Origin of the sequence: Halobacteriovorax sp. CON-3 (assembly GCF_043196995.1) — a bacterium.
Taxonomy (GTDB): Bacteria; Bdellovibrionota; Bacteriovoracia; order Bacteriovoracales; family Bacteriovoracaceae; genus Halobacteriovorax_A.
This window is the reverse complement of sequence record NZ_JBEBNA010000002.1, coordinates 346,451-461,793: the sequence shown is the minus strand read 5'-3', so window position 1 is coordinate 461,793 and position 115,343 is coordinate 346,451. Positions and strand designations below refer to the sequence as shown.

General features: G+C 37.4%; 116 protein-coding genes and 1 tRNA gene (1 of these 117 cut by a window edge). 45 read left to right on the top strand and 72 right to left on the bottom strand.

The window, feature by feature from the left end:
• Nucleotides 1-52: 52 nt before the first annotated feature.
• The 5 genes from ABMA72_RS12905 to ABMA72_RS12885 are packed head-to-tail and all read right to left on the bottom strand — an operon-like array spanning nt 53 to nt 5,189.
• Entirely contained in the window at nt 53-1,516 is a 1,464-nt protein-coding gene (locus ABMA72_RS12905; protein WP_393057405.1) for a hypothetical protein, read from the bottom strand.
• A gap of 5 nt (nt 1,517-1,521) precedes the next feature.
• The gene (locus tag ABMA72_RS12900; RefSeq protein WP_392858895.1) at nt 1,522-2,787 is read right to left on the bottom strand and encodes a TRAP transporter large permease; all 1,266 of its coding nucleotides are present in this window, start codon (nt 2,785-2,787) and stop codon (nt 1,522-1,524) included.
• Entirely contained in the window at nt 2,768-3,262 is a 495-nt protein-coding gene (locus ABMA72_RS12895) for a TRAP transporter small permease (RefSeq protein WP_393057403.1), read from the bottom strand. Before ABMA72_RS12895 ends, ABMA72_RS12900 begins: the two co-directional genes overlap by 20 nt.
• A 2-nt stretch (nt 3,263-3,264) precedes the next feature.
• Nucleotides 3,265-4,242, bottom strand: coding sequence for a TRAP transporter substrate-binding protein DctP (dctP, locus tag ABMA72_RS12890; RefSeq protein WP_392858892.1), 978 nt, complete (start codon nt 4,240-4,242; stop codon nt 3,265-3,267).
• An 11-nt stretch (nt 4,243-4,253) separates the two neighbouring features.
• Nucleotides 4,254-5,189, bottom strand: coding sequence for a TRAP transporter TatT component family protein (locus ABMA72_RS12885; RefSeq protein WP_392858890.1), 936 nt, complete (start codon nt 5,187-5,189; stop codon nt 4,254-4,256).
• 383 nt (nt 5,190-5,572) lie between these two features.
• Here ABMA72_RS12885 and ABMA72_RS12880 point away from each other — a divergent pair, with 383 nt between their 5' ends.
• Nucleotides 5,573-5,764, top strand: a complete 192-nt coding sequence (locus ABMA72_RS12880; RefSeq protein WP_021268392.1) for a hypothetical protein — start codon at nt 5,573-5,575, stop codon at nt 5,762-5,764.
• Between the two features lie 27 nt (nt 5,765-5,791).
• Here ABMA72_RS12880 and ABMA72_RS12875 read toward each other — a convergent pair whose 3' ends face one another.
• Genes ABMA72_RS12875 through ABMA72_RS12860 form a run of 4 tightly spaced genes read right to left on the bottom strand, consistent with a single transcriptional unit; the run spans nt 5,792 to nt 8,598 of the window.
• Nucleotides 5,792-6,286: a hypothetical protein gene (locus tag ABMA72_RS12875; protein WP_392858887.1), complete on the bottom strand. Its 495-nt coding sequence runs from the start codon at nt 6,284-6,286 to the stop codon at nt 5,792-5,794.
• Nucleotides 6,283-6,651 (bottom strand): DUF167 domain-containing protein, encoded by a 369-nt coding sequence (locus ABMA72_RS12870; RefSeq protein ID WP_393057401.1) that lies wholly within the window; start codon nt 6,649-6,651, stop codon nt 6,283-6,285. Before ABMA72_RS12870 ends, ABMA72_RS12875 begins: the two co-directional genes overlap by 4 nt.
• A complete protein-coding gene (locus ABMA72_RS12865; protein ID WP_393057399.1) occupies nt 6,630-7,184 on the bottom strand; it encodes a Maf family protein in 555 nt (184 codons plus the stop codon). Before ABMA72_RS12865 ends, ABMA72_RS12870 begins: the two co-directional genes overlap by 22 nt.
• Nucleotides 7,162-8,598, bottom strand: coding sequence for a hypothetical protein (locus ABMA72_RS12860; protein WP_393057397.1), 1,437 nt, complete (start codon nt 8,596-8,598; stop codon nt 7,162-7,164). Before ABMA72_RS12860 ends, ABMA72_RS12865 begins: the two co-directional genes overlap by 23 nt.
• Nucleotides 8,599-8,762: 164 nt before the next feature.
• On the opposite strand from ABMA72_RS12860, the gene ileS reads away from it, so the two are divergent.
• A complete protein-coding gene (gene ileS, locus ABMA72_RS12855) occupies nt 8,763-11,894 on the top strand; it encodes an isoleucine--tRNA ligase (RefSeq protein WP_393057395.1) in 3,132 nt (1,043 codons plus the stop codon).
• Between the two features lie 39 nt (nt 11,895-11,933).
• On the opposite strand, the gene ABMA72_RS12850 is transcribed toward ileS, so the two are convergent.
• The 6 genes from ABMA72_RS12850 to rho all read right to left on the bottom strand — a co-directional run bounded on the left by ABMA72_RS12850 (nt 11,934) and on the right by rho (nt 17,829).
• A complete protein-coding gene (locus ABMA72_RS12850) occupies nt 11,934-12,905 on the bottom strand; it encodes a hypothetical protein (RefSeq protein ID WP_393057393.1) in 972 nt (323 codons plus the stop codon).
• Between the two features lie 100 nt (nt 12,906-13,005).
• Nucleotides 13,006-13,341: an HIT domain-containing protein gene (locus ABMA72_RS12845; protein WP_392858872.1), complete on the bottom strand. Its 336-nt coding sequence runs from the start codon at nt 13,339-13,341 to the stop codon at nt 13,006-13,008.
• A gap of 11 nt (nt 13,342-13,352) precedes the next feature.
• Entirely contained in the window at nt 13,353-14,603 is a 1,251-nt protein-coding gene (gene murA / locus ABMA72_RS12840) for a UDP-N-acetylglucosamine 1-carboxyvinyltransferase (protein ID WP_392858870.1), read from the bottom strand.
• Nucleotides 14,596-15,480, bottom strand: a complete 885-nt coding sequence (locus ABMA72_RS12835) for a N5-glutamine methyltransferase family protein (RefSeq protein WP_392858868.1) — start codon at nt 15,478-15,480, stop codon at nt 14,596-14,598. Before ABMA72_RS12835 ends, murA begins: the two co-directional genes overlap by 8 nt.
• Nucleotides 15,481-15,488: 8 nt before the next feature.
• Nucleotides 15,489-16,553, bottom strand: a complete 1,065-nt coding sequence (gene prfA, locus ABMA72_RS12830; RefSeq protein ID WP_392860228.1) for a peptide chain release factor 1 — start codon at nt 16,551-16,553, stop codon at nt 15,489-15,491.
• A 28-nt stretch (nt 16,554-16,581) separates the two neighbouring features.
• The gene (gene rho / locus ABMA72_RS12825; RefSeq protein WP_392858865.1) at nt 16,582-17,829 is read right to left on the bottom strand and encodes a transcription termination factor Rho; all 1,248 of its coding nucleotides are present in this window, start codon (nt 17,827-17,829) and stop codon (nt 16,582-16,584) included.
• 212 nt (nt 17,830-18,041) lie between these two features.
• Between rho and ruvX the strand changes: the two genes are divergently transcribed.
• The 7 genes from ruvX (at nt 18,042) to ABMA72_RS12790 (ending at nt 27,566) form a co-directional block, all read left to right on the top strand.
• Nucleotides 18,042-18,500, top strand: a complete 459-nt coding sequence (ruvX, locus tag ABMA72_RS12820; protein WP_393057391.1) for a Holliday junction resolvase RuvX — start codon at nt 18,042-18,044, stop codon at nt 18,498-18,500.
• Nucleotides 18,501-18,538: 38 nt separating this feature from the next.
• On the top strand, nt 18,539-19,576 hold the full coding sequence (gene mltG, locus ABMA72_RS12815; RefSeq protein ID WP_392858859.1) for an endolytic transglycosylase MltG: 1,038 nt from the start codon (nt 18,539-18,541) through the stop codon (nt 19,574-19,576).
• Nucleotides 19,577-19,597: 21 nt separating this feature from the next.
• On the top strand, nt 19,598-20,695 hold the full coding sequence (locus ABMA72_RS12810; RefSeq protein ID WP_392858857.1) for a FliG C-terminal domain-containing protein: 1,098 nt from the start codon (nt 19,598-19,600) through the stop codon (nt 20,693-20,695).
• The gene (locus ABMA72_RS12805; RefSeq protein ID WP_393057389.1) at nt 20,688-21,497 is read left to right on the top strand and encodes a DUF808 family protein; all 810 of its coding nucleotides are present in this window, start codon (nt 20,688-20,690) and stop codon (nt 21,495-21,497) included. Before ABMA72_RS12810 ends, ABMA72_RS12805 begins: the two co-directional genes overlap by 8 nt.
• Nucleotides 21,498-21,624: 127 nt before the next feature.
• Entirely contained in the window at nt 21,625-23,142 is a 1,518-nt protein-coding gene (locus tag ABMA72_RS12800; RefSeq protein ID WP_393057387.1) for a hypothetical protein, read from the top strand.
• Between the two features lie 142 nt (nt 23,143-23,284).
• The gene (locus tag ABMA72_RS12795; RefSeq protein WP_393057385.1) at nt 23,285-26,854 is read left to right on the top strand and encodes a hypothetical protein; all 3,570 of its coding nucleotides are present in this window, start codon (nt 23,285-23,287) and stop codon (nt 26,852-26,854) included.
• Between the two features lie 340 nt (nt 26,855-27,194).
• Nucleotides 27,195-27,566 carry a TraR/DksA family transcriptional regulator gene (locus ABMA72_RS12790; RefSeq protein WP_392858849.1) on the top strand — a complete coding sequence of 124 codons (372 nt, stop codon included), beginning with the start codon at nt 27,195-27,197 and terminating at the stop codon, nt 27,564-27,566.
• A gap of 55 nt (nt 27,567-27,621) precedes the next feature.
• Here ABMA72_RS12790 and ABMA72_RS12785 read toward each other — a convergent pair whose 3' ends face one another.
• Nucleotides 27,622-27,840 carry a hypothetical protein gene (locus tag ABMA72_RS12785; RefSeq protein WP_392858847.1) on the bottom strand — a complete coding sequence of 73 codons (219 nt, stop codon included), beginning with the start codon at nt 27,838-27,840 and terminating at the stop codon, nt 27,622-27,624.
• Between the two features lie 290 nt (nt 27,841-28,130).
• Here ABMA72_RS12785 and ABMA72_RS12780 point away from each other — a divergent pair, with 290 nt between their 5' ends.
• Nucleotides 28,131-29,270: a S8 family serine peptidase gene (locus ABMA72_RS12780; protein WP_392858845.1), complete on the top strand. Its 1,140-nt coding sequence runs from the start codon at nt 28,131-28,133 to the stop codon at nt 29,268-29,270.
• Between the two features lie 8 nt (nt 29,271-29,278).
• Here the strand turns inward: ABMA72_RS12780 and ABMA72_RS12775 are convergent, their stop codons facing one another.
• Nucleotides 29,279-29,938: a hypothetical protein gene (locus ABMA72_RS12775; RefSeq protein WP_392858843.1), complete on the bottom strand. Its 660-nt coding sequence runs from the start codon at nt 29,936-29,938 to the stop codon at nt 29,279-29,281.
• 63 nt (nt 29,939-30,001) lie between these two features.
• Between ABMA72_RS12775 and lnt the strand changes: the two genes are divergently transcribed.
• Nucleotides 30,002-31,453, top strand: a complete 1,452-nt coding sequence (gene lnt / locus ABMA72_RS12770; RefSeq protein WP_392858841.1) for an apolipoprotein N-acyltransferase — start codon at nt 30,002-30,004, stop codon at nt 31,451-31,453.
• Nucleotides 31,454-31,455: 2 nt separating this feature from the next.
• On the opposite strand, the gene ABMA72_RS12765 is transcribed toward lnt, so the two are convergent.
• Nucleotides 31,456-32,421: an SIS domain-containing protein gene (locus ABMA72_RS12765; protein ID WP_393057383.1), complete on the bottom strand. Its 966-nt coding sequence runs from the start codon at nt 32,419-32,421 to the stop codon at nt 31,456-31,458.
• 65 nt (nt 32,422-32,486) lie between these two features.
• On the opposite strand from ABMA72_RS12765, the gene ABMA72_RS12760 reads away from it, so the two are divergent.
• A complete protein-coding gene (locus ABMA72_RS12760) occupies nt 32,487-33,005 on the top strand; it encodes a hypothetical protein (protein ID WP_392912683.1) in 519 nt (172 codons plus the stop codon).
• Here ABMA72_RS12760 and ABMA72_RS12755 read toward each other — a convergent pair.
• The 5 genes from ABMA72_RS12755 to ABMA72_RS12735 all read right to left on the bottom strand — a co-directional run bounded on the left by ABMA72_RS12755 (nt 33,002) and on the right by ABMA72_RS12735 (nt 38,436).
• Nucleotides 33,002-36,184 carry an efflux RND transporter permease subunit gene (locus ABMA72_RS12755; protein ID WP_393057381.1) on the bottom strand — a complete coding sequence of 1,061 codons (3,183 nt, stop codon included), beginning with the start codon at nt 36,182-36,184 and terminating at the stop codon, nt 33,002-33,004. The two genes, ABMA72_RS12760 and ABMA72_RS12755, sit on opposite strands and share 4 nt — an antisense overlap.
• Nucleotides 36,185-36,301: 117 nt before the next feature.
• Nucleotides 36,302-37,093, bottom strand: coding sequence for a class I SAM-dependent methyltransferase (locus tag ABMA72_RS12750; RefSeq protein WP_393057380.1), 792 nt, complete (start codon nt 37,091-37,093; stop codon nt 36,302-36,304).
• An 18-nt stretch (nt 37,094-37,111) separates the two neighbouring features.
• Nucleotides 37,112-37,486, bottom strand: coding sequence for a DUF6165 family protein (locus tag ABMA72_RS12745; protein WP_392858834.1), 375 nt, complete (start codon nt 37,484-37,486; stop codon nt 37,112-37,114).
• Between the two features lies 1 nt (nt 37,487).
• Complete coding sequence (greB, locus tag ABMA72_RS12740; protein WP_392858832.1) at nt 37,488-37,979, bottom strand: transcription elongation factor GreB; 492 nt, start codon at nt 37,977-37,979, stop codon at nt 37,488-37,490.
• Nucleotides 37,960-38,436 (bottom strand): low molecular weight protein-tyrosine-phosphatase, encoded by a 477-nt coding sequence (locus ABMA72_RS12735; RefSeq protein WP_393057378.1) that lies wholly within the window; start codon nt 38,434-38,436, stop codon nt 37,960-37,962. Before ABMA72_RS12735 ends, greB begins: the two co-directional genes overlap by 20 nt.
• A 52-nt stretch (nt 38,437-38,488) precedes the next feature.
• On the opposite strand from ABMA72_RS12735, the gene def reads away from it, so the two are divergent.
• Nucleotides 38,489-39,001 (top strand): peptide deformylase, encoded by a 513-nt coding sequence (def, locus tag ABMA72_RS12730; protein ID WP_392858829.1) that lies wholly within the window; start codon nt 38,489-38,491, stop codon nt 38,999-39,001.
• Between the two features lie 55 nt (nt 39,002-39,056).
• Here the strand turns inward: def and ABMA72_RS12725 are convergent, their stop codons facing one another.
• Nucleotides 39,057-39,509, bottom strand: a complete 453-nt coding sequence (locus tag ABMA72_RS12725) for a hypothetical protein (RefSeq protein WP_392858827.1) — start codon at nt 39,507-39,509, stop codon at nt 39,057-39,059.
• 244 nt (nt 39,510-39,753) lie between these two features.
• Between ABMA72_RS12725 and ABMA72_RS12720 the strand changes: the two genes are divergently transcribed.
• Complete coding sequence (locus ABMA72_RS12720; RefSeq protein WP_392858825.1) at nt 39,754-41,034, top strand: hypothetical protein; 1,281 nt, start codon at nt 39,754-39,756, stop codon at nt 41,032-41,034.
• Nucleotides 41,035-41,045: 11 nt separating this feature from the next.
• Complete coding sequence (locus tag ABMA72_RS12715) at nt 41,046-43,187, top strand: phosphatidylserine/phosphatidylglycerophosphate/cardiolipin synthase family protein (RefSeq protein WP_393057376.1); 2,142 nt, start codon at nt 41,046-41,048, stop codon at nt 43,185-43,187.
• A gap of 27 nt (nt 43,188-43,214) precedes the next feature.
• Here the strand turns inward: ABMA72_RS12715 and ABMA72_RS12710 are convergent, their stop codons facing one another.
• On the bottom strand, nt 43,215-44,300 hold the full coding sequence (locus tag ABMA72_RS12710; RefSeq protein WP_392858821.1) for an SO_0444 family Cu/Zn efflux transporter: 1,086 nt from the start codon (nt 44,298-44,300) through the stop codon (nt 43,215-43,217).
• Between the two features lie 181 nt (nt 44,301-44,481).
• On the opposite strand from ABMA72_RS12710, the gene ABMA72_RS12705 reads away from it, so the two are divergent.
• Nucleotides 44,482-44,558 (top strand) — tRNA-Asp (locus ABMA72_RS12705).
• 267 nt (nt 44,559-44,825) lie between these two features.
• Here the strand turns inward: ABMA72_RS12705 and ABMA72_RS12700 are convergent.
• Nucleotides 44,826-45,989, bottom strand: a complete 1,164-nt coding sequence (locus tag ABMA72_RS12700; protein ID WP_393057374.1) for a S41 family peptidase — start codon at nt 45,987-45,989, stop codon at nt 44,826-44,828.
• 163 nt (nt 45,990-46,152) lie between these two features.
• Between ABMA72_RS12700 and ABMA72_RS12695 the strand changes: the two genes are divergently transcribed.
• Nucleotides 46,153-47,208, top strand: coding sequence for a M4 family metallopeptidase (locus ABMA72_RS12695; protein WP_393057372.1), 1,056 nt, complete (start codon nt 46,153-46,155; stop codon nt 47,206-47,208).
• Between the two features lie 29 nt (nt 47,209-47,237).
• Here ABMA72_RS12695 and ABMA72_RS12690 read toward each other — a convergent pair whose 3' ends face one another.
• Complete coding sequence (locus ABMA72_RS12690; RefSeq protein WP_393057370.1) at nt 47,238-48,542, bottom strand: DEAD/DEAH box helicase; 1,305 nt, start codon at nt 48,540-48,542, stop codon at nt 47,238-47,240.
• A gap of 148 nt (nt 48,543-48,690) precedes the next feature.
• Nucleotides 48,691-49,158 carry a YaiI/YqxD family protein gene (locus ABMA72_RS12685; RefSeq protein WP_393057369.1) on the bottom strand — a complete coding sequence of 156 codons (468 nt, stop codon included), beginning with the start codon at nt 49,156-49,158 and terminating at the stop codon, nt 48,691-48,693.
• An 85-nt stretch (nt 49,159-49,243) separates the two neighbouring features.
• Between ABMA72_RS12685 and ABMA72_RS12680 the strand changes: the two genes are divergently transcribed.
• Nucleotides 49,244-50,221: a 2-hydroxyacid dehydrogenase gene (locus tag ABMA72_RS12680; protein ID WP_393057367.1), complete on the top strand. Its 978-nt coding sequence runs from the start codon at nt 49,244-49,246 to the stop codon at nt 50,219-50,221.
• 2 nt (nt 50,222-50,223) lie between these two features.
• Here ABMA72_RS12680 and ABMA72_RS12675 read toward each other — a convergent pair whose 3' ends face one another.
• The 8 genes from ABMA72_RS12675 to ABMA72_RS12640 all read right to left on the bottom strand — a co-directional run bounded on the left by ABMA72_RS12675 (nt 50,224) and on the right by ABMA72_RS12640 (nt 56,469).
• Nucleotides 50,224-51,042 carry a C1 family peptidase gene (locus tag ABMA72_RS12675; RefSeq protein WP_393057365.1) on the bottom strand — a complete coding sequence of 273 codons (819 nt, stop codon included), beginning with the start codon at nt 51,040-51,042 and terminating at the stop codon, nt 50,224-50,226.
• 319 nt (nt 51,043-51,361) lie between these two features.
• Nucleotides 51,362-51,793 carry a thioredoxin family protein gene (locus ABMA72_RS12670; RefSeq protein ID WP_392858803.1) on the bottom strand — a complete coding sequence of 144 codons (432 nt, stop codon included), beginning with the start codon at nt 51,791-51,793 and terminating at the stop codon, nt 51,362-51,364.
• A gap of 59 nt (nt 51,794-51,852) precedes the next feature.
• The gene (locus ABMA72_RS12665) at nt 51,853-52,506 is read right to left on the bottom strand and encodes an NAD(P)-dependent oxidoreductase (protein ID WP_393057363.1); all 654 of its coding nucleotides are present in this window, start codon (nt 52,504-52,506) and stop codon (nt 51,853-51,855) included.
• 15 nt (nt 52,507-52,521) lie between these two features.
• Nucleotides 52,522-53,784, bottom strand: a complete 1,263-nt coding sequence (locus ABMA72_RS12660; protein WP_392858800.1) for an NCS2 family permease — start codon at nt 53,782-53,784, stop codon at nt 52,522-52,524.
• 37 nt (nt 53,785-53,821) lie between these two features.
• Nucleotides 53,822-54,289, bottom strand: a complete 468-nt coding sequence (locus tag ABMA72_RS12655) for a GNAT family N-acetyltransferase (protein WP_393057361.1) — start codon at nt 54,287-54,289, stop codon at nt 53,822-53,824.
• Nucleotides 54,279-55,121, bottom strand: a complete 843-nt coding sequence (locus ABMA72_RS12650; RefSeq protein ID WP_393057359.1) for an EamA family transporter — start codon at nt 55,119-55,121, stop codon at nt 54,279-54,281. The genes ABMA72_RS12655 and ABMA72_RS12650 overlap by 11 nt, the downstream gene beginning before the upstream one ends.
• 16 nt (nt 55,122-55,137) lie before the next feature.
• A complete protein-coding gene (locus ABMA72_RS12645) occupies nt 55,138-55,503 on the bottom strand; it encodes a MepB family protein (protein ID WP_393057358.1) in 366 nt (121 codons plus the stop codon).
• Between the two features lie 57 nt (nt 55,504-55,560).
• Nucleotides 55,561-56,469 carry a LysR family transcriptional regulator gene (locus tag ABMA72_RS12640; protein WP_393057356.1) on the bottom strand — a complete coding sequence of 303 codons (909 nt, stop codon included), beginning with the start codon at nt 56,467-56,469 and terminating at the stop codon, nt 55,561-55,563.
• Nucleotides 56,470-56,557: 88 nt separating this feature from the next.
• Between ABMA72_RS12640 and ABMA72_RS12635 the strand changes: the two genes are divergently transcribed.
• The gene (locus ABMA72_RS12635; RefSeq protein WP_393057354.1) at nt 56,558-57,778 is read left to right on the top strand and encodes an NAD(P)/FAD-dependent oxidoreductase; all 1,221 of its coding nucleotides are present in this window, start codon (nt 56,558-56,560) and stop codon (nt 57,776-57,778) included.
• Here the strand turns inward: ABMA72_RS12635 and ABMA72_RS12630 are convergent.
• Nucleotides 57,768-58,214, bottom strand: a complete 447-nt coding sequence (locus tag ABMA72_RS12630; RefSeq protein WP_392858785.1) for a YiiD C-terminal domain-containing protein — start codon at nt 58,212-58,214, stop codon at nt 57,768-57,770. The genes ABMA72_RS12635 and ABMA72_RS12630 overlap by 11 nt on opposite strands.
• Nucleotides 58,215-58,359: 145 nt before the next feature.
• Here ABMA72_RS12630 and ABMA72_RS12625 point away from each other — a divergent pair, with 145 nt between their 5' ends.
• Entirely contained in the window at nt 58,360-58,989 is a 630-nt protein-coding gene (locus ABMA72_RS12625) for a hypothetical protein (protein ID WP_392858783.1), read from the top strand.
• Between the two features lie 10 nt (nt 58,990-58,999).
• On the opposite strand, the gene dbpA is transcribed toward ABMA72_RS12625, so the two are convergent.
• The 4 genes from dbpA to ABMA72_RS12605 form a co-directional block, all read right to left on the bottom strand.
• Nucleotides 59,000-60,379 carry an ATP-dependent RNA helicase DbpA gene (dbpA, locus tag ABMA72_RS12620; protein WP_392858781.1) on the bottom strand — a complete coding sequence of 460 codons (1,380 nt, stop codon included), beginning with the start codon at nt 60,377-60,379 and terminating at the stop codon, nt 59,000-59,002.
• 69 nt (nt 60,380-60,448) lie between these two features.
• Complete coding sequence (locus tag ABMA72_RS12615) at nt 60,449-61,201, bottom strand: arylamine N-acetyltransferase (RefSeq protein ID WP_393057352.1); 753 nt, start codon at nt 61,199-61,201, stop codon at nt 60,449-60,451.
• Nucleotides 61,185-61,655, bottom strand: a complete 471-nt coding sequence (locus ABMA72_RS12610; RefSeq protein WP_392858777.1) for a DMT family transporter — start codon at nt 61,653-61,655, stop codon at nt 61,185-61,187. Before ABMA72_RS12610 ends, ABMA72_RS12615 begins: the two co-directional genes overlap by 17 nt.
• Nucleotides 61,656-61,709: 54 nt before the next feature.
• Nucleotides 61,710-62,297: a Crp/Fnr family transcriptional regulator gene (locus ABMA72_RS12605; protein WP_392858774.1), complete on the bottom strand. Its 588-nt coding sequence runs from the start codon at nt 62,295-62,297 to the stop codon at nt 61,710-61,712.
• A 257-nt stretch (nt 62,298-62,554) separates the two neighbouring features.
• Between ABMA72_RS12605 and ABMA72_RS12600 the strand changes: the two genes are divergently transcribed.
• On the top strand, nt 62,555-64,948 hold the full coding sequence (locus tag ABMA72_RS12600; RefSeq protein ID WP_393057350.1) for a methyl-accepting chemotaxis protein: 2,394 nt from the start codon (nt 62,555-62,557) through the stop codon (nt 64,946-64,948).
• A 44-nt stretch (nt 64,949-64,992) separates the two neighbouring features.
• Here the strand turns inward: ABMA72_RS12600 and ABMA72_RS12595 are convergent, their stop codons facing one another.
• The 3 genes from ABMA72_RS12595 to ABMA72_RS12585 all read right to left on the bottom strand — a co-directional run bounded on the left by ABMA72_RS12595 (nt 64,993) and on the right by ABMA72_RS12585 (nt 66,862).
• A complete protein-coding gene (locus tag ABMA72_RS12595) occupies nt 64,993-65,517 on the bottom strand; it encodes a hypothetical protein (protein ID WP_393057348.1) in 525 nt (174 codons plus the stop codon).
• 87 nt (nt 65,518-65,604) lie between these two features.
• Nucleotides 65,605-66,348, bottom strand: coding sequence for a helix-turn-helix domain-containing protein (locus tag ABMA72_RS12590; protein ID WP_393057346.1), 744 nt, complete (start codon nt 66,346-66,348; stop codon nt 65,605-65,607).
• A 133-nt stretch (nt 66,349-66,481) separates the two neighbouring features.
• A complete protein-coding gene (locus ABMA72_RS12585) occupies nt 66,482-66,862 on the bottom strand; it encodes a rhodanese-like domain-containing protein (RefSeq protein ID WP_393057344.1) in 381 nt (126 codons plus the stop codon).
• A gap of 109 nt (nt 66,863-66,971) precedes the next feature.
• On the opposite strand from ABMA72_RS12585, the gene ABMA72_RS12580 reads away from it, so the two are divergent.
• The 7 genes from ABMA72_RS12580 to fumC all read left to right on the top strand — a co-directional run bounded on the left by ABMA72_RS12580 (nt 66,972) and on the right by fumC (nt 73,774).
• Nucleotides 66,972-67,505 carry a hypothetical protein gene (locus ABMA72_RS12580; RefSeq protein ID WP_392858766.1) on the top strand — a complete coding sequence of 178 codons (534 nt, stop codon included), beginning with the start codon at nt 66,972-66,974 and terminating at the stop codon, nt 67,503-67,505.
• Nucleotides 67,506-67,574: 69 nt separating this feature from the next.
• Nucleotides 67,575-68,546 (top strand): cytochrome-c peroxidase, encoded by a 972-nt coding sequence (locus tag ABMA72_RS12575; RefSeq protein ID WP_392858764.1) that lies wholly within the window; start codon nt 67,575-67,577, stop codon nt 68,544-68,546.
• Between the two features lie 98 nt (nt 68,547-68,644).
• Nucleotides 68,645-69,733 carry a methyl-accepting chemotaxis protein gene (locus ABMA72_RS12570; protein ID WP_393057342.1) on the top strand — a complete coding sequence of 363 codons (1,089 nt, stop codon included), beginning with the start codon at nt 68,645-68,647 and terminating at the stop codon, nt 69,731-69,733.
• Nucleotides 69,734-69,951: 218 nt separating this feature from the next.
• Nucleotides 69,952-70,458, top strand: a complete 507-nt coding sequence (locus ABMA72_RS12565) for a hypothetical protein (RefSeq protein WP_392858761.1) — start codon at nt 69,952-69,954, stop codon at nt 70,456-70,458.
• Nucleotides 70,459-70,514: 56 nt separating this feature from the next.
• Entirely contained in the window at nt 70,515-71,378 is an 864-nt protein-coding gene (locus ABMA72_RS12560; RefSeq protein WP_392858759.1) for a DUF4423 domain-containing protein, read from the top strand.
• Nucleotides 71,379-71,386: 8 nt separating this feature from the next.
• Nucleotides 71,387-72,337: a hypothetical protein gene (locus ABMA72_RS12555; protein WP_393057340.1), complete on the top strand. Its 951-nt coding sequence runs from the start codon at nt 71,387-71,389 to the stop codon at nt 72,335-72,337.
• Between the two features lie 48 nt (nt 72,338-72,385).
• Nucleotides 72,386-73,774 carry a class II fumarate hydratase gene (fumC, locus tag ABMA72_RS12550; RefSeq protein WP_392858745.1) on the top strand — a complete coding sequence of 463 codons (1,389 nt, stop codon included), beginning with the start codon at nt 72,386-72,388 and terminating at the stop codon, nt 73,772-73,774.
• Between the two features lie 5 nt (nt 73,775-73,779).
• Here fumC and ABMA72_RS12545 read toward each other — a convergent pair whose 3' ends face one another.
• The 5 genes from ABMA72_RS12545 to acnA form a co-directional block, all read right to left on the bottom strand.
• Complete coding sequence (locus tag ABMA72_RS12545) at nt 73,780-74,262, bottom strand: hypothetical protein (protein ID WP_393057338.1); 483 nt, start codon at nt 74,260-74,262, stop codon at nt 73,780-73,782.
• A gap of 15 nt (nt 74,263-74,277) precedes the next feature.
• Entirely contained in the window at nt 74,278-76,299 is a 2,022-nt protein-coding gene (locus ABMA72_RS12540) for a TonB-dependent receptor domain-containing protein (RefSeq protein ID WP_393057336.1), read from the bottom strand.
• A 79-nt stretch (nt 76,300-76,378) separates the two neighbouring features.
• Complete coding sequence (locus ABMA72_RS12535) at nt 76,379-76,972, bottom strand: energy transducer TonB (RefSeq protein WP_393057334.1); 594 nt, start codon at nt 76,970-76,972, stop codon at nt 76,379-76,381.
• Between the two features lie 96 nt (nt 76,973-77,068).
• Entirely contained in the window at nt 77,069-77,887 is an 819-nt protein-coding gene (locus tag ABMA72_RS12530) for a methyltransferase family protein (protein ID WP_392858737.1), read from the bottom strand.
• Nucleotides 77,888-78,039: 152 nt separating this feature from the next.
• A complete protein-coding gene (gene acnA, locus ABMA72_RS12525) occupies nt 78,040-80,667 on the bottom strand; it encodes an aconitate hydratase AcnA (RefSeq protein WP_393057332.1) in 2,628 nt (875 codons plus the stop codon).
• A gap of 145 nt (nt 80,668-80,812) precedes the next feature.
• On the opposite strand from acnA, the gene ABMA72_RS12520 reads away from it, so the two are divergent.
• The 3 genes from ABMA72_RS12520 (at nt 80,813) to ABMA72_RS12510 (ending at nt 83,532) form a co-directional block, all read left to right on the top strand.
• The gene (locus ABMA72_RS12520) at nt 80,813-81,016 is read left to right on the top strand and encodes a hypothetical protein (RefSeq protein ID WP_392858733.1); all 204 of its coding nucleotides are present in this window, start codon (nt 80,813-80,815) and stop codon (nt 81,014-81,016) included.
• A 16-nt stretch (nt 81,017-81,032) separates the two neighbouring features.
• Nucleotides 81,033-81,404 carry a hypothetical protein gene (locus tag ABMA72_RS12515; RefSeq protein WP_393057330.1) on the top strand — a complete coding sequence of 124 codons (372 nt, stop codon included), beginning with the start codon at nt 81,033-81,035 and terminating at the stop codon, nt 81,402-81,404.
• Between the two features lie 184 nt (nt 81,405-81,588).
• Nucleotides 81,589-83,532 (top strand): hypothetical protein, encoded by a 1,944-nt coding sequence (locus ABMA72_RS12510; RefSeq protein ID WP_392858730.1) that lies wholly within the window; start codon nt 81,589-81,591, stop codon nt 83,530-83,532.
• Nucleotides 83,533-83,535: 3 nt separating this feature from the next.
• Here the strand turns inward: ABMA72_RS12510 and ABMA72_RS12505 are convergent, their stop codons facing one another.
• The 3 genes from ABMA72_RS12505 to ABMA72_RS12495 all read right to left on the bottom strand — a co-directional run bounded on the left by ABMA72_RS12505 (nt 83,536) and on the right by ABMA72_RS12495 (nt 86,919).
• Nucleotides 83,536-83,805 carry a cupin domain-containing protein gene (locus ABMA72_RS12505; protein ID WP_393057329.1) on the bottom strand — a complete coding sequence of 90 codons (270 nt, stop codon included), beginning with the start codon at nt 83,803-83,805 and terminating at the stop codon, nt 83,536-83,538.
• Between the two features lie 123 nt (nt 83,806-83,928).
• Nucleotides 83,929-86,127, bottom strand: coding sequence for a catalase/peroxidase HPI (gene katG, locus ABMA72_RS12500; RefSeq protein WP_392858726.1), 2,199 nt, complete (start codon nt 86,125-86,127; stop codon nt 83,929-83,931).
• A 270-nt stretch (nt 86,128-86,397) separates the two neighbouring features.
• Nucleotides 86,398-86,919 (bottom strand): peroxiredoxin, encoded by a 522-nt coding sequence (locus ABMA72_RS12495; protein ID WP_392858725.1) that lies wholly within the window; start codon nt 86,917-86,919, stop codon nt 86,398-86,400.
• Nucleotides 86,920-87,043: 124 nt separating this feature from the next.
• On the opposite strand from ABMA72_RS12495, the gene ABMA72_RS12490 reads away from it, so the two are divergent.
• Entirely contained in the window at nt 87,044-87,550 is a 507-nt protein-coding gene (locus ABMA72_RS12490) for a methylated-DNA--[protein]-cysteine S-methyltransferase (RefSeq protein WP_392858722.1), read from the top strand.
• Nucleotides 87,551-87,712: 162 nt separating this feature from the next.
• Nucleotides 87,713-89,653: a methionine--tRNA ligase gene (locus ABMA72_RS12485; RefSeq protein ID WP_393057327.1), complete on the top strand. Its 1,941-nt coding sequence runs from the start codon at nt 87,713-87,715 to the stop codon at nt 89,651-89,653.
• Nucleotides 89,654-89,690: 37 nt separating this feature from the next.
• On the opposite strand, the gene ABMA72_RS12480 is transcribed toward ABMA72_RS12485, so the two are convergent.
• The 7 genes from ABMA72_RS12480 to ABMA72_RS12450 form a co-directional block, all read right to left on the bottom strand.
• Entirely contained in the window at nt 89,691-90,344 is a 654-nt protein-coding gene (locus ABMA72_RS12480; protein WP_392858719.1) for a hypothetical protein, read from the bottom strand.
• A gap of 69 nt (nt 90,345-90,413) precedes the next feature.
• A complete protein-coding gene (locus tag ABMA72_RS12475; RefSeq protein ID WP_393057325.1) occupies nt 90,414-91,085 on the bottom strand; it encodes an ABC transporter ATP-binding protein in 672 nt (223 codons plus the stop codon).
• The gene (locus ABMA72_RS12470; protein ID WP_392858714.1) at nt 91,085-92,326 is read right to left on the bottom strand and encodes an ABC transporter permease; all 1,242 of its coding nucleotides are present in this window, start codon (nt 92,324-92,326) and stop codon (nt 91,085-91,087) included. Before ABMA72_RS12470 ends, ABMA72_RS12475 begins: the two co-directional genes overlap by 1 nt.
• Before the next feature lie 2 nt (nt 92,327-92,328).
• Nucleotides 92,329-93,096: an efflux RND transporter periplasmic adaptor subunit gene (locus ABMA72_RS12465; RefSeq protein WP_392858712.1), complete on the bottom strand. Its 768-nt coding sequence runs from the start codon at nt 93,094-93,096 to the stop codon at nt 92,329-92,331.
• 57 nt (nt 93,097-93,153) lie between these two features.
• Entirely contained in the window at nt 93,154-93,927 is a 774-nt protein-coding gene (locus ABMA72_RS12460) for a nitroreductase family protein (protein WP_393057323.1), read from the bottom strand.
• Nucleotides 93,920-94,294, bottom strand: a complete 375-nt coding sequence (locus ABMA72_RS12455) for a hypothetical protein (RefSeq protein ID WP_393057321.1) — start codon at nt 94,292-94,294, stop codon at nt 93,920-93,922. Before ABMA72_RS12455 ends, ABMA72_RS12460 begins: the two co-directional genes overlap by 8 nt.
• Nucleotides 94,295-94,481: 187 nt before the next feature.
• Entirely contained in the window at nt 94,482-95,087 is a 606-nt protein-coding gene (locus ABMA72_RS12450) for a phospholipid scramblase-related protein (RefSeq protein ID WP_393057319.1), read from the bottom strand.
• A 183-nt stretch (nt 95,088-95,270) separates the two neighbouring features.
• Here ABMA72_RS12450 and ABMA72_RS12445 point away from each other — a divergent pair, with 183 nt between their 5' ends.
• Nucleotides 95,271-96,581, top strand: coding sequence for a sensor histidine kinase (locus ABMA72_RS12445; RefSeq protein WP_392858703.1), 1,311 nt, complete (start codon nt 95,271-95,273; stop codon nt 96,579-96,581).
• Between the two features lie 12 nt (nt 96,582-96,593).
• Here ABMA72_RS12445 and ABMA72_RS12440 read toward each other — a convergent pair whose 3' ends face one another.
• Together ABMA72_RS12440 and ABMA72_RS12435 are read right to left on the bottom strand one after the other, a co-directional pair.
• Nucleotides 96,594-96,965, bottom strand: a complete 372-nt coding sequence (locus ABMA72_RS12440) for a hypothetical protein (RefSeq protein WP_393057317.1) — start codon at nt 96,963-96,965, stop codon at nt 96,594-96,596.
• Between the two features lie 83 nt (nt 96,966-97,048).
• Nucleotides 97,049-97,462 carry a VOC family protein gene (locus ABMA72_RS12435; protein ID WP_392858697.1) on the bottom strand — a complete coding sequence of 138 codons (414 nt, stop codon included), beginning with the start codon at nt 97,460-97,462 and terminating at the stop codon, nt 97,049-97,051.
• Between the two features lie 139 nt (nt 97,463-97,601).
• Here ABMA72_RS12435 and ABMA72_RS12430 point away from each other — a divergent pair, with 139 nt between their 5' ends.
• The 3 genes from ABMA72_RS12430 (at nt 97,602) to ABMA72_RS12420 (ending at nt 99,093) form a co-directional block, all read left to right on the top strand.
• Nucleotides 97,602-98,204 carry a 2OG-Fe(II) oxygenase gene (locus tag ABMA72_RS12430; RefSeq protein ID WP_393057315.1) on the top strand — a complete coding sequence of 201 codons (603 nt, stop codon included), beginning with the start codon at nt 97,602-97,604 and terminating at the stop codon, nt 98,202-98,204.
• An 81-nt stretch (nt 98,205-98,285) separates the two neighbouring features.
• Nucleotides 98,286-98,483: a DUF2892 domain-containing protein gene (locus ABMA72_RS12425; protein ID WP_392858693.1), complete on the top strand. Its 198-nt coding sequence runs from the start codon at nt 98,286-98,288 to the stop codon at nt 98,481-98,483.
• A gap of 43 nt (nt 98,484-98,526) precedes the next feature.
• The gene (locus tag ABMA72_RS12420) at nt 98,527-99,093 is read left to right on the top strand and encodes a hypothetical protein (RefSeq protein ID WP_392858691.1); all 567 of its coding nucleotides are present in this window, start codon (nt 98,527-98,529) and stop codon (nt 99,091-99,093) included.
• A gap of 3 nt (nt 99,094-99,096) precedes the next feature.
• Here the strand turns inward: ABMA72_RS12420 and ABMA72_RS12415 are convergent, their stop codons facing one another.
• Together ABMA72_RS12415 and ABMA72_RS12410 are read right to left on the bottom strand one after the other, a co-directional pair.
• Entirely contained in the window at nt 99,097-99,621 is a 525-nt protein-coding gene (locus ABMA72_RS12415; RefSeq protein WP_392858688.1) for a PepSY domain-containing protein, read from the bottom strand.
• A 3-nt stretch (nt 99,622-99,624) separates the two neighbouring features.
• Nucleotides 99,625-100,077, bottom strand: a complete 453-nt coding sequence (locus tag ABMA72_RS12410) for a PPC domain-containing DNA-binding protein (RefSeq protein ID WP_393057313.1) — start codon at nt 100,075-100,077, stop codon at nt 99,625-99,627.
• Between the two features lie 122 nt (nt 100,078-100,199).
• Here ABMA72_RS12410 and ABMA72_RS12405 point away from each other — a divergent pair, with 122 nt between their 5' ends.
• From ABMA72_RS12405 to ABMA72_RS12395, 3 genes are all read left to right on the top strand, one after another.
• Entirely contained in the window at nt 100,200-100,931 is a 732-nt protein-coding gene (locus ABMA72_RS12405) for a hypothetical protein (protein ID WP_393057312.1), read from the top strand.
• Nucleotides 100,906-101,799, top strand: coding sequence for a patatin-like phospholipase family protein (locus tag ABMA72_RS12400; protein ID WP_393057310.1), 894 nt, complete (start codon nt 100,906-100,908; stop codon nt 101,797-101,799). The genes ABMA72_RS12405 and ABMA72_RS12400 overlap by 26 nt, the downstream gene beginning before the upstream one ends.
• A 64-nt stretch (nt 101,800-101,863) precedes the next feature.
• Complete coding sequence (locus ABMA72_RS12395; RefSeq protein ID WP_393057308.1) at nt 101,864-102,733, top strand: mechanosensitive ion channel family protein; 870 nt, start codon at nt 101,864-101,866, stop codon at nt 102,731-102,733.
• Here ABMA72_RS12395 and ABMA72_RS12390 read toward each other — a convergent pair.
• The 3 genes from ABMA72_RS12390 to ABMA72_RS12380 form a co-directional block, all read right to left on the bottom strand.
• Nucleotides 102,730-103,764, bottom strand: coding sequence for a murein L,D-transpeptidase catalytic domain-containing protein (locus tag ABMA72_RS12390; RefSeq protein ID WP_393057306.1), 1,035 nt, complete (start codon nt 103,762-103,764; stop codon nt 102,730-102,732). The two genes, ABMA72_RS12395 and ABMA72_RS12390, sit on opposite strands and share 4 nt — an antisense overlap.
• 87 nt (nt 103,765-103,851) lie before the next feature.
• Entirely contained in the window at nt 103,852-105,267 is a 1,416-nt protein-coding gene (locus tag ABMA72_RS12385; RefSeq protein ID WP_392858678.1) for an MATE family efflux transporter, read from the bottom strand.
• Nucleotides 105,268-105,298: 31 nt separating this feature from the next.
• Nucleotides 105,299-106,813 carry a potassium/proton antiporter gene (locus ABMA72_RS12380; RefSeq protein ID WP_392858677.1) on the bottom strand — a complete coding sequence of 505 codons (1,515 nt, stop codon included), beginning with the start codon at nt 106,811-106,813 and terminating at the stop codon, nt 105,299-105,301.
• Between the two features lie 176 nt (nt 106,814-106,989).
• On the opposite strand from ABMA72_RS12380, the gene ABMA72_RS12375 reads away from it, so the two are divergent.
• Nucleotides 106,990-107,475 (top strand): hypothetical protein, encoded by a 486-nt coding sequence (locus tag ABMA72_RS12375; protein WP_392858676.1) that lies wholly within the window; start codon nt 106,990-106,992, stop codon nt 107,473-107,475.
• Nucleotides 107,463-108,116, top strand: a complete 654-nt coding sequence (locus ABMA72_RS12370) for an O-methyltransferase (protein WP_393057304.1) — start codon at nt 107,463-107,465, stop codon at nt 108,114-108,116. Before ABMA72_RS12375 ends, ABMA72_RS12370 begins: the two co-directional genes overlap by 13 nt.
• Here ABMA72_RS12370 and ABMA72_RS12365 read toward each other — a convergent pair.
• Both ABMA72_RS12365 and ABMA72_RS12360 read right to left on the bottom strand, forming a co-directional pair.
• A complete protein-coding gene (locus ABMA72_RS12365) occupies nt 108,070-109,071 on the bottom strand; it encodes an HAD family hydrolase (RefSeq protein ID WP_393057302.1) in 1,002 nt (333 codons plus the stop codon). The genes ABMA72_RS12370 and ABMA72_RS12365 overlap by 47 nt on opposite strands.
• Nucleotides 109,072-109,074: 3 nt before the next feature.
• Entirely contained in the window at nt 109,075-109,548 is a 474-nt protein-coding gene (locus ABMA72_RS12360; RefSeq protein WP_392858671.1) for a chemotaxis protein CheX, read from the bottom strand.
• Between the two features lie 310 nt (nt 109,549-109,858).
• Here ABMA72_RS12360 and ABMA72_RS12355 point away from each other — a divergent pair, with 310 nt between their 5' ends.
• Together ABMA72_RS12355 and ABMA72_RS12350 are read left to right on the top strand one after the other, a co-directional pair.
• Nucleotides 109,859-110,557: a YdiY family protein gene (locus ABMA72_RS12355; RefSeq protein ID WP_393057300.1), complete on the top strand. Its 699-nt coding sequence runs from the start codon at nt 109,859-109,861 to the stop codon at nt 110,555-110,557.
• A gap of 8 nt (nt 110,558-110,565) precedes the next feature.
• Entirely contained in the window at nt 110,566-111,390 is an 825-nt protein-coding gene (locus tag ABMA72_RS12350) for a mechanosensitive ion channel family protein (RefSeq protein WP_392912363.1), read from the top strand.
• Nucleotides 111,391-111,429: 39 nt separating this feature from the next.
• Here the strand turns inward: ABMA72_RS12350 and ABMA72_RS12345 are convergent, their stop codons facing one another.
• The gene (locus tag ABMA72_RS12345) at nt 111,430-112,791 is read right to left on the bottom strand and encodes a hypothetical protein (protein ID WP_392858666.1); all 1,362 of its coding nucleotides are present in this window, start codon (nt 112,789-112,791) and stop codon (nt 111,430-111,432) included.
• 145 nt (nt 112,792-112,936) lie between these two features.
• On the opposite strand from ABMA72_RS12345, the gene ABMA72_RS12340 reads away from it, so the two are divergent.
• Complete coding sequence (locus ABMA72_RS12340; protein ID WP_392858664.1) at nt 112,937-113,626, top strand: RluA family pseudouridine synthase; 690 nt, start codon at nt 112,937-112,939, stop codon at nt 113,624-113,626.
• Here the strand turns inward: ABMA72_RS12340 and ABMA72_RS12335 are convergent.
• The 3 genes in view from ABMA72_RS12335 to ABMA72_RS12325 are tightly spaced (at most 3 nt apart) and all read right to left on the bottom strand, a layout consistent with a single transcriptional unit that may run on beyond the window.
• Nucleotides 113,576-114,328 carry a DNA-binding domain-containing protein gene (locus ABMA72_RS12335; protein ID WP_393057298.1) on the bottom strand — a complete coding sequence of 251 codons (753 nt, stop codon included), beginning with the start codon at nt 114,326-114,328 and terminating at the stop codon, nt 113,576-113,578. The genes ABMA72_RS12340 and ABMA72_RS12335 overlap by 51 nt on opposite strands.
• On the bottom strand, nt 114,325-115,143 hold the full coding sequence (locus ABMA72_RS12330) for a DUF692 domain-containing protein (protein WP_393057296.1): 819 nt from the start codon (nt 115,141-115,143) through the stop codon (nt 114,325-114,327). The genes ABMA72_RS12335 and ABMA72_RS12330 overlap by 4 nt, the downstream gene beginning before the upstream one ends.
• Nucleotides 115,144-115,146: 3 nt before the next feature.
• Nucleotides 115,147-115,343: the 3' portion of a hypothetical protein gene (locus tag ABMA72_RS12325; protein WP_392858657.1), read on the bottom strand. The gene runs 97 nt beyond the window's last position; only the last 197 of its 294 coding nucleotides appear in the window; its start codon lies beyond the right edge, outside the window; it ends in the stop codon at nt 115,147-115,149.

Here is a 115,343-nt window from a genome sequence, read left to right as displayed (position 1 = left end):
CAATGGAAAAATTAAAGCACAAAAAACAAGGCCCGCTTAAAGCGGGCCTTTTTTATTCAGCTTGAGTAACCCAAATCTTCCACCTAAACTTCGTCTCTTCATTATTATCAAGAACAATCTTAATTGGACGACTTCTCCCCTCGAGATCATTAATAACAAAGAACTCATTCCCTAGAATACTTGTCATATTATAAAGACCTTGGTGAAGGTTATAATCGATTAGGTATTTAATAAACGTTAAACTCATTGGCGCCTGAAGGCTTCCAAGGTTATCCACTCTCTTCATTTTAGAAAGTTGTTTTCTTGTTTGATAGCTTCTTAACGAACCGTTGAATCTCTCAAGAGTCTTCTTTGAGAATTTATAATCATGCTTGAAAGAAGTCATAGCAACTTCTGTCTGCTTCTTTGATTTCTCATAATTTAAGACGGCCGTTTCAAATGCCGAGAAAACAATTTCCTTAACAGGCTCTGGCTTCTTTGGTTCAGGCTTAGGCTTTCTGACAATCTTAATCGTCTTAATATCAACAGTCTTTACCACCTTAGGCTTCTTCACTTCAACCTTGGCAACGATTTTAGGTTCTTCCTTAACGACCTTTTCTTCAACGAGAGTAATTCCCTTCTCATCAAATTCACGTAGAGAACCAAACCAGAATACCTTTAAGTCATCCTCACCCTTTAAAGCGGTACGAATGATTTCAGCACTCTTATTATCAATGGCGACCTGATCCTTCGTCATTTCTTCATAACGAGAAAAACAGGCCTCTCCCTTCCCACTAGCATTAATAATTTTATAAGCACTAGTCGTTAGGATTTCTTTTTTAATCTCTTCAACGTTAATTGCAGATAGGTAGTAATCTTCTTCACTACATAAACTTTGAATTTCACTTTTAACAAATTGACAGCTTTTAATAAGCGAAGACTTACTATCTCCACCAAAGCTCTTATTTAAAATCTTAACTAAGCTTGGATGGTAATTGGCCAGGTCAAAGCGACGATCTGTTTGTAACTTGATTGGGTACTTCCCCCAGTCCACAATATCAGGAAAATAGTCTGAAACCCTTTTAATAAAGAGCTTCATATCTTTTGACTTTGGTTTACATGACTTAAAAATCCCATCGTAATTTAGTGAGCAGCTTTTTTCATCACCTAATTGGTAAAGAGCAATACTCGACTGGCGATAGAATTCATATAGACTCGCGATACTTGTTAAGCGAACAAGGTAGCGCATATATTCAATATTCTCGGCCATCTCGTGCTTTGAACAAGCAAAGTTTGGATAGATATAGCGATCAAATTCTTGTGTTAGATCAAAGATTGCAGACTCAAGCATTTGACTAAAATAAGTGCGCCCAGTGACCTCATCTAAGAACTCTTGTTTTTCATTCTGATAATCAATAACTAATCTTGGATCGAGTGGACCTTCATAGACTTCAAAATCCCACTCACCCTTTTTCACGTCTAAGGCCGAGGCAGAAAATCCCAAGGTTAAAATTTGTAAGTATTTAAAAATATTCATCCTCTTTATTTTACCCAGATAAGACTCAGAGCAGGAACATAGGTAATAATGGCCAAACAAATTAGTAAAATAAAGAGAAACGGCAAGGCCGAGCGATACAGTTCAGTAATTGGCCTCTTAAATCGAATTGAACTAATGAACAGGTTAATTCCTACAGGAGGAGTAATATAGCCGATTTCTAAATTTGTTAAAAAGACAATGGCCAAGTGAATTGGGTGAATATCAAATTCTTGGGCCAGTGGTAGGATAAGTGGAACGACCACAATTATCGCACTAAAAATGTCCATTAAACTTCCTACAATTAAGAGGAAGACGTTCAGAAATGCTAAGAAGGCATACTTATTGGTAAGGATATGGTTGAAGGCACCAAAGAGTTGATTTGGAACCTCTTCATCAACTAAGAAATTTGTAAGCCCAAGAGCGCAACATAGGATAATGAGGATAGCACCTACCATCGTCATTGAGTCCACAACAATTTTTGGGACATCTTTTGTAAAGCTAAGGTCACGATAGACAAAGCACTCAATCATTAAAATATAAAATGCCGTAAAGGCCGCAGCTTCAGTTACCGTTACAACCCCACCGTAGATTCCGACAAGGACAGCTGGCACTAAGAATAGCTCAAAGGATGCACCTTTAAGTGCAAGTAATACTTCTTTTAAATCAAACTTCCCTTTTTCACTACGCTGTTTCGGGGCCTTTAGAATTGAATAAATAGCAAGTCCAATAATAAGAAGCATCCCTGGTACAATTCCGGCCTTAAAGAGTTGATCAATATCAACACCAGCAACAATTCCATAGAGAATAATTGGTAAGCTTGGCGGAAATAGCAGCCCTAGAGATCCCGACGTCGTGATAAATCCCATCGTGAATTTATCATCATGGCCACGATTCATAAGAATTGGATAAATTAGTCCACCAAGAGCTACAATTGTTACCCCACTGGCCCCAGTAAAGGCCGTAAAGAAGGCACAAAGAACAAGCCCTACTATCGCAACGCCACCAGGCATCCAAGAAAGGAGTGCATTTGTGAAACGAAATAATCTCTTTGGTGCATTTGATTCAGCAAGTAAGTAACCTGCAAAAGTAAAAAGTGGAATCGTTAGGATTGTCGGAGCAGAGGCCAGGCGGTAAATCTCAACAGAGACGGCCGATGGCTCAATACCGTTATGAAAGAATGCAGCAAGTGCAAGTCCACCTAGAACGACAAATAAAGGCACTCCAATTAGTGCCAAAACAAGTGCGGCAATACTAATTGTTATGAGGCTCATACTCTTCCTTAAAATTTAAAAAGGCCAAGATCGTACGAAAAAAAATCAAGGCAAAACCACATGGAATAATTGCAACTAAGACAGAAGAATGTAGACCAAGCGAAGTTAAATTTCCAAATTGTTTTTCAACATTATAGAACTGAACACCTGAAGCAAAGAGCCAAGTTGTTCCCACAATAATACATAATTGAGTCAGCTTATTTAAAAAGAATAAGGTGCGATGTTTACCTTCACTCTCCAAGTACTTTGGGAGAATCTCAATTGAAATATGCCTCGACTTACCACTGGCAAGAGTTGCACCCAAGAAAGCTAGAGCAAAGACCAGATGGCGAACAACAGGATCCACCCAAGAAAAAGAAATATCAAACCAACGTAAGATAATGGCCAAGACACTTAGTCCTAGCATAATAGCGACGTTGGCCACAACGAGCCAACCAACAATTTGATCTGTAACTTCTTCTACTTTTCGTATCATACTTACTTCTGAGCTTTTAAACTCTTTTCTAATCTCTTATAAGCTTCTTCAGAAAATAGTTTTCCCTTAAGCTTTTTAATTGTTGCTTCACGAACTTCGTAACCGCGTTTGATATCTGCATCGCTAAACTTAACAAATTCAACACCTGATGCCTTCATTAGATCAAGAGCATCTTGATTATCTTTTTCATTCGTTGCTTTAACAAGATCAATATACTTCTTAGAAATTGTAAGAACCTTCTTTTGATTTGCAGGTGAAATCTTTTTAAATACCTTATCATTTACCAAGAATGCCCCAACAGACATTGTTAATGGGAAATCAATTAAGTACTTAACTTTAGTGTTCCACTGCATTGAAAGAATAGCTAATGGCGGAGCATAAGCTGCTTCAATAATACCAGTTGAAAGTGATGAGAGAACATCTGGAAGAGGAAGTTGAACTGAAACAAGCTTCATTTCTTCTAGAATTGTTTCAACAAGAGGGTCCCCTTCCCATGACCAAATCTTTACACCTTTAAGGCTATCGATTGAAGAGATTTTTGTTTTTGAAACAAAGTAAACCATTCCAATATCAAAGAAGCCTAGGTTTACAAAATTACTTTCGTTAATTTTCTTATTTAAAAATGGTGTTAAATCATCAAGAGTTTTTAGGGCCTTTTTACGATCATGAAAAAAGTTGAATGGAATTTCAACAACGCGAACATCGCCGTTGATATCACCTAATGTCTTTGCAGTAAAAACACCGCCATGAAGCTGACCAACGCGAATCTTTCTTAAAACATCAGGCTCATCTCCTTGTGATCCACCAAAGTAGAACTTCACTTTTACTTCACCATTAGTTTCTTTCTTAATGGCCTTTGCCATCTTCTTTAAATTCTTCGCCCAATTCGTTCCTTCAGGAGTTAGAACACCAACCTTTAAAGTTAGGGCCATAACATTAGTCGTTAGTAATAGAATTAGTAATGCTTTCAATTTTGACATGATTTTTCCAATTAGAAGATCTCGTCTTCTAAGCCTTCAATTATTTTTAATCTCTTACGTGCAATTAAATTAAATAGGTTATTGTAATCAACTTTTGGTGTTTCGATCTTTCCCCCACTCCAATAAGTTGGCTCCATATTCTCTCTGTTAAATTTATTCATTTCTAACTTTTGAGCACGGTAAGTATTTTCTTCAAACATTGGTACTGCATAGAATTGAATATATGAGAGTCTAACGAGCATATTATTTGGCCACTTTTGGATCGCCTCTTCAAATAGGCGCTTACCTTTAATTGGATCACCTCCTAGACCACGTGGTCTGGAAGCGGCATAAGAAGCATTGAAGATATCACAAGCACCTTGGGCAAGATTAGCATTCTTCCCACATGACCAATCATACATAACTTTTGCAAGAGGTAGGTAAGCAACGGCACGCATATTATCTCTTTGAAGATTAATGATTGCGGCAAGTGTTTGTCCTGTGTAGAAAACACCTTCAATATCTGTGGCATCATCACTGAAGTTATCATTTAATAATTTTTGAAATTCTTCAGGTGATGAAATATAGCGAGTGAAATCAAAATCTTTGAATCCCTTCACTTCAAAAAAGAGAGCTGAGTAATTTAGGGCACGAGTGTAATTTGCTAAGGCATTAGTGCGAAACTTTGAATTTGATAACTCTTGTAGTTGATCTTTAAGATAGTAAGTTTCATCAATAGCAAATGCCTTACCACTATAAGCTTTAATTAAAGTAACAATGAATTCAGGATTTTCGCGATCAGCGGCGTAGAGGTTTTCAACTAATTTGATATTGCTATCGATTGTCGATTCAAATAAGTCCCAATTGTCTTCAGTGAAAACGGCCTCAGATGTTTCAAAAATCATATCCCCCATCTGATTCGTGGCAACTTTCTTGATACTTGAGCAAGAAACTAGATTTATGAACAATATCACCACTGCCAATATTTTTTTGCGATTCACGGCCCATCCTTATAATTAATATAGTAGTAATTTGCCTTATCTATTTAGTAATTACAAGTGGTTAATGCATTTTCATTGACGCCCAAATCCCTTAGTGATAGCTGTGTTGCACCATTTCTAACCTCGTGATATAATTGGAAAATATTTGGAAAGGCTTAATTTCTAACGAGATTGCGCCGAGTAGATATTTAAGTTATTAAACTTTGTCACGGAGTGACCATTGAGAGTAGTTTTTCTACGAGTAGATGAACTACTTACCTAATCGGATTTGAGTTCTGGAGTCTCTTGAATCTTATTACGATTAAGGTAAGTGATTTTTTAACCTTTAATCGTTTAATAAGGAGATGGAGATGTCATCACAAGAAACATCTAACGAAAAATTATCGTCTAACACTAACAACAGCGTAATTGGACAGATTAAGCAACAGACTCTTCGTAAGTCAGCTTCACTTAAGCCAAGAAAATCACTTTTAAAAGTGAGAAGCTTAAGACCAACTCGCGCAGTTCTTGGTAGAACAGCAACTCAAGAAGACGCGGAATAAGAAATAAGCTTACAGCTTTCTTCTTATTTATCTTCTCTTGCGGTTTCGCTTAGGCGAAATTAGCTGCTTGTCGTACGTAGCTTTTAAGCTACGTAGCGTTTCCTCGCGTATTTCTTCTAATTTCTTTAGCCTTTCATCATGTAAATGGTTGAGGTAATTCTTTTTGGCAACAAATAAGTTATTGATATAGGTAACCTGGAAAGCTCTTAGCTCTCGGTAACATAGGTCTTTTTCTATCTTTGTTAACTTATGCTGGCTGGACTCAATATCTTTATGATCTAAAACAAATGTCGAGTAATCCCCAGAACAAACGCCTTTTTTAAGATCAATATACTTATCAATTTCCTTTCTGATGACCTGAGTTTTTGTCACGTAATCCTTTGGTGGGATATTCTTCACCTCTTCGATTTTCGCATACATGACCTTACTCATCTCTTTTTCAGATTGAGTCTCACCTTTTTCTGCTTGAGCATAAACAGTCAGAGTCGGTATGAATAAAAGAGTCATTAAAACTGATTTCAATTTAGGGCCTTCTTTATCTTAGCTAAGTAATATTCAGTATCTTTATTATGCGCAAAGACGAAGCTTATGGCCATTTTTTTAAACTTCGACTGGAGTCCATGAGTAAGTTGAACCTGATTTTTTGCTACGCCAAACTTCTTTGCAACAAGCTTTTCAATACCGGCGTTGGCCTTACCATCCTCAGGCGGAGCTTGAGTGCTAACAATAAGTTGTCCCGTTTCGGCAACACTCACCTTTTCAACCTTTGCCCCAGGCTTTGCCCAGACTTCGACCTCAAGTACCAGCTCATCGGCATGACTTGAGACCGTAGTAAAATTTAGTTTTTTAGAATGGAGAAAGTCACCTATTGGAATAATTGTCTCCAATTCTTGCTATCGAGTCCCATCTCATTAAGAAAGGTTTTCATTTCCGCAATAAAGTCAGCAAGCGGGAAACCAACAACATTTGAATATGAGCCACTCATATGCTCGACAAAGAGAAGGCCCTGTCCTTGAATCCCGTATGATCCGGCCTTATCAAGCGCCTCATCACTTTCAAGATAAAGATCTAAAATCTCAGGTGAGATATCTGTGAATTTAACTTTTGAGCATCTTGAAAAAGTATATTCTTTATCACCACATGCCATATAAACAGCAGTGAAAACATCATGCTCTTTCCCAGACAGCTCTAATAACATCTGCCTTGCATGCTCACGATCATTTGGCTTTCCTAGAACCTTATCTCCAATGGCGACAAGAGTATCAGAAGCGACAACAAAGACCTTGTCATCTTTTGGAAATTCTTGTGAAAAGATGTCTCGCCCTTTTAGCTCGGCCAACTCTTCGACAATATCTTTAGGATGTTCTTTCGTTGTTATTTCTTCAACATCTGATGGTTTAATTTGAATCGGAACTTTCATCCAAGATAGTAGTTCCTTGCGACGCGGACTTCCTGAGGCCAGGATAAATTTCAGTGTAGATACCATTTAACTTCTTCCATAGTTCTTGTTTTTCAGAATTGAGCTTTGGAAAATAACTTTTCGCATTCTCCATCGCACCAACTTTATAGTAACTTTCTTGTGCCTTCGTGTAAAAATCTTTTCGTAACACCTCTTTATCGCGGCGATTAGCACGACTGAGGACAGATTTACGGTAGCGATCAGCAATAGCAAGATTAGTCGTTTCAACTTCTCTGACATTAGTCCATAAGAAATCAAGACGCTTCTTGAGTTCTTCTTTGCTCCACAGCCTTAGACCAAAATTTCTTGCAAGCTGAACTTCATTGCCAGTAGCAAAGAGCGGCTTCCCATAGCGTTCTAAAAATATTTCCCTCGTGTAGTAGATACCGTAGATACGTTTGGTAAATAATTCATTTTGGCTTAAAACTTCAGTGTCTTTAGTGACAAACATATTGCGATTAATGAATGAGAACTTATACCAGCTTCCATATTCTAGGTCTTCAAAACTATCATTTTCATAACCGCGTAGGTTTATTTTGGGAGTCGTTGCCAATTCATTTTTATAACCAAGTTGTTCCTCATCTCTAAACTTTAAGTAACTGTCATCCCCTATCGAAACATATGTTTCAAAAGATGGGGCATAGGCTTCAAAAGAATAAAGTGGAGACTGAATAAAGAAGCGACTCTTTCTCACAACACTCTTATTATTCTTTTCAATCGCCTCATTAATGAAGCGTGTACGAGATTTATAACGTAGCCCATCTTGAAAAAGATATTCATTTAAAGAGACCTCTTTATCAAAAACAACAGGGTTCGTTTTATTAATTGGCAACGGAAAGAAAACTGCATCAGTGTCTCTGTGTTCAAGATCTGCAAGCTTTTCTTTTGAGCGTGAAATTAAAAGAATATTTCCGACGTTCATTCGAATATTGAAGAAGACCTCGTCTCTTAGAATATTCATTTCTTTTAGTGAAATTGAACTTTCAGGGGCCATGCGAATAAGCGTCCCATCAAAGAGCATAAGCCAAAGATAGCTATCAACTCCTGTTTCGATATCATCATTTTCTTTTATAAGAGAACGGTATCCAACTTGATTATTCCCAAGAGCTCGAAAAAGAGTACATTCACCCACGCATTTTATGACACGTCCTATTTCTTCATCAATGCCAGAGATTTTCTCAAGGTCACGCCATAAAGGGTAACTTTCCTTAAAGCGTAATTCTTCTTTCCACTCATCAAAGTCTAACCATTTCTTGGCATTAATTTGATCCCACCTGATTAGCGACTTTCTATCATCCTTGAACTTAGTTTCAAGATCTGACGGGCCAGCAAAGGTTGAAAGTGTAATGGTTAAAATCAATAAAATACGTAGCATCATGAAGTTTATCGACAATTTCGGCCACTGGCCCTAAATCTGTAAGAAATTGAGACTTTTTCGGCACTTTATGCCCTATCCAAACTGTCAAAATCATAGGTTTCGTGTTAAATTTTGGGCCAAATATTAATTTACGCAAAACTATAACAGACAAGGTTGATACGATGAGTCAGGATAACGGACAATTTTCTTTTGTTAACACAGAACATGAAGTCTTAAAATTTTGGGAAGAGAATGAAATTTTCCAAAAATCACTAGAGCAAACAAAAGAGAAAGAGCCTTATATTTTCTATGATGGCCCTCCATTTGCGACAGGTCTTCCTCACCACGGTCACCTACTTGCTGGAACTCTAAAGGATATCGTTCCAAGATATTGGACAATGAAAGGTCGCTACGTTCAAAGAAGATTTGGATGGGATACGCACGGACTTCCAATTGAGCAAGAAATTAATAAGAAATTACAAATGACGGCACACGAAGCACTCGAAAAACTTGGTGTTGCAGGATACAACCAAGAGTGTCGCTCAATTGTTGATCGCTACACAACTGAATGGCGTAAAACTGTTACTCGTCTTGGACGTTGGGTAGATTTCGACAATGACTATAAGACAATGGACCCTACTTTCATGGAATCATGTTGGTGGGTATTCAAATCTCTTTGGGATAAGAATATGGTCTACAAGGGAACAAAAGTTGTTCCTTACTCAACTGGTCTTGGTACAGGACTTTCAAACTTTGAAGCAGGTCTTGATTACCGTGATGTTCAGGACCCAGCAGTTACTGTTCTTTTCAAATTAGATGATCCAGAAAAAGCAGGTGCCGATTACGTCGCAGCTTGGACAACAACTCCATGGACGCTTCCATCTAACCTTGCTCTTTGTGTTGGGCCAGATGTGGATTATGTACGAGTGAAAGATAATGATCGCGGTGTTACAATTATCTTCGCAGAAGCAAGAGTTGAAGCATTCGCTAAGAAGCGTAACCTTGAAGTTGTTGGTGAGTCTTTCAAAGGGACTGAGCTACTAGGTCTTAGATATGAGCCACTATTTGATTTCTTTGCAAATCTAAAAGAAGAAGGTGCGTTTACAATCTTTAATGACGAATACGTAACAACTGATAGTGGTACAGGTATTGTTCACCAAGCACCAGCATTTGGTGAAGACGATAATAGAATCTGTAAAGAAGCTGGCATGATGGCAGAAGTTTGCCCAATCGATGATGCTGGTCAATTCACAAAAGAAGTTCCAGCATACGCAGGTCTTTACGTAAAAGATGCTGATAAAGAAATTATCAAAGAGTTAAAAGATAATACAAAGTTATACGATCATGGAAACCTCGTTCACAGCTACCCATTCTGCTACCGTTCAGGGACTCCACTAATCTACCGTACAATCCCTCAGTGGTATGTAAAAGTAGAAGAGATCGTCGACAAGCTTGTTGCTAATAACAAAGAAATTCACTGGGTACCAGGACACATCAAAGCTGGCCGTTTTGGTAAGTGGCTAGAGAATGCTCGCGACTGGGCCGTATCTCGTACACGTGTTTGGGGAACTCCACTTCCAGTTTGGATTAATGACGAAACAGGAAGCATGAAGTGTATTGGTTCAATCGAAGAACTAAAAGAGCTTTCAGGTGTTGAACTTTCAGATCTTCACCGTGAATTCACTGATGAAGTGACATTTACAATCGAAGGCGAAGAAGGAACTTACAAGCGTATTCCAGATGTATTTGACTGTTGGTTTGAGTCTGGTTCAATGCCATACGCCCAACTTCACTACCCATTTGAAAATAAAGAAATCTTTGAAAACGGATTCCCAGCAGAGTTCATTGCTGAAGGTCTCGACCAAACACGTGGTTGGTTCTACACACTGACAATCCTTTCAACGGCACTATTTGATAAGCCAGCTTTCAAGAATGTTATCGTTAACGGTTTAGTTCTTGCTGAAGATGGAAAGAAAATGAGTAAGTCTCTAAGAAACTTCACAGCTCCATATGAGTTAATGGAAGAGTTCGGATCAGATGCTCTAAGACTATACCTTATCAACTCAGGACTTGTGAAAGGTGAAGAGCAGCGCTTTACTGATGCTGGTGTAAAGGACATGGTTCGTCGTGCTCTACTTCCTTGGCTAAACTCTTTCAAATTCTTCCAAACTTATGCATCAATTGATGGATGGAATTTTAATGAGCATGCTGAAAGCGGTGATAATATCACTGACAATTGGGTTATCTCAAAACTACAAACTCTTAAAGAAAATATTGAATCAGAAATGGCACAGTACCAACTTTACAACGTTGTACCTGCCCTATTCCACTTCATTGAAGACTTAACGAATTGGTATATCCGTCTGAACCGTTCACGTTTCTGGGGAGAAGGCCTAACAAGTGATAAGAATCAAGCATACACTGCTCTTTTTACAACTCTTAAAGAAGTAACGATTGCCATGGCACCATTTGCGCCATTCCTATCGGAACATATCTTTAGCGAGCTTAAGAAGTTTGATTCAAGTGAAAAAACTCTTTCTGTTCACCTTTGTGACTACCCTGTTGCTAACACTGAACTTAAGAATGCAGTTCTTGAAGATGCCGTTGATAGAATGCAACAGATTATCCTACTTGGACGTCAAAAGCGTAACCAGGTACAAATTAAGGTTAAGACTCCACTTGCTCGTCTAAGTGTCATTCACAAAGACCAAGCTTTACTTGATGAAATCAAGAAGCTTGAAAGCTATATCCAATCAGAGCTTAACGTTAAGTCTGTTGAGTACACAACTGATGAAGACCACTACATCAAGCTCTATGCGAAACCAAACTCTCCAGTTCTTGGTAAACGTCTAGGAAAAGAATTTGGTAAGTTCATGGGACTAATTTCAAAACTTGGTGCAGCTGAACTAAATGAATTAGAAGAAAAAGGAAGCTTAGAGCTTGCAGGTGAAACTTTTGCGCCAGAAGATATCCTAATCTTTAGAGAAGCAAAGGAAGGAACTCAGGCCCTATCAAACCGTTATATTTCAATTGATATCGACACAAACCTTTCAGAGGAATTAATCCTTGAAGGTCTTGCACGTGAGGTTGTTAATAGAATCCAAAGAACAAGAAAGGATTCTGGATTTAATGTTGAAGATAGAATTGAAGTTAACTTTGCTGCTACTGATCTTCTTGCAAAAGCAATTGAAACTCACACTGACTACATCACAAAAGAAACTCTTGCTAACTCTCTAACTGTTAGCACAGATACTCTTGAGCATGAGTTCAAAGTTGATGATGAGAATCTAAAAATGACGATTGTAAAAGCTTAATAAGCACATAAAAAGAAAGCCTCCATTACGGAGGCTTTTTTATTCCTTAACAACCACATAACCAGTAAGTTTTGGCACAACTGGAAAACACTTTTTCGATCTTATATTTTTAATAAGTCTCTTCCCTACTTTTAAATAATACCCTTCATACTTACTTGGATTAACCTTCCTAGGATTATTCGAAAGTACGTATTCATAAAGTTCGACCACTCCTTCAACAACACAGTATTGATTATTATTTAAGAAGTACTGAATTCCATAGTCATCAATATTTACGAGATAAAATTTTGATGGCCCGAATTCTTTTTCAACAAAATCACCGACTTTAGAGATCTTCATTTTGAATTGATTTAAATTTGGTAAACTAGTTCTTGAAATTAACAGACGGCCATTAACTTCTTTCGTTTCGATTTCTGGAGTAATTGCTTGCGCCTTTACCTGAGGAACAATTCTTAACTGATGACAATCTCCTTTAAGATCAGAAAGATTTACATCATCGATATTAAAGACTCCAGTGCTACAATTTGAATCTTCCTCTTTTGCAACTTCCACTGGCCTCTGTCCAGTCATATAATCACGCATCTTTAAGTAGACCTCATGTGCGACAAAGTCACCTCGATTTAATTCTTGAAAACGCAATGTCTTTGAACCATCGTAGAAGAAATCTTCACTTAGCCTTTTTCCGTACTTTGAAACAAGATAAAAATTGGCATGAATTAATTCATTAATCGAGATAGCAACTTCGAGCTCGCCAAGATCAGGGTATATTTTCAAATCAATTGATTTATCTTCGATTGAAAAAAGGAACAACTTGTCTTCATTGATAAATGACGTTGGACAAGAAATTTCTTCACCTGAAAAATTGGTTTGAATTGACTGACATTGAATTTGTGTTGCAGTTAGTGACTGGCCTTTAAAGCTCGGATTAAGATTTTGACCAAAAAATGCTCTTTCATTTGGTTTCCCACAGGAAAGAAGTAGGATCATGGGAATCAGAAAAATTGAACGCATAAAAAATCTCCTTAGAATTAATTTTTGCCGTTATAGCTAAAATCAATCCTAAGGAGACTATATTTCTAGTTTGAAATAGATCTTTTTAATTTTGGGATACCTAAGCGCCAAATCCCTTAAGCTGCTCACCTCCAACTAGGTGAAAATGCGTATGAAAAACACTCTGACAGCCATGCTGGTTAACATTTGAAACGACACGAAAGCCATTTTGTTCGAGATCATTCGACTGCGTGAATTCCTTGATGGCATCAAAGACTTGGGCCATATCATCGCGATTCATCTCATTGATATTCTTTGAATGGTTGCGGTGAATAAACAAGTAGTGCTCTTTTGCTAACGGTTGAATATCTTGAAATGCATAGACATTCTCGTTTTCAAATACCTTTGTCGAAGGAATCTCACCATTTAGAATTTTGCAAAATAAACAATCACTCATTACGCTTCTCCCTATTCGTTTACGAGTTCAACACTTGCACCAAGCTTCTTAAGCTTCTCTGGTAGATCTTCATAACCACGCTGAAGATGGTAGACACGATCAATTTTCGTTTCACCGTATGCACAAAGGGCCGCAAGAACGAGGGCCGCTGATGCACGAAGATCAGTACACATAACAGGAGCTGCCGTTAGAGGCTTTCCACCTTCAATAAAGACAGAGCTACCAAGTTGCTCAATACTTGCACCAAGACGAGTAAGCTCTGGCACATGCATGAAACGATTTTCAAAAATATTTTCTGTTACTAGTGAGTTCCCTTCAACAACTGTTAAAAGTGCAACCATTTGCGCTTGAACATCAGTTGGAAAACCAGGGAATGGCTCAGTAATAACTTTTGAACCTTTTAGTGAAGACGGGTATGTTTTAACAAAATCATCACCGATCTCAAGCTTTGCTCCCATGCCTTGAAGGTTTTCAAGAACATTGAAGAGATGCTTTGGGTTGAAGTTTTTTACCGTAACCTCAGACTTCGTCATAAGGCCTCCGATAATATAAGTAGCGGCCTCAATACGGTCACCAATTGCTTGGTAAGTTCCGCCGTTGAGTTCCTTAACTCCGTCGACAACAATACGAGATGTTCCAATTCCTGAAACCTTCGCTCCTAATGCGTTTAGGAAGTTTGCAAGATCATCAATCTCTGGCTCCATTGCCGCGTTCTCAATAATTGTCTGACCATCAGCAAAGACTCCGGCCATGATTAGATTCTCAGTTGCACCAACTGATGGGAACTTTAGTTTTACATGAGCGCCCTTAAGGTGATCCGTTTCTGCATAAACATAACCACTTTTCATTTCAATCTTAACATTCATCTTCTCAAGGTTATCGAGGTGAATATCGATTGGACGAGTCCCAATGGCACAACCACCAGGAAGTGAAACCTTAGCTTTTCCAAGGCGCGAAAGAAGTGGCCCAAGAACAAAGATCGATGCACGCATTGTTTTTACAAGTTCATAAGTTGCTTCATGAGAGCTAAGAGCTGAAGCGTCGAAAGTAATATCCTTACCATTGCGATCACATTGCACACCCATCATCTCAAGAAGTTTAAGCATTGTATTAATGTCACGAAGCTTTGGTAGGCTCGTTAATGTAACTTTCTTATCTGTTAAAAGGATTGCCGCTAAGATTGGCAGACAGGCATTCTTGGCCGGAGATATTTCAACTTCACCAGAAAGACGTGCTGGTCCTTTAACTATAATTTTATCCATTTTTAATTCCTTTTAGAAAACGGTAGCGATCTGTATAGTCCTTAATCAGTTCAAGATTAGAGAATTGATATTCACCTAAAATATCTTTTAAGTGTTCTAAATGCAATTCACTACCTTCCATTATGAACAGGCCACCGGCATTCAACTTCTCCTCCACTTGTTGGAAGAAATTTCTAAACCAATTATCGTAATCTTCATCTTTTAAGTAAAGAGCAAGATGGGGCTCAAAACGATGAACCTGTCCATGCACTTCACTTAAATCAGCGTCCTCCTTAATATATGGAGGGTTACTAATTATGATGTCGAATTTTTCATTGAGATTTGTTAATAAATCAGATTCTTCAAAGACGATTTTTACAGTCTTTGGATAGCGATATCGGTGAAAGAATTTATTGGCACGAGCAACATCTAGGGCCTTTGGACTAATATCACTGGCCACAATTCTCGCTTCAATTTCTCCAATTTCTCCCGCTAAACTTAGAGCAATGGCACCACTTCCTGTTCCGATATCAGCAATAGAGATATCATTGAGCTTATTCTTTTTAATATACTCCGAGGTCCACTCCACCATGATTTCAGTTTCACTTCGAGGGATTAGTACATTTTCATTTATATAAAAAGATGAACGGTAAAAGAAAGCGCGATTGCTAATATATTCGAGGGGGATTCCCTGCCTGACTTTTTTTAAGAATTCTTCGATGACACCTTTATTTTCAGAAATATAAATGTCATCGAATTGAGACTCGAGGATGCGACAGAAGTCTTTCAGCTCGGCCTTTAAACGAGAAAGAGTAATTCCAGGGTAGTTTGCCTCTAAGAATTTTTTATTCTCATTAAAGAACGAGCCGATGTAGTCCCCAAGTGTAGTAAAGCTCATGCTACTACTTATTCCTCTTGGCCTTTAAGCAACTCTGCTTGGTTGTGAGCAATTAGAGCATCAAGAACCGGTGCCATATCTCCCTCAATAATTTTATCAAGAGAGTAAAGAGTTAGACCAATACGGTGGTCAGTTAAACGTCCCTGAGGATAGTTATAAGTTCTAATACGCTCAGAACGATCACCTGTACCGATTAGGCCTTTTCTTTCAGCTGCTTCTTCAGCATTCTTTTCTTGAAGCATTTTATCGAAGATACGTGCTGCAAGAATCTTTTTGGCCTTCTCTTTATTTTTAAGCTGTGACTTTTGGTCTTGGTTATAAACTGCAATTCCTGTTGGAATGTGAGTCATACGAACCGCAGAGTCAGTCGTGTTAACGTGCTGTCCACCTGAACCAGAGGCACGCATAACTTCAACGCGAACATCATTCATATCAAGCTCCCACTCAAGATCTTCAGTTTCAGGCATTACTGCCACTGTAATCGTTGATGTGTGGACACGCCCTTGAGATTCTGTTTTTGGAACACGTTGAACTCTGTGTACACCAGATTCATATTTCATCTTTGAGTAAACTTTCTCACCAGAGATTGAGAAGACAACTTCTTTAATCCCTTCATCATTTTCAGAAAGAGAATCGATTTCTACTTTCCAACCAACTGAGCGAGCGTAGTTTTGGTACATTCTTAGAACATCACCAGAGAAGATCGAGGCCTCATCCCCACCAGCACCGGCACGGATTTCAACCATAACGTTCTTATCATCTAATGGATCTTTTGGCAGAAGAAGGATCTTAAGCTCATCTTCAAGCTCAGGAATTAATGGCTCATTCTCATCGAGAACTTCTTTTGCCATCTCCTTCATATCAGGATCATTTTCCTTAAGCATCTCTTTTGCTTCGGCAATATCCTCTTTGATTTGCTTATATTTTTTGTAAGCAATAACAACTTCTTCAAGATTTGCACGTTCTGCTGAAATCTTTTTGAACTCCTCTTGCCTATCATATAATGTTGGGTCTGCCATTTTTTCAGTCAGCACCTCAAAGCGCTGTACTACTGAATCAAGCTTATCAAACATGCTCATTTAAAATCCTTTTAGCTTTTTCTTAGCTATTCATTGAGTCCATGAATTCTGCATTAGTCTTAGTCTTCGTAATTCTTTGAAGCATAAATTCCATTGCATCAATTGTACTCATTGGGTGAAGAACCTTTCTAAGAACGTAAGTTCTTTGTAGATCTAGTTGATCCATAAGTAGGTCTTCCTTACGAGTTGAAGATTTGTTGATATCAAGAGCTGGGAAGATTCTCTTCTCAAGAAGCTTTCTATCAAGTTGAATTTCAGAGTTACCAGTTCCTTTGAATTCTTCAAAGATAACTTCATCCATTCTTGAACCTGTATCAACAAGTGCAGTAGCGATGATTGTAAGTGAACCACCATTTTCAATATTTCTAGCAGCACCGAAGAATCTCTTTGGTCTGTGTAGAGCATTTGAGTCAACCCCACCAGAAAGGATCTTTCCAGATGGTGGAACAACAGTGTTATATGCACGAGCAAGACGAGTGATTGAGTCAAGAAGGATGATAACATCTTTCCCTGCTTCAGTTAGACGTTTTGCTTTTTCAAGAACCATCTCTGCTACTTGAACGTGACGGTTTGCTGGCTCATCAAATGTTGATGAAACAACTTCCGCATTAACATTTCTCTTCATATCAGTTACTTCTTCCGGTCTTTCATCAATTAGAAGAACGATAAGAACTGAGTCTGGGTGATTTTCAGTAATTGCGTTAGCAACTTCTTGTAATAAATGCGTCTTACCAGCTTTTGGAGGTGCAACGATTAGACAACGTTGACCAAACCCTTGTGGTACGAACATATCGATCATACGAGTTGAGTAATTGCTTGGATTAAACTCAAGATTGATCTTCTTTTGTGGGTATAGTGGAGTTAAGTTATCGAAAAGAACTGTCTTCTTGTGAGCAGCAGGCTCTTGATCGTTGATTGTGCTTACTTTTAAAAGAGCAAAGTATCTTTCGTTATCTTTTGGTGGACGAATCTGTCCTTCTACAGAGTCACCTTTCTTAAGGGCGAACTTTCTAATTTGACTTGGTGATACGTAAATATCATCGGCACCAGGAAGGTAGTTATATCCAGGAGATCTTAAGAAACCGAAACCATCTGGTAAGATTTCAAGAACACCATTTCCAAAAATGTCCTGTTTCTCTTTTGCGTGTGCTTTTAGAATAGCAAAGATTAGTTCGTGTTTTTTCATCCCCGCAGAGTTTTCAATTTTTGCCTTTTCAGCAATCTTGTTTAACTCTTTGATTTCCATCTCTCTCAATTCACTTAAATGCATAAAATGTACTACTCCTGAAATATCTGAATATATAAAATTGGATTTATTTAGAATTTGCCTCTATTAATGATCCATTAATGGCATGGATTTATAAGATTAAATTGGTTGGTATTGATTTAAATAGATAAACTCATCATAAACCCTCCCCCTTTCCTAGTCAAGCTGACTTTAGAGATTGACTTGCGGCGCCAAAATGGGCATAACTACCTAATATGAATGAGTTTTCTAGCTATCCTAAATTTGAAGAGTTTCGCGGTCTTAATATCCTCTCCATCGACTTTGGTGAGAAGGTCATAGGCCTTGGCTTCTACTGCCCTGGGCGTGAGCCGTTTCCAATTGGTGCCGGTCGAATTATCAATAAAGGAATCGCACACTTTTACACTGAGCTTGAACAAGTTATTGAGGACCAAGTTGTGGAAGTTATCGTCATGGGTATCCCATACTACGTCGATGGTAACGAAAGTGAGAAGACTAAAGAGCACAAGGCCATCTTCAACGCATTAGTTGAGAAATTTCCTAGTGTAAAATTCTACCAACAAGATGAAACCTTAACGACAAAGTCGGCCAAGGAGCGAATGCTAAACTCTCCGGAGTACAATTTTCAATTTGATCCAACAAAAATTGATGAGCTTAGCGCGGTGATCATCCTAGAAGATTTCATAAGAAGTTAATTTCACAAAATCTAAAAATAAGATATCCTATTGTTATTATGACAAAGAAAAACTTATTTATTTTTTTGGTGCTTGCACCTGCATTATCGATCTGCCTCTTAGTGGCACACACTTATTACAACATTTATCATTGGCAATACGGTGGCCCTGAAACTGAATTCCAAATCAATAGTGGAGACACTTTTGGAACGATTAACTACCGTTTAGCACAAGACAAGATCATCTACTCTCCGCGCCTTTTCCATCGCTATGTAAAATTTGAAGGAAAGCTAACAAGCTTTAAGGCCGGCCGCTATGTCATTCCTAAAGGAATAACAATGGATGAGCTACTTGCTCTACTTATCAGTGGAAAGAGTTTGGCCGTAAGAGTAACAATCCCAGAAGGTTATAACCTCTTTCAAATTGCAAAGGCCTTGGCCGATGAGAAAATTGTTGATGAAAAAGATTTCATTAAAGAAGCAAAGGATAAGAAATTTGTTCACTCTCTAGGAATTCCAGCAGACCGAGTAGAAGGATATCTTTACCCTGATACTTACCAATTCCATGAAAAGATGAAGGCCCGTGCGATTATCCACCGCATGTATGACAACTTTAAAGACAAAACAAAAGACTTAGACTTTTCAAAAGTAAGACTAACAAAGCACCAGCTTGTCACTCTTGCCTCAATGGTTGAAAAAGAAACGGGTGCAAAATTTGAAAGGCCAACGATCTCGGGTGTTTTTCACAATCGTCTAAAAAAGAGAATGCGTCTTCAATCTGATCCAACAACGATCTATGGAATTTGGGAGTCTTACAAAGGTAATATTAGAAAGAAACACCTTAGACAGAAAACTCCATACAATACTTACAAGATCTCAGGTCTTCCAGTTGGGCCAATTGCCAACCCAGGACTTGCGGCACTGAAAGCTGCACTTAGCCCTAAGAAACACGATTACCTTTACTTTGTTTCAAAAAATGATGGGACTCACGTTTTTTCTAAAACATATAAAGAACACAGTCAGGCCGTTGATTTTTGGCAAAAGAACAGAGCAAACCGCAAGGGGCGTAGCTGGCGAGATCTTAATAAGAAACAATAAGAACTAAAGAAGTATTAATTTATGAAACTATGGTCATCATTCGATCAAGAATATATTCTCAAAAGGCTTAATGAGCTCTATGAGGAAGGCGCTGTTTTGAAATTTTGGCAAAACAACGAAGACATGCGCGAAGAGTACACTGCAACTTTCAACTCCGTTACAATTGAAAAATGTTCGATTAAATTAACAAAAGAAAGTGCACCTTACTACACTCGAATCGCACCCCTTTCTCCTGTATTCTTTCACTACCCTGCTGGGGATATGATATTTAAAAAAGATATTTTCAAGTTAGAAAATGGTGGACTTTCATTTAAGACACCTAGTGAAGTTCGCATGCGTGATCGACGAAGTGTGGAGAGGTTTACTTACAAATATCCAGACTTCAAAAATATCTCTTATAAAGTTGAAGGTGAAGATGAAACTCAACACGATATCATTCTCGACATATCACTAAGAGGGCTTGCTTTTGTTATTGATGCCAAAAGAAAAGCTAAGTACGAGATCGGTAAAACAGTTTATATCACTTCTATAACGGATCAAGAGCTACCACAACAACATGAAGCGAAGATCGCTTCAGTTAACCGCTACCGCGTTTCAGGAGAAGGCCTACAAACTCACCTTCTTCGCATTGGTGTTGAATTCACACAAACGCTAAATTCAATTACATATGATTCAATCGGCTCTCTAGTTAAGAAGAGACAAAATAAATTAAAAGGGCTTGATACAAACCTATTTAATGGTTTAAACCCTGATGATTATCAAAAGCAACTTGCAAAGATTCACGATAAGAATCCTCAACTTGCCATCAATATTTCTGAGTCAGTAGAAGATATCGATCGCCTTCGATATATGACGATCGATATGAAGCGTGAATTCTTCTTAAACTTTAGCCTTGATCTTATGGCCTGTGCCTTAAGGATGTCGTCTAAAGAGTTAATCAACGATCTTCTATCTGAAGTTACTGCTGGTGTACGAGAAGAGTTTCTCATGAAGTATGATCAACCCAAGCCTGCTTCAGCAATCAATAAGGCACAAGACGAATTAAGAAAATACATCCATGAGAAGGAGCGCTCGGGCGAGCTAGTTCTAAGCCCGAAGTCTTTTGTTAAATATGTTTAGTCTCCTGTCTCTTCTCGATGATATCGCAACAACATTTGATGACGTGGCCATCATGTCAAAAGTTGCTATCAAGAAAACCAGTGCACTAATGAGTGACGATCTCGCAGTTAATGCCGGAGTCATTCACGGAGTAAATGCCGATCAAGAACTCCCTATGGTCTGGAAGATCTTTGTAGGCTCCCTCTTAAATAAACTCTACAGCATCTTAGGAGTTGTTGCTCTTACTTACTTCTACCCTCCAGCGCTTCAAGTTGTTCTACTAATTGGTGGAATTTACTTGGCATATGAAGGTGCCCACAAGGTTTTAGAAAAAGTTACCAAGCAGGATAGTAAGAAGAATCTGGCAGAGATAAGTGAAGAAAAGAAAGTTTCAGGTGCAATTCGCACGGACTTAATTCTTTCAATTGAAATTATCGTTATTGCACAAAATAGTATTAGTGGCCCATTTGTTAATCAGCTTATGACTCTTGTTATTGTAGGGCTTCTGGCCTCGATTCTAATTTACGGTCTCGTTGCTATCTTAGTTAAAATTGATGATCTTGGACTCTATCTAATCAGAAAAGAATATAAGAAACTTGGCTATGCCTGTGTCAGCTCAATGCCTTGGATTATGAGAGGACTTGGAATTGTCGGGACAATTGCCATGTTTCTTGTGGCCGGCGGTATCTTCGCTCATAGCTTTCACTTGGACCTCTATACCTATGAAGTACTTCAAAACCTATTTCTAGGGCTTGTGGGAGGCTTTTCGGCCCTTATCCTTCAAAGCATTCTATCGCATATAAAATCAAAGTTCTTACGCTAATTATTGGCATATCTCTTAATAAGCATCTCCCTAAACGACTGTAATCACAAGAAATTTAGTCTACACTAAATTAAAGTTTATTATAGCGATAGACGATAATTTATTTAGTTAACTGTCTGAGGGAATTATGAAAATTATCAATATGCTACTAATTTCATTCGCTATCATCCTAACTTCATGTGGGGGAAAAACCTCAAATGTCGAAGTTAAGCTTCAAGGAGCATTCTCTCAAGTAGCAGGTCTCTTTGATAATGGTGCTGTTATGTTAGCAGTTGGTGGCCCTTCAGATAAACCTCCCCTTCTCTATGTTGTTCCCCTTTCACAGGCAACTCTTGATCACGAGTTTGATAATGGTAATTGGAAAATTATGGTTTTAGGCTGGCATGGTTCAACGGCCGGCGAGATGATGGAAGGTGATCTCTATTGCTCTGTCGTAAAGAATGCTGTAATTCCAGAACAAACAACATTTAATTTTAATCTGACAAAAGTCGATCAAACGGCACCGGCAAATGTTGTGGATACAGGCCACCCTTGTGCTGAATTTATTGATGGACTTCAAACGGCCAAGTATATGTCTATCTGTGAAACAACAAGTTGTAATATGGGTGAATACGTAAGGTTTAATGCAACTGACTTATCTTTAAAGTTTGGTATTCCTCACTACGAGGGGCCTATAAATCGTGATCAAATCTATACTCAATCAAAATTTACTGAATCAATGAATACTTGCTATAGCAGTGCTAATGGTAATCTTTTAGATGGTGGCGACTACGCAAAAATGGTTCTTGATGCTTCCGTTGGACTGGTTCTTCCAGTAAGACTAACAGGAGGCTTTCACTTACCTCTTAGAATTGAGGGTTATGAAGATAAAGATGGTGGAACAACAGATTGCTCGATGGGACTTAATGGCAAGCTTGCAACGATGAATAGTATTGGTGAAAAAGATACTGCTGGAAATGATCGTCACTTCTATGATGGGACATACTTTACTTACTTAATGCCTCCGACTCCATTTGAAATTTCGATTACAAATTCGAATTATTCATTTGAAAGAAACTCTTCGACTACAGTACAGGTGGGTGGCCCATATGATGTTGGGAATGATACCTATCAAGGCAATTCCATGAATTATACTTGTGAATACAAGGTCGCAGGAACAGATGATTCGACTTTTGTTGCCTGTGGATATCCAATTGGCTCTGGCCCTATCTCATATGATATGACCACAGGTGATGTTGTTCTTGATGGAAATACAACGAGCTTTGATCTTGGTGAGACATTTGAGTTTAAAATGATTGGATCGTATTATGATGATGGTTCAAGTATGACAATTTATTCTCCAGAAAAGCGATTCAGTGTAATGGCAAATCCTATTGTTATGATTCCGGATTCGGATTTCATACCAGCACCGGGATCAAATGTTGATATTACAACAGGTGGAAACACGACAATTACATTCAATAATAACACTGATAGTATGGTGAGTTTTACTATCTCTTCAACTCCAGACACCTTATCAATCACAGGAGACATTTCATGTTCTCCCTATACGACTTGTACGCTTACAATCGCAGGCTCTCCTGCAGGTTCAGGTAACTTTGACTTAAATGCCAATGGTCAGCTTTTCAACTACACATATTACTAAGATGGCACTAAGAAATGGCATTTCCTTGGCCAATCGCTCATCTAAAGCTTTGAAATCCCGTAGATTTTTGTCCCTTATTCTTTAAAGGTTAAGATTGGCTTAACCGATAAGTTTTGTGGATTAAATTGAATTTGGGGACCGTATGCACCGTCATATTTTTGGATTATTTCTTGTTTCACTTCTTCTCACTTCATGTGGAGTAAAAACATCAAACACAAAAGTTACTTTTTCAAAATCACAATTTTTAGTTGGAGACTTAAACTCAAACTTTGATGGTGGTGTACTTATCTTTGGAAGAAATAACGATACAAAACAAGTTTTTCAAATTGGTCTTGATCCAAGCTCCCCTTCTGAAATCGAAATTGAGCTTCCTTTTGGAAACTACGATGTAAAGGCCATCGGTTGGCACCAAGGAACGACTCCAACGAATCTAGTTGGAACAAAGTATTGTTCTCAAATTAATACTCAAGTTGACTCTACTGAAACTCCAATGAATCTAGTAATGACAACGGCCAATTGTGCATCACTAACTAATACAGTTGTTCATGACAGTACGACAGGAAATCAGTTCAAGGTTGAAACTTGTCACGGGGTTGTCCAAGTTTTTGGGAAAGGAAAAAGAGAAAGCTGCGATGAAGCTCCAAGTAACGCTCAATCACTTAAGATTCGCTACCCTTCAATTAATGCTGAAGGAGTCGTCGATCCAAGCTTAACTCTTGAGTCAAAATGCTTAACACCAAATGCTGGAGATATTTTCACCTATGACCTAACTGCCGACTATAACGTTGTTACTAGTGATAGTGGTTTTTATAATCCAGTTGAAATTGTAGCCTACTATGATACTGCTTGCTCTGGAGCCTCTCAAGTTAAAAGGATTCCAAGAACAGCAGGACTTCCTTCAGAGGAGTATCTACTAGCAACAGAAGATTCAGCGACAGGTCTTACTCTACTTGCAGGCTTTGATTCTTGTGCATTTGCAGGAGCGGCAACAAGCTCTCCATTTGCAGCTGATAGCGCTGGATCAAGAGGATTTAATATTATTTGTACGGCCGATCAATTTAATAATATCGCTTCCTACCCTTCTGATGAATATATCATTGGAAGAAAGATCGACTTTGCAGGTAGTGCTCCAGCAACAAGTAGCACTGATTTCACAGGATATATTGAAGGAGACATTCTTCTAAGTATTAATAAGCAACCGCATATTATTGGTGCGACAGATTCGTTATTTAATAGTATCGGAAGTAATGTAACTGATGAGTCTGCAGGTATTGAGAACTTAAATATTAATGTTAACTCTCTTACTGGCGGACCTGTTATTGCCAAGTACTTAGGTGACTCTTCCGAGTTTCATGAATTAACAATTTCAGGCTCAATGACTAACTCGACACCATCTGCAACGCCTTCAGGGTCAAGTCTAGGTTACTCATGTGGTGCACTTGTTAATCAGTCATACTACGATGGGACGACATCAAAAAGTCTAAACACTAGATTCGAAAGAATTACTTTTGAAAATTTCAATCTAAAATGTACGGGCCTTCCTGCTTCTGATAGCGCTTATGTAGGCGCACTAGTTGGTGCCCTAACAAGTGGTTCAGCTGATGCGACTTATAATCGTGAAGTTCAAATTTATGATGTAAAAGGTAATATTAATATTGAAGTTGATTCAACAAATACACAACAATCTGTTGGTGGACTTATTGGATTCTCTGAGAATAATACAAATATTAATACTTATAGTAATAATTATACTTTTGCGAATACTTATACTTCTGCAGCTCCAGCGATTATTGGTGGTGTCTTAGGACAACAACAGTCAACTGCTGCCAACTACTATGGCCGTCTTGAATTGGGAGAGAATAATATTCACTTAGCAATTAGTAGTGACCTTCCTTACAATACAATTCAAGGTGCCGGAGGGATTGCAGGGAAAATCTTTAATCCAGAGTATTTACAAATTCGATCTTCGATCACGACAGGAAGTATTGATACAACACTAAAGAATGCTGGTGGACTTATCGGTCATGCCGCTTTCACAAACCCTAGTGATTCATTTGGTATTCACAATTCAGCAACAAGAACAAGGGTTAGCGCTGATGGTAGTGCAGGTGGTTTAATTGGAAGACTTAACCTAGATGGAAGTTCTGCAAACTTTAGACTTAACCATGTTGAGACAAGTTCCATTACAGGAGCAGCGGCCAGCTCTTCAGGATTAGAAGGTGTTGGTGGTGCCCTAGGGACTTTAACATCAACGGCCAGTTATTCTTCTGTAAACTTTGATAGCAACTTCTATTCGGGACTACTCTTTACAACTCTTGGTTATGCTACAGGAAACTCAAGTGGCTCTCTTATTGGAGTTATGTCGGACACAAATACTTACGTGATGGTTAATGGTCACCACTACACGAGATGGGGAACTAGTACTTCTCATATTATCGACTTCATTGGATTTATCAATGAGACAACTCTAGCAAACGTCCTAGATAGAATCACGACAAATCAAGTTGTTTACCAAGGCTACACTGATAGCTCAACAGCACTTCTTCAAAGTGCCCTAAGATATGGAACACCTGGTGGTGAGATCAGCCTAACTTTTAACGAACTTGCTAATAAGTTTCTACCTTCGACTTTTACTGGTAGCCCATTCTTTACTCCAAATGGTGATTCTAAGTTAAATGTCGCATTTAACCGCTTCATGAGATTTGCAACAAATGGCCGCGCGACAGTAACAGGCTCGGAAGGAAGTCCATTTATTCTTTCAAACTCATCTGATTTATTATTCATTAAGAACAATTTATTCTTGAGTAATTTCAATTTTAGATTAACGGCCAATATTGATATGGGAGGACAATTCCTTCAGCTATCTGATGATAATATTCCATTCAACGGCTCACTTGATGGTGCCGGGTTTACGATTTCAAATATTAATAATAACTATACTGGCCTATACAAAAGCTATAATGGAATTTTTCCTTATGTTGAGTACGGACGAATTAAAAACCTAAGAATTGCCAATTCTATTATGAGTTTTGATTGCGATGCCTCTGGTGATGCTGGTTTATTAATGGGAAGAATCAGTCGCTATAATAACTATGGTGATGACCGCGCACAATTTTACAATATTCAATTAGAAAATAATACGATTGCAAGCAGTACTGGCTGTGCGGCAACAGGTCTAGTTGCTGGTACCTACTCTACAGAAAATAGTGGTGAAGGGATATTATTTGAAAATATAAGTGTGAAAAATAATAATTTTGCGTCCCCTACTGGTTCCCTCTTTGTTGATCGAATTGATTACTCAACGTCAGCGGCTGAAACATTTGCCTTTAGAAACCTCGAGTTTATTGGCAATATGTTCACTGATCCAGCGCCTGTTAACACGTATGCATTCTTCTCAAATAAAGGAGTGAATACATTTAATGTTAGTTATGAAAATGTTCTCTATGTAGGACATAAAGACGGCCATAACCCAACAGATATTCACAGCAATAATAATGCTGGTTCAGCAACTTCTCTAAATAATCACTACGTCTTTATCAACCCAACTTCATTTGCTGGAGTTCTTGATACAGGGACTCTTACAAATGGAACAAACTACGCCCTTTCAGATATGGCAACGACAACATTTGATAAGTACTTCGTTGTAAATTCAACAACTGGGGCAGTAGATCTTAACCGACCATATATCAAAGAAGAGATGGATCAACGATAAGCATAGTTTAATGCCAATAAATTTAGGCGAAAAAAATAAGGACGCGTTCAGCGTCCTTTTTTTATTACCGGCAGAACTTACCGATATTATTGGTAAAAAGAAATTAACTTAATTATTTTCCCGCCACATACGAAGAGTGCCTACAATAGGTTCCCAAGGAGCTTCAGAGCGAAGCAAAGGCTGAGGTTTTAGGGCAACTATTGAAAATGAATTAAAAGCAACAATTGCCGACTTTTAAAACAACTTTTGAACTAAATAAATTCAGGGTTAAAATTAAGTGTCGCGTAATAGTTTAACCAACAAACTTTGCTTGTTTTACTTCGTTAAGGAGGAGGACTAAATGGAAGCTGAAAGACTAGAATATTTTAAAAAGAAGTTATTGGCCGCTAAAGCTGAGATTCTTAACGGTGGTATTCTAACAAGTACTGAAGACCTTAAGATGTCGACAGATGATTTACCTGATGAAGGTGACGTAGCAAACGCAGTAATTAACCAACAGGTTACATTTAATATGCGTGCTAGAGCGATGACTAAGCTGAGACAGATCGAAGAGGCGCTTCACCGTATTGAAGACGGTACTTACGGACACTGTGAAGATTGTGACGAGCCAATTGGTAAGAAAAGGCTTGAAAACCAACCATGGGCCGATCTATGTATCACACACGCTGAAGAAAGAGAGCGTGAAGAACAACACATGCGAAGAGCATCTTAGCTTTTTTCATATTCCAAATGTTAGTAAAAAAGCCTGCAGTTGCAGGCTTTTTTTATTATAGGGCCATCCCCTCGTCTACGCTAAAGGTCTCCTTCTTTATATAAACATATTTCGATATATCCCTTTTTAAGACTTTCTTAACCTGTTCATTTGATTTGAGGATCTCCTCTACCTTAGGACTCGTTGTACTTGAATTTGTGTTATTAATTGGTGCTACGATCATGACATATGCAAAGACAAAGATACTGATTGATAGTGTCCAAATTGTTTTCACTGAATTACCCTCCATGGTAAGTTCTTCTTCTGTTCATAATTAAGCACGGGCCATGCCAAAGTCTGATATAATGATTACGGTAACTTAATAAAGTGGAGTAATGAACACGGTGGCCTTTTGGCCTTATTTTCTACCACCACTTTCAAAATAGTGTATAAGATTTTGACACCTATCTATAAACTATCCATATAGGCTATAGATGAACTGTTTAAGTAGGTAGAATCCTGTCATAGTGTTGGCACATGCTGTGCATTCTATAACAGTGAGTTTGAGTTACTAAGGAGCACTTTTTGAAACTAAAATCTTTTCTACTACTTTCTACTTTAATTGCTAGCTCTTTTGCTTTTGGAGCTGGTGAAGGTCAGAAATTATCATTTGATCAATTAAGACAACGTGTTTTCAAAAAAGAATACCAAAAAGAAACATCTAATACTGATGTATTAAGATCTCGTTTTTCAAGCTGGGGAATTAAGAATAACTTTGCACAAGGTTCAATTAATCTTCCAGGAGCACTTAAGAAGCTTACAACTCAAAAAGAAGTTGTCGTAGCTGTTATCGATACAGGTATTGATCCAACTCACCCATTCCTTAAAGATAATATTTATGTACCTAAAGGTGATGCTAGCATTACTAACTTTGGCCTAGACTTTTCTAAAGGTGCAGATAATGTAAATACTCCATACGATAAGAACCGCCACGGAACTCACGTTTCAGGAATTATTAAATCAGTATTTCCAAATGTTAAGATTCTTTCACTTAAGTATTACAACCGTCATGCTTCTGGTAAGGATAACTTAAACTCAACAATCAAGGCACTTCGTTATGCAGTTGATCTTGGTGTTGATATCATCAACTACTCAGGTGGTGGACCAGAGCCAGATTTAGAAGAACTTGAAATCCTAAAGAAAGCAGAAAGAAAAGGTATTATCGTTGTTGCAGCAGCAGGTAACGAGCAAGAAAATATCGATAACAAGAACACAGCTTACTTTCCAGCAAGCTACAAGTTATCAAATATCATTACAGTAACTGCTCACGACCAATCAATGAAGATTCTTAACTCTTCAAACTGGGGGGCACAAACTGTAGACGTTTCAGCACCAGGATATAAGATTAACTCTGCTATCCCAACATCAAGAAACGGACTACTAACAGGAACTTCACAAGCAACAGCATTTGTTTCAGGTGTAGCTGCAATGTTAAAAGCTGGATACCCAGGTCTTTCAGCTAAGCAAATTAAGAAGATCATCTCAATCACAGCTAAGAAAGAGATTACTTTTAATGGAAAGGTTAAGTCTTCAGGACGAGTTGATGCAACAGCAGCAGTTGAGCTTGCAGAAAAGCTAAACACGAAAACAAACGGAAAACTTGCTAGCTACAAAGGAAGCAAGAGAGAAGTAGCAAACACTCCAAAAGTAATTATCAGAAAATAATTAAATTCCTAGATGGCCCTTAAATAGGACGTAAGCGCAAGGGTCGTCCCCATAACAAAAATTACCCCAAGCATTCCATACAATAAATAAGATACCTTAAAGAATCCCATCATTTTATAATCTAGAAAGCTTTCGACTTGGCTTTTGTTAAGCTCACGCGTTTCAGAAATGGCCTCTTTGATACGCTCATAGAGAGAGATCTCCTCGATCCCCTTTTGCGTATAAGGCTGCCAAATTTCCTGTTCACTTACACCTGAGTTCATCATTTCAATAACGATATCAACAAGCTCTTGTAGGTACAAAGGCCTAAGTACATCGTTCTTCGAATCCTCACTGTAGAAGTAATCAAGAAGATTATTGTAGCGGCGACGGACTTTGATCATGAATTTCTTAAACTTCACATCACCTTGGAAAATCGCAGGATTTTCCATTTCTAGAGGAGATAGTGTTAGCCAATACCTTTCACGAAAAGTATAAAAGCTCTTCTCCCCTAATGGTTCTCCTAATGGATTAAAAGATAAATCGAAGTCGCATTCTTGGCAGCGATCTTCAATGATATTTTCACTTTCGCACTTAGGACATGTTATAAGTTGCACATCCTGTGCAATATTATCTTCCATGAAGAGATGTTGATGTTTTTGTATGTCGTTTAAGAATTCTTTATCCATAAGAATATTGTAATTTCATAAGCTTAGTATTGGCAAATGTTAAATCATATACGACAATAAAGTATGTCTAGCCTGCTGAAAAATAAATTCTTCCTGCCAGTTGTTCACATTCTTGCAGGTATCATTTACGCATTAAATTTCCCATTCATTGGAAAGTTCACAATCTTTCCGACAATCTTTTTAAGTGCCGCCGTTCTTTTTTACGGATTAAAAAGTGAAAATCGTTTTAAGCATAATCTCTTAAATATTTTCTTATTCTGTTGGGGGTATAATTTTGCAGGCTATTACTGGCTAACTTTTACCTTAAATGAATTTGGAAATTTATTCTTTCCTTTTAACTTTATTCTGTGGCAGCTTTTTTCAGTTATTATTGCCCCACAATTCTATCTATTTCTCATCATCTTCTTCTTTTTAAAGAAGCATGTGAAGATCGATACTTTAGCTGGAGGAATCCTCTATTCACTAATCTTTGTGGCCCTAGAGTACTTCACTCCACAACAATTCCCGGCCCTTTTTGGCCACCCATGGCTTAAGATCTCTCCATTTCTAAAGCCAGCAAGACTCTTGGGTGTGCCTTTCTATAGTTTCTTAAGCTTATTTATAGGACACCTTATTTTCATGTTCTATCAAAAGCAAAGACTCCCTAAGGCACAAGGTGGAATTATCCTAGCACTCTTACTTGTTAACTTTGGAGTAGGCCCGATCAAGGCCAAGGTTGGAGACGATCTTAAGATTCGCATTGTTCAAGGAAATATTGGGAACGACTTAAAACTTAAGTCTGAACAAGGACTTAGGCTTGCTTCTTCAGAGGTTATTAATATCTATAAGGACCTAAGTCTAGCTGATGGAGTTGATGATATTGACCTCGTTATTTGGCCAGAGACATCATACCCGAGATTTGTTTTTTCAAGAGAGAATAAAAAACTCGCGGGTGAATTAATGGACCTTTTCGTTAATAGTGAAGCCAGCTACTTCTTTGGAACCTATGATCTTGCCTCAACTAACCCTAGTGTTTTAGAAAATACGTATAATGCGACAATCTTATCTCGCGGTGAAGGGATTATTGATCAGGTTTATCATAAACAAGTTCTTATTCCATTTGGAGAAGGGCTACCATTTGGTCCACTGAATAAGTACCTTGCCCCTCACCTAACAAATATTTCATTCTTTGCCAGTGGAACTAAGTACACAAATTTTGAAGTCAAAAATAAGAATTTTATTTCATTAATCTGTTATGAAGTTCTCTTCCCTCGCTATGTAGGCAAGTACATAAAAGAAGTTAAGAAGCGTGGAGAAAAGATTGATTTCATCGTCAACGTCACTAACGATTCATGGTATGGGCCTTACTCAGAACAAGAGCAGCATCTATTCTTAGCAAAGTGGCGCGCTGTGGAGTTCAACCTTCCAATCATAAGAGCGACAAATACAGGAATCTCTGCAGTCATCAAGCAAGATGGACGAGAGCTCATTCGTACTGAGAACTTTAAACAAGAGATAAAGGATTTTTCACTTTAAGATTAAAAGCCCTCTTTTAAAAGATCGTGCATACGGATGAACCCCTTGAATTCATTTCCATCAATAACAGGAAGCACATAAATCTTATTCTGCTCCATTGATGTAAGAGCATCAATAGCAAGGTCATCTGATGAAACCTTCTTAGGCTCAGTCGTCATAATCTCACTTAGCGCTGTCTCAAGTGCATTGGCATTCTTAGCAATAGAGCGTCTGATATCACCTTCCACAAGAATTCCGCTAAAGCTACCATTATCAATAATAGCAAGAGCACCTAGAGGCTTATTCGTCATTTCAAGAACTGCATCTTTTAGAAGATTAGATGATTCAAGAATTGGACACTCTTTAGCGATCCACATGAGATCTTTTACCTTCATCGTAAGTGACTTTCCTAGCTTTCCACCTGGGTGGTTAATGGCAAAGCCTTCACGTGAAAGGCCTACAAATTTCTCATAAGCAACAGCAATGGCATCTCCCATAGCAAGTGCGACCGTTGAAGAAGTCGTTGGGGCCAGATCATTAATACAGGCCTCACGTTCAACAGAACAGTCAAAAGAGATCCCACACTCGAGAGCAATTTGCTTTGTTAAATCACCAACAAGGGCAATACGATTTTCTTTTCTAATTCTTAGGAACGGAATGAGTTTTAGGATCTCACTTGTCGTTCCTGACTTCGATAAGAAAATAATGGCATCATTTTCACTGACTCTCCCAAGGTCACCATGAAGGGCCTCTGTAGGATGAAGAAAGATAGAGCGCAGACCTAAGGAACTAAATGTTGAAGAAAGCTTCTCACCAATAAGGCCAGACTTTCCTACACCACATAAGACCATTTGTCCGTTGTGAGCATGGAGATATTCGAAGACATCTGTCAGTTTGTTACACATCTTCTCATCCAAGAGATCAATAACTCTTAGAATTGAATCAGCTTCAAGTTTTAAAACTTCCTTCATCTGACCAAAATGCTCCACTACCATCTCCTTTGGTGTCAATTTTTCTATCTCGATCGAGTCTATGACTATGTTATTATAATTATATGAAAATGTTAAAAATAATAGTGCTTTTTTCCCTGCTATTTGGTTGTAGTTCATATGAACAATTTGAACAATTAGTTGAAGAATCAGAAATTCCTTCAAAGACTTACAAGTCTAACTTTAACCAAACGTGGCAAGCAGTTCTAGAAATTATGCAACAATACGATATTTCAGTGAAAAACCAAGAAGCTGGAGTCGTAAAAACACGCTGGATCAATAATACGAGTCAAATTAACTTCTCTGATGCCTTCGGTTCTAAAGAAATGGTTAAGGCAGCTCAATTTAAATTAGTTATAAATGTCATTAAAGGATATCGCGGAAAACAAGAAGTCTCTAAGGTTTCAATCTATCGTCGCCAGATGATTGAAAAAGACTTTCTCCAAGGATGGCGCCTGGTTCGCTCAGATGGAATCCTTGAAAAGACTATCCTCTACCGCATCGATCGTATTCTCAAGAGAGAAGCAATGATCAAGAAAATTGAAGAACAAAAAGCAAAAGAAGCAGAGAAAGAGTTATTCTAGTGAATAACGCTTTCTTCTTCTAATTTATTAGTTACGATAACAACTTCATCTATTTCTTCAACAACTTCCTCAACTCTCCCCTTTCTTAAAATTTTACGCTTAAAGAAAACCATAAAATCTCTTTGGATAAGTAGCATACAAGGAAGAACAATAAGAGTTAGAACTGTGGCAAAAAGCAGTCCCCACCCCATACTCATGGCCAGCCCCTTAGTGAATCCAGCATCTCCACCAATTGCGTAGGCCATTGGGAAAACACCACCAAGAGTTGTGATACTTGTTAGAATAATTGCTCTAAGACGGCTTCCTGCTCCTTCTAGGATCTCAGGGCGGTGAAAGCTGAACCAATCACTTCTTTTCTCGTTAATCGTTACAACAAGAAGTAAGCTATCATTAACAACAACACCGGCCATCCCAATAATTCCGATAATGGCCATTAAGCTAATATCTAGTCCCTGAAAGTAGAAGGCCCAGATAACACCAATAACTCCAAATGGAATTGCAGAACAAATAAGCAGTGGCTGCATAATACTTCTAAGAACAATTGCAAGAATGAAGAAGATACCAAGAAGCGCAAATGCAAACTTCTTAACCATCGAATTCTTATTCTTTCTCGACTGTTCATCAGCATCTTGTGCATTAAACATTAGATCTGGATATTTTTTAGAAAGCTCTTTTGTTAAAAGATCAACTTTCTTAATTAGTACTTCTTTTTTAATAATATCTTTATCAAATGGTAGATCAACAACAACCTTTCTCATTAAGTTTGAGTGTCTAATTACTGATTGCTTCTTCTGCTTCTTCCAAGTACCAATCTCTGAAGACTTAATGACTTCACCATTTGCAAGAACAACAGGAAGGTTTCCAAGCTCTTCAAAAGTTAGATCATCCCCATCAGCAGCATAAGTTAAGAAACGGATTTTGCGATTTCCACTTGTGTACTCATAAACTTCATTCTTATTAATAAATTGAACAAGTTGACTCGAAACCTGGCCAAGAGAAAGTCCACGAGACTGAATCTCATTTTTCTTAGGAGTAAATACCCAAGCATCTTTAAAAAGAGAATCATCAAGATCCACCGACTTGATACCTTCAATCTTTAAATCTTCAATGGCCTTCTTAGTATACTCTGTTACCTCTTCAACATTGAATGGTGACAGTGACTGAATTGTTACTTCAACAAGGTTTTCACGACTTTCATCATTCCCACCTTTTGCAATCTTTACTTCCAGCCTTTCAAACTTACCTGTTTTCTCTAGCTCTTTTAGCTGATTCTTAAGATAGTCTTGAACATCCTTCTTATTGGCCTCGACATTATTATCAAGTTGAGAAAAGGACACTCGATAACTAAAGTATTGTGGCCCTTCTTGTTTCTTACCATTTGTATAATTTTGGCCAATCGTAAATTGATAGTTATTATACTTATTCTTATCAATCTTATTCATCACCTCTTCAACAGAAGCAAGTTGCTTATATGAATCATCAAGGCTTTCAGACTCTTTTAGGGCGCCAATGAACTCCACTGTTTCAGATGAAATACTTAAGTTGAAATTGAAATTAATATTCTTACTAGCAAAGATGATTGAACCAATCATCGCTGCAACAAATCCTGTTAAAACGATATAGCGCCATCTGAGGGCCCCATCGAGAAGTCTTAAGTACCCACGTTTGAATCGTTGAAAGTAATTTGATTCATGATGTGCATTGGCCTTTGTCACAAAGTGCTTTAAGTGATTTGGAAGAATAAAGAAACTTTCAAATAAACTTAAAAGAAGCGCAGAGAATACAACAACAGGAATAGCCATTAAGATATTTGACATCGAATCCTTTCCAACAAGGATTGGTGCAAAGGCAATTAGTGTTGTTGCAACTGTTCCACAAATAGGCTTCCAAGTAGAAAGAACCGCACCAACAGCGGCATCTTTGGAACTTGCTCCCTTTTCAAGGTTTTGCATATATTGTTCAGAAATAATAATGGCATCATCAACGAGAATCCCAATAACAAGAAGCATCCCAACAACTGAGATAAGGTCAATGGAGATCCCCATTGTCTCAAGAACAGTAAAGGTAAAGAAGTAAGCAAGTGGCATCCCAATTGATGTCATAATTGCAGTTCTAAAACCTAGAAATAAACAAAGAGTGATAAGAACAAGAATGATCCCCATTAAAGCATTCGACTGAAGTGCATTAATTTGCCTTTCAATAAATGCAGGGCCATCCTCAACACTAATGATATTTATTTCTTCTGGAGCTTCTTTATTAATTTTAGCTAGCTTTTCTTCTAGCATCTCTTTTAATGTGATTGAGTCTGCTTCAACATCTTTAAAGATATTAAAGCTTATACCTGGTTTACCATTTGTATAATTAGTTCTGTTAATCTTAGGTAAACGGTACTCAAGTGTTGCTAAGTCTTTAAGGCGAAGCGTGTGGCTTGAGTTATTAGAACGAATTAAAAGATTATTAAGGGACTCGATATCATAGTTTAGATTTTCAATTTCAATTGAGTAAGAATCACTTCCTTTGCGAATACTTCCTAGAGGGTAAATTCTAAATGTTTCTTTAATCTTATTGTAAATATCAGAAGGAGCAATTCTGTAGCGGGCCATATTATCGACATTTAGCTTAATATAGAGATCTTTAGTGTAGCCGTAAGTATCAACCCTTGAAACTCCATTAACCCTTTCAAGCTCTTCTTCTATTTTTAAAAGCCAATTCTGGTGGAGATCGCTATTTTGATCAAAGTTTAAAATTGCGTAGTAGTTAAACCAAGAATCTGTTTGCTTAATATGGCGAACAACAATGTCTTTAGTTTCAGAAGGAAGATCTCCACGAATCGTTTCAATAGCATCTTTAATACGTGTTTCAAGATCATCAATTTCTTCAAACTCATCTTTTACATCAACATTGATGCGCATATATCCCTGTTGTGAGTTTGACCAAATCTTGTCAATACCAGCACTACCTTTGATGGCACGTTCAATCGGATAAGTTAGAAATCTTTCAACTTGAGAAGCACCTGCACCAGTTAGTGTGGCAGTGATTTGAATTCTTTTTGATGACCAGTTAGATATCAAGTCTCTTTTCATATGGGTCAGGGAGATAATCCCAAAGAGCACCATCATGATACTTAATAAGTTTACTAGAAAGCTATTTCCTACAAAGTATGAAACTAGTTTTTTCACAAGCTACTGTCCTATTTAGATTTTTAAAAACAGTAGCTTGTAGCACTAAAAATGTGAATTTGTTTAGTTTTTGAGAAGTTATATCGAATTTACACTCACTAACCTATTGAAAATAGATTAATAGGCCATGATATAAGTCACCCAAGACTCACAATTCTCTTCAACAGTTGAGCGATAGAAGATACCGTCACCAGAACCATCATCATCCTCACCTTCCCAGTAAGTGATAATATTCTCAAAACCAGCATCTTTCATGATGTCCTTAATCTCACCAATTGACCAATGTCTCCAGTCATATGAGAAGGCCTTACGATAAAGTTTTCCATCATTATGTGTTTTAAAGTGAATATAATATTGAACTTCTTCTGTTAGTGGATTGTAGCTGTCGCAATCCCAGAAGTATGTATGATCGTCGTGCTCAGTTTCTTCCTCTAGCTCTTGACGACATTCTTCACCACCAAAGATATCAACCATGAAAACACTCTCTGGCCCCATATTCTTCTTCACCTGCTTAAAGTAATTAAGAAGAACATTTCTTTCTTTGAAAATGAAGTAAGAGAAATTAAAGGCAACAGTAACATCTGCTTTAAAGTCGTAATCATCAAGCACGTTTCCATTGATATAATGCATACGTGTTCTCTCTTCATCCGTTAGACGAGAGTAGTGATTTTCAATTCCATACGCTTGTGGTTCTTCATCAAGATCAATCCCCCAAGCTTCACGCTCACCACCTTCTTTAACCCAGTCACATGCCATTGCGGCCGTTCCACCAAAGTCTTCTCTAAGAGTTCTTGGAGAGCGTCCAAAAATCTTCTTATACTCTTTGTTGATAAATTCAATATCAGCTTCGTGATTTTGAACTGACTTTTCATAAAGTTGGTACTTCAAATTCGTTGGAATTTTCGACATTAAATACTCTTTTGTTATCTATTTATATGATTTGACTTCTTTTATGCCAGAATTGTAACTCATATTGATTGAATTTTTAACCTTAAATCTCAAATCATTTGTTTTATAGACACTACGTGCCAGAGAGATAAATTCATCACCAAAGTCACAGGCCTTCTCTTTCAAACGAATATCGTCTTCAATTACCCAAAGCTTTTCATTAATCTCTTTAAGCTCTCTGATAAACTTATCCATACCTTCTAAATTTAGTTTGGCCAAAGTATTTGCAAGCTCATCATATTCTGCTTGGGCAAGACGGACACGCTCAGCATCCTCAATTCTTTCCGTTTTAATTTTTAAAATTGTCATTTTATCAACTAACTCACCGAGAGAAACGGGACATTCAATTATCATCTTATACCTCAATATCAATATAATTAATTTCTACAATTGTGTATTCAAAATCATCACCTGGGGCCTGAACAATAACTTCATCCCCTTCTTCCTTGCCAATCATGGCCCTTGCAATCGGAGACTTCCAACTAACAAGTCCCTTTGTCGTATCAACTTCATCAACTCCTACAATGGAGTACCTCTTCTCGTTGCCATCCTCATCTTCTAAGACGACGGTTGCACCAAATTGGATTTTTTCAGATGAGACAGAAAGTGGGTCCACAATTAAGGCCGCGTTTATACGAGTATTTAAAAAGCGGATACGTCGATCGATTTCGCGAAGCCTTTTCTTTCCATATTGGTAGTCAGCATTTTCTGATCGATCGCCAAGAGAAGCGGCCCACTTAACAGTTGCTGTCACCTCAGGTCTTTCCGTCTTCATTAAAAAATTCAACTCTTCTTCAAGCTTAGCGTACCCACGTGGTGTTATATAATTATCTTTCTTTATTGCCATATTGATTTAGAATTCCTTCTACTCCATTTTCCACTAAGTCCATTACTTCTTCAAAGCCCCTAGCTCCGCCAAAATAAGGATCAGGAACTTCTTCATAAGAAGTATATGGGCCACTACAGAAGCTACAAAATAACTTAACCTTATTCTTATACTTTCCCTCAATGTCTAGCTTAAGAATATTTTGATAATTTGACTTATCCATTGCAACGATTAGGTCAAATTCTTCAAGATCATCTTTCGTAAAACCTCTCGAAATACTAGGAAGTGTGTAGCCCCTTTTATAAGCATGCTCTTGCATACGTCGATCTGCCCCTTCTCCCGCATGATATGCACTCGTTCCAGCAGAATCCACCTGAATATGTTCAAGTAAATCGAGTTCCTTAATTCGATGAAGCAGTACCCCATCAGCGGCAGGTGAACGACATATATTTCCAAGACAAACAAATAAGATTTTCATATTAAAATTATGATAGAATCGAGGGTGAAAGTAAATTTAAAGGAATAAAATTATGACAGTTCAAAGAATCAGAACAATGGGTGATCCCGTATTAAGAGAAATAGCACAAGACTTTACAAAAGAAGAAATTCTAAGTGAGGAAACAAAGCAGCTTTTAGAAGATATGAATGATTCTATGATTGCAGTTGGTGGCATAGGAATCGCAGCTCCTCAAATTGGAGTTTCTAAGAAAGTTACAATTATCGATGTACCAGAGGACTCTCGCTACGAAGATGCTAGTCCGAGTGGAAAAATGATTATCTTCAATCCTAAGATAGAATTCTTAACAGATAAAGAAGATGGATACTGGGAAGGCTGTCTTTCTGTTCCAGGCCTTAGAGGTTATGTAGAAAGACCAAATCATATTCGCGTGAGCTATTTAAATGAGAAAGCACAAGAAGTTGTTTTTGAAGCTAGGGACTTCTTAGCAACTGTTTTTCAACACGAGATCGATCACCTCTACGGAAAGCTTTACGTAGACAATGTTAAAGATATAAAGAAACTCGTTTACGAAGAAAATTTATAGCCATAATAAAAGGCCCTCATAAAAGGGCCTTCTTTTTTTGTAGAAGTTATTTTATTTATTCTGAAACAATCGCACGCATTACATCTAGAGTTTCAGGAGAAAGAGAAGATTCGTAGCGCGCCCAAATTTCTTTAGTCTCTGCTACAGAAGTGTCACGATCCATTTGAGCAACAACTTCTTCAAGAATTAAATTCGCTTCTTCAACTTCCGAGTTGTAGATTGCAATTTGATCAGCATTCACACCCTTGATAGATCCATAAACAGGACCAAACTCTGCTAGACCTTCATCATCTAAAAGAATTAATCCAGCAAGACCAATTTTAGCGGCCTTTACCCAATCCTTCTGATCACCAGAGAAGATTGCTTTTACTGAGTAACCAACACCTACTTTCATTGCAAGAAGACCAGTGTAAGCGATGTAGCAGTTACCAGTTAACATACCAACTGCTGCAGATGCATTAAACGAAAGACCTGTTGCAAGAATTAGACTTAGAATTACCTTTTTCATTTTTTTTCCTCCATGTTTTTTTTGGTTGTAAATAACGATAACGTCCATCCGAATTTTTCTAAACTTAAATAAAGGTAATATGTCGAGAGACATTTTATAAAAAATGACCAGTGTTTTTTACAAGCGATAGAGTCTGACTTTACCACCACATCGTGTTTTCAAGGCATTACGAATAAGAAGTAAAGTTTTTGCATTTAAAAACCGACAAGAGAAGAAGGATAATTACTAATTAGAGAGACATATTATGAGTGAAGGTAAGAAACAAAGTTTTATCGCTTTAGCGTGCGTACTTAGTGTTAATACATTTGTCGCATATCAATTCTTTTCAACATCAAAATTTGATAACGTCTATTCGAAAGAAAAGATCCAAGAACGAAGGGCGCCGGCCTCCCAAAAGGTACCAGGAGAATACAAAGAGTATCAACAGCTCTTTCCATTTGAAGACTTTGTTATCTACGAGGATTTTAACGGAAACGTTGATTACAAGATGTCTGTCGACTTCTGGTCTGACAAAGGCGCAAAGTATTTCACAAAGAATGGAAAAGAAGCAATTGAAAAGGGTCTTACGGCCGGCTTCAAAAGACTTATTGAAAAGGGCAATCAAGATGGAACAACTCTTAAGTCAGAAGTTCTTCCTGAGCTAACAAAGGAATTCCTTAATACCTTTGTCTATACAATTAAGGTTCACAAACTCATCGATTCAAACTTTGAATTCGATATTATGTTTACGCCTTATAACAAAGATACTGTTTCATACAAAGACGAATTAAAAACAAACCAGCTTATAAACCTTGAATCTCAAGGAACACTTTATGAAGCTTACCAAACATATAATAAGAATTTTTCTCATCGTGTGCTAGACACACAAATTCCAATTTCTAATGATGTCTATCAATATCTTGGTGGAGCGATCACTTTGACTTCGGAACTAATTGATACGGACTGGAAGATCTCTCAGCCTATTCCAAAGCCTAAGAAGAATGGTGTTAAAGGATATGTACGACTTCGTAAGTACTATCGAGTTAACTACCCTACTGACTTAAAGGTTGAATCTTTTAAATCGAAGTACTTAAATATTACGGAGCAAGAATTTGAAGCAAAGAAAGAGATGCCTCATGTTCTTACTGTTGATACTATTTATGAATACAATCTTTCTAGCCTAATTCCAAAGAAGACAAAAACTATCTTTCACTTTGGTGAAATCGTATCTCTTGATAAGAAGCATGATAGCTTTTTCAAGAGAATCTTTAGCTTCTTTAGCAAGAAGAACGATATTAAGACTTCAAAATTTAAAATCAAGGGCGACTACTCAAACGGTACTATTCGTACAAATTTCAATGGTGAAATTAAAACACTTGTCTACAGTCACAAAGACAAGAAGTTTACTAAGAAGAGTCGTGTAACAACAACCCCTAGGGATTATGACTTAAGAATGCATGTGAAAGATGCAATCAAGAAGACTCTCCTACAAGAAAATACAGAGTACCTTGTAGAAAAACTTAACTTAGAAAAATTTATTAAATAATAGGATCGACTATGAAATCGACGAAGAAATTATTAACGACAGCTCTACTATCGACACTTGCAGTACAATCATTTGCCGCAAGCTTCAACATCAAGGATCGACTTGACTCTCAAAAGTTATTTCTAGAGTCTTATCAGTCAGTCTATGGCCAGCGTGACTATGCTCATGCTCCATCTTTCTTTGATACGATCAAAGAGCTAGACAAGTCAAAAGAGAAAGCCGCTGTTAAATTTCTAAAAGAAATCGACAGTGTACTTCCAAGTAAGATTGCCATGCCGGTTACTTACTGGACAAAGGTCTCGCCAAATGAAAAAGAGCTTGGAAAAGTTATCTACTATTTCCTGGCCTACAAGCTATTTATCCTTAGAGACTTTATTGATAATCCACTTACCAAAGATAAGGATAAGAAGGCGGCCAAAAAGCTTCTTTCTAAAATTACTAGAAAGGGAATCAATTCAAATTCTATTTCAACATACTTTCCTACTCTGAAACTTCAAGCAATGAAGATCGCTAGCAGTAAAGATGTTATTGAAAGCATTAAAGAAAATGAAATTGCAACGATCGACTTCACTGAGACATTTAGTGATATTAATAACTACTCACTCTCTGCCCTTGGTTTTGTGCCATCAAATAAAACAGAGATTGTTTCAGAAAATGAAAGATCTCTTGAGCGTATCGATTGGCTTAACCAAAGGGTTATCTTTGCTGGTGGAACGCTAGACTTTGATTCAGACTATATCAAAATGCCAACAGCTGATGATCCTACTGGAAATATCATTTTTCAACAGGATCCAATCTACATCAAGATTCGCGATATGATTGCAAGTTCTAAGGACTCAATCTTTATCGATATTTTCCTCTTCGGAGGAACACTAGGAGCAACTCTTTCAGAGTACCTGCTAGATCAGACGAAAGAAAAACTTAAGGCCAATCCAAATTTTAAGGTTGTCCTTCTCCACGACTATGCCACTAACTACAATATGTTAGATGAAATGATGCCGATCTTTGAGTATATCAAAGAACGTCGTGAAAAAGATCCAGTATTAAAAAAGAGTGTCTCTCTACTACAAGCAAATATTCAACGCCACCCTCCAGGGATTCCTTTTGGTATTACAAAGCTAATTCCAAAAACTGCTGAAGCGATTAAGTATTTTGAGTCAGGTAGTACTTATTTTGAATCAAAAATCGACCACTCGAAAGTTATTGTCGTTGACGGTAATACGGAAAATGCTCAGGCATATTTTGGTTCAAAGAACTGGACCGATCACAGTGGTGGTTACTACTACGATGATGCAATCTATGTGACGGGAGCAGCTGCCGGACTTGTCCAGGCCTCTTACTACCGCGACCTCGAGGCGGCTCTAACAGAAGATCCAAAAGAGCTCATTGGGTTCTATTATAAAGAGCAAGGCTTTGATAACCGCGCCTATCTCTCTAAAAAAGATCAAATCCTAGAAGATATGAGAGTTAAGAAAGAGAAATATGAAGTAAAGGGTGATTCAGTTATTCGCCTTGCTGAAGCCGATGTTGATGGAACAATTAAAAATGTTCGAAATATCTTAGTTGATATGATCTCAAAGGCCGAAAAGAATATCTTCATGGAGCAGCTATTCTTATATGATTCATATGTTATCGATGCTCTTGTAAAAGCAAAGAGGCAAAACCCTCTTCTTGATATCAAGCTTGTTATCGACCATAACGGAAACTTTGGAATGAATGGACTTCCAAATACTTTATTCGTTAAAAAACTTGTTGATGCAGGAATTCAAGTACGTGCTCGTAAGACTTATGGTATCACGGCGAATTTCCCAGACGGTTCAACTAAAGAATATCACCAAGAAAATCACAGAAAGATCACGTCAATTGATGGGATAACTGTTCTAGGTGGTTCTTCTAATATTAACCCAGATACTCTTCAGGGTTCATTTAGAGAGTTCGGTGCTCAGATCTTTGATAAGAAAGAAGTAGCAAGCTTTGAAAGACGCTTTAGTCGCGACTGGCATGATTCAGATAAGATGGAAATCTTTGATATTGAAAACTTTGAGGCAAATATTCAAGGAGTAGCCTTAGGTAAACGCTCTTCGGCCATTATCAATGGCCTTGGTAGTATGATCTACAAGTCAAAAGACGATATCGAAAAACGTCACAAATAAAGACTTCTATATTTAAACAGGTAGCTGTTATCCGCAACAGCTACCTGAATTTCCTTTATCTTCAAAATATTTTTTAACTCTTTTAGGAAGCTCGACAAATACGAGTGAGCGAAGAAGTAGCATTGTAAATGCAACCGCTAGTGAAATTTCCCACCAGCTTGATGACTCATGATTGTGATGAGAAATATTAAAGTTAAGTGGCCAAGAAAAAGCACTGTATAGGTAATCCGTTAAGAATGAAAAACCTAAGGCAACAAGTGCGATTGAAAGAAGGTTAATCACAACTCCTCTCTTTCCAATATACTGACCGATAACGAGAATATTTGAAATATTCGTTGCAGGACCTACTAGAAGAAATAGTAGCGCCATACCAGGGCTCATTCCCTTCATCACAAGTGAAGCTGCAATTGGTGTTGTTGCCGATGCACAAATATAGAGAGGAATTCCAACAAGAAGGATTGCTCCCCTTCCGGCCCAACCAGAAAGGCCATCAAAGAAATTTGCAGGAAGAGCAAAGTCAATAAATGCTCCGGCCACAATTCCAAAGGCCAACCAAATGGCCATATCATCAACAAGTTCAATAAAACCAAAGTGAAATGAAGCTTTCGCTTTCTTTGCAAAGCTCTGCTTTACAATAACACTTTCATCTTTCTTCTTAGAACTTCCGCAACAACTCGGCTTAACTTCTGCTTGTACCTGATCAACATCTTTATCAGTCTTAAAAACTAATTGAAGTGCTCCTGCAACAAATGCAGATACAAAGGCAGCGATCGGACGAATAATTGTCATAGGGATATCCATCATTCCATAAGTCATGGCAATTGAATCAACTCCAGACTCAGGCGTTGCAATTAGAAATGCAGAAGTAGCGGAATTTGAAGCCCCTTGCTTCTTAAGAGTAGCGGCCGTAGGAATAACAGCACAGCTACATAGAGGCAAAGGGATTCCAAGGATAGATGCTTTAATGGCACCCATTAGGCCCTTACCACCCATGGCCTTTTTAATTCTCTCTACTGAGATAAATGCCTTAATAATACCGGCAACGAGAAGCCCAAACATTAAAAACGGGGCAGAGACTAAAATATAATTCCAAAGTGACGTTAAAAAACTCATAAATTTTACCTTTTTTTCGTAGTCTTATCTTAACAGAAATATTCTAAGACGTCCTTTATTACTGGCTTTTTTGCTCTTCATTAGACAAATTTTATAGAAGGGCGAAAAAAAATTGAACTTTTTTTTAATTTTTCTATTGACGAATGAAACCGAAATCCCTATATTAAGTCTTACGAAATGAGGGGGCGTAGTTAAGTTGGTTATAACGTCTGCCTGTCACGCAGAAGGCCGAGGGTTCGAGTCCCTTCGCTCCCGCCATTTTTTTTCATTTCGTAACATTCAAGTTTTAATCTCTTCGGAGACTAAGATATTAAAAGCCGAGTTAACCCACTCGGCTTTTTTTTTGGACGCGAAAAATGCCACGATGGCATTTTGCGCGGAACAACCCTGCACGACCGAGCAGGATGCGAGGGAGAGAGGGTTCTCCGCAAAATTTCCAATCTACATTTATACGTACACACGATGATGGGAGCTTTCGGGTAACCAACTAAGCAATCGAGCTCATTTAACTAACCGTACATTCTATTACTTACGTCTATTCTTCATATATGTTATCGCAAAGTCATATGCATCTTGACCCTTTGGAACATTAACATCGGGCTTTATACCTATAGACTCTATAAATCTGTTATCTCTATAGCTATTAAATGTTGAAGGTATATTTATCTGAATGCGACTTTCAGGAAGTACGACAAACCCAAGATTACCAAATTGAACCTGACCAGCTGTGTTCTCACCGACTCTTGTTACATCATCAATATATTCAAAAAAGTCTATTGTACTTTCACATGAAGATGCACAAGCACGATCTTGTAAAATCACGACTGGCTTTAATGCCTTGGCCTTAACAACTTTAGGTAACACTTTATTTACAATAGCGGTCTCTTTTTTATAGTTAGTATATTTTTGCTTATCTCTTTTTATGAAGTCTAAAAAAAAATCTTTTTGTTTCTTTGATTCTGCATTATATGCCAAGAAAGAAGATAAGTTCGCTCGACTTTCTAGACCTGGCCTTGTAACGACTTTGTATTGATTTGCATATGGTGTAGAAAACTGAGAGCCACCAGTTAATAATTTTGCTAACTGATATCCAATAGTATCATCTCCTCCACTATTACCTCTTAGGTCAACGACAACAAAATCGATCTTATCTAAATGCGTCTTAATTTCTCTAAGCATCCCATCCCATTTACTTGAAGAGGGTGATGCAAACCAAGAGATAGTGATAACGAGAACGTTACTATTACCTTCAACAACTTTTTTTACCGTCCAAAGTCTCTTTTCTTCACTATCGATTCTTTTACCGACATTTCCAACGAATGTATTTCTCGCACATTTCCTAGGGCCAAACTGAAAAGTCAAATGCTCATCTTGAACATGAGAAAATGATTCCCCTAATACATTACAAAAATCTCCTGGTTTAATCGATTCAATATTTACAACAGATTCTTTTAATTTTTTAATTCCTAGTTCTACGTTATTTTTATTTTTAAAAAAATAACCTGAGTAGGAATTTTTAAGAGTATATTCAACAAGATTTACATCTAAATCTATTTTTTCCTTGTTCAATATGGGGGGTGCTTTAACCTTTACTGATGGATCATAAACCAAAGAATACTCTTCCTTATTTGTGGAAGAACAAGAAACTAATAGTGAAAAAAACAAAAATGTAAAAATGAAAATTCTCATATAAATATTATCGGTTTTACGTAAGCTTTCCTTAATATATCAAACTACTTACTTAGCATGAAATACTGTAATATTTATATTAAAAACTCCTGTAGTTTTTACAAAATACTGAGATTATATTTATATAAGTTGCGACTCATATTTAGATTCCTTATAAGAGCATATGTATCAATTATTAGCTCTTGTAACTATTTTCATATCGCTTAAGGCTTTTCCTTATAACTTTGCTAATCAGTTTAAAGATCACCGTATGGTCACATGTCATAGTAAAGATTCTCGAGGTCAGATTCAGGTGTTTGACGTTGTTGAAAATATTTATAGTGCTCAACAATACCTTCACTCCAAAGAATATAAAGTTACAACTACTACAGGTCACAGCTATGGCAACCTAAACAATGATCCATTGTATTTTCTCTCTGATGATTTTTGGGGAGTACCAGGAAAAATTGTACAATCACAAAATTGCTTATTCTCAAATCCAGCTCTCGTAGATACTCATGTTAACACTATAAAAACAATAAGAATCGTAAAAGAGCACTTAGGGTTTAATAGCTTTGACAATAAAGGGTCGGAAGTAATTTCAGTGCTTTTAAAAAAAGGCTCATTTAATGATAATGCAAAGTGGTGGGATAAAGATAAAAATATAATTACATTCGGGCAGAGTTCAGATATTTCAGATCACACTCACTTGTCTGCAAGTATTGGAATCGTTGCCCATGAATTTGCTCATGGGCTGTTAGCAAATACAATAGAACTTGCTTCCGAAGGTGACCAGGGATCACTCAATGAAGCATTTGCAGATATTATCGGGGTTTTTGTTTGCTTTAAAAATAATCCAAGTGCAGATTGCTATCAGTTAGGACATGAAGCATATATTGGTCAGGGTAATTGCTTACGTGATATTTCAAACCCAGAACAAAATGATCAAGCAAGTAACTTTGACGAATACAAGCCTAATGGCCCTAATGTTTATTATAATGCAGGTATAGTAACGAATGCTTTTTATCTCTTGTCTGAGGGAACAGTTGAATTTGAGGGTGTAGGATATGAAGTTGCAACTGAAGTTTTTTTCAATGCTTACATGAAATATCTTAATAAGAATTCAACTATCAGGGATATAAAGTTGGCAACAGTTAAATATTTAAATGAAGCCCAAGACTTAAATCATAAGCAAACACTTAAAACCCTGCTTTCTGTATGGAAGCATATTGGGCCATAAAAGAAGCAATCCCACTAACCTATTTCAATCTACTTCGCTTTACTTGCAGCACGTCTGCGTCTCGCACTTCTTTGCTGATTATTCGACTTACTCGTTTTGTTGCCTTTAGACTTCGCACCACTTCTTGAAGAAGCCTGCTTCTTCTTTTCTGGACGTCGATTATTTTGAGGTTGTGTAGGAGCTCCTGCGACACCATGAAATGGGTGATCCTTATCTTGAGGAATTTGATACTTAATCGTTTTCTCAATATCCTTTAAAAGGTTCTTTTCTGTGTCATCACAAAATGAAATAGCAACTCCATCTCGGCCAGCTCTTGCTGTTCGCCCGATTCTGTGAACATAACTCTTAGGATCATCTGGAAGATTGTAATTAATAACGTGAGTGATGTGAGAAACATCGATTCCTCGAGCAGCAATATCAGTTGCAACAAGAACTCTAATGTCACCTTTTCTAAATCCACCAAGGGCCTTCTCGCGTGCACTTTGCGATTTGTTCCCATGAATGGCCGCGGCCGTAATTCCCACTTGTTCAAGATGCTTTACGACACGATTTGCACCATGCTTTGTTTTTGTAAAAACAAGCACGTGCTCAATCGTTTGATCTTCTAAAATACTTTTTAAAAGTTTTGGCTTATTTGTTTTATGAACGAAATTAATTTTTTGATCAATTCTTTCGACAGTTGTTGACTCTGGAGTAACCTCTACTTTCTTGGGCTTAACAAGAAGCTTCTTTGATAGATTCACAATATCTTGAGGCATTGTTGCTGAAAATAATAGAGTCTGTCTCTTCTTTGGAAGCTTAGCAATGATCTTATTTACATCGCGAATAAAGCCCATATCAAGCATACGATCGGCTTCATCAAGAACAAAGGTTTCAAGTTGAGTAAATTTGATATGATCATCACCCATGAGATCTAGAAAGCGACCTGGAGTTGCAATAATGACATCCATTCCCTTCTTTAACTGTTGAATCTGAGGCCTTGGTTTAACTCCACCAAAGATAACCGTACTTTTTATGCCTAGGCCCTTTCCGTATTCTTCAATATTTTCATTAATCTGCGATGCTAATTCTCTCGTTGGCGTAAGAATGAGAGTTCTCATATGTCTTGGCTTTGTTTTAATTTTATTAGAGCCAAGATTATTTAGTATTGGTAGCGAGAACGCAGCAGTTTTTCCAGTCCCTGTTTGAGCAATCCCAAGGATATCTCCACCATTTAGTAAGTGAGGAATTGAGCCCGCCTGAATAGGAGTAGGTTTTGTATAGCCCTTCTTTTTAAGACTAGAGAGAATTTCAGGTAATAGTTTAAGAGAATCAAATGAATTGACTGATGACATAGTAAATATCCTTGCTTTAAAGCATTAGTGCCGTTGCTTAATCCAAATACTAGCAAAGGCAAATATTTAAAATGTATCCAGATCAATACCCTTCATCTCTTTATTTACGGTACAAGTCAATCTTTATCATTCAAAGTATAAACTATATTTACTGACGCCCTTTCTTAGAAAGGATTTTATTTAACGAGTTCGCGAACTTCTGCTTATCCTTGGCGCCAAATGCATCGGGGCCACCTGTTACCATTCCACCGTCTCTTAGCTCTTGCATGAAATCTCTCATTGAAAGGCGCTCTCCAATATTCTCTTCATCATAGAGCTCTCCGCGTGGGTTTATCGCAAGCGTCCCTTTTTTTACAACCTCTGCTGCCAAGGGAATATCAGCAGTAATAACAAGGTCTTGAATCTCTACATGTTCGGCAATATACATATCAGCAACATCGGCTCCACTTTCAACTTTTACAAAAGAAATTAATTCATGAAGTGGAATATTCATATAAGAATTAGCAACAAGAACGAGTGGGATTTGTAAACGGATGGAGGTTTTAAAAAGAATCTCTTTTATAACTTTAGGGCAAGCGTCCGCATCCACCCATATTTTTAATTCTTGTTTTTTCATTAGCTAAACTCCGTTTAAAAATTATAAGTTACAATATAAACAAATTCAGTATTATATACTAGACATAAATTAACGAGAGAGAACGATGAAGATAATTGTTTTTAGTACCCATAATTTTGAAAAAGAATATTTATTAAAGCAAGCGAATGGACACAATGTCACATTCATCAAAGAGCAACTTAATCAAGAAACTGCACCACTTGCTAAAGGTCATGATGTCGTTTGTGTTTTTACAAATGATAAAGTGAATAAAGAGGTACTAGACCAGCTAAGTGACTTTGGTATTAAATTGGTCACTCTACGATGTGCAGGCTTTAATAATGTCGATCTTGACTATGCTAAGTCTAAGTCCATCCCGGTAACAAGAGTGCCAGAATACTCTCCTCAGGCCATTGCAGAGCATACGATGGCAATGATTCTAACTTTAAATAGAAAAACTCATAAGGCGTATAATCGCGTTAGAGAGAATAATTTTAATCTCGATGGACTTGTCGGTTTTGACCTTTATAAGAAAACGATTGGAGTTATTGGTACGGGTAAGATTGGGAATGCCTTTTGTAAGATTGCCCTTGGTTTTGGATGTCGAGTTCTAGCGTTTGACCTAACAAAAGACTCTGAGCTAGAGAAGCTGGGTGTTGAGTATGTTGGCTTTGATGAAATTTTAAAAGAGTCGAAGATCATCTCACTTCATATTCCTCTCAATAAAAGCTCATACCATCTCATTAATGATGCCAATATTGCTAAAATGCAAGACGGTGTCGTTCTTATTAATACAAGTCGTGGAGGGCTCGTCGATACGAAGGCCCTTATTAAAAACCTAAAAGAGAAGAAGATATTAGCTGCAGGTCTTGATGTATATGAAGAAGAGGAAAATCTATTCTTTGATGATCACTCTCAAGACGTACTTCAAGATGATGACCTAGCAAGGTTAATGACTTTTCCAAATGTTCTAATTACTTCTCATCAGGCTTTCTTAACTCATGAGGCATTAAGTAATATTGCACAGACAACATTTGAAAGTATTAACTCTATTGAGAGTCAGAGTTTTAAATATCTTGTTTAATATTATTTTCTGATATCGGCCAAGAAACGGTCCCATCTAAATGAGATGGGATCAACTGCATGCTTCATTACATAGTCATAAGACATATAACCATATCCTTCATCGCCCCACTCACTTGACCAACTATTTTTAAATTGAAAAATTCTCTTTTCTTTGTCGTATCCAGTAAAGTGAATCGCATGGCCATAGCAGGCGACTTCACCCGATTCACACTTTGCAAAAGTTTCATCAGGAAGTGTCACATGGGCATTTTTCCAAAGTGGAGAATAAACGAGAACTGTTGCAACAAGGCCATTACCACTTCTAATTTCGTCTTCGTATAAATCAGTTTTGGATTTCCAAGAGCTCCACAGATTTGTGACCATTTTAACTTCTAACCCATCCACCTTCACTCTCTTAAGCGAGCTAGTATCGACTGGAGCATGAGAGAAGCAATAAGACGGCGCACTTTCATCAAATGGATCATATTGTGAGCAAGGGCCTTTATTTTCAAAATAACTCATTTGGTAAGGAAGCTGGGTCTCCTCGACAAAGAAGTATTGATTGCGAAAGTTACGTGCAATTTCGTAAGTGTACCCATGCTCAGCATTTGGATATTCTCCAAAGTGCTCTTTTCCATAGTAGATTTGAAATTGCTCTGAAATATCGAACTCCATATCAAATCTCTTCTTAATAGCACCCTCAAGCATGGCAGTTACCGCAAAGTATGCACATGTATTTCTGTCTTTTTGGTTCTTAACTGGAGTTTGATATTGTCTAATCGACACCATTTCAGCGTTAACACCAAGAGATAATAATAGGCTTAAGATTATGATTTTCATGAATTTCCCTTCTTTATTCTCGCTGAATTTAATAGAAAGGAAGAGCTTCTTCAAATGACTTCTAAGGAATCAGTTACTTTTACAATATTGTTGAACTGTAAGGGTTTGAAAATATGTACAAATAAGAAAGCCTCCGCTTAAGGAGGCTTCGAAATTATTTAATAATGATAGTACCTAAGTAGTTAAACATAATATGCTCCTTCAATTATTCACCTAATGAGATTTAGATGATGAAAAAATCATACCCTATATTGAGATAGCGCAGAACAACAGATTTCAAAGTACCAAAATATGGAACTAATTAAAGTTATTAGTTAATTTAAAAATTAGAAAGCATTTGATCTAAGTGCACAACTTGTAAAACACCACTTTGTGAATGCGCTAACTTCGCCTCTTTAAAGATTAGAGTCGTGGGAATGCCACGAATACCATACTTAACCGAGATCATTGGATTCTTTTCAGTATCGATTTTATAAAACTCTGCAGACTGCCAATTCTTTTGAGCAAACTCCGTAAAAGTTGGTCCATACATTTTACACGGGCCACACCAATCTGCGTAAGCGTCAACAAAGACAGGAAGCTCAGAGTGTTGTATAATTTTTTCTAGCTTATCAAAGGTAATACTTTGAACCTTTGCTCTAGTGTCCAAGTCTTTAGAACATTTTCCACATACAGCTCCACTGGCAGAAAGCTTTGTCGTATCAATTCGATTAATTGCACCACATGAATCACAGATAATAATTTTCTTCATTTAATTCTCCTCACCTAATTATATCAAAAAGCCTATTGAAAATATTTGATGGAGATCAATTATTTACAACTCACTATTGCAGGCGATTTATGTATCAATTCATCATTTGTCATGGCCTGGGCCATAAAGAGTGCAAAATCAATACGACGTGTACGATTCTTTGCAAGATCAGGATCACCTACATGCTCTCTCCAAATAGGAAGTCCTTCACTCTCCCCTTCCTCAAGATCACTGGCCCTAACGACTGTCCACTTCTTATCGCTTGCAAAGATTTTTTCACAGGCCCTTTCTTGGTCGCTAATATCAACAAGCCTAAATAATTTTGCGATGAAAGCTATAACAGGAACGAGAAATTTAATTTGCCAATTATACTTATCTTTTCCATCTCTTGAGATATGCCATCCGCAAGAGAAAATAAGTCTGGCACCTTCTTTTGCAAAATCGAGAACGGCCTGAGCAGTACCAGATGAATAATCGTTAACACCCCAAGGGACAAGAACTGTTAAGATCCCATCACAACCTTCAACGGCCTTTTTAATGATCTCTCTATCATCTGTCTGACCAGGGAAAATTGTAATCTTATCGCTAAAGGTATCTAGCTTTGATACACTTTGACTTCGGCATACAGCATTGACTTCATAACCTCGCTCTAAACAATGCTTAAGCATATACTGGCCAAGCTTTCCAGATGCTCCAATAATACAAACTTTCATTAAAACCCCATTTAATTAATGATAAATAATATATAAACAAGCAACAATAGAAAGTAAGCACTCTGTTAGACTTAAGTCCTTTATGCGACCAGCTACAATATATAAAATAGTATGTACAAACAATCCCCACATTATCCCTGTTGTAATTGAGAAACTTAGTGGAATAAGAACAATACATAAGAATGCAGGAATCATTTCTTCAAATTTTTCAAAATTTATTGATGAGATATTCTTAAACATGAGAATCCCAACAAAGATAAGAACAGGGGCCGTTGCATAGCTTGGAATGGACTGTGCAAATGGAGCAAGAAAGAGAAACGGAAGGAAGCAGATTGCTGTAATAACTGATGTTAATCCTGTGCGGCCACCGACACTTACACCAGCGGAACTTTCGACAAAGGTTGTCGTCGTAGAAGTTCCAAAGAATGCAGAAAAGAGAGTCGCAAGTGCATCAACAGTTAGGGCCTGTTTCATATTCTTAATTTCACCCTTTTCATTTTTAAGACTGGCCGTCTCTGCGACGCCAATAAAAGTCGACAAAGAATCAAAAAGATCAGTCATCATAAGAGTGAGAATACTTGGGATATAAGCAATTTTTAAAGCCCCCAAGATATCTGCTTGCATAAAGTAGCTAAAGTCAGGAGTTGCAAAGAAGTTTTCAGGAAGAGTCGACTTTCCAAAGAGAGCTCCTAGTGTCCAAGTAAAAAATATCCCTATCAGAAGACTTCCAGGAATATTCTTCTTAAATAAGGCAATAATAAGAACAAAACCAAGGATGACCGCTGTCCCCTCAATTGAAAGTGGTGCTGTTTGAACAAGTGTTACTGGATGGTCAATGATAATGCCGGTATTCTTAAGACCAATGAATGCAAGGAAAATACCGATCCCAACGGCCATGGCCATTCTTAAATTCTTAGGAATCGATTTAACTAACTTCTCTCTAAATGGCGTCACTGACAAGATAACAAAGACAACACCTGACCAAAAGACAAGGCCCAAGGCTTGCTCCCAAGGGATTTTTTGGTCGAGAATTAAAGTATAAGTAAAGAAAGCATTAAGCCCCATTCCAGGAGCAAGGGCAAAAGGTAGCTTTGCGATGAGGCCCATAAGAAGAGTTGCAACAAAGCTGGCCAAAATAGTCCCTGTCATAACAGCAGAAAAGGACATTCCTGTACCATCTGATGATAAGATGAGTGGATTAACAAAAATAATATAACTCATCGTTAAGAAGGTTGTGATTCCTGCTATGACTTCTGTGCGAATACTATTTTCTTTCATACATGTATTCTATCATTTAAGTTCAGGACAAAAAAACTTAAATATATTTACACATACGATAATTAATAAAATTCACTCCTCTTAATGTCACAACCTGTTTCTCTATCATCTCAAAACCCATTTTCAAAAAGAAAGGTTTTGCAGTGATACTGGCCTCAAGAAAGAGCTTTTGAATAGCATGAGATTTAGCACATTTTTCAATTTCAAGATAAAGCTTCTCACCTACTCCTTGGCCTATATGCTCTGATGAGATATAGAAGCGGTCGATATGGCCATCTAGCTCAAGATCACTAAAGCCTGCAATCTCTTGATCGACTTCGATAATGAAGACTTCTCTGTTAGAGAGAGACTGGCACCACTCATCGAGGTCACGCTCTTTAGGGGCCCAAGCATTTACTTGAGTAGAATTATAGTCATTTATATTAACAGTATGGATAGTCCTGTTAAATAGCTTAAGTAATTCGAGACTATCATCTTCTCTATATTTTCTGACACTAATACTCAAGGGGCTTCCTATTTTCAATCAAAATACCACAAATAATAATGAAGGCACCGAGTAGAAATGATGTCCATTGAATCTTTGCTCCCCAGAAGATGACGTTAACGAGAATGGCCGCAGGAATAACAGCATTATTCATAACAGCTAGCTCTCCATAAGAGACCAACTTAGCGCCAGTATTCCAAAGGTAGTAACACACACCAGAGGCAACTAGGCCAAGCCACAGTAAAACACCCCATTGCAAAGTTGAAATTTGAGAAAGATCAACTGTTGTCCTTGAAACTAAGACGATTGAAATAGGAATGAGCGCACCTAAGAAGAAGAGTGCAAATTTTTGCATCTGATTTTGCTCAGAGATTACCTTGCGGTAAAGAACTTGTCCTAGACCAAAAGAGATATTTGCTCCCTGTACAAGCAAGAAGCCAATAATATAATCATTTGAGATCTCACTCCACTTTATAATGGCAGCACCAAAAACAACTAAGATAACACTGAAAAGTTGTCTTAAGATAAATCGTCTCTCGATAATATTTCCAATAATTGAAATAATGAGAGGTGTTGAAATGGTAAAGAGTGCTACTTCTGATACAGATAGATACTTAAAGGAATTGTAGTAAAAGAGATACATGACCCCAATTTGCAATATTCCAATGAGCATCGTCTTAAGAGATTCGACTCTAAGAAGAGTTCTGAAATTTAAAAATGGGACAAAGACTAAGAATGCGAAAAAGAGTCTTAGAAATATGGCCAGATAGGTATCCATCTTACCAGCAATATATTGACCTATTAGACTAAATGAAAATGCCCATAAAACAGTAACAAGTATTAATCTTTTCATTAGGCCATACTAGCTTCTAACGGATCCCTTGAAAAGTTCCATTGAAGAAATAATCGAGTTGCCATTTTTGTGAACTGATTGCCTGTTTACTAGTAGGTTGATCCCATTTGGGATAAAGACGAAATCCACGCTTTCCTTCTTTATATTCACTAGAGAGAATACCTTTTTTCACTAGAGTATCTTTTGGAAATAAGAAGTAACCCTGTTCACTTTCTGTATCGCAAATAATCAAAACATAATCGAGAGGGTCATTTAAGTGGTATGGTATTGTTTTACCACTTTCGTCTCTCTTCCACAATGTGACAAATTGGCCAATTTTCTTAGGTGTTACTTTGGAAGATCGTTGAATATAGTACTTTCCTTCATATATATGAACAACCATTATATTCCTGCGCTTCCTCATGAATAATATATGAATCAAGTTTTTCACTTATCTTTTTTATGTCAATCTCTCCGATAAAAACTCTTCCAATACTTCTAATTTCTTTGAACTAGAGGGCCTACGAGAAGTTAGAAAGAATAAGCTATGTGATGGTAGCTCCCAACTCTTAAATAATTCGACGAGTTCACCACTTTGGATCTGTTCATCAACTAAGTAGCGAGGTACATTTAAGATTCCAACACCAAGTTCACAGGCCTTTATAAGTGACATCAAATTATTCGACTTATATGATCCTTGTACTTGAATATGACTTATCTTTTGTCCTTTCTTAAAACTCCAAATAAAAGGACTATCTCCCCTTAGATATAACAAACAGTTATGCTTACTAAGAGATTCAAGATTCGTCGGCCTTTTAAAATGATCAATATACCTTGGAGAAGCACAAATAACACGATCAATTTGGGTGACTCTTTTCATATAAAGAGACGAATCCTTTAATTGAAATGCGGTCCTAATGCTTAAGTCAATATTATGCTCAACAGGATCAAGAACTCGATCCGTTAAAATGAGATCAATCTCGACATAAGGATAATGTAGTTGAAATTCAGCAAATATTGGGGCCAAGAAGCTCTGTCCAATTGTCGTAGGAGCAGTAATACGTATGACTCCCTTTACCGAATCAACAACTCCATGGAGCTGTTCTTCTAAGTTATTCAATTCCTCTAAGAGGTTCTTAGACCTCTCTAGTGTTAGATGCCCCTCTTCAGTGAGAACAAAAGATCGAGTTGTTCTTTTAAATAGAATGACACCTAAATAACTTTCAAGCTTTTGAATCTCTTTTGTAATATTTGAAGCCGAAGTTCCTAATACCTTTGCCGCTTTGGCAAATGTCCCCTCACGTGCAACAACAGTTGCAACTTGTAGGGCATATAAACGGTCAAATGTGGTTTTCTCAATTATTTCCATATTGGAAATAAATTATTTCAAATTAACCTTATTGTTTCAACTACAAAGATGATTTAAATTTGACATGTAGCAGATCAAGGGGACTATTATGAAAAAGATAAAAGTAGTAATCATAGGAGCAGGCTTTGCTGGCATAGCCTTGGCCAAAGGACTTGCCAATAAGGATTCATTTGAAGTCGTTATCCTAGATAAGAAGAATCATCATCTATTCCACCCCTTACTCTATCAGGTTGCCTCGGCCTCTCTTTCGCCAGGTGATATCTCAATGCCAATACGTGAAATTTTATCTCATGCCAAAAATATCAAAGTACATATGCAAGAAGTGGTTTCCATCGATAAAGACATTAACATTGTAAAATGTAAGAGTGGTGATGAATATCAATATGACTATCTTGCAGTAGCGACAGGATCAAGGCCCTTTTACTTTGGTAATGAGGATTGGGAAAAGAGTGCCCCTGGCCTAAAGACTCTAACTGATGCTCTTAATATTCGAGACCGTGTCCTTGATTCATTTGAAAAAGAAGAGATAAAGCTTAATGAAGAAGAAAAGAAGCTAAATATTGTTATTATTGGTGGTGGCCCTACTGGTGTTGAGCTGGCAGGAGCATTTGCAGAAGTGGCCTATAAAACCCTTGTAAACGAATACCGCGACTTCGATCCCAAGTTAACTAGGGTCTATCTTATTGAAGGGGGCCAGCAGATACTTTCTAGCTATACTCATCCGACTTCAGAAAAGGCAAAGAGATACCTAGAAGATTTGGGAGTAAAGGTTTTAACAGATGAAATTGTTGAAGAAATTGGTGACGATTATGTGCAAACAAAGAATCAGAGAATAGAGTCGAAGAATATCATATGGGCAGCTGGAAATCGTGCAACAAAGTTAATCTCTAAGCTTGGTGTCGAACAAGACAGAATGGGCCGAGCAATAATAGAAGAAGACTTAAGCCTAAAAGATTATCCTGAAATTTTCATCTTAGGTGATGCTGCAAACTTTAAATCGCAAGACGGAGCCCCTCTCCCCTCTCTTGCTCCAGTTGCGGCCCAGCAGGGCAAGCATCTTGCTAAGCAGTTAATCAAGAATAAACGTTTTGCTTTTAAGTACCTAGACAAGGGTTCCATGGCCACAGTGGGAAAGTACAAGGCGGTCTTAGAATGGAAAGGAATTAAGCTAGCAGGACCTCTTGCCTGGCTGTCCTGGAGTCTTGTTCACATATTCTTTTTAATTAATTTTAGAAATAAGCTCATGGTCTTTATGCAATGGGCATGGTCTCTTATTTCTAACAAAAGAAGAATACGAATTATAAAGTAGCGACAAAGCGGCCCTTAAAGCTTGCTCTTATGCTGTCTCCTACCATGATCTTCGAGTGAACATTTAAGCGGCCGACCTTTCGACGCTTAAGAGATCGAATGAAACTAGTAACTGAAGCCTCGTCAATTTCTGCCACAGCTTCAAAGTCTGAATCAACTGGCATAAGGTAATCGATTTCACTATTTTGAATAACGAGGGAATTAAAATCAATATCGTGAATTTTCATCGTATGGTGAGTTAGGAGATAACAAGAAAGAATTGCGAGAGTGTTAATACTTCCACCAAACGCTGTTCCTTCATAATTAATATTCTTATTTAAAGGAGCTTTTAGTACGATTTTCTGATCTTCTACAGTCTTAATCTCAAGGTTCATTTCTGAGACGACTGGAATCGACTCTAGTAGATCACGCTTGTATTGTTCGGAAATCTCTTTCATTTCAATTACCTCCACCTCTTAAATTATAGTATAAGCATATGAAATTACGTCTGTCTAATCTCAGAACAGGCCCTCTTTTTTTCACATTTTCACATTCTGTTTATGTAATTAGTTAAGATATTCAAAATAATTAAGAGGACGACATATGAAGAAATTGATAATGCCACTAACTATCCTACTATCTTTTTCAGCTCTTGCTAATGCGCAAGACGTAAGGGATATGCGATTTAACATCAAACCAAATATGATGCTGGCACAAGAAGACTCTTATTCACGAATGGCCAGAGAGTATGTTGAACTTTCTGATAAGTACAAAGATATAGTAATTGGAGATAGTGAGCAATCAGCTAGAGCTGCCTCAATCTTCTTTGAAAAGTATATAAAGAATAATGAAGAGAGACCTCAAGAATTTAAAGTCTTAGGATTAAGTCGTGAGTCGGCCCTTTTCTTATCGAACCCTAAGTCAGATTATTTCACTGAAAATGATGATCCTTGTAGTGCTCTTCACAATCAAGGTGATATTTCAAATAAATGGTGTCATGCAGGTTTTTCTAAGGTTGCCTACGCTGTGGCCAAAGAAAATGGTCTAGGAGAATTTCTTTCACAAGGTGCAGGTCTACTTGTTTTTGTGATCAAAGAGTTTGGTGATAAGAATTATGACTTCTCAGATATTAACACTGCTCCAATCGGCGGAAAGATTGGACAAAATACTGAAGTTTACACAACTTTTATGTTAGACGGTGCAACTTACTTTGAATTCTTAACAAGGTTTTAAGAGGCGAAATTTACAAAATAACCGATTTAAAACGGCGATTCTTTATCTTACCATTTCTAAGACTGTTAAGAACGTGTTTAACGAGCTCAGACTTTACAGCAACGTAAGTTCTTCTCTTTGTCACAGAGATATCGCCAATTTCATTTGAGTCTATTTTAGCTTCACCAACAATTGCGCCAACAATATCTCCAGGGCGTAGCTTGTCTCTCTTTCCTCCACGAATATAGATCGTCGCCATCTCAGGTTTAATATTATATTCATTCTCACCAGAAAGAGTTTCTAGGTCTTTTAATTGATAATCTGTTTTTTGATATTCACAAATTTTCTCAAAGCTTTCTAGTTCTTGTTCAACAAGAAAACTAACAGCTCTTCCTTCGCTTCCCGCTCGTCCAGTTCTTCCAATTCTATGAACATAAACTTCTGGGTCATTAGAGAGGTCAAAATTCACAACAAGGTCGAGATCTTTAATATCAATACCTCTTGCCGCAACATCAGTAGCGACAATTCCATTTAAGCTCTTATTTGAGAACATCGTTAGTGCAGCAGTTCTCTCGTTTTGATCAAGGTCACCGTGAATTGACTCAACAATTATTCCGTTCTTACATAAATCATCGGCCACAGTATCAGAGATTCTCTTTGTTTTACAAAAGACAATAAAACGCTTCGCCTGATAGGCGGCCAAAACTTTAATAAGAGCAGACATCTTATCTTTATGAGATTCTAGTTGAAAAAACTCTTCTTTGATATTTGATCCTTCATGAGTAACGTCAACACTTACCCTTACGGCATCATTTTGTAGCCTCTTACTAAGCTCTTCAATGTCCTCAGGAAAAGTGGCTGAGAATAAGAGCGTTTGACGATCTCTAGGAACATAGGTCGAGATTCGTGAGATATCGTCAATAAAGCCCATATCTAACATTCGATCAGCTTCATCGAGTACATATTGCTTTACAAAATCAAGAATGAGAATTTTTCTCTTAAGTAGCTTTATAACTCGCCCAGGAGTTCCAACTATAATATGAGCACCGTGTCCCAGTGATTTCTCTTGATGATATTCAGAGCTTCCACCCGTAATCGTTAGAACCTTTAAGTTTGGAATAGCTCGAGCAAGCTTTCTTAACTCCATGGCCACTTGTTCAGCAAGTTCTCTTGTCGGACATAAGATTAAGCATTGAGGTCTAATTTGTTTTAAATCGATAGAGTTAAGAACTCCCAGTCCAAATGCAACGGTCTTCCCGCTACCTGTTTTGGCCTGAGCGATTATATCTTTTCCCTCAAGAATAATAGGTAGAGCTTCCTCTTGAATAGGAGTCATCTCTTCAAATTTTAAATCTTTTAGGTTTCTCTTTAAACGGATATCAATTTTTAAACTAGCGAAATTATTACTCATAATAATCTTTTCTCTTTTTATTGACGCCTCGTCAACCAAAACAATAAGAGTTAATCACCACAGCTTAGTTTAAATGAATTTTCTTACAATCTTGAATAAATCCTCACACTCCTGCTCACTAAAGTGTGCATTGAATTCTCCAGAGATAATTTCATACATCTCGGATGCAGATTTAATTTCAATATTTCTTCTCTGCTCACCACATATTTCCGAGTACAGAAGATTACTAATAAATCTTGTCCCATTTTCAATTTGCTGAGAGAGAACTAGTGATGTCGTAAACTTTGAATCATCATGCGTATTGGTATAGTAGTTGGCCACTTTAAAGTCAGCATCATTATAATTAGCAAGGTTGAATTGATAGAGAGAAAAGAAACCATCTTTCTTTGCAATCTCTAGTTGATAATCAACCTCATTTATTTTTGTAACTCGATAAACTCTCTTATTAAAGCTCTCAACCTCTTCTCCACTTAATGGAATAGCTGCTCCAGGAGTATAAGGGCCAAAGCCCACATCAACTAGATATTGATTATTATCAATCGTAATAACAGTGGCCTGATGAGATCTTGGTTTATTATCAGGAGTATCTCCATAGACAACTCGACCAAGAACTCTCCTAACCTCGTTTTCCCCTTCTTTTAATTGTGTATAGAAGTATTGATTATTTTCAAAGCAATAACCTCCACGTTTTCTCACAATTAACTTATCGTAAAGACTTTCTGTATCTAGTTTTAGAATGGCCCTATTACTAATTAGTATATCAATATTGTTGAAAGTATTTTTAACTAAGAAGTTTTTGATTTCATTATTTAATTGTTTCATTAATAGCACTCCAATTGATTAAGTATACACCTGTAAATAAAAAGGCTACACCTAGAATCTTATAACGATTTATTTCAATCACAGGTAAGTCGAAAAAACCGAAATGAGAAACAATCATTCCAGCTATTATCTGTCCTGTGATTATACCACTTAAAACCTTTGAAACCCCTAAAATTGGCATTAACCAATAAACGAGAGTTAGGCCCGCAATACTTAGGATACTACCTGTCACCCAAAGATAGAGAGGGATCTCTTTTATAACTTGTAAGTTTGGTATCTTAAGACGTGTGCTTACAAAAATTAACATCATGAAAACGGCACTAAAAAAGTAAAGTACAAACGAGGAAAAGAAAGGGTTTTGAGTATACTTAGAAAGTTGGCCATTTAGACTACTTTGTAAAAGTATAAGGCCCCCCGATAAAATAGATAGTAGAACTAAAACAAGATTTGTCATGCCCTTACTATATAGAAATTTCTAGGCCACTTCCTTTACATATGTTGAAAATAATCAATTAATTGATTTTCTTATTCGGCTCAATTGAGTTGGCGTAATTCCAAGCTTCGATGCTAAGTGATAAAGAGGAACGCGTTTTGCTAGGCCAGGGTTTTCTTCAATGAATGAGAGGTAGCGCTCTTTGGCCTCACCATCCAGTAGAGAGATTTCCACAGGCTCTTTTTCTTTTACCCAATGCCTCTCAAGGTATTTGATATGGTACCACTTTAAGTCTTCGTACTTATCAAGTAACTGGCGATATTTGGCATGATCAATTTCCACTAGAACTGAATCCTCTAGTGTTTCGATACAAATCTCAGAAGGACTCTTATCAAGCGAGGCCACTACTGCAGATGGAAACCTTCCTTCATCAAAGAAGTTCTTGTTAACTTCCTTGGCGGCCTCATCCTGTCCCATTGAGTAGGCCCTAACAAGGCCTTTATAGACAAAGTAGAACTTTGTTGGGGTGTCACCAAAGTCGACTAAAACTGTCCCCTTTTTAAATGACTTCACTCTAAAGGCTTCTTGCAGCTCTTCCCAGCAATTACTTGATAGCTCGTGGTACGAATTCATGACTTCATTTAAAAATTTGATGGCTTCCATTGCTAATATTTTAATGATGAAACTAAGCTCAGACAATAGTCTTACTAGAGCTTAATAATTTTTGCTTAGAGATTTTTTATAATAAAAATCAGCAATTTTTAGCAAAAGCCCTCTAACACACCGTTCCTAAGAGGTTTTGACAGGTTAAATACAATGCATTTACAAATAAAATGCCAATATTTTCTATAAAGTTATTTAGAAAACATTCGATAATCCAGTTAACAATATTATTTTATGCTAATAAAAAAGGATAGTTAATGAGCATTAGTAAATTCTCCCTAAACAAAAAATTGGTTCTCGGGTTCTTATTGGCGGGCCTACTACCTTCATTAACAATAACATTCGTCGTTCTAAATAATGTCGACAAGACTCTTCATAAGAATGCTGAGAATATGCTAATTTCGATACGTGAAGGACGCAGCTTTCAGCTCGAGGAATTATATAAGACAATGGGTGGCCAAGTCTCGGCCCTGGCCCAAAATATTTCAACGATTGATGCCGCAAGACAATTTAAAAAATCTTTTCAATCATTTGAGATAGAAACTAGAACTGACTTTAATGCAGCTAAATCAGCACTCACATCCTTTTATGCTAATGAGTTTGGCGGTCAATATAATAAAACTAATATTGGAAAAGAATTTGATAGAACAAGTGAAATTATTAGAGAGTTAAGTAAGAATGAATTACTTCTTCAAGACGCCTTTATTAGTTCTAATAATAATCCTCTAGGATCAAAAGATGCACTAGTATCACTTAAAGATGGTACAAATTATTCTAAAACACATGAAAGATATCATGATGCATTTCGCACTTACTTAAATAAATTTGGTTATTATGATATTTTTCTAATTGATGCTCAAAAGGCCGAAGTTATTTATTCTGTCTTCAAAGAAGCTGACTTTGCAACAAACCTTAAGACTGGTCCATATGCAAGTTCAGGACTAGCGCAAGCATATAACCTAGCAGTAAATGCAAAATCTAAAGATGCTGTTTTCTTTACAGATATTCAAAAGTATTACCCAAGCTACGAATCACCTGCTCAGTTTATCTCAGCACCAATCTTTGAGAATGATAAGTTAAGTGCTGTACTAGTTTTCCAAGTACCAGTTGCAAAGATCAATCAAATCTTAACAAGTGATGAAAAATGGAAAGAGCAAGGTCAAGGAGACTCAGGAGAAACTTATATTATCGGTAAAGATAAAGTGATGAGAAGTGTTTCGAGAACTCTTGTTGAAGACGAAGCTAACTTCTTTAAGACTATGCAAAAAGTAGGTCTAAGCGAAAGCGCGATCAATTATATGAAATCGAAGAAAACATCTGCCCTTGCAGCTAAGATTGATACTCTTGGTGCAGATAATGTTGTTCTAGGAAAAACTGGAGCTGAAATCTTTGAAGATTATAGAGATATAAATGTAATTAGTGCATACAAGCCACTAAGTATTGCAGGACTTGACTGGTATATCCTAAGTGAAATGGATGAAGATGAAGCACTGGCATCACTTTATACAGTAAGAAAGGTTATCATGACTTTAATTACAATTTCAGGGATTGCAATTTTACTTCTTGCTCTAACATTTGCAAAAACAATCTCTAATAGCCTTGTAAAGCTTGCAGAGGGCCTTAAGCTTGGAGCACATAATGTTCTAAACTCGGCAAACGCTCTTGCACAGAGTTCATCTGATCTCTCTTCAGCAACTGAGCAGCAAGCGGCCAGTTTACAGGAGACATCTGCTTCAATTACTGAAATTTCAGCGATGGTCGATAGGAACTCTGAAAATGCTAATACGACTTCTGACCTTTCTGAAAAGAGTCAGGCCAAGGCACAAGAAGGTAAAGAGTATGTAAGCAGTGTAAAACATAAGATTGAGGATATTCATAAGAATAATGAAGTCCTTATTCAAAGTGTAGAAGAAAATAATGTTGAAATTCAAAATATTACAAAAGTAATTGATGAGATCTCGGAAAAAACAAAAGTTATCAATGATATTGTTTTCCAAACGAAGCTACTGTCTTTCAATGCTTCAGTTGAAGCGGCCAGAGCAGGAGAGCATGGAAAAGGATTTGCGGTTGTAGCAGAGGAAGTTGGTGCCCTAGCTGCAATGAGTGGTACGGCGGCCCAAGAAATTACGGAACTACTTGAAAGAAGTATTGACCAAGTACATCGTACTGTTGAAAACTCAAAGTCTAAAATGTCTGGGATTATTGAGCACGGTAAGAAATCTGTTGATGAAAGTTTAGTTGAGATTAAAACATGTGACTCTGTATTAAGTGAGATTCTAGAAAGCTTTAATGAAGTAAATAGCTCTGTTAGACAAATCGCTGCCTCATCAACTGAGCAATCAGCAGGTGTAAACGAGATCACAACAGCTGTTCAACAGCTTGATGCAGTAACACAACAGAATACATCAGTTGCACATACTTCTTCATCAAAGGCAGCAGAACTGAAAGAGCAGTCAAATGATCTTTCAAGAATTGTCGAAGATATTCAAATGATTGTATTTGGAGAAAATGTTTCAGATGCGCAACCGGTAGCGGCAAGTCCAGTTAAGCCAGTGATCAAGATGCCATTTGCTAAAAAGAAGAAAGATCTAGAATTAGTTGATGCAGATTCAATTAGTGCAGATGATTCAAGATTTAAAGATGCAATATAAGGAATTGCGCCACGAAAGTGGCGCTTCTTTTTTTCTATTTTCTATTAAGACTCAAACTTTACATTAATATTCATTTTAGAGGAATCCTTAGGCTCTAGAATAAGATAAACATCATCCTCACCTACAACTCGTCCCTCTATTTTTAAATTCTTATCATCTTTCTTCTTTAAAGAAGTAACAACTTTTAGGATATTAGAATCAAAACTATTATTGATAATAACGTGATCTTCTTTTACTTCGACAACAAGGTCCTTCTTTACTTTAATAATCTTCTCTTTTCCGTCAACGATGACCTTTCCATTGTCGACATTTACGATTTCTGTTTTTCCATCAACATCAACGAGTCCACCGACTTTCACTTTCTCATCTTGCCCATCGACAGCAATGAAGTCTCCTAGGATATTAACTTTCTGCTCTTTCTCATTTACTTTGATAGCTCCCCAAAAAAGAGAAAGAGTAACCTTTCCCTCCTCATCCTTCGAATACTTGAAAGATGAAAAAACAGCAATCCCAAGAACGACAAGGCATATAATTGCAATAATCCCTACAGTGTTTAAAAAACCACTCATACATACTCCTAAAAGATAACGGAAATTTTATCGAGGTATAGCAACCTAAAAAGTAAATAACATTAATTAACTTTGATCTTGAATTATTTACTTAGTAAATACATAGTCAGTTGCCCTGAAGTCAGTGGCCAGATAAGACATGAAAGTTATATTTTCAAGCTTCTCACTTCCATAAAGAAGCTCCTCTCTCTTTGACCTCTTAGCAAATTCTAATTGTAAATCATCAAGGGCCTTAAGATAGTCTGTGACTGACTCTTTTTTTAAGTAAAAGCTTCCTCTAGATCCACGTGAAGTCTTTTGCTCTAACTTGAATTGTTCCTGGGCATATTCGAAGAAATATCGATCAATATTAAAACTTACCAAAGCACCTAATTTAGAAGAGATATTGATATCACTTCCTTTAAATAGTAGCTTTACTCGATCATTTTCTCCCAACTCAATGAGATTAACCTTATCCAAGCTTCTAAGCATTGATAGAGATTCATTCTTATCAAGACGGTGCTTATTAATAACGGCCTTCCAGTCTCCATCACTAGAAAGTAGCTCTGTGAAAAAGTGATAGATAATTGGTTCTTTTAGGAATAAAGCTTCTTGTTTATCATCTAATTTTAGAACTGAGTCCTTGGACTGCTGGGCAATCGAAAACAGCTCTCCTAAATTGATATTTAGCGCATCACATATTTGGTCTAATTTACTTACAGAACAGTCCTGGCCGGCCATAAGCTTCTTAAGGCCCGATTCAGACATGTCGATACGAGCGGCCAAGTCCTTATAGTTAACCTTTCGAACTTTCATTACGTCTTTTAGTGCAACAAATACATCATTTCTCATTTCATTCTCCTTGCTAAGTAAGTTAATGAAGAGAAAGTAGTTTACCTCTGAACTATTTTAAAGAGTTAACACAAAAGTACCAATATTTGGAACCAAGAAGCTGATTTAGGGTAAATTTTATCGAATTTATCCCTTATTTTTGAGTTAGGAGACGAGATAGAGCGTGAACACCCCCAGCATTGACTACGTTCTTAAACCCGAGTCTCATAAGGTGTAGTCTGGCCATGGAGCTTCTTCCGCCAGAAGCACAGTAGACAATGACAGACTTATTCTTGTCGAGTTTTTCAAATTCAGCGCCTAAGCGATCGATTGGAATATTTATTGAATTCGGTATTGAGAATCCTTGAAACTCCCCTTCGCTTCGAACATCGACTAATTGATAATTATTATTCTCTTTTAAGATTCTTTGAACTTCGTTCTTGGCCTTAAAAAAGCGATAAATTCGCCACATGACAAAGGCGAAAATAAAAATAAAAATCATATTTTGTCGTATAAATTGAATAAGTTCTTCCATATAAATCATCCTATGCCACTATCTTGAATAAATATTTGATGTAGGTCAAATATCATTTAACTATTTAAGTGTATGCTAATTTTAAATTAAATAAAAAAAGGAATAATATATGAAATCGATGACAGCTATTTTTACAACAATTCTCATGGCATTGTTCTTTACGGGATGCTCTACTTCTCACAATGTTGAAAAAGCACCTATTGTTACAACATATGATGAAGCAAAAGTTGTAAGCCACTTAGCAATTGCCCCACAACCGACAAAGCTTACTTTAAGTAAGGCAAAGAAAGATGGTTATGAAGTCGTTATAAATCTAAGAGGAAAGAATGAGTTCAAGGGTTATGATGAAGAAGCAACAGCAAAGATGCTTAATCTTGAGTATCACCAAATTCCTTTCTTCAATAAAGACAAGGAGATCGATGAAAACTCTCTAAGTGAGATCTCTAAAATCATTAACAATAACAAAGACAAGAAGATCTATATTCACTGCTCAAGTGGTAATCGTGCCGCTGCTTGGTATTTAACTCACCTCTATCAATATGAAGGACTATCAAAAGAAGAAGCTACTAAGACGGCCAGAAAAGCAGGCCTAACAAAGGCCCCTCTAGAGAAGAAGGTTATTAACTTTCTAAATGAGAAATAATACCTATTTTAGAATTTAATAAATCCGATATAATGAGTTGATAACGCCATTTTTTAAGAGGGAGAAGACATGAAGAAGTGCATGCTTTTAGGTATGTTCGTACTTGCTATTAGTTGTAACAAGCAAGAGGTTAAAGAATTTGATGATAAGGGATTACTTTCAGAAGTTGATGGAGTTCTTTCTCCACTACCTGCATCTTTAATTGATGCAAAATCTAACAAAGACCTTATTCACTTAGGAAAGACACTTTACTTTGAAAAGAAGCTATCAATAAATGACACCATTTCTTGTAACTCTTGTCACAAACTTGATCAGTTTGGAGTCGATAATCTTCCAACATCACCAGGTCATGATGGGACCCTTGGTGGACGTAACTCTCCAACAGTTTACAATGCCGCCCTAAACTTCTTACAGTTCTGGGATGGAAGAGCAAAAGACGTCGAAGAGCAAGCATTAGGACCTATCCTAAATCCAGTTGAACATGGATTAGCACAGGCTTCAGATGCTATGAAGAAAATCGATACACAAGAGTATCGAGCACTTTTTGAAAGAGCATTTGGGAACAAAGAAGCATTCAACTTCAATAATGTAGGTGTTGCCATTGGTGCTTTTGAAAAGACACTTCTAACACCTAGCCGCTATGATGAGTACTTAAACGGTGATCATTCAGCTCTAAGCTACCAAGAAAAAGTTGGGCTTAAAAAATTCAATGAGATTGGATGTACGACATGCCACGATGGTGCCAATATTGGAGGTGGAATGTTTCAAAAGCTAGGACTTGCTGAAGAGTACCCGACTAAAGATAAAGGTCGTTTTGAAGTAACTAAGAATGAAGATGATAAGTTCTTCTTCAAGGTACCTACTCTAAGAAATATCACAAAGACAGCACCTTACTTTCATGATGGAAGTGTTAAAACACTTGATGAGGCGATCACTATTATGGCCAAGCACCAACTAGGTGTTGAAATCTCAGCTGAAGACAGAGAAAGTATCAAGGCCTTCCTTGGTTCTCTTGAAGCTAAAGCTTTACCAAAACTATAATTAATAAAGGCGTGAATCTTCACGCCTTTTTTCACTTTTCCTGATAATAATCATCTAAATCCGATTAAATTTATCTAGAAGACTCCGATAATTTAAATATGGGAATTCTAAAATTTAAGACATATTTCAAAAAAGAAGAATTAGAAACACAACCGACTCAAGAGCATATTGAGCTTACTAATAAGTTAGCAAGTACCCAAGGGAAGGTTCAAGAGCTTATAAGTGAGAATGACTTTCTTTTGCAAAAGATTGCACTGTTAGAAACAGAGAATTACAAACTGAAAGACGGGCTTTCACAGATTCAAAAGAACTTAGCTGATTCAGTTGGAAATAGCACCCAAGCACTTGATAGATTAACTGAAGTAGATGCTTCATTTGACAGTATTAGAACAGACTCAAAAGAGATTCTAGAAGACGTCTCAAGCCTTAAGAATAATATGGAATACACTTCAAAATCTTCACTTAATATTGAAGAAGGAGTGAAGGATATCCTTGAAGCAATTGAAGGGATTTCAACAATTGCCTTCCAATCAAAGTTACTCTCTTTTAATGCTTCTGTTGAAGCTGCCCGTGCAGGAGAAGTTGGGAAAGGTTTTACTGTTGTTGCAGAAGAAGTTCAAAAGCTTGCAACATCAACTACAGACCTCCTAGAAAATATTAGAAGTAAAACGGATTCTTTTATCTCGATCTCAAAGCAGCTACAAAGTTCGGCAAATGAGTCTCTTAATAAAACAAATCACATCAACGATAAAATTAATCAATTTGATGAAAGTATTTCTCAAACAACTGTTAAGAATAAAGATGCCCTCTCAGATATTTCAGCAACTAATGATGAAGTATTCATGAGCTTAGCAAAGCTTGACCACGTTATTTGGAAAATAAATACTTATATTTCAGTCATCGAAGAAAGGCCTGCCTTTAACTTTGTTGATCATCATAACTGTCGTCTTGGAAAGTGGTATTATGAAGGAGAAGGTAAGGCCAGCTTCTCTCGCCTATCAAGCTTTCCTTGCATTGAAGGTGATCATGCGGCCGTTCACTCAGGAACAAAGGTCATTTTTAACTATCTAGACGATGTTAAGAATAATATCGATGTTATTACTGACGGCTTTCAACAAATGGAAGATGCCAGTGAAGAAGTTTTTAGAGGACTTGATCGAATCCTGGCCGAGAAGAAAGAAAGATAAAAAATTTACTATTTTAACTTCTACAACATTTCAGAAGCTTGCCACTCATTCTAAGGGAGGCAGGCCTCACATCGCAGTCTAGGATTCACATCTTGTGAAAACATTGTTTGCTATATCGTGAAATTTTATTTACATAATTCTCACCACTACATAGTTTTAGTTTAGATTTTTTAGAACATATGATTCAACAGAATCAAGCTAACTATAGGGAGAATTAAATGAAAAAATTAATCACGTTTATTGCCGCATTATTTGTAACAACATCAGTTTTCGCTGGTATGCCTACTGAACACGACTCATGGGAGACTATTAAAGACAACTTCATGAGAGTTACTTTCAATGAGCCTGCACTAAATCTAGATAATGGTGGTGCAACTTCAGTATTTTTCACTTGTCTTGATGGAGACACTATTAGAACAAAGAAAATGCTTAAAAGATGTGTTGAATGGCAACACCGTGGCGGTGATAGAGATAGCATCTGTACTGCTTATACAAGCTTCTATGGAACAGCTGAAATCGTATCTGAAAGAGAAAGATGTGTACGTTGGTCACACCAAGGTCGAAGAGATGGACGTCAATATTGTATGCAGTACGAAACATACACATATACTCACCCACTTTCTTACGACATCGATGTACATAAAACACTTCACGGTAGAAGACATGACAATAAGCTAGGTAGAAAACTATTCACGAAAAACTACACAATTGAAGCTTGTGAATAATTAAAAGATAGATGAAGGGCCCTTCCCTAAAGGGCCTTTCTTCACTTAGGGAACAAATGGAAGAAAATCTTAAAATACAAGATCCAAGAATTTCAATTTTTGACTTTGAAAGTTACTGTGACTTCCTTATTAAGGCCGGTATGCCTGATGGCCTTTATTCCCACACTGCAAATAACTTAAAAACTTGGGCAAATCGCCTTGGGTATAAATCCCCTAGTTCACTAACAATGGTCATCAAAGGACAAAGATCCCCTAGTCTTGAAATGATCAATGCAATTTCTGAAGATTTAAAATTAAATATGAAAGAGAAGCAATATTTCATGCTTCTTGTTCAGCTAGAAAAAGCACAAAGAAAGAATAAAGACACTAAAGAGATATTAAAGAAAATTGCCACGTTGAACTTAAAAGAGAATGGAATTTCACTTAGTCTAAAAGAATTTAATGCGATAAGTGACTGGTATTTTCTTGCAATTAAACAACTTATCTCAATGCCTTCATTCGTTGAAGATAATCAGTGGATTCATCAAAAACTTAGAAAGAAAGTTCCCCTTAATCAAATTAAGTACGCAATTGAGACAATGCTTGAGACTCAGACTATCGGAAGAAATGAAGAAGGTCGCTTAATTGTCCTAAAAGAAGGACTTGTCACAACGAATGATGTCCCGAGCTCAGCAATTAAACGCCACCATCATGGAATGATTAATCGTGCTCTTGAATCAATTGAAGAACAATCTGTGAATGAGAGACAAATAACAGCAGTCACAATGAAAGTAAAAGAAAGTGATATTGCTGAAGCTAAGAAGTATATCTTCGAGTTTATTAAAGATTTTAATGAGAAGTTTTCAACACACGATGCTGACAATCTTTATCAGCTAAATACACAATTCTTTTCCCACACGGATCAAGTTGTTAAGCACTAGGAAGAACGATGAGAAGTTATTTAATTTTATCAGTATTACTATTTTCAAATTGTATTTTTTCAAAAGAACTTGAAAGGCTCACCCCTTCCCAAAGCTATATCTTAACAAAGAACTTTAATAAAAAATCGCTGCCAATCATGAAAGCACTAGGCTCAGGTGATATTGTTGGTAATGGTTCTGGACTAGTTGAACAAAACTTCACCTTTGCTTATTATAATCTTCAAAATGCAATCTTTAACTGTCTTGGCAATAAATACGAGTGTCAGATCGATGCTCAAGAAGAATTAATTTTAAGAGAGATTAATCAGGCATTCATCGCTAAGGCCTATATGAAAAGACCCCTTATCTTTGTTAGTAAAGAATTTGCTGGGGATTTCTTCCACAACGAAGTTGATATTACCTCTCGCATTGCAAAAACAGGCTTTAGTCGACGAGGTCACATATTTATAAATTTAGAAGAGTCTCAATTTATTACGAATGATATTCCAGCAATGATTAGCATCTTAATACACGAACTAGGACATCAAATTGGAATTATCAGTCATAGTTTCCTGGATCAGTTAGGGACAAAAGTTAGGAATCAATGGAATAAGAATTGGCAGTCTTTTGAATTTGAAGTTAATGGGACACCATTAACACTTCGTCTACTTTCAAATGCAAATAACTATATTAGTTCGAATCTTAGTTATACATATAATGGAAAGTTTGAACACCTAGGTGAGACTATTTATAAGCACTTGTCTTGTGGAGATAAAGAAGTTGTTTATGGATTTAATTTGAATAATGGCCATTGGCAAAGACCCACTTACAGCGACAACAAGACGACTATCACAATGAATTTTTGGTTGGACACTTATTGTGAGAACCAAGACAAGATGATGAGAGTTAAGCAAAGCGACTTATCAATTCAATTCACTCACAAAGATGGCAAGATTCAAGCGAGAGTATTTATCTTCTAGAACGGCCCTCTCCAAGATTTTGAAGCATTCAGTAAGAAAGGAAATGTGATGGAATTTAGGATCGAAACCGATAGTAATGGTGAAATTAAAGTAGAGTCTTCTCGCTACTGGGGAGCACAAACTCAACGTTCATTGCAAAACTTCAAGATTGGCAGGGATCATTTTACACGTGAAATGATCAGAGCACTTGGAATCCTTAAAAAAGGTGCAGCACTTGCTAACCTAGAGCTTGGAAAACTTTCAAAAGACAAAGCTGCTCTCATAATACAGGCCGCTGATGAAGTTATTGAAGGGAAACTTGATGAGCACTTCCCTCTTGTTGTTTGGCAAACCGGTTCTGGAACACAAACAAATATGAATGCAAATGAAGTTATCTCAAACCGCGCCATTGAAATCAGCGGTGGGATTATGGGATCTAAAAAACCAATTCACCCTAATGATGATGTCAACAAGTCACAGTCATCAAACGACACCTTCCCAACGGCCATGCATATTGCAGCTGTTGAACAAATTGAAGATCGTTTAATTTCATCACTCAATCGTCTTATCACGGCCTTTGAAAAGAAAACAAAAGAGTTTCAAGATATCGTAAAAATTGGAAGAACACACTTAATGGATGCAACTCCACTTACTCTTGGACAAGAGTTTTCCGGCTATACAGCACAACTTCAAGGAGCGAGAAAAGACATACTCCATTCGATAGAAAACTTAAGAGAACTTGCTCTAGGAGCAACAGCAGTTGGAACAGGACTTAATACACATCCAGAATATGCAAAACTAGTGGCGCAAAAAATCTCTGAAATCTCAGGAAAGAATTTTGTGACGGCCCCAAATAAATTTGCATCCCTTGCAGCACACGATGCGCTTGTTGCGGGCTCAAGTGCTATGAGAAGACTTGCTACGGCCTTGATGAAAATTGCAAATGATATTAGGTGGCTGGCCAGTGGGCCACGCTGTGGGATTGGAGAAATCTCAATCCCAGCTAATGAGCCAGGCTCATCAATCATGCCAGGAAAAGTAAATCCCACACAATGTGAGGCAATGACGATGGTATGTGTACAAGTCCTAGGTAATGATGCCACGATCGGTTTTGCTGGAACTCAAGGAAATTTTGAGCTTAATGTTTATAAACCTGTTATGATTCACAACTTCCTCCACTCACTCACATTACTTGCTGATTCAATGGATTCTTTTAATAAAAATTGTGTCATTGGAATTAAGCCAAACCATGAAAATATTGAAAAGCATCTAAGTAATTCTCTAATGCTTGTGACAGCTTTAAATCAATATATTGGCTATGATAATGCAGCTAAGATTGCAAAGAATGCACATGCTAAGGGATCGACGCTTAAGGAGTCAGCAATTGAATTAGGACTTTTAAGTGCTGATGACTTTGATAAATTTGTTGTGCCATCTAAGATGACACAACCTTTATAAAAATATTACTGTTTATTGTAGTGATAAATTGGTGAACCACCGGCTTCACGACATGTCTTATAATTTGTAAAAGTATCTTTCACACTTAGAACAAGCTTTCCGTCGTTATACTCATAATCAAAGATTGATCCATTTGATTCAACACCAAAATGTTGCTTCTTTAAAATGCCTTCCCATACACCAAGGTTACACTTAACTTTAGTCATTTCAAGTCCACCTTGATACTGACCTGGGCCAACATAATTGAAGTCACCTGAATTAACTTGAGTACAATTTAGTAAGTATGGTGCCCACTTTGCACTCTTTGCAATTGCCGTCATTTCAGCTTTTTCCTTTTCAACCTTAAGAGTCACATTATATCTCATAAATGCTCCACCAAGTTTAAGAGTCTCTCCTGTCGTACACTCAATACGATCAAGAAGATATGTCCCTTGAGGGATTGTTGCAAATGCTGATGCTGCCATTAAGAATGCTAAAATTGTTTTCATTAGAAACTCCGTTTATTAAAAATGCTTTATTTTATATTGAATACTCATTTTAAAATTTCGACCTACTTCATGAATATATGAGCCGTGTCTTCGATATGATTTATCTGTTAAGTTATCAAGTCTAGTTGTCACCTTAAGACCATTTAGGATCCCAGATGAGAACTCTTTTGAAGCAAAGATATTGTGAAGTGTATAACCAGGCGTTGCCGTTGTTCTCTCAAGAGAAGCAGGATTCACTCGATCTTGCCTCATGGCCATAAGAGTATCATAACCAAGTTTTACACCATATTGATCGAGATGATAATTTACCCCGAAAGTATATGTATTAGCAGGCATATTAGAAAGCCACATCTTTCTTGAATTATCCCAACCTACACTTCGTGAATAACCTGCAGCAAGCTCAAATTGATCGTAGAGATACCTAAGATCAAATTCCTGTCCATACAAAGTCACTTTATCTCGATTAATAAATTGAGTTGTTCCATTTTTTCCATCAAAAATGGCATAGTCGATAATCTCTTGATCAATATAGTCACGCGCTTTTGAGACATAACCACTTGCCCTGAAGCTCAGAAGATCCATATCTGAGAATAATTGCTTCTTAAACTCTGTTCCAATCTCAATTGTATTTGATATCTCTGGTTTAAGGTCTAAGTTTGTCACAAAGTAGTTATCAGAGATAAAGAACCCATCACCTGGACGGTGTAGTCCAGTTGCATAGACTTCTTGAACGTCTGGTGAGTTAAAACCTTGTGAAAAGTTAGAGAAGAAATTAAAACCATTGTATTCATAATTTACTAAGATTTTTGATGAAAGATTATTATCTTTTACATCACTAAAGCTTGAATCCTTTGACTCAAGTTTATAATCACTAAAACGGATACCTGGTGCTAGGCTTAGTGCGCCAACTTTATAATTCAACTGAGCAAAGGCAGCGGCCTCAGTAATCTGTCCATCTGGATAATCTGAAACACTACCAGTTGAACTCTTACCTGTTACCTTATCAATTGTTGCATCAGCACCAATAACGAGTTTTAAATCATCTCTTAAAGAGAGTTGATCTTTTATTCGTGTACCAATTGTTTCGATATTTCTCTCTTCCTTTCGGCCATCACTATCACGCTCTTGCTTATTAAATTGTTCAGAGAAATAGAGATTTCCGACAAGGCCCTTTCGCTTGTACTCAGCACTAACAGACTCACGCTTTATGATTGTTCTTCCGTGAAGAGTTGTCAGATCACTTGGTGGATCAAGAGTTGCGTTTAGCGGAGATTCATCTTCAAGATTATAGAGTTCAGCATTTAGCTTTATCTTTTGAGAGTTCTTTAGATCAAAAGTAAATTTTGTAGAAATATTATATGTTTCAAAAGCAGAGTTTTTAAGAGTTGTCTCATCGCTAAGTTTTAGATCTTTTGAATCTTTAAAACTAGCGCTAAGAAGGTAGTCTCCACTATTCATGAGTCCAAAAGTTTTCACTGACTCTGCATTCATATTTGAAGCTTCTTCAAAAGAATATTTAACGATACTTCCAGACTTTTCACCGGCATTGAGGTAGTCGCGTCCATCTTTAGTAACAAATGACATTCCACCACCAAGACTAATTCCTTGTGAGTAATCTGTATTTGACTTGAAGATATCAACTTTTTTAATACTATCCGGATCAACTGCAAGATGGGAGTAGTTGTGATTTGAAAAATAAAAGGTTTGTTTTACACCATCGATATTTACAAATAGCTTATTTGCTTCGAGGCCACGAACTTGTGGGGTTTCACCAATAGCGCGTGGACCGCCTTTAGTTGTCGCACCGGATGTCTTCTTTAGAACATCATCGATACTTTGAGCGACTTCTTCTTCAAGCTCATCAGATGTGATCTCATCCTGTAAACCTAAAGCAGCACTTTGCCCTTCTTCATAAACCTCTAGCTCGTCGGTAATATAAATCGACTCAAGACGATTTACGTCTTGCGCAAAGATAAGTGAATGTGTGAGAAGGCCTAGAAATACTAATTTGTATTGGCCATCAAACTTTTTTATCATGCAGGCAAACTATCATATTTGAAATGATTTTTGGAATGGTTTTAGTAAAGAAGTTAGTTTTTACAGTGCGTTAAGGTAATTACAATAACTCATATTTAATAGGAATTGCGACCTTTAAAACCTCTGACTTTAGAAAGTCTGGCATCTGAGGAAGATCTCCAAGGGCCTCAATTGTTTCAAGGGCCGACTTATCCAGAATGGCATGGCCACTGCCCTTTTGAATTTGAATATTTGAAAGGTTACTTGGGTATGAAACCTCAAAGTAGATATCAACAATCCCTTGTTTTTTTAACATCTTGGCCACTCTTGGGTAGCGTTTTTGAGCAAGAATTTGATCCCTAATCGTTTTGAGGTACTTGGCCTTCTCACTCGCCTCTCCAGCATCGACGACCTTTTTAATCACTGGAGCGTTCTCTAGAGACTGCTCAACTACCTTAGTGACCTTTTTCTGTATCAACTGCTTTGAACGGGCCTTCTTTTGAGTAAGCTTCTTGGGAGATTTAGTGATCTTCTTTAACTTCACTAAGCGTCTAACCTGAATGGCCTGGGCCTGATTTGCTGAAAAATGCATATTCGAAGACTTTGACTTCAAAGCTGAAGCTGTCCCAAATACTAATATTCCATGAATTCCTATCGAAATAATTGTCGAATAGAGAAAACGATTCTTGCGCATAGCTCTTATTATCACCAAATGGCCTTAAATTCACAAATGCTTTTCTATTCATGAAGAATTTTCAATGAGTAAGAGGGAGACAAAGCTCCCTCAAGATTAAGCGGCCTTCTTCTTTTCTTTGGCCTCTTCCTTCTTATGATCTTTTTGTTTAGTTTCGCTGGCCTTAATATCATTTGGGCCAATGATATCGAATGTTGGAACAATGGTTTTCACACGAGTTCGATAGTCCATATAGCGACTCCCCCATTGCCTAACAAGATCTCTTTCTTCAATAGAAACCCCTCCGACAATATAGGCAGAAAAGATTCCACTAAACATCAGATGGTCAACAGTCATTTCTGGAGTAAACCACATCCCTATCAGAGCTCCTGTCATAATTGGGTGACGATCGAAACTGTACATCCAGCTTTCTTGAAAAGGGACTCGTTGAATTGGCCTTCCTCGATAATAATTATAAGCTTGCTCCAACCCAAATAATTCAAAGTGATTTAAAGCAAAACTTGCCACAAAGAGATAGGCCCATCCAGCAACCCCAATACTCATAATGAGAGTCGATGCCATCGTATTTTCGATATTCCACATGACAACGCCATTCTTGGGCCAAAATAGAATTGCACAATGAAGAGTAATACCAGACATCAATACATAAAGAGATCGTTCAGCGGCCGCTGGAATATACTTATTAATAAATTTTTTAAACCTCTCCCTGGCCATGATTGTATGCTGAGCTGCAAATAAAGCACTAAGCCCTATGGCAATAGCGAATGCACTACCAAGAGAGTCCGTTGTGTAATCAACAATTCCATATTGAAATGGAATTAAGCCTAACATGCTGCCGATCCAACCAACGAGAGCGGAAAAGCCAATTAAATAACTAATCACCCCAAATGCTAAGACACCTGTTTTGTTCGTCATATTATCCTTCCTATGTTGTTGTGAGTTCTTTCATTATAAAATGAATAACAACATGGAAGTAGAGCACTAAAAGCGCCATACGAAAGAGGTGTAAACACTTAATAGCACAGCAAGTTTAGACAAATTAGTAAAAATTGGCTTTTTATAAATTCTTAATTACTTTGCATCTCTCTTAGAACCATTTGCAAAATACCACCATGTGTATAGTAATCCACTTCGGCCTGAGCATCGACTCTTAGAATAACTTCAAACGTCTCGATACTGCCATCTTCACGTTTCATCTTAATCGAAAGCTCTTTACGAGGAGATATCCCCTCTTCAATACCCTCGATCGAAAATGTTTCAAGACCTGTTATCTTAAGTGTTCTAGCGTTCTGTCCTTCTTTAAATTGCAAAGGAAGGACGCCCATGCACACAAGGTTACTGCGATGGATTCGCTCGTAACTTTCAGCTAACACCGCCTTAATACCTAAGAGCGTTGTTCCTTTAGCGGCCCAATCTCGAGAACTTCCTGATCCGTATGCACTTCCTGCCACAACAATAAGAGGAACTTTTTCTGTTTGATAACGTTTAGAAGCATCATAAATACTCATTTGTTCGCGACTTGGTAAATGAGTTGTCCAAGGCCCTTCAGTTCCTGGGGCCATTTCATTTCTTAAGCGAATATTTCCAAATGTCCCACGGATCATAACTTCATGATTTCCTCGACGAGAGCCAAAGCTATTGAAGTCTTTTTGTGAAACACCTTGTTCAATTAAATACTGACCTGCTGGTGAATCCTTACCAATAGTTCCTGCCGGTGAGATATGATCTGTGGTGATAGAGTCACCAAGTAAACACATAACCCTTGCATCACTAATATTTTCTAATGGTGCTACTTTTTTAGGTAGATTTACAAAGAAGTCAGGCTCTCTTACATAAGTTGAATCACCTTGCCACTCGAAGAGATCACCTTTAGGTACGGCCATGCTTTTCCACTTTTCATCTCCTGCAAAGATTCGCCCATACTCATATTCATATTGTTCAGAACTTACAGAGGAAGAAATGAGCTCTTGTACTTCGGTTGCAGAAGGCCAAATATCTTTCAAGTAAATATCTTTACCATTTGCATCCTGGCCAATTGCTTCACTAGATAGGTCACAAAGAAATGTTCCAGTTAGAGCATAAGCAACACACAGAGGAGGAGAGGCCAAGTAACTAGCTTTAATCTGACTGTGTACTCGTCCTTCAAAGTTTCTATTTCCTGATAAGACAGAAACAACCGCTAGGTTATTATCATTAATATCTTTTGCAACATCTTCCGGTAGAGGCCCAGAGTTACCGATACAAGTCGTGCAGCCGTAACCAACAAGATTAAAGCCTAGCTCTTCAAGATAAGGTAGAAGTCCTGCTTTTTTTAAATAATTCGTTACCACTCGAGAACCTGGAGCAAGAGAAGTCTTAACCCAAGGCTTCGTTTTGAGCCCGGCCTCAACGGCCTTCTTTGCCACGAGCCCTGCAGCTAACATGACAGATGGGTTTGAAGTATTTGTACAACTTGTAATTGCAGCTATCGCAACATCACCGTGTTTAATAACTTTGCCATCATTTTTTTCAACCTTAAAATTATCATCAAATGACTTACGAGCACTATCAAGCCCCACTCTTTGTTGAGGAAGTTTAGGCCCAGCTAAACTTGGAACGACACGACTTAAATCGAGATCAAGAACTTCACTAAATTGTGGCTCCTTGTCTCCATCTCTTCTAAATAGCCCCTGCTCTTTTGTATACTTTTCAACTAACTCTACCTTGTCACCTCGACCAGTCATAACTAAATAATCAAGAGTAACTTGATCAACAGGAAATAAGGTTGCTGTTGCACCAAACTCTGGTGACATATTTGAAAGAGTCGCGCGATCTGCAATACTTAAATTACTTAGGCCATCTCCGAAGAACTCAACGAATTTGCCAACAACACCGTGAGTTCGTAACATCTCAGTAAGCGTTAGTACTAAATCAGTAGCAGTTGCACCGGCCGGAAGAGTTCCTTTCGTTCTTACACCAATAACAATTGGTTCTGGTAAGAACATCGGTTGCCCAAGCATTGCGGCCTCAGCTTCGATTCCACCAACTCCCCATCCTAGAACCCCCAGTCCATTAATCATAGGTGTATGAGAATCGGTTCCAACTAATGTATCAGGAATCGCCCAGCCTTTTTTACTTTGAACAACATGACCAAGATGTTCTAAGTTTACCTGGTGGCAAATTCCCATCCCAGGAGGAACAACACGAAAGTCTTGAAAGGCTTGCTGTGCCCAATTTAAAAGAGCATATCTTTCAGCGTTTCTTTCATATTCAAGTTCAAGGTTTTTTTCATATGCCTGCGCATTTCCGAAATTATCAACTTGGACAGAGTGATCAATAACGAGATCAACCCCGACATAAGGATTTACTTTCTTTGGATCACCACCGGCCCTTGCCATGGCACTTCTCATCGCGGCCAAGTCGACAACAGCAGGTACTCCCGTAAAGTCTTGCATTAAGACACGTGCGGGCATAAACGCCAGAGATGCATTCTTATCGTAGCCGCTTCCCCATTTTACTAAGGCCTCAACGTCAGTTAATTTCACGTCTTTTCCATCAACTCTTCTTGCAATATTTTCAATTAGAATTTTAATGGTATGTGGAAGAGTATCTAACTCGACATCATACTTTTCACATAAGCTTTTTAGACTTACATACGAAAGTTTTTCGTTTTCTAGCTCTAATAGCATCTCTACTTCTTTGGTCATATTTTCCATAAAGAACCCTTGATATAAATTTAAAAATGTTTTTCTATATTTTACTTTTCGGATAAATATTAATGATATTAAATTTTTATCATTTAATAATTTTTGAATTAAGTGATAGAATAAGAGTAATTAACTAGACTAATAAGGAATGTATATGAGTTATGAATTACCTCCGCATAACGTCGGTGTTGAAGAGTTTAAAGGCAATAAGATTTTTAAAATTTATAAAGTTGATGATGAAGGTAACGAACTAGAAAAGTACGGTACTGTTATGAGCTTTGGTTTAACAAAGGCCAAGTACATTCTTGAGCACGTTGATGAAATCAAAAAATTTGTTGATACATTTTCTAAGGAATAAAACAAGGATGTTTAAAATGAAAAAAGTAATCGTTATTTTATTATTAACAATGCCTATTTTTGCTAGTGAATGCTACAAGTCGTTATGTAAAGACGATAAGGTCATGGATGTCTTTGGTTGGTCAGGGTTTGTAACAAGCTTTGATGAAGCAAAGGATGTGGTGGAAGTAGAACTTGCCCACGGGCCAGGTACATATTCTTTCCCATATGCAGAACTAGGGAAATCGGTTGAATGTTTTGAAAAGATCTGCGTCGAAGATAAAGTTATCGACAAATACAATGAAGTCGATATCGTGCTTGAAATCTATACTCACGGAAAGGCCCATGTTTACTCACCTGATCGCGATGGTGAGTTCATCATGGATACAAAAACTCTAATCAAATACTAATAAGTGATGTCAATCTGGCCAGGAAACTGGCCAGGTCACTTAATTTTTCTTAAGTTTCTTACTTTTGACAGTTTCTGCACCAAAAGTCTCCTATCATATTTGCAATAAACAATTTGAACTACTATAGTTTTTCCAAATTAACTTAGGGATAAAAATTTAAATTTGTAATACATAGGATAGTAATATGAAGTACTTTTTATTCCTTGCCATTTTAGTGCAAAGTTATTCATTCGCGTTTTCTCATGAAAGCACTCTCAACAACGAATTAAAGTCGTTATTCAATGGATTCAAAGAAGATATTATTTTTAATATCAATAAAGAAGTTAAAGAAAATTTTAACAATAAAGAAATTGGAAGCAATTTAAAGCTTATGAGTGCAAATATTGCTGAAACCAATATTCTCGACTTTCCGATTGAGTTCTATGAGATTACTGATAACAAAATTGTTGTCGGTATTCCTGACTCAAACAAGTGGAAGTTAAAGCTTAGAGCTCGCTTAAGATATAAAACGAAATGGTTTCGTATGACAAAACTTATTAAGCTAAATATTAAAGAGCTAAAGTTTAAATACGTTATCAACTATGTCAGAGACGAAAATAGCGTCATCAGAGTGAAATCAGTTGAGACCATCGATAAAAAATTAAAAGTTGATCTTAAAGCATCTAATGTCCTTATTAATGGTATTCTTGTTGCGGCCAAGAAAGTATTAAAAAAGAAAATTAACAAGTCTTTTGACAAGCTCCTTATTCAAGGTAGCGAGCAGTTAAAAACAGTATTTGTGCTAAACGAGCGCTTTAGGCAAGCAACTCCAGATCGACTCAAGTCTCCTCCAAGGTATAGTTTTTCAGACCTCGAGGATACGATTGAAAATATCGAAGAGAAAATTGCTCAAAAACATATGATAAATGGAACTGTTTTAAACCTTAGATATAATCAAAATGATTATATTTCTTGGTTTGATGCCTATGGGCCAAACGGACAAGGGACAAAGGGTGAAGTTGTTGGCTTCGGTACGTTCTCAGATGCAGCGATTTGGAATGGTGCTTATCTTGCTTCACAGGCCTTTCGCTACAGTGTCTCTCAAAATGAGAAGGCCTTAAGTAATATCAGGACAAATCTAGAAGGAATTGGAAACCTACTTGGTGTAAATGGCTTTACTGGCCTTCTTTCAAGATCAGCTCAACCCCTAAATAGTATGGCCGGTCGAGCACTGATGAAAGATAGAGACCCTCTTGATTATGAGATTGTTGATTACAAAGGCGAGAAATGGGTTAACCATCACGAAAAGAAAGGTATCACAAGAGATCAGTATACTGGAATTATCTTTGGCCTAACAATTACTTATGACTTAATTGAAGATGAAGAGATTAAGACGAAGGCAGCTTCTTATTATCGTATGATGCTTGATTATCTAATCAGAAATAATTGGACGATATCTGAAGACCGTGAAATCAGCATCACTCCTGCAAAGGTTATCGCGCCGACAGTTTGGTTTGGAAGTCCTGAGCAGCAACTTAATATGCTTGTCATTGGCGAGCACATGTTCCCTGGTCAGTATACGCAAGAGCTAAACCGCATGTCTGAGTTAAGTAAGACGGCCTATATTTTTCACAATATTACTGCCAAGGATAATGTAAATAAGTATTACAAATTCAACCTACTTAATATGCACTTTTATAACTACTTTAGGTTAGAAAAGAATCAAGAGCGTCGTGCAGATATGCTTAGGTCTTATAAAGTCATTAAATATAGTACAGGTCACCACGATAATTCTTTCTTTAATTTAATTGAATACTCTTTTAACCCAGAAGCTGTATCAGAAGAAAAGATTACTCGTATTCAAGAAAATCTCGTGCGTTTCTTAGAGCGTTCGCCAAGGAATGTAAGTATTGTAAAACCACCACTTGAGGATATCGAACTTGTCCAATACCCTGAATACGGCGGAAAAGGCTTCATGTCGATCTCAGCAGATGCTCTTGATATTAGACATCGCCACCCTGGCGGTTCATTCATGTGGCAAAGAGAGCCTTACACAGTTGGTTATGAGAAAAGAGGTGCGGCCGCAGATGAAAATCCAGGCTACGATATCACCCTAATTTACTGGATGAGTAAGTACTACGGCCTGTAGTACTTATTCATACCAAAGAATTAATTCTAAGCACTCTCCTTCATCGGGAACCATGTAGTGAGACTTATTCGGCTCAATGGTAATGAGGCTTCCTTTTTGAACAGGAATCGTTTGGTTTTCAAGATGAATTATTCCACTTCCGGAAGTAATGAAGACCACTTCCCCTCTTGTATGCTTATGAGGACGCCCCGCCTTCGAAAATGAGAAGAAGTTAATTTTTTTAATCTCTTTTGTTTGAATTGTTTTGATGTAGCCAAATGATGTCTCTTTCATAAACTCCCCTTGTCTCACATTATAAGAAAGAAGAAGTATAGAGAAATTCATAATTGGTATATTTACTATTCTAGGTAGGAATAAAACCTGACCGAGTTGTCTCACTCGGCCAGGCATATCGTCTTATCTTTTCAGATCAAAGCGATCAGCTTGCATTACCTTAGTCCAGGCCTTAACGAAGTCTTGCATGAATTTCTTCTGTCCATCGTTAGCAGCATAAACTTCAGCAATAGCTCTTAGTTCTGCGTGAGAACCAAATACTAAGTCGACTGGAGTTGCAGTGTACTTAACCTTTCCTGATTTTCTATCAACACCATTGTATAGACCAGGAGTGCTTGATTTCGTCCACTTATTGTCCATCGTCAGAAGGTTTACAAAGAAGTCATTTGTAAGTTTTCCAGGACGCTTAGTGAAGACACCATTTTTTGATCCATCAGCATTTGCGTCAAGCGCACGCATACCACCGATTAAAACAGTCATTTCAGGAACAGTTAGACCTAACATATTTGCTTTATCAATTAGCATATAAATAGGAGTTCTTCCTGAATCTTGCGTATAGTAGTTACGGAAAGCGTCTGCCTTTGGCTCAAGATAAGCAAATGAAGTGACATCTGTTTGTCTTTGAGTTGCATCACCTCGTCCAGAAGCAAATGGTACCTTAACTTTGTTACCAGAAGCCTTCTCAATTGCAGCTGCTCCACCAAGAACAATTGTATCGGCCAGTGAAACGCCATATCTTTTACTAATCTTTTCAAGCTTAGGAATTACTGTATCAACATTAGATACTTTATTAATTGCCCAATCTTTTTGTGGCGCCAAGCGAATACGTGCACCATTAGCACCACCACGCATATCAGTTCCACGATATGTAGAAGCTGATGCCCAAGCAGTTCTAACAAGATCAGATACTGATAAGCCTGACTTTAAAATATCAGATTTAATTGCCGAGGCCGTTGTATTAGAAATCTTCTTCCCTTTAGGAGTTGGATCTTGCCATTTAAAAGACTCCTTCGGAACTTCTTTACCAATATAGCGCGCTTGTGGCCCCATATCACGGTGAGTAAGCTTGAACCATGCCTTAGCAAATGCATACTCAAATTTCTTTGGATCATCTAAAAAGCTTTTCGAGATTTTTGCATAAGAAGGATCTTCCTTAAGAGCAATATCTGTTGTGAACATGATTGGTGCGTGGAATTTATCTTTTACGTGTGCATCAGGAACCATATCCTTTGCACCTTCATCTGTTGGAATCCACTGGTGTGCACCTGCTGGAGATTTCGTAAGCTTCCAATCAAATGACCATAAGTTATCGAGGTAACCTGTAGTCCATTGTGTAGGAGTTGCATTCCATGCTCCTTCAAGTCCTGAAGTAATTGTATCTTCCGAGTGACCTTTTCCACACTTATTCTTCCAACCAAAACCTTGGTTCTCTATTGGAGCTCCTGCTGGATCAGACTCTAAACAATCTTGAGGCTTATGAGCACCGTGTGCCTTACCAAAAGTGTGACCACCAGCAATTAGCGCAACAGTTTCTTCATCATCCATTCCCATTCTTCCAAATGTTTCACGAATATCTTTTGCTGCTAATAGAGGATCAGGCTTTCCGTTTGGTCCTTCAGGGTTAACATAAATTAGCCCCATTTGAACGGCAGCAAGAGGTCTTTCTAGCTCTCTCTCACCTTTGTATCTCTTATCTCCCGCAAGCCACTGAGTTTCAGGGCCCCAGTAAACAAGATCAGCTTCCCAATCGTCTGTACGTCCACCGGCAAAGCCAATTGTTTTAAATCCCATATCTTCAAGAGATACGTTCCCAGTAAGAACCATTAAGTCGGCCCATGAGATTTTATTTCCGTATTTCTTTTTGATAGGCCAAAGTAGCCTCCTGGCCTTATCTAGGGAAACATTATCTGGCCAACTATTAAGTGGTTCAAAACGTTGTTGACCACCACCGCCACCTCCGCGGCCGTCGTGACTTCTATATGTACCAACACTGTGCCATGCCATACGAATAAAGAATGGCCCATAGTGACCGTAGTCTGCTGGCCACCAGTCTTGTGATGTTGTTAATGTTTTTCTGATGTCTTTTTTTACTGCAGAAAGATTTAGCTTTTTAAATTCTTTTGCATAATTGAATTTAGATCCTAGTGGACTTGATTCCACTGAGTGTTGTCTTAGAGGTGTTAGATCGATTCGGCTAGGCCACCAAAAACTATTTGGCTTGGCTTCACCGCTTGCGAATTGCTGGCCCATATTTTCATTTGAGTTAGATGCACAACTCAAAAGTGCTACAGTAGCAATTAACAAAGGTAGTTTTCTTTTCATATTTGGCTCCTTTGAAAATCTATGTTTTCGATGCAATCAGTATCGATGAAAGACAGGTCTAAAGATAATATATTTCGTCTATATCAGGATAGATTTTAGCTATAGAAGCACAAACTTAATTTTTCTTAACTATCAATCCACATGGTCATAAACATCATAAACCACTAGAATTACAACACTAAGAAAGAGAAAATAAAAGAGGCGGGATTATTTAAAAGGAAAAAATGACAAATGGCCCTCCACATATTGGCGTACAGAGGGCCTTTAAATTTACTTTTTCGTTTTCTGAAGCTGAGCTAATTTTTTTGAGACGTGGTCGGCATCTAACATTGGATCAACATCACGATCAATTGCCACAATCTTTAAGTTTGGATCAATAATAAAAGTCCATCTTTTTGAAATATTAAAAACGGCCATCTTCGCTCCAAATTTCTTTGTCACCTTCCCGTCCTCATCAGAGAGTAGATCAAATTGAAGAGAATGCTCTTCATGAAAAGCTGCCTGATCTTTTACAGAGTCAGTACTGATTCCATAAACTTCAGCACCTAGTTTTCTAATTGATTTGATACTATCGCGAAAAGCACAAGCTTGTTTAGTACAACCAGGAGTTCCTGCTTTTGGATAGAAATATAAAACAGTCCACTTCCCTTTTCGTGACATCATTGAAAAGTCTTTGCCCTCATGATTCTTTACCGTAAACTTCGGAACACTCTGTCCTAGCTTAATTTCTTCCCCATGGGCAAAAGAGAACATGATACACATGACAATTAATAAACGACTGATTACTTTCATATTTCCTCCAGAAATTAAAAATTAGTTAATTTTATCTCTCTTAATTATATATACGCAATAAACTTCAAAATAGATCACTTAAACATAAGTTCTTTTTAAGATTTGAAAGTGCTATAATCGCCACATGACTGATAGACAAATTGAGTTTCATTCAAAATTTGGCACAATCTATATTTGCGCTAATGAAAATGGTGTTTCTTATCTTGGCTGGGAAGATCAAGAATACGACGGCCCTCACTATGAGGATGATAAGCGTATCGCAAAATATCTCAATGAGGCCCACGATCAACTCGAAGAATACTTTGCTGGAAGCCGTAAGAAATTCTCCATACCTCTAAGCATTAACAAAGGTACGGATTTTCAAAAACAAGTTTGGGCACAACTTCTGGATATTCCCTACGGTGAAGTGACGACTTATTCTGATATTGCTCAAAAGGTCGGATCTCCAAACGCCGTGCAAGCAGTTGGAAGTGCCAATGCCAAAAATCCAATATGTTTAATCATTCCTTGTCACCGCGTCATCGCAAAGTCTGGTGAGCTTTCGGGCTACGTAGCTGGAGCAGATATTAAAGAGGCCCTTCTAAATCATGAGGGTGGTATGTGGACGCTTTTCGACAATTCAATGACTTGAGCATGATCTAGACAATTGCTCTGGGCATAAATTAAAGCTTCTAGGCATGGCCATACATCCCCTACACTAACTCCCTATGTCATCTCACAAAAGGTAATTTGAATAACTTTTGCAAAAGAGAAATATAGACGAAGATAGGCCCACAGTGTTAAATTTGAACCCATGAATGAAAATAATAAGAATAAAAAAGACATGCGTCCAAAGCAGGACATCCCAACAATCCTATCTCGCGTTAGCCGCCCTAAGAAAGCTGTTATTACAGCAGGTATGCCGTATGCAAATGGCCCAGTTCACATTGGTCACTTAGCAGGTGCTCATGTTCCAGCAGATATTTACTCACGCTGGATGAGGCTACTGGTTGGCGATGATAATGTACTATTTGTTTGTGGTACAGACGACCATGGTTCAACAAGTGAAGTTGCGGCAAAGAAGCTTGGTAAGACAACGCAAGAATTCATTGGTGAAGTTCATGCAAAACAATCAAAGACAATGGAGCGCTACTCGATTGGTCTTGATACATATACTGGAACTTCAAAGGAAGAAAATTACGAAGCCCACAAAGAGCTTTGTCAGGATTTCCTTAGAAAAATGCATGCCAATGGAATGCTCGATAAGAAGACAAGCCAGCAATGGTTTGATCCAAAACTTAATATGTTCCTACCTGATCGCTACGTTCAAGGTGATTGCCCAAATCCTGATTGCTCAAATACAAAAGCATATAGTGACGAGTGTGACGTTTGTGGGAAGAACTATGATCCACATGAGTTAAAGAATCCAGTTTCTGCAGTAAGTGACGCGACTCCAGAACTTAGAGATACTGATCACTGGTATCTGAATATGTGGAAAGTAACTGATCAGTTAATTGAATGGTTAAACACAAAGCAGAAAACTTGGAGAAAGCCTATTCTTCAAGAAGCTTTTGGTACGGTTTATCCTTGTGTAACTTTCACAAATAAGTCTGAACCAGCATATAAAGAAATTAAAGAAGAGCTTCCAAAGCATAAGAGTCGTTATGCTCCTGGTAGAAAGGTTCTTGTTCAATTTGAGAACTTAGCTGATCTTGCATCAGGTAAGAAACAATTAGAAGATAAAGGAATTGAGTGTGAACTGAATGATGGTTGGGCACACAGAGCGATTACTCGTGACGTTTCATGGGGAATTCCAGTTCCAACAGATATTGAGCCAGGCATGGAAGGAAAAACTCTCTACGTATGGCCAGAGTCTTTAATTGCACCGATTTCATTTACAAAAGTTGCTCTTAAGAAGAAAGGTCTGGACCCAGATCTTTATAAAGAATTTTGGACAGACCCTGAAGCAAAGGTTTTCCAATTCCTTGGAACTGATAACGTTTTCTTCTACGTTCTTATGCAGGGAGCGATGTGGTTTGGTGTCCAAGAAGACCCAATGAGACAAGCAGTAAAAGGTGAATTCCAACAAACTGACGTCTTCTCTAACTTCCACCTACAAATCAATGGTGAGAAGATGAGTAAATCAAAAGGAAACTTCTACACTGGTGATCAGCTTATTGATGAAATGGGATACACAGCAGACCAAGTTCGCTACTTCCTTTCAACTCTAAGTCTTTCAGAGAAGGCTTCTAACTTTGACTTTGAAGTTTTCAAAGCAAAGAATGCATTCCTTGCTGGGCCAATGAACGCTTCATTTGAAAAACCAATCTCAGCTTGTCACAAGCAATTTGGTGGCGTGGTTCCTAAGGGTGAGCTTATCGGTAAGACTGAAAAAGAAACTCTTAAGATTGTTCAGCAATATACGAAATTCATGGAAAAGGGAGAATACCCTAAAGCACTTGGTGCCCTTGAGAATTACGCTCGTATTATTAACGGACTATTTAATCAGTACAAGCCTCACGATGACCGCTTTGATGAGAAAGAAAGAACTGATGCACTTTACTCTTGTTTCTATATTCTAAGAAATATCTTAGTAATGCTTAGGCCATTTGCGCCAGAGACAATGGAGAAGCTTCGTGTCTCTTTAAATCTTCCAGAGAGTGTTTACTCGATTGATGAGCTTGCAAAAGAATTCCCAGAAAATCATAAGATTGGGGAACAAGCAGAATACTTTCCAGCAGTTGATGCTGAGTAAGAAATAACAAAGGGCCTTTTAAAGGCCCTTTTTTTTATTAATCTAAATCTTCTAGCTGACTTTTTATTTTATCTTTTAATTGTTCAAAATTGATATCTTCAATTTCAACAATCATCCCATCCTCTATCTGCCTTGCTTCTACATCATCGAGATCATCTTCATCTGCAACTCCGATTACTTGCTCTAGAGCAATGGACATATCACGATGAACAAATGGGTCTAGCTCATCAAGTCCAGCAGCAAAAGTTGTTCCGACAGCTGTACCAGATGGAACACCAAAGAAGAATCCACCAACAGCAGCGACTCCACCATCAAGACTAACTCCTGTACCAATATAGTAAGCGGCCGTGGCCTTTGCTCCAATAATTAAACCGAGGTAAGCAGAAACTGCTAAGATTGCGACATCAGCACCTGCTGCATAAAGAGCGTGGCGTCCATTCATATCGGCCATCTTTTTAATATCGCTTCTGGCAAATGTTCTGTAATCAGAAAAGAGATTACGGCATTTAAGCTCTTCTCTATTCCCATGACATTCTTCGAAGATATAACGGTCATTAACAATTTCCGTTGCCTTAATATACTTATAAGGAGTCTCTTCAGCCTGAATAAATGTCGAGGCCTGATTAAGTTGTGAGAGTAAAAGAACTCCCGTTAGAACAATTTTCTTCAGTTTTGGGCTTAGTGTTTTCATAGCTTAAATTTATCAAAAAAATAGATCGAGATAAGCTATTTGGTAAGAATTCCAGAGGGTGAACATTCCTTAGTCACCGGTGTAAGTCTCTGAAACATGGCCATCAACGAGGAAAATCTCACGATCTGCCATTGCTGCATAATCAGGGTCATGGGTTACCAGAGCAATTGTCGTTCCCTTCTCTTTATTAGTTTCTTTTAAAATATTCATCACAATCTCAGCATTTGCCGTATCGAGATTTCCTGTGGGCTCATCTGCAAAAATATAACTAGGTTCCATAATGAGGGCCCTGGCAATGGCCACTCGTTGCTGCTCACCACCTGATAGTTGCCCTGGAAGCTTATTACGAGTATGTGGAATATTGAGTTTTTCAAGTAGCATATTTGCACGAGGCTCATACTTTTTTAAGAGACCAAGATTTCGAGGAGGTAATAGGATATTCTCTAAGGCCGTCAGCTCTGGAAGTAAGTAGTGGAATTGAAAGATAAATCCAATATGACGATTTCGAAACTCATGAATTTCATCAACACTCATATGAGTAACATTCTTTCCATCAATATAAATATGGCCAAATGTTGGTTCATCGAGAGAGCTAATAATATAAAGAAGGGTTGATTTTCCACTTCCAGAACGTCCTGAAATAGAAACAAACTCTCCCTTATTTATCTCCATGGAGATATTGTGAAGAATACGTTGAGGTGGATCTCCAAATTCTTTTATAATACTTTCTGCTTTTATCATCACTCGCCCCTTATGATATCAATTGGAGTCATTCGACTTGCTGATAGAGCAGGAAGAAAGCTTGCAACCAGCGAAGCAACAAGGGCCGCAACAAATGCAATGATATACGTTGAAGGTGTATAATCCATAAGTAAGTGATTATCGCCACCAATATTTATATTTAACTCAATACTTTCGACAGCTCGACAAATGATGAATCCCAGGATTAGCCCAACAGCTCCACCACTTACACCAAGGAATATACCTTGATACATAATAAGCTCAAGAATTCGTTTGGGGCCATAGCCAATAGAGCGAAGAATAGCGATCTCCTTTCGCTTTTGGTTAATCATAATTGTTAGAACATTATAAACCCCAAAGGCAGCTACAATAAGAATGGCAATTGTAATAAAGTAGCGAACTATATCTTGCATCATTATCATTTCCATAAACATGGGATTAGACTCTTTCCAGTCTTCAACTTTATCATGGCTTAATAGAGACCACTGATCAGCAAGCACTTGTGACTTATTCATGTCGAATAGTGATACTGCTATTTCAGAGACTCGCCCAGGTGTCTTATTAAGTTTTTGTACATCTTCAAGGTGAGAGAATGCTATGGACTTATCTGCTCGATCATCTCCGAAAGAAAAGAGTCCTACGATTTTAAATGAGTTTTTATGTGTCAGGCTTCCCGCAATGACCTCTACATACTGACCAACACGTGCTCCAATTTCTTCAGCAGCAGCGGCACCAAGAATGATCTTATTTCCTCCACTAGCAAGTGACGAAAAATCACCTTCCACCATGTAATCAGGAATATCACTAATTCTGATTTGTCGTCTGGCATTTGTTCCAATGAGCCCCATACTGTGAGTAAGATCACCACGCTTTAACATAACCTGTATTGTTAAGCGGGGGCTAAAGTCATAGACATCTGGATGATGAGAAAGACGATCTGCCCAACCTTGATAATTTTCTAGTTTTGATTCACTTCTTTTTCCATAGGGAGGGGTGACCCAATCGACTTGTTTATTTTCATAAAACCATTTATTAACGAGGGGGCGATCAATAAGATCTTCTTTACCAGAGATTAATATATGAGCAGTATTATTTAAAAGGGCCTTAATGATATATTGCCTAAGCCCGAGCTGAATTCCAGATATAGCTACGTAGAGCATCGTACCGAAACTAATGCCTAAGAGAATAAGGAGTGTTTGCTTTTTTTTAGAAAATAGTTGCTTCATCGACAAGAACAGCATGACTACCTCTTAATGAATAATAGGTCTGTAAGCTTAATATCTCCTGAGACAACCTCAACCCACATTCCATCATTATTTCCTGTGACGACTTCGACTTTTTCTCTCTTCTTATCTCGCATGCGAAGAACTTTTCCATTACTAATGGCCTTAACAGGAATTAAAAGTACTCCCATTTTCTTTCCAACCTCGATGACCACATCAGCAGTCATGCCAGGAAGAATACTTTTTTCAAGCCCTTTCACTTCGATGCGGGTGATGAACTCACCTTCTCTTGGATAAATCGTTTTTACATATCCTTCATATTTTTTTTGAGACTGGCTTTCAAAAATGATTCGCGTTTTTTGATTTGGGATAACTCTTAGTGCGGCTTCTTGCTCTAGTGAAACTTCAATAAATTTTTCATTAAGATTTTGCATTCTAAGAACAGTCACTTGTGGTAGGACAACTTCTTTTTCTTTATTAGCTATAAGAGTGACTGTGCCGTCAAAAGGCGCTTTAAAAAGAACACGGCCATCGAAGCTAACAAGGCGGTCACCTTCTTTAACTTTTTGCCCTTCTTTAACATAGAGTTTCTCAACTAGAGATAGGACACCAATTTTCACATTAAACTCTTTATCAGTATCGACTCGCCCTAGGCCATAAATGGCCTCCACAACATCGCCTTTTTTAGGAGAGATTAATTCATAATTATTTTTAAAATAGAAAACTCTTAGAAGGATCGCAGATAAAACAAAGATAACGACAATGGTGAAGATATATATCTTTTTCAAGCAAAACTCCTAGGGTACACATTTTTTATTTATTCTCGCATACCCTAGTGGCCAATATCAAAAGAAATTTTGACGTTTAAGATAAGCAATTAAATCTTCACTATATTTAAGATGAGACTCTTCTGTATATTTCGCTTGCGTATAGACTTGGGCCAAATTCTTTGCTCCGACGTCTTTAATCATTTGATGTAATCGCGGGTTATCACGATAACGCTTCATCCCCTCGACTTCTCTTTCTCGATAGATCTCTAGCACCTCTTCATCTGAGTATTTATGATATTTCTCATAGTGAATTAGGGACTCAAGTGGAAGCCTCTTTCTTAAATCAGGTGCCTCGTCTGGATGGCCAAGAGCAAAGCCTACGACAGGAACGACATTCTCAGGTAACTCTAAGATCTCACCAATTTCGCCAGCACTGGCCAATGTTGTCCCCATGTAACAAAGTCCCATCCCTAGACTTTCAGCAGCTAACGCTGCATTCTGACTAGCGAGAATGGCATCAATTGAAGCAATCATAAAACTCATATAATTATCAAAATTGTTAGCTGCTTCACTTAATGTAAGCCACCTTCTCATACGATAGAAGTCAGCACAGAATGTTAAAAAGATGGGAGCATCCATTAGCATACTTTGTTCAAAGTGGGCCTGGTACATCCTCTCTTTCATTGCTCTATCTCTTGTCACAACAACTGAGAAGGATTGCATATTTCCAGAGCTTGATGCGCTTGCCGCTGCACTTAGAATGAGTTCCAAATCACTTTGTGAAATCTCTTTGTCTGAAAACTTTCTAATTGAACGATGAGAGTGTAATTGTTGAATAAACTCATTCATGGCACGAGTCCTTTCTTCCAACAAAGTTAGCAAAGACAATTTTATCTTGAAGTAGAGCTCCCTTTATTTGACACTGACCAAGAAACTCGGCCAGTAGTTTAACTTTAAACTCCTTACCTCTCTCCTTTGCGATAAAATCACCAGATACAAAGCGATCATTTAATTGACCAGTAAATGATGATTGAAAAACTCTTGGTACTTCAAAGATACCTGTCACTTTCTTGGATGCTGAGATATTTGATACTGTAAAATAATCTTTAAAAAATTTACCGCCAATATTTACTTCAAGTTCATAGCGGCCAATATAATTCGTATTTGCAAAAGCACTTTGTCCAAATATAACAAAGTATAAAATAATCTTCTTCATGATTACCTCTTAAATTTTATATAAAATAGATCGAAATTTATTATTAACTAATAATGTGTGAAAGGCGCACTAGCGCCACCAAAGGATAGAAATAGAGATTGCATAACGGCAAAGTCGACAATTCATATTCACAAAATAGAATTATCAACTTTATCCGTAAACAATTTCTTTCTTACAAGAACTCTCTTTATTTTGCTTTTCTTTCAAAGTAAACGAGATCAATGAAAATCGAAGTCGCGAGAATTATTTTCTTCTCCTGCTCCGTTAGTGTCTGACTTTTTAAATCGATGGCGAAGTTGTCGCGATCAGTAAACATTTCTGAAAAGAGTCCAGAAAACTTTTTCAACACGAGTGCAACCTCTTGGCCACGGGAGTAAAATGGATAAGTCCAAGGCTTCCAAATTGGTGAGCGCATCTCCATGATGACATTCCCTTGAGCATCTAAGACATCAAATTTCTTTGTTATTAAAGAAAATCTTTGCTGAAGTGAACCAATCATTTGGCCATTTAAATCCTGTACTTCAAGGCGCTGAAAAAAGAAGCAAAATGGATGCTTAGCAATCATATACTCGTTGCGAGCTTGGTCAAAGAAATGAAGATCAAATGTCCTCCAGTGCCCTAGGAATTGGCGCATGATAAAGCCAAGAAAACCTTTTTGTTGTTCTGCTGCATAGCCTATAGGATTTTGTGCTTCATCCAAGAATTGATACTTATTTCTTGTCTCATAGCCCAAAAGCTCCCAATTTTCTCTTACCTGCTGCACAAGTAGCTTACTATGCTGATTTAAGTCCATTTTTCCTCACATTTATTCAAAAAATTTATGAACTGATTTTAACATATTTTCTAGCTAACTTATTATTTTCACGAGGAAAATAATAATACTCGGGCAACTCTATAATTTCTATTTGAACTAAATATTATTGAACTCAGTTTATTAATACGGTAAATCTATATATGTCACATCGATAGGAATAGAATGAATTTAAGAATAAACCCCAAAAGGCCAACAGAGAGTATTAAAGATATCTTAAGGATTATGGACTTCACTCTTGGTCCGTTTACAATGCTCTTTGCAATTTGTGTTGGTGTGTACGAGTATCAAATCTCACAAAGACTAAATAGCTTCTTTGGAATCTTCGCTTTTCTTATTTTCAATCTCACAATTTCTCAAATAAGTATTCGAGTTAAGAACTCTCTAAATATTGAGGTCTTCAGACAAATTTTTGCAATCTGTGTCCTCTGCCCTTTTGCAGTTTATATCGTTGATGGGCCATTCTCACCGTTCTGGTACCTTTATCTCATTATGATTGTTGCCAGCAATAATATCTTCTTTGAAGTAACTGGAAAGCATATCTATAGTGGGCTTATCACCCTCTTAGCTGTTATTAGCTATATCACTTCAAGTTACTTACTTCTTGATGAGCCAGAAACTTCCCTTATTATAATTCATTCTCTGACTATGATTATGTTAAGCCTACTCTTCTACAGACTCCTTAGTCTTGTGGATCGCACTTATCGAAGTGAAGTGAATAAGTCGATTGCCTTACAAGAAACAATGGATAAGCTTAATAGCACTAAAGAGAGCCTTATCTATAGTTCACGCTTAAGCGCAATTGGAGAGATGGCCGGTGGGATTGCTCACGAAATAAATAACCCTCTAACTGTTATCTACGGATCTATTTATCAAATTAAGCGCCTACTAGATATTGGGGAAATAAATAAAGAGAAATACGATATTCACATTCAACGTATTCTTGAAACAATTGATCGCATCACTCGTATCATCTCGAGTCTAAAAGTTGTTTCACGTGAGTCAGCTGAGATAAAAAGAGAAGTCATCTCTCTTAAAGATATTCTTGTTGATGCAACGGCCATTTGTGCCGAGAAATTTAGGGCCCATGGCATCGAGCTTAAGTTTGATCTCGAGGATAAAGCCTTTAATGTGGAAGTTGATGCTGATAGAGTTCAAATCTCTCAGGTTTTTATCAATCTTTTAAATAACTCTTATGATGCCATTGAGACATCTGAATCTTCTTGGATTGATATTTCAGTCAAAGAGGTTGAAGACTTTGTTCTTGTCAGCGTGAAGGACTCTGGCCTAGGAATTGGCACGGACCTTCAGCGAAAAATATTTGAACCTTTCTACACTTCAAAAGAAGTCGGAAAAGGAACGGGATTAGGACTATCGATTTCAAAAGGAATTCTAGAAAAGCATCAAGGGGAATTATTCCTAGACACAAGTGAGAAAACAACTTGCTTTGTGGTAAAGATTCCCAAAGCAAGTTGAATAGTTTCTATATTAGAAACAAGCAATATACGAATCACCGATGCTACCTAGGAGCTTAGACCCAGATTCATCGAGAATATTTCCATAAGAGTTACCACCGTCACAATGATCTTCAACAGTAACGACGATTGTATAGACTGTACCAGTTTGTGTCGCCTCAAGCCTTCTAAGCTCTAAGGCATCTGCACAGTACTCATAATCAAAATCAGCTAATCCAGTGTACTTTGCAAATTCTTCTTTTGATAATTTAGGAAGGCGCTCAGAGTAAACCTCAGTGTATTCATCACGATCATAACTTGAAGCAAGATCAACATTATTTAACTCTGGACAGGCCATAGCTGAGCTAAAAAGAATAACTGATAAAAGAACAACAACTGATTTCATAACGACCTCCACATAAACACAGGCTTTATTTACCGCGGGGCCGTTCAGTTATCAATTATATTAAAAATATAGATTTCATCTAATTATGAGATATTCACAAGATGCCCATCTTCACTGGGTGACTGCGTTATCTCCCAACGGTTCCCGTCTGGGTCCATCAAAAGAAAGCTCTTCTCTCCCCATGGGTGATCCTTTGGTTCACCACTCACCTCAAATTGATACTCTGAACTTAAGGCCATTAATTTCTTATAGAAATCATCCACATTTTCAACTGTCACTCCGTAAGAGACTTGAGCTGGATTATCTACTAATTCAAAGAATTTAGAGGCCTTTCCCACTGGACGAAAGAAGGCCACGCGACTTTTGTCAGGAAGGACAAAGTCTGCAAAGTCTTCATTGGCAAAGTGGGCCTTAACACCAAAGACATCTGTGAAAAAGTTCGAAATATTCGTAACATTCTTAGAAGTAATTACTAAGTGAGAAAGTGCTTTGATCATAATTCATCCTATTTCTATTCATGTTATAACAATTCGATTGACTTAGGTAGCCTTTAAGATTAAATCATCTCATCCATTATTTTGGTGGCCAATCCTTCCTGCCACCCTTTGAGGCCCTAGGCCTAGTGAGAACATTTAAATGCAAGAGCTTGATGCGCTGATCGAATCCTTAACCGAGAAGCGATACTATGTGAGCGATACGCTTATTTCAAACGAACTAGCACGTGCCCTAAAAGACGAGGCCCAGACACGTTTTCATATCGGAGACTTTCAGGAAGCTAAGGTAGGACGACAACTAACAAAGCGACTTGACGAAAGAATCCGTGGGGATCTCACTTCCTGGATTGAAGGAGATATGGCCGAGCACCCGCTGGCCCTTCAACAATATTTAAAATTTCTTGATAATCTCAAGGATCAACTCAACCCTATTTTCTACCTAGGAATTCGATCTTACGAAGGACACTTTGCCTGCTATGACGAAGGAGCTTTCTATCGCAAGCATGTGGATCAGCACCGAGGAAGAGGCCTTAGACGCCTAAGTGTGATTCTGTACTTAAGTGACATGGGTGAAGCTGATGGTGGAGAGGTTGTTATCTATCATCATGAAAGACAAGATGAGGAAGTAACTCGTATTAAGCCTATGCTTGGAAGACTTCTTATCTTTCTATCTGAAGACCTTCCTCATGAAGTTCTTCCTGCATATAAAGCGAGGCTTTCACTAACAGGATGGCTGAGGGCCTAATTGTTAAGATTTTCTAACAACACTCCATACTATGTTCAGATTTTATGGCCAAGATAATGCTGAATTAGAAAGGAGAGATTTATGAAAATGAATGAAGGCAATGCAGATCGTATTATTCGAATTATTGTAGGAATGGTCCTTATTTCTTTAGTTGTAATAGGTCCTAAAACCTATTGGGGTCTTATTGGAGTCGTTCCATTAATAACAGGAATCCTCGGTATATGCCCAGGATATTCACTACTTGGCCTCTCAACTCGAAAGAGCAAGAAGGCCCACTAGAATTTAAACTATGATATAATCTCTATTAAAGAGAGGTCGTGGTTTGAATACAGGTTTGAATACTAAAGAACTCATAAAATCAGAGTTAGGCCTTGATGGCATAACTCTCTATATCGACAAGAGAAGTAAGTTCTTCTTTTTCATGAAGTATGAAAAAGAGAACTTTATGGTGCTTTTAAAAAATGAAATTGAACCTGAAGCTCTTCCTTTAATGAGAAGATTTACAGATGAGTATCCGGAGCTTCCAACACTCATCAAAGAAACAGACTCTCTTATTCTCTATGACATACCAAATGGAAAACTCGCAAGGCTCGTCGAAGAAAAGGTTGATGAAGACCTAGCAAAGAAAGTCACAGAAATTCAAATTCGCTTAAATGAACTGACGTCCCCATATGGTTATCATTTTGAGTGGCAACTCAATTACTTTTTTATTACTAAAAGTAAGCTTATGTATATTGATTTAGAAACATTAGAGTTTGGAGAGGAAACGAAGACAATAGATATTCCAATCTATGATCAGTTGAGCTTAGAAGAGCGCGTGAAGCTTAAAATCCAAAAAGAAAATAAGAGATTAAGCAATCACGAGCGCTTCACAAGGTGGCTAAAGTAACTCCTACATAAAGAGGTAAATACTTAGGCCAATTAGGAATAAGATTCCTACGATCTTTCTTTCCTTCTTCATTGTATAAGCTAGATATAGCCCACTTAAAATGATTAGCAGTAAGAAAATTCCGACAATCTTTTCAACATACCTTAGAAACTGCGGTCCATGACCTTTATGAAGTTCAATCAATCTTTTTAGAAGGTTTGGCTTCACGTAAGAGATATGAGTTCCATCTTCTTTTACTTGAAACTTATAGTAATCACGAGTTGTTGGTCTAGTAATTGCTCCATCCCCGACTGTTTTAACATAGGCAAAATCGTAACCTTCATCGATTTCATTTAACTCAACTGAAATATTTTCTTTTGTTAATTGCGCCTTTGAAAGTTGGACGACTTTCACAGGTTCAACAACTTCACTTCCTTTAAAACCTAGTAAGTAAGAAACACCAGTAAAGGCCATCATTAAAAGTAATGGCGAAGCGAGAGCTGATAAGTAGAGGTGAATCTTAATAAAAAACGGGCGATTAAATTTCATATTCTATCCTTTAATTCCACAACGAGAAAATGCTTGTGGTAGTGATAATAAGTTTAGGCCAATTTCTTCATCCATCTTTCTTTCAATCTTTTGAACAATTGGAAAGAAGTAGATTTCAGTTGTCACTGCAACTGTAGCGCGAAATAGGTGTCCACCTTTACAAGAAAAATCCTCATCACCTAAAACAGTATGAATATGAAAAAATGGTTTTCCATCTAAATGGGAAAGATTTCCATCAAGACTTAGAAGCTCAAAGTCACCATTAAATTCTTTGCGATCATATGTTTTCGTATCAAGGTGGTAGAAACCAAGCTCAACATCTTTCAAGGCCCCGATACCTTTTAGCATACCAGCACCAAGCTTTTCCGCTGCCGCAAACTCTTCTAGGGATGTAAAAAGATCTTCGTCTTTATATAATTTGATTAAATAGCATTCTTCTTGCTTGATATATTGCATGGTAAGCTCCTGATTTCATTGTGTAATTATAACAACTTCACTATTAAAGTCTCGACTCGTTGCTCCCTGAAAAACTTCTACACTCTCTTTACTCAAACGAGGCCAAATGATAGTAATTGAGCATGAGAACGCTTCCCTTCATTCTCGCCTTCTTAGTACTATTGGCCCAGGAGTCGATGGCCATGGAGTGCTTTAAAGAGCACCTTGATGCCGCAATCTCAAGCAATCGAAACCGTCGAGAAATTTACTCAGATCATACAAATACTAAGAGCAAAAAGATTTCAAATAGCCTGATCTTCGCAGAAAAAATATCTCTTATCTACGCAAAGCTATTAAATCCAAGTTTAGAAAAGTATCGTCGTGCCGGTATCCCTATCCTATGCCTCGACTTTATTGAAATGAGCAAGGCCCCAAATATACCAAGTGAATTCTCTATCCCTAATTATAAATATCAAGATATTGATTCAGTTGATATTAAGGGACTTCGTTCAGAGATTTCTAAACGACTTAAGACTGAAGACTATCTTGGTATCGTTGAGTTTATCGAAGAGGAAGTTTCAAATAAGAAGAAATATAGTCAGTATAATTGCATGGTAAGACATGTTCTTGAATCCCTAGGCCGTAGCGCATTTTTAACCCCATACTATATTGAACATGCCAGCAACTTAGGACTAAAGTCTCCCAAGAAGTTACTAAACAAATATCTAAGAAGAAATATCTTTGCCCTTAAGTATTCTCACTCTCTCGATAAAAAGGCCGCTTCCCTTCAAGAAGAGGGAATTTCAATTTTATGTGGAGATGTCCCTCATATTCCGATAAGATTAGACTATGAGATGGAACTTTCTAAATACTAAAATTGGTCTTGCTCTTGGTGGAGGTGCCGCAAAAGGTATCGCACACATTGGCGTCTTAAAAGCATTTGAAGAACAAAGAATTCCAATTTCCTATTTATCAGGAACAAGCGTTGGTGCTATTGTTGCTTCTTACTATGCCTTTGGTAAGAATTACGACGACTTTCTATCCTTAGCAAAGAAGCTAAATTATAAAGACACAATAAGCTTAACAATTCCTAAGAAAGGTTTTTTTAGTACGAAGTCCATACGAGAAATGCTCATCAAAGATCTTGGTGATGTAAATATCGAAGATGCAAGAATTCCTCTGGCCATTTGTACGACTGATATTTCAACTGGTGAACAAGTCGTTTTCTACAAAGGAAATTTGGCCGATGCAGTTTGTGCCTCTGTCTGTGTACCTGGTGCATTTGTTCCTCAGGTAATCAATGGCAGAACTCTCGTTGATGGAGGTATAACAGAAAATGTTCCCGTCTCTCCACTTGAAGATATGGGCGCCGGAATTATCGTTGCAGTCGACTTAAATGGAGTACAAAAGTATCAAGAACCTGATGATACTTTCGCTATCATTAGTAATGCCATGGATATTGCCATTGACCTTAGGACACGAGAGCAAATTGAAGATGCAGATATTATTCTCTCACTCGACTTAAGTAAGTATAATCGCCTCGATAATTCCAAGTGCATTCAAGAACTCATCAATGAAGGTTATACGCCGATGAAGCAAAACCTCTCTAGCTTAACTTGGTATCGCAGAGCGAGTTATCTCGAGTTCTTTAAGAAGCTTATAGTCGAAACAATTCCATTTAAAGTACCAAAGATAATTTCAAATCTTTACAAAGAAAGACTTGCTAAGATCTCTATCAAATAAGCTCCTTTTTTATTTCTTTTAAATGCGATAAAATTTAAAGAAATAATTTAAGATGGAGTTTACATTGTTTGATATTAATCGAGTCTTTACACTCATTTCAGGAAAACTAACTTTTTGGTACGAAGCATTTATTAAGAATATCCCAAACTTAATTGTTGCAATCGTTGCCCTATTTGTTTTCTTCTACCTTGGTAAAACTCTACGTAACTTAGTTAAGAAAGTTTTACAAAAAGTTTCCTACAAGAAGTCTGTAAATGAAATCCTAGGAACAACGACAAATGTCATTGTCATTGTTGTTGGTATTTTTACGGCCTTAGAAATTATAGGTCTTGAGAAAACTGTTACATCAATTCTAGCTGGGGCCGGGGTCATCGGTTTAGCACTAGGTTTTGCCTTCCAAGAAATTGCAGCAAACTTTGTTTCAGGTGTTCTAATTGCTTTTCGTGAGCCATATCAAATTGGTGATATTATCGAAATTGATAAGATTGTCGGTCAGGTAACAAATATCGAATTAAGAACAACGGGAATCACGACTTACCAAGGACTTGAAGTTTTTATTCCAAACAAAGATATGTTTACAAAGCCTTTTATTAACTACACAAGTACACCACGACGTCGTGTGGATATTTCCGTTGGTGTTTCGTACCACGATGATCTTGAAAAAGTTGAAAAGGTAACAAGAGAAGCACTTGAGGCCATTAATGGAAGGCTTGAAAATGTTCCTGTCGAAGTTTTCTTTGAAGAATTTGGTGCAAGCTCAATCAATCTGACGGCCAGAGTATGGATTGACTATAGATCAGGAGTCGCATTTTATAAGGCACGCCATGAGGCCGTTATGAACATTAAAAAATATTATGATAATAATGGAATTACAATTCCATTTCCGATTCGAACAATTGAGTTTTCAAATCAGCTTGATGTAAATAAGGGCTAATTGCGTCCAGTACACATTCTTTCCCAGCCCTTAACATCCTTAAGGGCCTTATTATAATCACTACGGCATCCTTCATTAGGAACATATGAATAATAGAGGGAGCCGTTATTGATTTTTTCCATAATCTCTCGCCCTTCACCTGGTACGAATGCAGGACAACCAAAACTTCTTCCCATGATATTACCGCGGTTATAATAAGCCTCGTGCATAACAACACCTTGCGAACGGGCCTTATCATTAACACCTTTTGAGAGGCCATCGAGGCGCATTCCATTATAATTTCTTCCTGAAGCTCTAAATGTTGGCCAACCTCTTTGCCCTTTCACTCTTTCATCATGACTACTAGACATATAAAATTCACCAGTCTTAAAAAAGCCAGGTCTCGTCATTGCCCACTGATCATGCTTAGGCTTCGCCCTTGCAGGCACACGACAGCGAACGAGTCTTCCAACATGATTTGATGCCCTAGTCACTCTACCACTATCAGTGATTGTCGCATCAGCGTAAGTGACACCTCTAACCTTTCCGCTACCATGAGACACTTTATAATTCTTAACCTCACCAGTTTTCATATCCAATAAGAAGAATCGTTTATGTTTAGAGTTCTGAGAGTAGTCTGCAATTGTAATATAATTCTTATTTTTAAACTTACTCTTATTCTCCTTATAATAAAGGAGTGACTGCTTTAGGGCCTCTATAGGAACACCCTGATCGAGAAATCTTTCATAGAATTGGCAATCCTCACCTCTTGCAGCAGCTTCAGCTAAGGCGAGACCTTCTTCTAGAGCTCTTTTGGCCTCTGGAGCATGGTTATCTATTGCTGTATTAGGGTCGCAGGTAACTGCACTTTCAGGAGTGGAAACAGGGTCCATTTCCATATCTTCAATTGCTTCATTTACGACATTATCAATTTGATTTTCGACGTCATCGACATAATTTGAGTTAGACATGTTTTCATAGCTATTAACAACAACGGCATTTGCGTATGTATGTAGCACCAGTACACAAAGCATCAAGTAAACCTTTCTCACGTCTCCCCCTCTCAAAGATATCTCTCAATTACCTTATCGGGGAGCTAGGTTATTATCTTAACAATAATTCTTTACAACTCAATAAAATCAGGAAATTACACCGTCTTCAACAATAGTCTCTTCAATGACTTTACGCTCTTCTTCAGTAATTGGATCTGTTAGATTCTTAATCCATCGATTCTGCTTGATGATGAAAATAGCAATTGAGGCCCCAAGGATATTCCCCACGACAAATGAAAGATAGATTCCAGTTTGACCAAGAGGTGTATGTTTTGAAAGAACATAAGCAATTGGAAAACGAATGACCCACAAAGAAACAATGGCCACCATCATGGAGATCATTGGACTTCCCCCACCTCTCATGGCGCCAGAGGCAACTTGTTGAACCCCAATGAGTCCAAATGTTAGAGCGATAATTCTAATGAAGTTTGCCCCTTCGTTAATGACTGCAATTTCATTTGGAACAAAGATTTGTAAAGTTTGCTCAGCGAAAATAAAAAAGCCAACTCCAGCAATTGAGAGAGCAATAAAGATTACCCATAGGGCCTTACTCGTAACTTCTTTGGTTCTTTCAATTTTTCCCGCACCAATATTTTGACCAACCAAAGTTGATGTTGCCATCGCAAATCCTAAGCTTGGGATAATCATTAATGTTAGTACTCGAATTCCAATCCCGTAAGCAGCTAGTGCGATATCACCGAAGGTCGCAATGAGAAATGTCATCACCATCATGGCCATTGCTCGTGAGGATTGTTCCGTTGAAGCAGGAAAGCCAAGGTGAATAATTTTTTTGGCCAAAGAGAAATCAAAAGAGATTTTTGTGAAATCTATTTTTATTCCACCCTTACCTTTTGCAAGTAAGTAGAGTCCAATAACTGCAGATAGTCCTTGAGTACAAATCGTTGCGTACGCAGCACCATCAACTCCATATGCCTTAATTGGGCCATATCCCATAATTAAGATGGGATCGATAATAAAGTTTAAGACAACAGAGAAGAGAACAATATAAAAAGGTGTCTTAACATCTCCGACTCCTCGGTACAGAGATTGGAACATCATATAGAGGTAGCTAAATATCAGACCTATAAATGAAATCCTCAAATAAGAAATCGTAATATTTTGAATCTCAACGGTCGGAGTCATTGCACGAATGACATAAGGAATAACGGCATAAGCAATACCAGCTAAGATTGCTGATGTAATGAGAATAATAAATAAAGTATGAAGACATACCTTAGAAACCATCTTTGTATTTTTTTGACCTGTATATTGAGAAACTAAGATTGTTCCTGAAACAGCAAAGCCTGCTCCCATAGAGATTAAAAGAAAGATTACAGGAAATGAAAGGGAAAGGGATGCGATAGCATTTGTCCCTAAGCGCCCTACCCAAAAAGTATCCGTTAACTGATAGGCCGTTTGTAGGAAATTGGCCATGACGATCGGTATTGATAATTTAAACAAAGACTTGATGACAGATCCTTGTGTAAGGTCATGAACTCCCACAAATATCCTTTAGTTAGTGACCTAACTAATTTTAGGCCGCATGTAACTCTTGTGTATCATCATCCTCTTCATCTAATTCTTCAATCTTTTTTTTTACGAAACACTCCTGAGCGGCTTCTAGATCTTCTTTTAGTTTAGTCACTAAAAGAATTTTATCCCCTTTTTCAAAAACAGTTGCACCATCCGGAATAATGAACGCACCATGCCTTTTAATAAAAAGTACGATTGCTCCAGGAGGAAGTCTTAAATCGACAACTCGATGTTCAACAGCATAATCAGTTTGTCTGATCTCTAATTGAACAATACCGTGTTTTGTTTGTTCAAGTAGTTCCATATCAACAGGAAAATTTGCTTCATCTTCTTGCTCAACAACAAGTCCTAATTTCCTTGCAACAAACTTTAGAGATGATCCCTGCATAAGAGCTGAAACAATCACAACAAAGAACACAATATCGAATAAGACGTGGGCCTTTTCTCCAATGTGAGTTGCTGCAAAACTTGCAAAAACAATTGGTGTTGCCCCCTTTAGTCCGGCCCATGAAACAAAGAGTTTTTCATTTAAGTTGAAACGACTCTTAATTAAACATAGGAAAACAGTTATTGGTCTTGCTGCAAATGTTAAGAAACAAGCAATGAAAAGTCCTGCCGGAGCAACTGTCAGAAGCCGACTTGGAAAGACGAGTAGTCCTAACATAATGAAGAGACCAATTTGCGAAAGCCAAGTTACTCCATCAAAGAATAATGAAAGTAAGTTCTTGTGTAGAATCTTTCGATTTCCAATCATCATCCCAAAAACATAAACTGCTAAGAAACCATTTCCGCCAAGCTTTGTTGTTAAAGAATAACCAAGAAATAACATGGCCATTGTAAGTGGTGGATAGAGTCCATTAAAGTCTAGTTTTACCACGTTATTGATTAAGATGAATGAGCGAGCAGTTACCCAACCACCAATTAAACCAATAATAGGATTTGAGATAAACATGATAGCCGTCGTTTGGGCATCTCCCATTCCTTGCTCAATGAAGCCAATAATGACAGAGACAAGAAAATAGGCCATGGGATCATTACTTCCCGATTCAAAACGAAGAATATTTTTAACATCACCAACTTGTGCCGTTGGATCCTTAAATGCAGAAAAGACAGCAGCAGCATCAGTTGCCGAAAGAATGGCACCGATGAGGAGAGATTCAAGTAAACCTAAGTCTGTTACAAGATGAGTGAAGCCACCAACTAAGAAAGTCGTGAGCATAACTCCGATAGAAGAAAGAACAACTCCTCTTCCAAAGTCTTTTTTTACTTTGCTAAATGGAGTTTCAAATCCCCCATTGAAAATAATTAGGCATAGAGCAACTAAGCTTAAAGAGTGAGTTAACTCGTAATTACTAAAGTTAATTCCACCAATTCCATCTGAGCCGGCCATCATCCCTATGAAGAGAAATAGCACAAGAACCGGCAGACCAAAGCGGCTTGAAGACTTGCTGAGCACAATGCTTAAAAGAAGTAAGATTGATGCTCCTAATAGGAAATTATTTAAGAACTGCTCCATAGGACTGGGCTTATCGGCAAGAACTACCAAAACTTAAGTAAAAACATCAGGTTATTAAGTTTTTTTTAGAGAGTATCAATCAAAATTTCATACTAACTTTACTCTTTAGCCGGACGGGAGTATGAATAAATAAATTAATGTTTCAACCATCAAACAAATATTAAAGGATCGAAAAGATGAAAAAACTCCTTCTAGTTATTCTCATGATATCAACAACTTACGCCAACGAACTTACACCTAGTGCAACAGATATGAAGTTTGTGACTGATTTTACGACTTTTGCCTGTAAGAGCTTTCGCGATAAAGTAGCTGCACCAAATGAGATTGCGGCCCTTGATGTCTCTTTTACAAAGTTAGGGATCTCTGACTCGACAAGAAGAATTATTCTTGATGTTCAATCTAATGATGGGCAATGTTTCTATAGCGCTGACTTCTCAAGACAAAAGGGTTTTAAGAGACTTGATTTTGAAACATCATATATGACCGACTCTCCAAATTGTATGGAACTTAAAGAAGAGCTAGACCGCTACATTTCTCCAGGTTTTAAATATATCATTAAATACAATGCCTATATTTCTATGCTATTCTTAACAAAAGAATTAACAAGCGTTTGTGATGAAGTAAGCGGAAATAAACTAATCGAGTTTCAGTGGAAAATTTAAAAGAAATTGAAAAATATTGTTTAAATAAATCAAATATCCCAAGTGATCTTTGCGTTGAGCTGGGCGATTATACAAAAGATAATCACCCTCTTGGGCGCATGATCTCTGGCGAGCTAGTGGCCTCTCTTTTAGGCTTCTTTATTCGTTCAAATAATTACAAGAATATTTTAGAGATTGGAACTTTCACTGGCTACTCTGCTTTGGCCATGGCCGAGAATATTCCGAGTGATGGAAAAGTTATCACAATTGATAAGAATAAAAAGATTAATACTTTTGCAAAATCCTATTGGGACCGTAGCGAAGTAGGAAATAAAATAGAGGCCCGATTCGGAGATGCAAATCTAGTTTTAAAAGATTTAGCTGGTCAAAAATTTGATCTCGTCTTTATCGATGCAGACAAAGGAAGTTATAAGAACTACCTTGAGCTCTCACTTGAGCTACTGAGTGAAAATGGCATGATCGTAGTCGATAACGTGCTTTGGAACGGTAAAGTTGCTAGTGAAATCATCGATCCAGAAGATAAGACGACGAACGCTCTTGTAGACTTTAATAACTATATTGAATCGAGAGATGACCTTTATAAGACCATGCTCCCTATTCGTGATGGACTTTATCTGATTCAGAAAAATAGATCTGTTTAAAATCTTTTTTCATACTGATTAAGTTTATGAAGTACTTATCCCCTTCACTTAGAACTTTATCTAATTTTCCAACATGGGAGTCTCTATCGTATGCAAACTCACGTGCGCTATCATCGTGATGAATAATTCCAACAAATGACTTAAACTTTGAATTTAAACTTGCATACTTCCCCATTGCGAAGTCACCATCTGAATTTCCTAAAACAAAAACTGGAACCTTTCCAATATGTTCTAAAATCCCCACAGGTTTATTTTCTTTGTCATTTAAGAAAGCAAGCTTGGCCTGATTTTGAAATTCAACTTTACCATTTTCAGAAAATTTCTTTCCAAATCTTGTCCCAATTATCTGATACGAAGGTAGATCATAGACTATATTATTTAAGGCCCTAACAAAGTGAGTTCCCCCACCCGTGACAATAAAAACCTTAAAATCAAATGCTTCTAGTGTTCTCATCAGCTCAACGCTTGGAGCATAAACGAGTTGCGTGTACTTCTTCTTTAGCTTCGGATGCTTTTTAGTTGCAAGCCACTTGGCCATATACTCCATATATTCATTATTAGTAACTCCGGCCTGCATATCAAGCAGGGCCTGATAAAGCTTTCCCTTATCTTTTACATTTGGAAATTGCTCCACCACCTCGTCGACTAGAGTATTGCTTCTATTATACTTCCCAACAATGATATCCTTATAGAAGTCCAACAGCGCTATAAACTGAACATACATTGGGTACTCCCCCCAAAGTGTTCCATCATTATCAAAGACTGCTATTCTCTCACTCTTAGGAATAAAGTTTTTAGACTTCTCGTCCGAGATATCTTTTAAATAAGTCTTAATCTTTTTTGTTACAGCAGTGTCATTCCAATATTTAAGCTCAGCTTTTGGAGAGGACTTTTTGTTACATGAAATAAAAAGAAAAATAGATAGAAAAGAAATTAGAAATATTTTTTTATGCATTTACTACTCGTCTATTGTTAAGCTCATATAAAATACTTGCTTATCCATCCCTACTGGAAGTTCAAAAGGAATTGTTACTGTTCTTGGCCCGGTGATGCGATCATTCTTTACACCATCTCCTACAAAAACTTCAGGAGTTGCTCTCTCAACAGTCAGCCCTGTAATCTTATTAATTTCGGCCTTTGCTTGACCAAGCACCATATTTACAAACTCAGCAGCGGAATCAGAAATTTCTGCATTAAGCTCTTTTTCATTCTCAGAGAACATTGTGTTGTAAATTGTTAGAAAACTAGCTTTATTAAAACAAAGAGCAAGTTCCCCATTGATCTTCTCACTACTTATTCCTATTAGCCCTACGATATCAACGGTATCTTTAAATTCGTAATTAGGATGAACCTCACCTGCCAGCAGTGGAATATTTAGTTGTTTTTTGAATACTTCAAGTAAAGCATTCAAGAATGGTTCGATTAACTCCATTAATAGCTCCAATTTCTCAATTAAGTAATTTTAATTGAGAAAAACACTTCGCACAAACAATTGCCCCATTTTGCCGATAAACAGACTATTTTTAATCTAGTTTTTTTATCAGTTTCTAAGTCTCTGTAATGAGTGGCCCAATAATTAATGATTCCAAATAAGTGTTATCTCAAACCAATGATAGTTGGCATTTTTAGCTAAAGGATCGATTGTACAAAAAAGTTAATCATAGTTAAGATAAATAGACACAATTTAGGAACGTAAATATAAATGATGAACATAAAATAGTTTTTTATAAAGGAATCTTGTTATGAAAAAAATTTTAGTTATGGCCATCTTATTTGGCCAATTTGCCCATGCTCAGTTTAAATCGGAAGATGAAGTAACATTCATTGCTTCTGGTGGAAATACTAACAAAAAGACCTATAACTTTGCTTCCCGCAACTCATATAAGTGGGAAACGAATACTCTTATTTTCAATGGGACTTATTCTTACGGTGAATCAGATGATGAAGTTGATGATGAGAATTGGAGTGCCCTACTTCGTTTCGACCATGTCCTTTCAAAGAAAGTTGATATCTTTGCTGCCGACCTATTTGAATCAGATCGATTTAAAGGTTTCTGGGCAAGAAATAATATCGACGTCGGTTTTAAGTATAAGTTTATTGATGAAGATAAATTCAAAATGCTAGCTGAACTTGGTTATCGTTATACGAGAGAAAATTTCGTTCAAAATGAGCCTGATAACCATGAGCAAAAACTGCGTCTATACTACGAAGTGAGTAAAGAACTAAGAAAAGGTGTAACAGCTCGCTACTGGCTCGAATATATTCCAAGTGTACAGCATAGTGAAAACTATATTATTAATATGGAGCCTTCAATTCGTATGCTAATTAATAGCACATTCTCTCTTAAAGCTGGTGTCCTTTGGGAATATGAGAACCAACCAGTTGAAGGAAGAGATCAACACGATTACAAAACAACAATTAGTCTTCTGGCGAATTTTTAGGAGAATAAATGAAAGAATTATTAAACGAAGCCAATGTTGAAAAACTAACGAATATTGCTGCAGATTATGGGATTCAATTTATTAAAGTCATTATTGTCCTAATTATCGGACTTAAAGTTATCAATTTCATTGATAGACTTGTTGATAAAGCACTTCAAAAGAAAGAAGTTGAACTCTCTCTAAGAGGATTCATTACTTCAATTGTAAGTATTGCCCTTAAGATAGGGTTATTTATTACTATCATTGGAATGGTAGGAATTAAGACGACTAGTTTTGTTGCTATGCTTGGTGCCGCCGGTCTGGCATTTGGTATGTCACTTCAAGGAGCTCTTGGGAATCTTGCAGGTGGTGTCCTTATCCTTTTCTTCAAACCATTTAGAGTTGGAAATGTTATTGAAGCACAAGGTTTTATTGGGAAAGTAAAAGAGATTGGTCTTTTTTGCACAATCTTAAATACGGCAGATAATAAGACGGTTGTTCTACCAAATGGTTCTCTTTCATCGGGAAGTATTGTTAACTATTCAGCTGAAAGTATCAGAAGAGTTGATATGATTTTTGGAATTGGCTATGGCGATGATATTAAGAAGGCCAAGGAAGTTCTCATGAGACTTACAAAAGAGCACCCTTTAATTCTTAACGAGCCTGAAACAGTTGTTGCTGTTTCCGCCCTTGCAGATAGCTCTGTTAACTTTGCTGTAAGGCCATGGGTTAAGTCAGCTGATTACTGGCAAGTAATGTTTGATATGCAAGAGAATGTAAAATTAGAATTTGATAAAGAAGGAATTTCAATTCCTTTCCCTCAAAGAGATGTTCATATCTATCAAGAAAAATAAGATCTAATTTCTATAGTCGAAAAGGTTCTTTGCTTACGCTTAGAACCTTTTTTCGATACCAATACCTAAGTAATGTTGAATATCTAAGTTTGGATTAAGAAAAGACTTTCCATATTTTTCATATTCACGAGTATAGTGATCATCTTCAATCCCCATCCCCGCTTTAATATAGACAACTGACTTCTTCGTTGTGTAAACATTTGTCTTGGCCTCAACACCGTAATAGTGGTTCATCTCACCCTCTTGAGTATATTGCCCATCATAATAGAAGCGTGTTTCGACAGCAGGAAATTTCCCATTGCTATCTTGTGGTTCAAACTTAACCTTAAATTCGCCTCCCACTCCAATATAATTCTCATTTCCACTTATATGAGAGAGTTGGCCACCAGTATATAACTGAGAAGTTGTTGAAATAGTTCCTTCATCATTTTTATAGTCATAGATCTTTCCAACCTTAAAAGTGGCCTTAGGTGAGATGACTTGCTCCATATGGCCATAATTCTTATACTGAACTGTACCAGCACCTTTAGACATCTTATGCCAGGCCCTTTGAGTATTCATAGCAAGGCCATTATCATCTAGAATCGTTAGCCCTGCACCAAGTTGGACAAAAGATTTCTTATCATCACCTAATTTTCGGTAAACACTAATATCGATATCGTCTCGATTAATACCTTCTTGATTCCAACTTCCATCATCATTTTGGTAGCAAAATCTTTCGTATAAACGCCCACGTATTTCAACCATTCCACATGATTTTTCAACAAGCTTTGTATAGGCCCTCGAATTATAGCTTAATAGGACTTCACCATTTTCAAATTTTAACTTAGCAGAAAGTTTGGCCCCAAAAGTTAGTCCTCGATCATCCCCTTCAATACCATCACGTTCGTTAAAATTAGTAACACCAAGGGCCATAAGACCACCGTGTAATGGGTTATCGTTAGATGTATTAACTTCAAATTCAGCACCTTCAAGCTCTCCTAGACCAAAGAAGCCTTCTTTTTTTACATCAAGTTTTTCAATTTCGATCTCTGCAGTAAAAGCGACTTTATCATCTCCAATATTTATTCGAGAATCACCGCATCCGTAATTATCTGCTTCATTAATTTTAGCAGCAACAGCTAAACTCTCTTGAAGAATCTCTTCAGGAGCAGGGGCCGAAAGATGGTACGTTTGCTTTACTAATTTTAAGCGCCTTTCAATTTCTCCGTGATCCTCAACAGGAATGCGATTAAATTTTTCAAGAATTAAATCGTTGTAGCGAAATCTAGAATACTCTGAAACCGACTTTCCATCTCGAAAGATAAATTGATCTTTACTTCGATCATAGGTGATTGAAGTCTCTCCATTGCGATAAAGGACTCCTGACTCAGATGCCCCAACAGAAAGCGAGACTCCCATGCATATGAATAAAATAAAATATAGTTTCTCTCTTAATATTCCCACGTCTCACATATCGGTAACTTACACAAATTACCTTAGTAAAAGAGTAAGTTATCCTAAAATTTCATATACTTATCTCCGCTTAATCTGTTATAAATTAGAAGTGAAGAACAAAATCCAAGTCCTATTTGAAGATGATCACTATATTGCGGCCACTAAGCCTAGTGATCTTTTAGTCCACCCTTTTAAAGAAAGAAGCTCTGATCGTAGAAGTCTACTTAGATCTCTCAAGAAGCAAACAGACCTATACCTCTTTCCGATTCACAGGCTTGATAAGCCCGTTTCAGGAGTTGTCCTTTTTGCAAAATCAAAAGAAGCAACAAGACTTATGAAAGAGCAGTGGAATAGTGACAATGTCTCTAAACACTATGTTGCCATGGTTAAGGGGATTGCAGAGAAAGAAGGTGTATACGATTTTCCAATTAAAACGGATAAGGGTATTCAAGACGCTAAGACAGCGTTTAAAAGAATCTCAACGAATGAAGAGTATAGTCTCGTTGATATTGAAATCTTCACAGGCCGACAGCATCAAATAAGAAAGCATTTCTCACGACGAATGCATAATTTAGTTGGTGATACTAAGTATGGACACTCTTCAATTAACAACCTTTTTAGAAAAGATTATAAATTCTATCGCATCTTTCTTCATTCATATAAATTGTGCTTTAAGCACCCTATCACTCAAGAAGATATCGTTATTGAATCTCCTGTGACTGAAGATTGTCTAAAAATTGCAAAGGATCTATTTGCTTTTGATCTCAGCAATATAACCAAGAAGATTGAAGAAAACTGACCACAGATTTGGATCACTTAACTTCTCTTCCTGAATATCTTCCACAGCAGAAAGAATTGTTTCGTGATTTCTTAGGTTAGAGATGAGTTCAAAAATTCCCTCTGAGATGACCTGAATTTGCATCTTCTCTTCTCTCTTATAAAGAATTGTTAACTCATTGCCTTTAATGTCATTAAAGGTCTTACTACTATCCCCTTTTCGCATCTGCCAAAGCTCGGATAACTGAATATCACATGAAAAAAGAGAGAAGGTGTCTCTCAGCTTTAAAGGGGTTTCAAAGACTCCCTCTCCTAGCTCTTGAGGATTAAAGGATTTTAGATTATCTTTTTGATGAAATAAGTGCCAAAACGTTTTTTCAAATTCTGCAAGGTCTTTAATGAAAGAAAACTCTTTTACACGAGAGGCAATGAAATCAGGAAAGTCATCACCGTAATGAAGAAGATTAGTAAACTCTGAAGGCCTAGATTCAACATAAGAAAGTGAGATATCCAGAAAGTCTTCGTCTCCTAAAACAAACCAACAAGTCTCATAATTATCACCAATTACTTCTTGCAAGCGTGCACGATAATCGTTTTGATAAACTTCCAGCACTTGCTCATTTGATAATTCTCCAATGGGAATCATCTCAGTCATAATATCTTTTGAGATATCCTTAGTAAGGACACCCTTTAAAAATTTATTTTGAAACTCATGATGATTCATAATTGAGCTCCTTTAAATATCTCCTTTGCCTTTAAGACTTCAGCTTCTAAGACAGGAAACTCAGGAATGTCTTCATCCCATTCGAGAAGAATTGGAACATCAAATTTATGACAATATTTTTTAAACAATTGCCATACCTCGGCGTGAACAGGATGAGAGTGGGTATCAAAGAGATGCGTTCCAAGGTCAGAGTAGCCGGCCAAATGAATTTGAGAAACGTTCTTAGAGTCAATTATTTCAAAGAACTCACTGGCATCAAAGTTTTGGTTAACTGCATTCACATAGACATTATTAAAGTCTAAAAGAATTTTACAACCACTCTTGTTGGCCAATTCATTTAGAAATTGGGCCTCAGTCATTGTGGAGTTTTTCAGGGTGAAATAAGCAGAGAGGTTCTCAAAGGTCATCTCCCTACCATAGAAATCTTGCACCCTCATGACTTTCTCTGTAATTGAATCGAGATTTTCTTCGGTATACGCAAAAGGCAAAAGATTGTGTAGGTTTGAATGGGCATGCCCTGTCCAACACATATGATCACTTGTCACGAAAGGATCGAAGTTATCATATAACTCTTTTGCCTTTTTCATATAGTCAAAATTTAAGTCTTCGCTAGATGCAATCGATAGAGAAACTCCATGAAACGCTATTGGATAATCGGCCCTAATCTTCTCGAGCATTTTATATGGCCGTCCAAAAGTTCCCATATAATTTTCGAGAAGTGCCTCAAACCACTCAACACCTTCTTGAGATTTTGAGTGCTCATTTTCTAAATATGGAAAATGAGTATGTCTTAATCCAACACCGTATTTTTGCATTTCTTACCTTTTAGCGACTTTTCCGCCTTTAGCTTCACAGTCTTCTTTTGAAAGCTTAATTAGGCCTTTACCTTTACAAGAGTTTTGTCCACCACACTTAAGCTCTGCTTGGCATCCGTTCTTACCGTTACAAGCATCAACCTTACCGTGACATGCCCCTTGACCTTTACAAGAGTTTACTCCGTAACACATTACTTCAT

What these genes read in the sequence shown, in the direction of transcription:
- ABMA72_RS12725 (WP_392858827.1), bottom strand. Translation starts at nt 39,509, where the DNA reads ATGAAAAAGGTAATTCTAAGTCTAATTCTTGCAACAGGTCTTTCGTTT.
- ABMA72_RS12575 (WP_392858764.1), top strand. Translation starts at nt 67,575, where the DNA reads ATGAAGAAGTGCATGCTTTTAGGTATGTTCGTACTTGCTATTAGTTGT.
- ABMA72_RS12355 (WP_393057300.1), top strand. Translation starts at nt 109,859, where the DNA reads ATGAAAAAAATTTTAGTTATGGCCATCTTATTTGGCCAATTTGCCCAT.
- ABMA72_RS12880 (WP_021268392.1), top strand. Translation starts at nt 5,573, where the DNA reads ATGTCATCACAAGAAACATCTAACGAAAAATTATCGTCTAACACTAAC.
- ABMA72_RS12905 (WP_393057405.1), bottom strand. Translation starts at nt 1,516, where the DNA reads ATGAATATTTTTAAATACTTACAAATTTTAACCTTGGGATTTTCTGCC.
- ABMA72_RS12865 (WP_393057399.1), bottom strand. Translation starts at nt 7,184, where the DNA reads ATGAAAGTTCCGATTCAAATTAAACCATCAGATGTTGAAGAAATAACA.
- ABMA72_RS12460 (WP_393057323.1), bottom strand. Translation starts at nt 93,927, where the DNA reads ATGAATGAGTTTATTCAACAATTACACTCTCATCGTTCAATTAGAAAG.
- ABMA72_RS12475 (WP_393057325.1), bottom strand. Translation starts at nt 91,085, where the DNA reads ATGATAAAAGCAGAAAGTATTATAAAAGAATTTGGAGATCCACCTCAA.
- ABMA72_RS12775 (WP_392858843.1), bottom strand. Translation starts at nt 29,938, where the DNA reads ATGGATAAAGAATTCTTAAACGACATACAAAAACATCAACATCTCTTC.
- greB (WP_392858832.1), bottom strand. Translation starts at nt 37,979, where the DNA reads ATGGCAATAAAGAAAGATAATTATATAACACCACGTGGGTACGCTAAG.
- ABMA72_RS12555 (WP_393057340.1), top strand. Translation starts at nt 71,387, where the DNA reads ATGAGAAGTTATTTAATTTTATCAGTATTACTATTTTCAAATTGTATT.
- ABMA72_RS12485 (WP_393057327.1), top strand. Translation starts at nt 87,713, where the DNA reads ATGAATGAAAATAATAAGAATAAAAAAGACATGCGTCCAAAGCAGGAC.
- ileS (WP_393057395.1), top strand. Translation starts at nt 8,763, where the DNA reads ATGAGTCAGGATAACGGACAATTTTCTTTTGTTAACACAGAACATGAA.
- ABMA72_RS12505 (WP_393057329.1), bottom strand. Translation starts at nt 83,805, where the DNA reads ATGAAAGAGACATCATTTGGCTACATCAAAACAATTCAAACAAAAGAG.
- ABMA72_RS12685 (WP_393057369.1), bottom strand. Translation starts at nt 49,158, where the DNA reads ATGAAAAAACAAGAATTAAAAATATGGGTGGATGCGGACGCTTGCCCT.
- ABMA72_RS12810 (WP_392858857.1), top strand. Translation starts at nt 19,598, where the DNA reads ATGAAACTATGGTCATCATTCGATCAAGAATATATTCTCAAAAGGCTT.
- ABMA72_RS12410 (WP_393057313.1), bottom strand. Translation starts at nt 100,077, where the DNA reads ATGCAATATATCAAGCAAGAAGAATGCTATTTAATCAAATTATATAAA.
- ABMA72_RS12720 (WP_392858825.1), top strand. Translation starts at nt 39,754, where the DNA reads ATGAGTGAAGGTAAGAAACAAAGTTTTATCGCTTTAGCGTGCGTACTT.
- ABMA72_RS12430 (WP_393057315.1), top strand. Translation starts at nt 97,602, where the DNA reads ATGCAAGAGCTTGATGCGCTGATCGAATCCTTAACCGAGAAGCGATAC.
- ABMA72_RS12750 (WP_393057380.1), bottom strand. Translation starts at nt 37,093, where the DNA reads ATGTCGAAAATTCCAACGAATTTGAAGTACCAACTTTATGAAAAGTCA.
- ABMA72_RS12515 (WP_393057330.1), top strand. Translation starts at nt 81,033, where the DNA reads ATGAAAAAAGTAATCGTTATTTTATTATTAACAATGCCTATTTTTGCT.
- ABMA72_RS12735 (WP_393057378.1), bottom strand. Translation starts at nt 38,436, where the DNA reads ATGAAAATCTTATTTGTTTGTCTTGGAAATATATGTCGTTCACCTGCC.
- ABMA72_RS12600 (WP_393057350.1), top strand. Translation starts at nt 62,555, where the DNA reads ATGAGCATTAGTAAATTCTCCCTAAACAAAAAATTGGTTCTCGGGTTC.
- ABMA72_RS12400 (WP_393057310.1), top strand. Translation starts at nt 100,906, where the DNA reads ATGAGATGGAACTTTCTAAATACTAAAATTGGTCTTGCTCTTGGTGGA.
- ABMA72_RS12405 (WP_393057312.1), top strand. Translation starts at nt 100,200, where the DNA reads ATGAGAACGCTTCCCTTCATTCTCGCCTTCTTAGTACTATTGGCCCAG.
- ABMA72_RS12660 (WP_392858800.1), bottom strand. Translation starts at nt 53,784, where the DNA reads ATGAAAGAAAATAGTATTCGCACAGAAGTCATAGCAGGAATCACAACC.
- ABMA72_RS12610 (WP_392858777.1), bottom strand. Translation starts at nt 61,655, where the DNA reads ATGACAAATCTTGTTTTAGTTCTACTATCTATTTTATCGGGGGGCCTT.
- ABMA72_RS12535 (WP_393057334.1), bottom strand. Translation starts at nt 76,972, where the DNA reads ATGCGCAAGAATCGTTTTCTCTATTCGACAATTATTTCGATAGGAATT.
- mltG (WP_392858859.1), top strand. Translation starts at nt 18,539, where the DNA reads ATGACAAAGAAAAACTTATTTATTTTTTTGGTGCTTGCACCTGCATTA.
- ABMA72_RS12470 (WP_392858714.1), bottom strand. Translation starts at nt 92,326, where the DNA reads ATGCTGTTCTTGTCGATGAAGCAACTATTTTCTAAAAAAAAGCAAACA.
- ABMA72_RS12760 (WP_392912683.1), top strand. Translation starts at nt 32,487, where the DNA reads ATGAAAATGTTAAAAATAATAGTGCTTTTTTCCCTGCTATTTGGTTGT.
- ABMA72_RS12495 (WP_392858725.1), bottom strand. Translation starts at nt 86,919, where the DNA reads ATGAAAGTAATCAGTCGTTTATTAATTGTCATGTGTATCATGTTCTCT.
- ABMA72_RS12565 (WP_392858761.1), top strand. Translation starts at nt 69,952, where the DNA reads ATGAAAAAATTAATCACGTTTATTGCCGCATTATTTGTAACAACATCA.
- ABMA72_RS12900 (WP_392858895.1), bottom strand. Translation starts at nt 2,787, where the DNA reads ATGAGCCTCATAACAATTAGTATTGCCGCACTTGTTTTGGCACTAATT.
- ABMA72_RS12350 (WP_392912363.1), top strand. Translation starts at nt 110,566, where the DNA reads ATGAAAGAATTATTAAACGAAGCCAATGTTGAAAAACTAACGAATATT.
- ABMA72_RS12670 (WP_392858803.1), bottom strand. Translation starts at nt 51,793, where the DNA reads ATGAAGAAAATTATTATCTGTGATTCATGTGGTGCAATTAATCGAATT.
- ABMA72_RS12425 (WP_392858693.1), top strand. Translation starts at nt 98,286, where the DNA reads ATGAAAATGAATGAAGGCAATGCAGATCGTATTATTCGAATTATTGTA.
- ABMA72_RS12800 (WP_393057387.1), top strand. Translation starts at nt 21,625, where the DNA reads ATGAAAATTATCAATATGCTACTAATTTCATTCGCTATCATCCTAACT.
- ABMA72_RS12850 (WP_393057393.1), bottom strand. Translation starts at nt 12,905, where the DNA reads ATGCGTTCAATTTTTCTGATTCCCATGATCCTACTTCTTTCCTGTGGG.
- ABMA72_RS12335 (WP_393057298.1), bottom strand. Translation starts at nt 114,328, where the DNA reads ATGAATCATCATGAGTTTCAAAATAAATTTTTAAAGGGTGTCCTTACT.
- acnA (WP_393057332.1), bottom strand. Translation starts at nt 80,667, where the DNA reads ATGGAAAATATGACCAAAGAAGTAGAGATGCTATTAGAGCTAGAAAAC.
- ABMA72_RS12630 (WP_392858785.1), bottom strand. Translation starts at nt 58,214, where the DNA reads ATGAAAGAGATTTCCGAACAATACAAGCGTGATCTACTAGAGTCGATT.
- ABMA72_RS12650 (WP_393057359.1), bottom strand. Translation starts at nt 55,121, where the DNA reads ATGAAAAGATTAATACTTGTTACTGTTTTATGGGCATTTTCATTTAGT.
- ABMA72_RS12510 (WP_392858730.1), top strand. Translation starts at nt 81,589, where the DNA reads ATGAAGTACTTTTTATTCCTTGCCATTTTAGTGCAAAGTTATTCATTC.
- ABMA72_RS12695 (WP_393057372.1), top strand. Translation starts at nt 46,153, where the DNA reads ATGTATCAATTATTAGCTCTTGTAACTATTTTCATATCGCTTAAGGCT.
- ABMA72_RS12690 (WP_393057370.1), bottom strand. Translation starts at nt 48,542, where the DNA reads ATGTCATCAGTCAATTCATTTGATTCTCTTAAACTATTACCTGAAATT.
- ABMA72_RS12675 (WP_393057365.1), bottom strand. Translation starts at nt 51,042, where the DNA reads ATGAAAATCATAATCTTAAGCCTATTATTATCTCTTGGTGTTAACGCT.
- ABMA72_RS12435 (WP_392858697.1), bottom strand. Translation starts at nt 97,462, where the DNA reads ATGATCAAAGCACTTTCTCACTTAGTAATTACTTCTAAGAATGTTACG.
- ABMA72_RS12805 (WP_393057389.1), top strand. Translation starts at nt 20,688, where the DNA reads ATGTTTAGTCTCCTGTCTCTTCTCGATGATATCGCAACAACATTTGAT.
- ABMA72_RS12835 (WP_392858868.1), bottom strand. Translation starts at nt 15,480, where the DNA reads ATGAGCTTTACTACACTTGGGGACTACATCGGCTCGTTCTTTAATGAG.
- ABMA72_RS12480 (WP_392858719.1), bottom strand. Translation starts at nt 90,344, where the DNA reads ATGAAAACACTAAGCCCAAAACTGAAGAAAATTGTTCTAACGGGAGTT.
- ABMA72_RS12635 (WP_393057354.1), top strand. Translation starts at nt 56,558, where the DNA reads ATGAAAAAGATAAAAGTAGTAATCATAGGAGCAGGCTTTGCTGGCATA.
- ABMA72_RS12715 (WP_393057376.1), top strand. Translation starts at nt 41,046, where the DNA reads ATGAAATCGACGAAGAAATTATTAACGACAGCTCTACTATCGACACTT.
- ABMA72_RS12645 (WP_393057358.1), bottom strand. Translation starts at nt 55,503, where the DNA reads ATGGTTGTTCATATATATGAAGGAAAGTACTATATTCAACGATCTTCC.
- ABMA72_RS12375 (WP_392858676.1), top strand. Translation starts at nt 106,990, where the DNA reads ATGAAAAAACTCCTTCTAGTTATTCTCATGATATCAACAACTTACGCC.
- ABMA72_RS12585 (WP_393057344.1), bottom strand. Translation starts at nt 66,862, where the DNA reads ATGGAAGAACTTATTCAATTTATACGACAAAATATGATTTTTATTTTT.
- ABMA72_RS12455 (WP_393057321.1), bottom strand. Translation starts at nt 94,294, where the DNA reads ATGAAGAAGATTATTTTATACTTTGTTATATTTGGACAAAGTGCTTTT.
- ABMA72_RS12450 (WP_393057319.1), bottom strand. Translation starts at nt 95,087, where the DNA reads ATGGACTTAAATCAGCATAGTAAGCTACTTGTGCAGCAGGTAAGAGAA.
- rho (WP_392858865.1), bottom strand. Translation starts at nt 17,829, where the DNA reads ATGCATTTAAGTGAATTGAGAGAGATGGAAATCAAAGAGTTAAACAAG.
- ABMA72_RS12415 (WP_392858688.1), bottom strand. Translation starts at nt 99,621, where the DNA reads ATGAAATTTAATCGCCCGTTTTTTATTAAGATTCACCTCTACTTATCA.
- ABMA72_RS12330 (WP_393057296.1), bottom strand. Translation starts at nt 115,143, where the DNA reads ATGCAAAAATACGGTGTTGGATTAAGACATACTCATTTTCCATATTTA.
- ABMA72_RS12540 (WP_393057336.1), bottom strand. Translation starts at nt 76,299, where the DNA reads ATGATAAAAAAGTTTGATGGCCAATACAAATTAGTATTTCTAGGCCTT.
- ABMA72_RS12745 (WP_392858834.1), bottom strand. Translation starts at nt 37,486, where the DNA reads ATGATAATTGAATGTCCCGTTTCTCTCGGTGAGTTAGTTGATAAAATG.
- ABMA72_RS12640 (WP_393057356.1), bottom strand. Translation starts at nt 56,469, where the DNA reads ATGGAAATAATTGAGAAAACCACATTTGACCGTTTATATGCCCTACAA.
- ABMA72_RS12445 (WP_392858703.1), top strand. Translation starts at nt 95,271, where the DNA reads ATGAATTTAAGAATAAACCCCAAAAGGCCAACAGAGAGTATTAAAGAT.
- ABMA72_RS12700 (WP_393057374.1), bottom strand. Translation starts at nt 45,989, where the DNA reads ATGAGAATTTTCATTTTTACATTTTTGTTTTTTTCACTATTAGTTTCT.
- ABMA72_RS12710 (WP_392858821.1), bottom strand. Translation starts at nt 44,300, where the DNA reads ATGAGTTTTTTAACGTCACTTTGGAATTATATTTTAGTCTCTGCCCCG.
- ruvX (WP_393057391.1), top strand. Translation starts at nt 18,042, where the DNA reads ATGAATGAGTTTTCTAGCTATCCTAAATTTGAAGAGTTTCGCGGTCTT.
- ABMA72_RS12590 (WP_393057346.1), bottom strand. Translation starts at nt 66,348, where the DNA reads ATGAGAAATGATGTATTTGTTGCACTAAAAGACGTAATGAAAGTTCGA.
- ABMA72_RS12795 (WP_393057385.1), top strand. Translation starts at nt 23,285, where the DNA reads ATGCACCGTCATATTTTTGGATTATTTCTTGTTTCACTTCTTCTCACT.
- dctP (WP_392858892.1), bottom strand. Translation starts at nt 4,242, where the DNA reads ATGTCAAAATTGAAAGCATTACTAATTCTATTACTAACGACTAATGTT.
- ABMA72_RS12345 (WP_392858666.1), bottom strand. Translation starts at nt 112,791, where the DNA reads ATGGGAGTCTCGCTTTCTGTTGGGGCATCTGAGTCAGGAGTCCTTTAT.
- katG (WP_392858726.1), bottom strand. Translation starts at nt 86,127, where the DNA reads ATGAAAAGAAAACTACCTTTGTTAATTGCTACTGTAGCACTTTTGAGT.
- fumC (WP_392858745.1), top strand. Translation starts at nt 72,386, where the DNA reads ATGGAATTTAGGATCGAAACCGATAGTAATGGTGAAATTAAAGTAGAG.
- def (WP_392858829.1), top strand. Translation starts at nt 38,489, where the DNA reads ATGACAGTTCAAAGAATCAGAACAATGGGTGATCCCGTATTAAGAGAA.
- ABMA72_RS12570 (WP_393057342.1), top strand. Translation starts at nt 68,645, where the DNA reads ATGGGAATTCTAAAATTTAAGACATATTTCAAAAAAGAAGAATTAGAA.
- ABMA72_RS12580 (WP_392858766.1), top strand. Translation starts at nt 66,972, where the DNA reads ATGAAATCGATGACAGCTATTTTTACAACAATTCTCATGGCATTGTTC.
- ABMA72_RS12360 (WP_392858671.1), bottom strand. Translation starts at nt 109,548, where the DNA reads ATGGAGTTAATCGAACCATTCTTGAATGCTTTACTTGAAGTATTCAAA.
- ABMA72_RS12490 (WP_392858722.1), top strand. Translation starts at nt 87,044, where the DNA reads ATGACTGATAGACAAATTGAGTTTCATTCAAAATTTGGCACAATCTAT.
- ABMA72_RS12845 (WP_392858872.1), bottom strand. Translation starts at nt 13,341, where the DNA reads ATGAGTGATTGTTTATTTTGCAAAATTCTAAATGGTGAGATTCCTTCG.
- ABMA72_RS12615 (WP_393057352.1), bottom strand. Translation starts at nt 61,201, where the DNA reads ATGAAACAATTAAATAATGAAATCAAAAACTTCTTAGTTAAAAATACT.
- dbpA (WP_392858781.1), bottom strand. Translation starts at nt 60,379, where the DNA reads ATGAGTAATAATTTCGCTAGTTTAAAAATTGATATCCGTTTAAAGAGA.
- ABMA72_RS12895 (WP_393057403.1), bottom strand. Translation starts at nt 3,262, where the DNA reads ATGATACGAAAAGTAGAAGAAGTTACAGATCAAATTGTTGGTTGGCTC.
- murA (WP_392858870.1), bottom strand. Translation starts at nt 14,603, where the DNA reads ATGGATAAAATTATAGTTAAAGGACCAGCACGTCTTTCTGGTGAAGTT.
- ABMA72_RS12365 (WP_393057302.1), bottom strand. Translation starts at nt 109,071, where the DNA reads ATGCATAAAAAAATATTTCTAATTTCTTTTCTATCTATTTTTCTTTTT.
- ABMA72_RS12665 (WP_393057363.1), bottom strand. Translation starts at nt 52,506, where the DNA reads ATGAAAGTTTGTATTATTGGAGCATCTGGAAAGCTTGGCCAGTATATG.
- ABMA72_RS12625 (WP_392858783.1), top strand. Translation starts at nt 58,360, where the DNA reads ATGAAGAAATTGATAATGCCACTAACTATCCTACTATCTTTTTCAGCT.
- ABMA72_RS12790 (WP_392858849.1), top strand. Translation starts at nt 27,195, where the DNA reads ATGGAAGCTGAAAGACTAGAATATTTTAAAAAGAAGTTATTGGCCGCT.
- ABMA72_RS12560 (WP_392858759.1), top strand. Translation starts at nt 70,515, where the DNA reads ATGGAAGAAAATCTTAAAATACAAGATCCAAGAATTTCAATTTTTGAC.
- ABMA72_RS12440 (WP_393057317.1), bottom strand. Translation starts at nt 96,965, where the DNA reads ATGAAATCAGTTGTTGTTCTTTTATCAGTTATTCTTTTTAGCTCAGCT.
- ABMA72_RS12595 (WP_393057348.1), bottom strand. Translation starts at nt 65,517, where the DNA reads ATGAGTGGTTTTTTAAACACTGTAGGGATTATTGCAATTATATGCCTT.
- ABMA72_RS12860 (WP_393057397.1), bottom strand. Translation starts at nt 8,598, where the DNA reads ATGCTACGTATTTTATTGATTTTAACCATTACACTTTCAACCTTTGCT.
- ABMA72_RS12545 (WP_393057338.1), bottom strand. Translation starts at nt 74,262, where the DNA reads ATGAAAACAATTTTAGCATTCTTAATGGCAGCATCAGCATTTGCAACA.
- lnt (WP_392858841.1), top strand. Translation starts at nt 30,002, where the DNA reads ATGTCTAGCCTGCTGAAAAATAAATTCTTCCTGCCAGTTGTTCACATT.
- prfA (WP_392860228.1), bottom strand. Translation starts at nt 16,553, where the DNA reads ATGTTTGATAAGCTTGATTCAGTAGTACAGCGCTTTGAGGTGCTGACT.
- ABMA72_RS12680 (WP_393057367.1), top strand. Translation starts at nt 49,244, where the DNA reads ATGAAGATAATTGTTTTTAGTACCCATAATTTTGAAAAAGAATATTTA.
- ABMA72_RS12520 (WP_392858733.1), top strand. Translation starts at nt 80,813, where the DNA reads ATGAGTTATGAATTACCTCCGCATAACGTCGGTGTTGAAGAGTTTAAA.
- ABMA72_RS12605 (WP_392858774.1), bottom strand. Translation starts at nt 62,297, where the DNA reads ATGGAAGCCATCAAATTTTTAAATGAAGTCATGAATTCGTACCACGAG.
- ABMA72_RS12530 (WP_392858737.1), bottom strand. Translation starts at nt 77,887, where the DNA reads ATGACGAACAAAACAGGTGTCTTAGCATTTGGGGTGATTAGTTATTTA.
- ABMA72_RS12380 (WP_392858677.1), bottom strand. Translation starts at nt 106,813, where the DNA reads ATGGAGCAGTTCTTAAATAATTTCCTATTAGGAGCATCAATCTTACTT.